Raw genomic sequence first — 109,252 nt, 5'->3', positions numbered from 1 at the left:
CATCTCCACGACCAAGCGAATGGCTTCAGCCTTTTCTTCAGCGGTAACGACCCGAAATCCCATGATGCTTCCTTAGGTTGAAACTCCTACAGAGTGGTCCAGGAACATTGAGCCACAACAGCTTGCCGGCGAAGAGGCCTGAAGGTTCTGCACAAGGCTCGATGACGCCTTCGCTGGCAAGCCAGCTCCTACGAGTCGGGATGCCGCGGGCTGTTGTAGGAGCCGGCTTGCCGGCGAAGGGGGCTGAAGGTTCTGCACAGGGCTCGATGACGCCTTCGCTGGCAAGCCAGCTCCTACGAGGCGGGGTGCCGGGGGCGGTTGTAGGAGCCGGCTTGCCGGCGAAGGGGCCCGAAGGTTTTGCACAAGGCTCGATGACGCCTTCGCTGGCAAGCCAGCTCCTACGAGGCGGGATGCCGCGGGCTGTTGTAGGAGCCGGCTTGCCGGCGAAGAGGCCCGAAGGTTTTGCACAAGGCTCGATGACGCCTTCGCTGGCAAGCCAGCTCCTACGAGGCGGGATGCCGCGGGCTGTTGTAGGAGCCGGCTTGCCGGCGATGGGGCCCGAAGGTTCTGCACAAGGCTCGATGACGCCTTCGCTGGCAAGCCAGCTCCTACGAGGCGGGGTGCCGCGGGCTGTTGTAGGAGCCGGCTTGCCGGCGAAGGGGCCTGAAGGTTTTGCACAAGGCTTGATGCCCCCTACGCCAGCCAGCGCCAACAAGCGAGGGCCCTTGCAGTGAAACTGTCATCCGCCTCAACTAGGCTCGGCCACTGACGTCATTCGAGGCTCATCCATGGTCAAAGGTCCGATCCTGCTGGCGTTGCTTGCATGTCTCTGCATGCCGGCCCGGGCCGAGGAGTGGCCGGCGCAACAATGGAGTCGGGGCCCGGCCGTCGATAGCCCGGCGCTCAAGGCTCTGGAGGACTACGCCTTCGTGCCCAGGGACGACCAGTCCCACGAAGGCATTCGCACTGACGCCTTGCTGGTGATCCGCGATGGCCAGGTGCTTTACGAACGTTATGCCGGCGCCACCGGACCACAGACCCCTCATCTCATCTGGTCTGCCAGCAAAAGTCTGTTGGCGGTGGTGTTGGGCGTAGCCTTCGGTGAAGGCCGCTTCCAGCTCCAGGACCCGGCGACGAAGTATTACCCGGCGCTGCAGCAGCATCCGGCTATCACCCTGGAGCACTTGCTGCACTGGGCCTCGGGCCTGGACTGGCAGGAAGACTACGAATACGCCCCGCTCAATTCCTCGGTGGTGGCCATGCTCTACACCCGCGGGCACCAGGACATGGCCGCGTTTGCCGCACAACAACAGGCCGCCAGCCCACCAGGCCAGGACTTCCGTTACTCCAGCGGCGACAGCAACCTGCTGGCCGCCAGTCTGCGAGGCATGGTGGGCAGCGAGCAGTATGCAAACTATCCCTGGCAGGCCCTGTTCGAACCTCTGGGCATTACCCAGGCGGTGTGGGAGCGTGATGCCGCAGGTACTTTCGTCGCCTCGTCCTACCTCTATCTGACTGCTCGTGACCTGGCGCGTGTCGGTCTGCTGATGCAGCGCGAGGGCCGCTGGCGCGACCGGCAACTGTTGCCCAAGGCTTGGGTCGACTTCTGCCGCACGCCGTTCACGGGTTACCGGGCCAACCAGGATGTGGCTGTGGCGGGCGGACACTGGTGGCTCAACCGCTCGGTGGACGGCGCCCCCCAGCCCTGGCCAGATGCGCCAGCGGATACCTACGCCGCCCTGGGACACTGGGGGCAGGCGTTGTACGTGCTGCCCGCAGAACGCCTGGTGATCGTGCGATACGGCGACGATCGCGACGACAGCTATCAGCACAATGAACTGCTCAAGCGTGTCCTCGCTGCGTTTGTCGTCCCGGAGCAACCATGAAGCGCCGGGCCTTTGTCCGTCGTCGCCCATGGCTCAGTCTGCTGTTGCTGGGGCTGATCCTGCTGCTGGGCTGGACCTGGCAACAGCGGGTGGCCTTGCAGGCCTTTCCGGATATCCTCGGCGCCTACACCGCCAAGGAGTACTGCTCCTGTCGTTACGTCATGCAACAACCCGCCGACTACTGTCGCTCCTATGTGCACCAGTACCTGCCCATCAGCGGGTTTGCCGATGAAGTGCAGTCGCTGCGTGTCACCGCCAGCGCCCTGGGGCGTACCCACAGCGCCATCTGGCTGGGCCCGCGGGAAGGTTGCCGTCTCGCGCCCTGATGCTGGCTGATCCGTTGCTGGCACATTTGTGTTCCATCCAGTGGAACCACATTTGATTGTCCTGTGCTCTGGCTCGCGGTTATCTGGCGCAGAGCTTCGAGTGCGCCTTGGCATCTCGTGCATCGCTCCAAAAAAAGAACGGGAACCCACCCGGCCCAGAGGAGATACGCCATGACCCGACACCAGCACATCCTTGCCTGGCTTAGCGACATTGCCAGTGACCTGCGAGCCATCCGCCACGACATTCATGCCCATCCCGAGTTGGGTTTCGAGGAGAATCGCACCGCAGCGCTGGTAGCCCGTTGCCTTGAAGAGTGGGGCTACGAAGTGCACACCGGCGTCGGCAGGACCGGGGTTGTTGGCGTGCTGCGCAACGGCAGTGGCTCGCGCACCCTGGGGTTGCGGGCGGACATGGATGCCTTGCCGATCATCGAGAACACCGGAGTGCCCTACAGCAGCCGCTTCAGCGGTTGCATGCATGCCTGCGGACATGATGGCCACACCACCATCCTGCTGGGGGCGGCCCGTTATCTGGCGGCCACTCGCCAGTTCGACGGCACCCTGAACCTGATCTTCCAGCCGGCGGAAGAGGGCCAGGGCGGCGCCGAGGCGATGCTTGCCGATGGCCTGCTGGAGCGCTTTCCCTGTGATGCACTGTTCGGCCTGCACAACATGCCAGGGCTGTCGGCCGGGCACCTGGGCTTTCGCGAGGGGCCGATGATGGCTTCCCAGGACTTGCTCAATGTGATCGTCGAAGGTGTCGGTGGCCATGGTTCCATGCCGCACCTGGCGGTGGATCCGTTGGTGGCGGCGGCTAGCATGGTCATGGCCTTGCAGACCGTAGTGGCGCGCAATATCGATGCCCAGGAAGCGGCAGTGGTGACCGTCGGCGCCCTGCAGGCCGGTGAGGCGGCTAACGTGATTCCCCAGCAGGCGCTGCTGCGTCTGAGCCTGCGGGCCCTCAATGCGCCGGTGCGCGAGCTGATGCTGGAGCGGGTCAAGGCCATTATCCAGACCCAGGCCGAGAGCTTCGGTTGCCGCGCCAGCATCGACCATCGCCCGGCGTATCCGGTGCTGGTCAACAGCCCGGAAGAAACCGAGTTCGCCCGGCGGGTCGGCGTCGAGCTGGTGGGGGCCGAGGCGGTCAACGGCAACACGCCGAAGCTGATGGGCAGTGAAGACTTCGGCTGGATGCTGCAACGCTGTCCCGGCAGCTACCTGTTCATCGGCAATGGCGTGGCGCAGCCGATGGTGCATAACCCGGGTTACGACTTCAACGACGACATTCTCCTGACGGGCGCAGCCTATTGGGGCGCCCTGGCGGAAAGCTGGCTCAAACCCTCCTGACCCTTCCTGTTCCTGTGTTGCTGACCGCCCCGGGGCTTAGTTTGCACCCGGCACTTTTCCGAGCCCGGCAGAAGGCTCAAAAGTATCCAAGGAACATCCTATGAGTGTCTCGATACCCTCTGTTTCCAAGACTCGGCAGGTGGTAGCCGCCGTCGTTGGCAACGCTCTGGAATGGTATGACTTCATCGTCTACGGCTTTCTCGCCAGTGTTATCGCCCGCCAGTTCTTCCCGGCAGAGGATGAGTACATCTCGCTGCTGATGGCCCTGGCCACCTTCGGTGTGGGTTTTTTCATGCGCCCGGTAGGCGGCGTGCTGCTGGGGATCTATTCCGATCGCAAGGGCCGCAAGGCGGCGATGCTGGTGATCATCCAACTGATGACCCTGGCCATCGCGATGATTGTGTTCGCCCCCAACTACGCCGCCATCGGCCTCGGGGCGCCGCTGCTGATCGTGGTGGCGCGCATGCTCCAGGGCTTTGCCACCGGCGGTGAGTACGCCAGTGCCACGGCCTACCTGGTGGAGAGTGCCCCCCCCCACAGAAAAGGCCTGTACGGCTCCTGGCAGTTGGTGGGGCAGTGCCTGGCGGTGTTCAGCGGCGCGGCGATGGTGGCGGCGGTGACGCATTTCTTCTCGCCGCAGACCCTGGATCTCTGGGGCTGGCGCCTGCCGTTCGTGATCGGTCTGTTGATCGGGCCGGTGGGTCTGTGGATCCGCAAGTACATGGAAGAGCCGGAGGCGTTTCTTGAGGCGCGCAAACAGGTGCGCGGCAACGGCCCTGGGCTGTGGCAGGTGGTGTCGGCCTATCGCCGGGCGATCCTGGTGTCCATGGGCATGTGTTGCGGCGGCACGGTGTCCTTTTATGTGGTGCTGGTGAACATGCCGACGTTCGCCCATACCAACCTCGGCCTGCCCCTGGACCAGGTGTTGCTGGTGCAGATGTTCGCCGTGGCCCTGATGACCCTGGTGATTCCCTTTGCCGGGGCGCTGTCCGACCGCATTGGTCGACGCCCGGTACTGATGGCTTTCACCCTGGCGTTCTTCGTCATGGTCTATCCCTTGTATGTGTGGGTCGCCGCGGCGCCGTCCATCGAGCGCCTGTTGGTGATGCAGATATTGTTGTGTGGTGCCATTGGCGGTTTCTTCGGCCCCGGCCCCACGGCCCTGGCCGAGCAGTTTCCCATCGAGGTGCGCTCCACGGGGGTATCGGTGGCGTATAACGTCACAGTGATGCTGTTCGGTGGCTTCGCGCCACTGATCGTGACCTGGCTGAGCAAGGTCATGGCCACCCCGGTGGCTCCCGCTTTCTACGTCTTGCTGACCTCGGTCCTCAGCCTGCTGGGTACTTATTGCATGTATGACGCAGTCAGAGACGACAAACCCGACGCCGTGACCCTGGGAGGCTAATCTTGAGCAACCACCCCGAACCGACCGACTCCATCGTCGATCTGGATGCCCTGGAGTTGTCCAGGGCGATCCATGCCCGCGAGCTGTCCTGTCGCGAAGTGATGCAGGCCTATCTGGCGCAGATCGAGCGTTTCAACCCGCAGGTCAACGCCCTGGTGTCCCTGTGCGCTCCCGAAGTCCTGCTGGCCCAGGCCGACGAGCGTGACCGGCAGCTGGATCAGGGGCAGTCCATGGGCTGGATGCACGGCATGCCCCAGGCGATCAAGGACCTGGCGGCCACCGCCGGGTTGACCACCAGCATGGGTTCGCCGTTGTTCGCCGAGCAGGTGCCGGCCGTGGACGCCATCAGTGTGGCGCGGGTCCGGGCCAGCGGCGCGATCATCGTCGGCAAGAGCAACGTGCCGGAGTTTGGCCTCGGCTCACATACCTATAACCAACTGTTCGGCACCACCGGCAATGCCTATGACAGCACCTTGAGTGCTGGCGGCAGCAGCGGTGGGGCCGCGGTGGCCCTGGCCCTGCGCATGCTGCCGGTGGCCGATGGCAGCGACATGATGGGTTCGCTGCGCAATCCGGCGGCGTTCAATAACGTGTTCGGCATGCGTCCCTCCCAGGGCCGGGTACCATTCGGCCCGACTCCGGAATTGTTCGTGCAGCAACTGGCTACCGAGGGGCCGATGGGGCGCACTGTTGCCGATGTGGCGCGGCTGCTGGGGACCCAGGCCGGTTACGACCCGCGGGTGCCCTTGTCGCTCACGGATGATCCGGCGCTGTTGAATGCTCCCCTGCAACGCGACGTGCGGGGCCTGCGCCTGGGCTGGATGGGCGACTACAACGGTTACCTGGCCATGGAGCAAGGTGTGCTGGGGCTGTGCGAAAAAGCCTTGGCGGACTTCACCAGCCTGGGCTGCGAAGTGGAGAACTGCCAGCCGGAGTTCTCCCTGGCGCAGCTGTGGGACTGTTGGCTGGTGCACCGGCATTGGCTGGTCCAGGGCTCTTTGGGGCTGCTGCACAGCGACCCGGACAAACGCCGTTGGCTCAAGCCCGAGGCACGCTGGGAGGTGGAGGGCGCGGCGAACCTGAGTGCCGCGGATGTGTACCGCGCTTCCCAGAGCCGCAGCGATTGGTATCGCGCCCTGCAGCGGCTGTTTGAACGTTACGATTTTCTGCTGCTGCCCACTGCTCAGGTGTTCCCTTTCGATGCACGACAGGCTTGGCCAAGGCAGATCGATGGGCAGGAAATGGACACTTATCACCGCTGGATGGAAGTGGTGATCGGTCCGACCCTGGCCGGTCTGCCCAGTATCAGCATTCCGGTGGGGTTCAACCTGGCCGGCTTGCCCATGGGCTTGCAGATCATCGGCCCGGCCCAGGCCGACCACGCGGTGCTGCAACTGGCTCATGCCCACGAACAGCTCACGCAATGGGTACGGCAACGGCCCCCGGGCAACCTGCTGTAACCAAGCAAGTGCTATTGAACAGGCGGTAAAGCCTTTACCCATCTTCTGTCAGGGAGTTCGGACTATGGCCAGCAAGGTAGAAAGCGGCGGCGTGCGTTCTGTGGAACGGGCGCTGGCCATCGTCGAGTTGCTGGGCCAGCACCAGGCCCTGGGCCTGGAGGAGCTGCACTACCTGACGTGCCTGCCCAAGGCCACCGTGTCGCGCATGTTGCTGACCTTACAGGAGCAGGGCTGGATCTACCGTGGCCTGAGTGACCGGCGTTATCACCTGAGTGCGCGAAGCCTGTTCGGTGACCATCGGCAGCGTTTCAAGCGCCACCTGGTAGAGCAGGCGGCGCCCTGGCTGTTGGAATTGAGTGCACGCACTGGGCTGGTCAGTGACCTGTCGAGTTTCGATGGCGATTGCCTGGAAGTCCTGGAAAGCTCGGTGCCCGCAGTGTTGCGCAAGCGCTACCCGAACAACAGCCGGATTGTCGGTCAGCACGCCAGCCTGTTTCACTCGGCCATGGGCAAGGCCTGCCTGGGAGGCCTGGCCCGCGATGAAGTCGAGCGCCTGGCCGCACGTGAGCGGGTGCCCACCGAGGATCAGCTGCAGACCTGCGCCGAGTCCCAGCAGTTGGGGTTCGGCCAGCGTACGGAAGGCCATTGGGAGTATCCGGTGCGCCTGCCTTTTCTGATTCGTGCGGTGGCCTTGCCGTTGCAGGCTGAAGGTCGAGTGATCGGCAGCATTGCCCTGCATTGGCCGATGGACCTGACCTGTGTCGAACAGGTGCGCAGTCGTCACTTGGGGCTGCTGGCCGAAACCATCGAGCAACTGCAGAAAACCCTCGCCTGAGCCATTCCTCGCCCTCAGCGCTTGGCCCCGAACCGCGCGTAAAACCGCGCTGCCCCTTCGGGTTCCATCCTGTGGAACCTATAGCGATTGCCCTTTGCCCCGCGGCTCCGAGAATGAAGCCTGGTCCGCCATCGGCGGCCATGACGCCACTTCCAATAATAAGAACAGGTGATCTCATGTGGGCTGAACAACGTTATATGACGGGGTTGTTGTGCTGTCTGGTATGCACCGGGGCAGGAGCTGAAGGGTTTCTCGAGGATAGCCGCACGTCCTTGCGCTACAGCCAATCCTATTGGAAGGAAAATGACGGGGGAGGGTTCGGCCCGACCCGGGATGAATGGGTGCAGGCCACCCAGTTCAGTTTCAGTTCAGGCTGGTACCGCGACGTGCTGGGCATCGATTACAGCTACGGCCTGGCAGATGCGCTGCATGTAGGGCGTGAGGCCAACAGCATCAGCAACCTGCGGGCCGATCGCAGCGTGCAGCAGCCCCACGGCATCGCCAAACCCCTGGAGCTGTACCTGCGCGGACGTTGGGTCGACGAGAACGGAACCTTGAGTGGTGGCGTGGGGAAAAAAAGCCGGCAATACGAGCTGTACCGCGATGACCGCTATTCGCGCATCCTGCCGGCGGCCACTCTGGGCCAGGACCTGGGCTACGAGTACGGTGCCCTGAGCTTGAACCTGAGCCGTATCGACGGCTTCAGTCCGCGCAACGAATCAGGCTGGAGCCAGGACTTGCGCAATCACCAGGGGCGCACGATCGAAGACCTGCGGCTCTATGCCCTGGGTTACGTACTGCCCGATGGCAGTCGCTTGCAACTGGAACACGGCGTAGCCCGGGACTACCTGCGCAGCTCCTCGGTGAAGCTGGCCCATGGCTTCGAGCTGGCTCCCGGGCGCGGCATCGACATCCATGCCATCTGGGGCCGCCAGCAGGACGCCGGCAAGCGCTTCGAGTACGGCGGCGTGCGCGGGTTTTATGAGGCGGAGTCTTCCCACGATGCCCGTCACCTGGACCTGTCCTTCAAGTACCGGTTCAGTCGCTATTACACCGGGCTGACCTGGAACAAGGTCTGGGGCGATGACTTTGACCGCACCTTCTTCGCCCAGGACCACGGCACCTGGAACAGCAGCGGCAAGTTGTTCTACTACTTCGGTCTGGAAAACGAGGAGATGGTCAAGTTGCTGGGGGGCATGGATTTCGCCGATGTCGGCCTGCCGCGGCTCAAGCTCGACCTGCATTACGCCTTCTCCGATCACGCTCGGGGCTACCAGGGATTTTCCCGGCGGGAGTTCCAGAGCGTGCTGCAATACCAGTTCGACGGTGCGCTCAAGGGCCTGGACCTGGCCTGGCTGCACGGACGTTTCCGCACCCAGGGCGAACCCGATGGGGTCCAGCGCCAGAGCATCTCCCGGGGGCCGGCGGGCATCATCAGTCACAGCGCCGAACGCTTCTACCTGAACTATACCTATCGCTTCTAGCTCTATTGCGCCGCCTGCCGCGAAGTTTGCCAGCCCCCTGGTGTCCGGTTAAGGTGGCGCCTTCTGTTCTAGGGAGCTTGCATGCGTACGCCGATCCGCCTTCTTCTCAGCCTGCTCGGGGTGCTGGCTCTGCCGGTCCAGGCCAACTGGTACCTGGATAACGAGTCTTCCCGGGTGTCCTTCGTCACTACCAAGAACGCCAATATTTCCGAGGTCCAGCGCTTCCTGGTGCTGCACGGCAAGGTCGATGGCAAAGGCCAGGCCCAGCTGCAGATCGAGATGGATTCGGTCAGCAGCGGCATTCCCCTGCGCGACGAGCGCATGCGCCAGGAGCTGTTCCAGGTCCAGCAGTTTCCCGACGCGCTGATTACCGCAAAGATCAACCTGCGCCCGATCAATGACCTGGCCCCCGGGGCACAGATCGAGTTGTTGCTGCCGATCACCGTGACCCTGCACGGCCAGGAACACACCTACAACGCCGAACTGCTGGCCACCCGGCTGGATGATCGGCGCTTCCAGGTGGTGACCCTGGAGCCCTTGGTGCTCAACGCTGAAGACTTCAACCTGGCCCCCGGCCTCGACAGCCTGCGCAAGGTTGCTGGCCTGTCGGCCATCAGTTTTTCGGTGCCGGTGGGTGCGGTACTGATCTTCACGGAGCGTTGAAATGCGCGGCGCGGTGTTCCCCTGGCGTGAAGGCAACCGCTTCGAGTTACTGATCGACGGCCCCGAGTTCTTTCCGCGCATGCTGGTGGCGATTGCCCGGGCCCAGCAGCAAGTGGAACTGGAGCTGTACCTGGTGGAAGCCGGGGCCTGCGCCGAAGCCATGGTCCAGGCGCTGGTGCTGGCCGCCGAGCGGGGAGTGCGGGTGCGTTGCCTGTTTGACGACTATGGCAGCCTGGCTTTTACCCAGGCGCTGCGTCAGAGCCTGACGCAAGCGGGTGTCGAATTGCGTTTCTATAACCGCCTGAAATGGCGCCAGGGCTTTCTCAACCTGTACCGCGACCATCGCAAACTGCTGTTGGTGGACCAGACCTTGGCAATGGTCGGCGGCACTGGGGTTACCGATGAGTTTTGGCAGCCCGAGGACAACAGTTGCGACTGGCATGAGGTGATGGTGGAGATTGCCGGGCCCATGGTGGGCGATTGGCAAAGGCTGTTCGATCGCCAGTGGAGCGCCAACCTGCATCGTGGCGCCTGGAAGCCCGGCGCCGATTTCGGTCTGCCACGCCTGCCGCGTTTGCCTGAAACCGGCGAGGGCATGGGCCGGGTGGCTTATGCCGACGCCCGCCAGCATCGCGACATCCTGCATTCATTGATCCGTGCCCTGCACAGTGGCCAGCGGCGCATTTGGCTGGCCACCCCCTATTTCCTGCCGACCTGGTCGGTGCGTCGCTCGTTGCGCAAGGCTGCGGCTCGGGGTATCGATGTGCGCCTGTTGCTGACCGGGCCATGCACCGATCACCCGGCAGTGCGTTATGCCGGGCACCGCTACTATCCGCGCTTGATCAAGGCTGGGGTGCGGATCTTCGAATACCAGCCGCGCTTCCTGCACCTGAAGATGGCCCTGGTGGATGACTGGGTGAGTGTCGGTTCCTGTAACTTCGACCACTGGAACCTGCGCTTCAACCTGGATGCCAACCTGGAAGCCCTGGACCCGCAACTGACCCGCGCCGTGGCAGCCAGCTTTGAGGCGGACTTCGCCCAGAGCGAAGAGGTCAATCTGGCAGCCTGGCGCAATCGTCCCCTGTGGCGGCGAGTAAAACAGCGCGTCTGGGGTTGGATCGATCGGTTGGTGGTCAACTTGCTGGACCGTCGCGGTTAGCATTTGTTCGACCCAAAACGGCCTTCTTGCAGTCGTTGCCGCAGTGCGCGGACGAGCAGGCATAAACCTGGGGACCTGCTCTTCCAGGCAGCATTTTCTGCTTTGTGGCGCACACAGCGTCGCCCAAACGAGTCGCCCAGATGTGGCTCGGGTCTTCGGTAGTGCTTGCAAGAGGGGAATAGCAGGGCGGTCCGCCGGCCTGGGTCCAGAGCCGGCGGTTGCAGGAGATCAGAGCAGTTCGAAGCTCTGTTGCTTGACGTCCTGGGAGTCCAGGCCGATCTGCACATTGAAGTCGCCCGGTTCCGCGGCGTACTTGAGCTGCGCGTTGTAGAACTTCAGGTCGTCCTCGCTGATGGTGAAGTGAATGGCTTTCTCTTCACCGGCCTTGAGCATGACTTTCTGGAAGTTCTTCAACTCCTTGATCGGGCGGATCATCGAGCCGGCCACGTCCTGGATATACAGCTGTACCACGGTTTCGCCGTCACGCTGGCCGGTGTTCTTCACGGTCACGCTGGCGTCGAGCGTGCCGCTCTTGTTCAGGGTGGTGGAGGACAAGGCCATATTCGACAGGCTGAAGCTGGTATAGCTCAAGCCGTAGCCGAAGGGGAACAGCGGGCCGGTGGTGTCATCGAAGTACTGCGAGGTGTAGTTGCCCGGCTTGCCCGGGGTGAACGGACGGCCAATGGTCAGGTGGTTGTAGTAAGTCGGAATCTGCCCCACGGAACGGGGGAAGGTGATCGGCAGCTTGCCCGACGGGTTGTAGTCGCCAAACAGCACGTCGGCGATGGCGTTGCCGCCTTCGGTGCCGCTGAACCAGGTTTCCAGGATCGCGTCGGCCTGCTGGTTTTCTTCCAGCAGCGACAGCGGACGGCCGTTCATCAGCACCAGTACCAGGGGCTTGCCGGTGGCCTTGAGGGCCTTGATCAGTTCGCGCTGGTTGGCCGGGATGTGCAGGTCGGTGCGGCTCGAGGACTCGTGGGACATGCCACGGGATTCGCCCACTGCAGCAACGATCACGTCGGATTTTTTCGCGGCCTTCACTGCTTCATCGATCATCTGCTGCGCCGAACGCGGATCATCTACCACCTCCGGGGCATCGAAGTTGAGGAAGTTCAGGTAGTCCACGACCTTCTTGTCGGCGGTGATGTTGGAGCCCCGGGCATAGGTCAGCTTGGCCTTGTCGCCCAGGACATTGCGCATGCCGTCGTACAGGGTCACCGACTGCGCCGGCACTCCGGCCGCGGCCCAGCTGCCCATCATGTCGATCGGCGCCTTGGCCAATGGGCCCACAAGGACGATCTTCGCGGTCTTCTTCAGCGGCAGGGTTTCATTCTGGTTCTTCAGCAGCACCATGCTGCGCCGGGCAATATCCCGGGCGTCACTGCGGTGCAGGCGGCTTTCGGCGTTGGTGTCGGCCGGGTCGTCCTCAGCCTTGCCGATGCGCACGTACGGGTCCTTGAACAGGCCCATGTCGTACTTGGCGGCCAGCACTTCACGTACCGCGTTGTCGATATCCTTCTGCTCGATCTCGCCGGACTTGAGCAGCCCCGGCAGTTCCTTGCCGTACAGCGAGTCGTTCATGCTCATGTCGATGCCAGCCTTGATCGCCAGCTTGGCCGCTTCGCGACCGTCCTTGGCGACGCCATGGCGGATCAGCTCGATGATCGCCCCGTGGTCGCTCACCGCCAGGCCCTTGAAGCCCCATTCCTTGCGCAACAGGTCGTTCATCAGCCAGGTATTGGAGGTGGCAGGCACGCCGTTGATCGAGTTCAGGGCCACCATCACCCCGCCGGCACCGGCGTCGATCGCCGCGCGGTAGGGCGGCAGGTAGTCCTGGTACATCTTCACCGGGCTCATGTCGACGATGTTGTAGTCGCGACCGCCTTCCACCGCGCCGTACAGGGCGAAGTGCTTGACGCTGGCCATGATGCTGTCCGACAGGGCCGGGCTCTGGCCCTGGTAGGCCTTGACCATGACCTTGGCAATCCGCGAGACCAGGTAGGTGTCCTCGCCGAAGCCTTCGGAGGTACGGCCCCAGCGCGGATCGCGGGAGATATCGACCATCGGTGCGAAGGTGATATCGAGGCTGTCGGCGCTGGCTTCCTTGGCGGCGATGCGCCCGGAGCGCCCGATGGCGTCCATGTCCCAGCTGGAAGCCAGGGCCAGGCTGATGGGGAAGATGGTCCGGTGGCCGTGGATCACGTCATAGGCGAAGAACATCGGGATCTTCAGCCGGCTGCGCATGGCCGCGTCCTGCATCGGCCGGTTTTCCGGACGGGTGATCGAGTTGAAGGTGCCGCCGATGTTGCCGGCGGCAATCTCCTTGCGGATCAGCTCCCGAGGCATTTCCGGACCAATGCTGATCAGGCGCAACTGGCCGATCTTTTCTTCCAGGGTCATGCGCTGGAGCAGATCGCTGATAAAGGCTTCTTTGTTTTCCAGGGGGACCGGGGCAACTTCGGCCAACACCGGGTGACTGGCCAGGCTGACCAGCAGGCCCAGCAAACACAGCTTCTTCATGAATATTGTTCTCAAGGGCTCAAGACCGACGCTCTAGTGAGGCGTCGAACAGCCAAAATTTAGGGAGCGACTATTGTTGTGCAGATAATTCCCGCACACTTCTGAACTCTTTTTCGCGCTGGGCATCTTTTAGCCCATCAGCCCGATGCATTCCAGTGGTGCAGGCAGATTTTGCCCCACCGGGTGTGTCAAACCGGGCAAAAGATTCATTTCAATCAGGTTGTGCAAGGAGCCCCACCCATGAACATTTCCCAAAACCTGCGCCAGAGCTGGCCCGTCGTCGCTTTGCTGATGCTGACCAGCCTGCTTGGTGGCTGCGGCATCAACAACATTCCGACCCTCGACGAGCAGGTCAAGGCCGATTGGGGCCAGGTGCAGAACCAGTACCAGCGCCGTGCCGACCTGATCCCCAACCTGGTGGAAACCGTCAAGGGCTACGCCAAGCATGAGGAAGAGACCCTGACCGCAGTGATCGAGGCGCGGGCCAAGGCCACTTCGATCCAGGTGGACGCCAACACCCTGGACAACCCGGAAAAACTCAAGCAGTTCCAGCAAGCCCAGGATCAGTTGAGTGGTGCCCTGAGCCGCCTGATGGTGGTTTCCGAGCGCTACCCGGACCTCAAGGCCAACCAGAACTTCCTGGCCCTGCAATCCCAACTGGAAGGCACCGAGAACCGCATCGCCGTGGCCCGTCGCGACTTCATCCTCGCGGTGCAGAAGTACAACACCGAGATCCGTACCTTCCCCGGTCGCCTGTGGCACAGCCTTATGTACAGCGATATGCCGGTGCGTGAGTCGTTCGAGGCCACCAGCCCCGACGCCGACAAAGCCCCGCAAGTCAAATTCTGATGCGTGGGGTACAGCGCGCACTACAAGGTGCGCTGCTGTCGCTGTGGCTGGTGAGCGGCGGCGCCCTGATGGCGCAGTCTGCAGTTGCAACGCCCACGGACGGGCTGGCAGTGAGCCAGGCCGCACCGCAGGCGGCCAGCCCGGCGCCAGTGCCGATTGAAAGCCTGTTTCCCACGTTGACCGGGCGCGTGGTGGACACCGCGCAGTTGCTCACGCCTTCGGCGCAGGTCTACCTGACGCAGATGCTCGAACGGCTTGAGCAGAGCACCACCGACCAGGTGGTAGTGGTCACCGTGCCGAGCCTGGGCGGCTACAGTATCGAAGAGTTCGGCCTGCAACTGGGCCGGCACTGGGGCATCGGCCAGAAGGACAAGAACAACGGCGTCCTGCTGCTGGTGGCCAAGGACGATCGCAAGGTGCGGATCGAAGTGGGCTACGGTCTGGAAGGACGGATCGACGATATATGGGCGCACCTCATCATCAACGACTCGATCATTCCGTACTTCAAGGATGAGCTGTACTCCTCCGGGATCATTACCGGCACCACCTCTATCGTGCGTCTGCTGGAGCCCAACAGCACGCGGATGCTGGCGCACCGCTGGGTGGTGCAGAGTTGGTACCAACAGATCGAATGGATGTGGTGGTTCAAACTGGTGTTTTTCTCGGTGTTTGTCGGCGTGCCGCTGGCCGGGCTCTTGCTCTCCAGGCGCGACGACGGTGAAGCGGCAGGCGATGGTCGGCCCTACACCAGCGATGACTCGCCCAAGCGCGAGTCCAAAGCGGAGCGCGATTCAAGTTCGAGCAGCAGTTCATTCGACTGGTTCGATTCCAGCAGTTCGAGTTCCAGCTCCAGCTCGGATTCGGACAGCTTCAGAGGCGGCGGTGGCGGTTTTGGCGGTGGCGGGGCGTCTGGTAGCTGGTAGCCCAAGCGGACAAACATTAAGGACGAGGTGCTGATGCGACTCTATAAAATCGGCCTGGTGCTGTTGCTCTGGGTCTTCGCGGTCACGGCCCAGGCCGAGCTTAAATTCCCGGCCCTGAGCGGGCGGGTGGTGGATGATGCGCAACTGCTCGAACCGGCCACCCGGGCCCAGTTGAGCCAGGAACTGCAGGCCCATGAACAGGCCACCGGCGAGCAAGTGGTGGTGGTGACCCTGCCGGACCTGCAAGGCGCCAGCATCGAGGACTTCGGCTACCAACTGGGTCGGCACTGGGGCATTGGCCAGAAGGACAAGAACAACGGCGCGTTGCTGATCGTCGCCCGCGATGAGCGCAAGCTGCGCATCGAAGTCGGCTACGGCCTGGAAGACCGGCTGACCGACGCCCAATCCTCGGTGATCATCAACCAGGTGATCACCCCGGCGTTCAAGACCGGGCAGTTCAGCAAGGGCATCAGCGACGGCGTTTCGGCCATGTTGCTGGTGCTCGGCGGCACGCCGCTGGATGAGCCGGCCACGGTGTACGGCAGTGGCGAGGGCGCAGGCCAGCCTGATTTTGTCGAGCGTCATCCGTTGTTGTTCATCTTCCTGGTGCTGCTGTTGATCCTCACGGCGATAGTCGCGCAGATGCTCGGTATCCTGCCCAGTGGCAGCGGACGGGGGGGCTCCGGTGGTTTCGGTGGCGGTGGTTTTGGGGGTGGCTCCGGTGGCGGCTTCAGCGGCGGTGGCGGTAGCTTCGGCGGCGGCGGTTCGTCCGGCGGCTGGTAACTGAATATAAAAAGCGGATATCCAACGACATGGCATTACTGAGTGAGTACGAACAGCGGCAAGTGGCCGAAGCCATTGCCCGTGTCGAGCAGCATACCGACGCTGAACTGGTGACGGTGCTGGCGGCCCGGGCCGACGACTACGCCTACATCCCGCTGCTCTGGGCCAGCCTGCTGGCGCTGGTGGTGCCGGGGCTGGTGCACTACGCCACCGGCTGGCTGAACATGCACCTGTTGCTGCTGGCGCAATGGGCGACCTTTATCGTGTTGTGCCTGGTGTTTCGCCTGCCACGCATCACCACCCGACTGATCCCGCGGTCGGTACGCCACTGGCGCGCCTCGAACCTGGCCCGGCGGCAGTTTCTTGAACAGAACCTGCACCACACCGTGGGCGGCACCGGGGTGTTGATCTTTGTCAGCGAGGCTGAGCGATACGTGGAGATTCTGGTGGACGAGGGCATCTCCAAGCGCCTCGACGACCGCGAATGGGGTGCCATCGTCCAGACCTTCACCCAACAGGTGAAGCAGGGCCAGACCCTGCAGGGTTTCCTCGACTGCATCGAGGCCAGCGGCGAACTGCTCAAAACCCACGTGCCCCTGACCCAGGTGCGCAACGAGTTGCCCAACCGCCTGGTGGTGCTCAACTGACCCTCCCGCCGTAGGAGCCGGCTTGCCGGCGAAGAGGCCCCCGAGTTTTGCACCACCCTTGAGGACGCCTTCGCTGGCAAGCCAGCTCCTACGGCTGGCGCGATATCGGTGTTGTTCATGTAGAAGAGGCCCCCGAGTCTTGCACCGTCCTTGAGGACGCCTTCGCTGGCAAGCCAGCTCCTACGGCTGGCGCGATATCGGTGTTGTTCTTGTAGGAGCCGGCTTGCCGGCGAAGAGGCCCCCGAGTCTTGCACCGTCCTTGAGGACGCCTTCGCTGGCAAGCCAGCTCCTACGGCTGGCGCGATATCGGTGTTGTTCATGCAGGAGCCGGCTTGCCGGCGCATGGCCCCTGAGCCTTGCACCGCCTTCGGGCGACGATTTTTTACCGTCGGGTGAATAACTTCGTGCCCCGACGGGGCTTGCTCCCTAAAATACCCGCCATTCCCTGATCGACACCGCGCATCGCCCGAGGCTCCTGCTCCCATGTCTGTTACCGCACCTTCCGCTCTCTCCGCGCCGGATCATCACGCTCAGTTCCTGCAATTGCTCGACACCAGCCTCACGCAGAACGCCTTTATCAAGCTGGTACTGGCCAAGTACGTGGGCAGCGAGGCGGACCTGCAGCGCCTGATCATCAAGCAGCTGACGGTCAAGGAGCAGCCGTGCCTGTCCCTGGTCTACCGCTACAAGACCCGCGACATCACCAAGAACTTCCCCCTGGCCGAGGGCGTGGCGCTGATTGCCGAGCTGCTGCCGGCGTCGTTCAAGAACGCCCACCTTTTGACCCTCAGCGATGAAGTGCAGCTGGAGTACAGCAAGAAGGGCAAGAGCTCGCTGTTCAAGGGCAAGCCGCAACAGCCGCGCGAGGTGCCGTCCGCCGAGCACAATCGCGAGAAGAACCGCTTCCTCGATCTGAGCCGGCCGTTCCTCGCTGATCTTGGGGTGACCAACAAGCAGCATGAGCTGATTCCGGCGATGTCGCGCAAGTGGAAGCAGATCAACAAGTTCATCGAAGTCTTCAGCCATGCCCTGAGCAACTCGCCGATCAAGCTCGACCAGCCGGTGCGGGTCGCCGACTTCGGCTCAGGCAAGGGCTACCTGACCTTCGCCATCCACGACTACCTGTGCAACACCTTGCAGGCGCAGGGGCAAGTGACGGGCGTGGAACTGCGCGAAGACATGGTGAGCCTGTGCAACGCCGCGGCGGCGCGCCTCGATCATCAGGGCCTGGAGTTCAAATGTGGCGACGTGCGCAGCGTGGCCCCCAGCCAGCTGGAAGTGATGATCGCCCTGCATGCCTGCGACATTGCCACCGACTATGCAATCCACACCGGTATCCGCTCCGGCGCCGCGATCATCATGTGCTCGCCGTGCTGCCACAAACAGATCCGCCTGCAGATCCAGAGCCCGGCGCTGCTCAAGCCGATGCTGCAATACGGCCTGCACCTGGGGCAGCAGGCGGAAATGGTCACCGACAGCTTGCGGGCGCTGTTCCTCGAAGCCTGTGGTTATGAAACCAAGGTTTTCGAATTCATCTCCCTGGAACACACCAACAAGAACAAGATGATCCTCGCGGTCAAACGCGCCGAGCCCGTGGACCCACAGCAACTGCTGGCCAGGATCGAAGAGCTCAAGGCCTTCTACCAGATCAGCGAACACTGCCTGGAAACCCTGCTCAAGGCCGACGGTTACTTGAGCTGAGTCTTCTTTAGCTGCGCCGGCACCGCCGGCTGCACTGCGGTCTTGCGCCCGAGCATCACCGTAAGGATCACCCCCACCGCGAACACCCAGGTAATGGGTTCCACCTGTTCACCGAAGAACAGCGCGGAAAAGGCGATGGTGAAGAAGATCTGCAGCAGCTGCACCTGGCTGACCCGGGCGATGCCGCCCATGGCCAGGCCGGCGTACCAGGCGAAGAAGCCGAGGAACTGCGAGAACAGCGCCACATAACCAAAGGCCCACCAGGTCTTGCTGGAAATCATCCCCTGATGCTGCGCCGCCAGGTACCACACCGGCCCGATCAGCAGCGGCGTCGACAGCACCAGTGCCCAGCAGATCACCTGCCAGCCGCCCATCTCCCTGGCCAGCCGGCCGCCTTCGGCATAGCCCAGGCCGCCCACGGCAATCGCCCCGAGCATCAGCAAGTCGCCGGCCTGGATGCTCCCGGCGCCGCTGATCAGCGCATACCCGAGCACCAATGCACTGCCCAGGGCGGCGCAGGCCCAGAAGGCTTTTGACGGTCGCTCATGGGACAGCCAGGCTGCGTACAGCGCCACGCACAGCGGCTGCAGGCCATTGACCAGGGCGCCATGGGAGGCGGGCAGGGTTTGCATGGCCCAGGCTGAGAGCACCGGGAAACCGAGGATCACCCCGAGAATCACCAGGCTCAGGCCCTTGACCTGCTTCCAGCTCGGCCACTTTTCCCGGCGCCAGAGCAACAACAGGGCCGCCGGAATCGCCGCGACCAACGCACGGCCCAAACCGTTGAGCAATGGATGGATTTCTTCCACCACGATGCGAGTGAAGGGCAGGGTCAGGCTGAAAATCACCACACCCAGCAGGCCCAGGGCCATGCCGGTATTTTCGCGGGAAGACATAAGGGTTACCAGAATTCGTACGTGGACACAGGTACAGCCATCTAGCCACAAAGCACCGCCGAGGCACTGCTACAGCTAGGGACAGACTTCACCTAACAGTTAAGGGCCGCGGCAAGTTTCAAGCGGTCAACTGCAAGGTGGCGTCGAGCTGGGCGGGTAGCTTGTGGCTGAGCACTTGCCGTTTGCCGCTGTAGTACCTGGCTATTACCTGTGGCTGTGGATTAGGACTACCTTGAATACTTCTTCTGCCCACGTCTGTTCTTGAAAGGAGTCCACTCCATGGCCGCGAAAAAGATCCTCATGCTGGTCGGCGATTACGTCGAAGACTATGAAGTGATGGTGCCGTTCCAGGCGCTGTTGATGGTCGGTCATACGGTGCACGCGGTGTGCCCGGACAAGAACGCCGGGCAGACGGTGCGCACGGCGATCCATGATTTCGAGGGCGACCAGACCTACAGCGAAAAGCCGGGCCATCTGTTTGCCTTGAACTTCGATTTTGCCAAGGTCCAGTCCGCTGATTACGACGCGCTGCTGATCCCGGGCGGACGGGCACCGGAGTACCTGCGGTTGAACGAAAAAGTCCTGCTACTGGTCAGGGAATTCGATCAGGCCGGCAAGCCGATTGCCGCGGTGTGCCACGGCGCGCAGTTGCTGGCGGCGGCGGGGATTCTTGAGGGCCGCGAATGCAGTGCCTACCCGGCCTGTGCCCCGGAAGTGCGCCTGGCGGGCGGTACTTACATCGATATCCCAGTGACGGAAGGCCACGTTCAAGGCAATCTGGCCACTGCCCCGGCGTGGCCGGCACACCCTAGCTGGCTGGCGGGTTTCCTCGGGCTGCTGGGCACCCGGATCACGCTGTAAACGAGGACCACGTCATGTGCGAGTTGTACGTCAAGGCCGATCCGATTCTCTACGAGTCGCGTTCGCGCTCGCTGCGCATCTGTGGCGTGGTCACCACCCTGCGCCTGGAAAACCAGTTCTGGGACATCCTCCGCGAGATCGCCGAGGTGGACGGCATGACCACCAACCAGCTGATCGCCAAGCTGTATGAAGAGGTCATGGACTATCGCGGCGAAGTGGTGAACTTCGCCTCCTTCCTGCGGGTCAGTTGCACCCGCTACCTGAGCCAGCGCCGCAGTGGCGCGCCCGACCTGAGCCTGGTGCGCGGCAACGCAAAATCCCTGTAGCCGCTGCCGAGCCAGCGACAGCGGTTACAGGGCTCGTTTCAGGTCAAGGCGCTGGGCGGCTGTCATCGAGCAAGGCATCCACCACCGCCCGGGCCATTTTCACGGAATGCACCATGGACCAGATCAGCCCGCGCTCGATGCCGCTGGCGCGTTCGGTGATTTCATCGGACACCTCTTCGGCGCATTTGAGCAGCAGCGAGACGTGCATCAGGGCGTCTTCGGCATTCACTCCCGGTTGTACGGCAAACAGTGGATGGCCCCGGCCATCGCGCAGTCCGAAGGGGCGACGGCGAGTACCTTGCAGGGCGGCAAGCAGGCTGGCGTTGGCGCGGTCCAGTTCCGGGTCGCGGAGTTTGCGTGGGGATTGCAGAGGTGGATCGGGGACCAGCTTTTTCATGAGACTGGTTCCTTTCGCGTTTAGGAAACCGCCAGATCTCACTTCCACATGAGAGGGTGGCAGCCGTGCGCAGGTGTGGAAGACCGGGCTAAAGGAACCGGCGCACCCGAAGATGCCCTACGCACAGCCGCCATAAATCGAGGCCACCCCTACCGAGTCGGTAGTGGTGTTCGAATGAAGCGACTGCACGCCCCTAGCTCCGGACTTCCACATCCGGGCCGCTGATTTTGCAGCGACCCAGCGAGACTGCCTGATCGGACTGAGGGGGACAAGGCGCTCAAAGGCGTTGGGGATTCTCTCGGATATGCCTTACAAAACAAAGCGAAACCTCTTTACCACTCGGCAGCGTTCCCTGACAAAACGGCTTTCTGTGGCGGCAGACCGCGAACAACGAAGTGCGATATCCATGATCGAGCGACAGACTGCGAGGTCAGGTTGGCGGCCCCTGCGGTGCTGATCGCAGCCTGGGTTGGAGCGGTTTCAACTGAGCTTGCTGAGGAACCCGGGCAGCTCCTGCTCGGGCAATACCGACAACACTTTCAAGCGTTGCAGCATGCGCTGGCGGGCTCGTTGCAGGTGTTCCTTGAGGTTCAGGGCGGCAGCGTCGAAGGCACCGTGCAGTAGCAGTTCGAGAATCAGCCGGTGTTCGGCGAGCATCGCCGGGTCGGCACCGATGCCCAGCAGGCGGTAGAAGATCCGGTTGATGATCATCGGGCTTTGGGCCTGGCGGATCAGCGCGGCCATCTTGCGATTCTGCAAGCCGCCGAGGCAGTGCTGGTGCAGGTCTTCTTCCAGGCGCTCAAGCACTTCCAGGCCGCAATGCTCGGCCTGCTGCGCCTGGGTCACCCGCTCCAGCATCTGCTCCAATTGTTCGCGGCTCAGTCCCGGGGCGCTCTGGCGCAGGGCCTCGGGCTCCAGGCAGGCGCGCAGTTCGTAGTCTTCGGTGACTTCCCGGGCGGTCAGCGGCCCGGCCAGCCATTGTGAATAAGGCTCCTTTTCCACCAGCCCGCGATCGCGCAGGCGCATCAGCGCTTCGCGCACCACTGCGCGGCTGACGCCGTAATGCTCGGCGGCGGCCTGTTCGTCGAGGCGGAAATGGCCGAAGGCGATGCAGGTGGACAGGGCGCTGCCGATTTCCTCGTAGATCCGTTCCCCCAGGGGCCGGGTGTCCACCAGTTCTTCGTCGCTGGCCAGGCCCAGGTGGGCGTGGCTCAGGGGCAGGCGCAGCGGTTCGATCTCCAGGCCCTGGGGGTTGATCAGGTAGCCGCGGCCATCGAAGCGGCTGATCAGGCCTTCGCCGTGCAGCAGGTCCAGAGCCTTGCGCACCGGCACCCGGCTGGTGCCGAACAGTTCCGCCAGGGGCGCTTCCAGCAGCACCAGGCCCTGCAGGGCGGTGCCCTGGAGGATGGCGTCACGCAATACCTGACGAATCATGGCGTAGCGCGATGCGGTGCGCGGGTCCTCTGCTGACACTGCTTTCATCGGTTCCTCTAGGGTCTGCTGCCGTTCTGGTGACGGCCGGGGATTCTCTCACAGTTGCCCAGTGTCACTGAGTGCCACGTTTGCTGCCCTGTCCTGGGGCCGTATTCGTGGGATTGTTACCTTTCTGCACTAAAATGTACTTTTTAATAGAAGATACATTATTTCATTTGCCGCCTATCGCCCAAGCTTTTTTCCGTCGGTCGCTGACCCGCTTCGACCATCGAAGCACTCTGGCTCGGTAATGCTGGGCGATGCGAGGACTTTCAGTGGGCTTGGCGGCTGTGAGGTTGGGTTGAAGTGGCACGGAACCTGCTCTGTTAAAAATGTACATTTTAATAATTAGTACATTTTTATGCTTCTGCGGAGTGCGCCATGATCCCTGAATCACTGAACGATGCCACGGCCCTGGCCGAAGCCTTCGCCCAAGGCCGCAACGACCCGGTGCAGGCACTGGAGCAGGCCCTGGAACTGGCAGAGGGTTCATCCCATGTGTTCATTTCCCTGTGCCCGTCCCGGGCCCGGCGCGAGGCCGAGGCCGCCGCTGCACGCTGGCGCGATCAGCAGCCCCTGAGCCTATTTGACGGCGTGCCCCTGGCCTGGAAGGACCTGTTCGATGTGGCCGGCAGCGTCACCACCGCGGCCGCCCAGGTGCGTCGCGAGGCACCGCCGGCACTTACGGATGCCCCCAGCGTCGGCCGTCTATGCCGTGCCGGGATGCTCAGCCTGGGCAAGACCAACCTCAGCGAACTCGCCTATTCCGGGCTCGGCCTGAACCCGCATTTCGGCACCCCGATCAACCCCTGCAGCGATGCCCAGCCTCGGATTCCCGGGGGCTCCTCGGCGGGGTCGGCGGTGGCCGTGGCCGCTGGCATCGTGCCCATCGCCATGGGCACCGACACCGCCGGTTCAATCCGCATTCCCGCCGCCTTCAACGGCCTGGTGGGTTATCGCGCCAGTTGCCAGCGCTACAACCGTGACGGCGTCTTCCCCCTGGCCCAGAGCCTCGACAGCCTCGGCCCGCTGACCCGTAGCGTGCGCGATGCCTGGGTTATCGATGAACTGCTGCGCGGCGCTGATCCACGGTCGCTGCCGGTGCCGCGGACTCTGGCTGGGCAACGTTTCTGGGCCGATCAACAGGTGCTGGACGACAAGCGCACCGAACCTGCGGTCAGGGCCAATCTGCTGGACGCCATCGGCCGCCTGCAACAGGCCGGAGCGCGGGTGGAGCTGCGTCCGTTGCACAGCCTGCAAGCCACTCTGCAACTGATTCAGGAGCAGGGCTGGCTCGGCGCCGCCGAGGCCTTTGCCCTGCACCAGCCGCTGCTCGACAGCGAGTACGCCGAGCAGCTCGATCCACGGGTCCGCCGGCGTCTGGAAAGTGCCCGGCAGATGCCCGCCAGCCAGTTGCTGCGGCTGTATGAAGCGCGACGCCAGTTGCAGCGCGAACTGCGCGACGAGCTGGATGGCGCGGTACTGATCACCCCGACCGTGGCCCACGTGGCACCGCCCCTGGCACCCCTGGAGGCCGACGACGAACTGTTCGCCCGCACCAACCTGGCGACCCTGCGCCTGACCATGCCCGGGAGTTTTCTCGACATGCCCGGCGTGGCCCTGCCCAGCGGCCGCGACGCCCAGGGCCTGCCCACCAGCCTGCTGCTGAGCCTGCCTCAGGGTGAGGACGCGCAGCTGCTGGCCACGGCCCTGGCGGTGGAAGCGGTGCTACGCCGCTGAGCCCCTTTTCCAACAACAAGCAAACACTGGAGGCCACTCATGGCTAAAGAAATTCTCTGTGCATTTGGTGTCGATGTGGACGCGGTGGCCGGCTGGCTCGGCTCTTACGGCGGCGAGGATTCGCCGGACGACATCTCCCGCGGCCTGTTCGCCGGGGAGGTCGGCGCGCCACGCCTGCTCAAGCTGTTCGAGCGCTACGGCCTGCGCACCACCTGGTTCATTCCCGGGCACTCGATGGAAACCTTCCCCGAGCAGATGAAGGCCGTGGCCGAAGCCGGCCATGAAATCGGCGTGCACGGCTACAGCCATGAAAACCCCATCGCCATGACCGCGGAACAGGAGGAGATCGTCCTCGACAAGTCCATCGAACTGATCACCCAGGTCACCGGCAAGCGCCCCACCGGCTACGTCGCACCCTGGTGGGAATTCAGCAAGGTGACCAACGAGCTGCTGCTGAAAAAGGGCATCAAGTACGACCACAGCCTGATGCACAACGACTTCCATCCCTACTACGTGCGGGTCGGCGACAGCTGGACCAAGATCGACTACAGCCAGCACCCCGACACCTGGATGAAACCCCTGGTGCGCGGCGAGGAAACCGACCTGGTGGAGATCCCGGCCAACTGGTACCTGGACGACCTGCCGCCCATGATGTTCATCAAGAAAGCCCCCAACAGCCACGGTTTCGTCAACCCGCGGCACCTGGAAGAAATGTGGCGCGACCAGTTCGACTGGGTCTACCGCGAGCATGAGCACGCGGTGTTCACCATGACCATCCACCCCGATGTGTCTGGCCGCCCGCAAGTGCTGCTGATGCTCGAACGCCTGATCGAACACATCCAGAGCCATGCCGGCGTGCGCTTCGTCACCTTCGACGAGATCGCCGACGACTTTATCCGCCGCAACCCCCGTAACCGCTGATCCCGGCGACTTCATCGAGGCGTGATCGATGTCTATCTATAACAAGCTCGACCTGACTGGCTGGAAACCCCAGCAACTGACCCCGGCCCAAGTGCGCTTCGCCACCTGGATCGCGTTCTTCGCCTGGGTCTTCGCCGTGTACGACTTCATTCTGTTCGGCACCCTGTTGCCGGAGATCGGTCGCCACTTTGGCTGGGGCGAGGTCGAACAAGCGGAGATCGCCACCTGGGTGGCCGTGGGCACCGCAGTGGTGGCCCTGGCCATCGGCCCGCTGGTGGATAAGCTGGGCCGGCGCATGGGCATCATCTTCACCGTCAGTGGCTCGGCCATCTGTTCGGCGTTGACCGCCATCGGTGGTTCCTGGGGCAAGTCGCCGCTGATCCTGATCCGCTCCCTGGGCGGCCTGGGTTATGCCGAGGAGACGGTGAACGCCACTTACCTCAGCGAGCTGTATGCGGCTTCCGATGACCCGAAACTGGCCAAGCGCCGGGGCTTTATCTACAGCCTGGTGCAGGGTGGCTGGCCGGTGGGGGCGTTGATCGCCGCGGGCCTGACCGCAGTGCTGCTGCCGATCATCGGCTGGCAGGGTTGCTTCATCTTCGCCGCGATCCCGGCCATCGTGATCGCGATCATGGCGCGCAAGCTCAAGGAGAGCCCGCAGTTCCAGATTCACCAACGCATCAACCAACTGCGCAAGAGCGGCTCGGTCAGCGAGGCCCAGGCCGTCGCCGCGACCTACGGCGTGGACTACGACGAACACAGCAAGGCCGGCCTGGCCGCGGCGTTTCGCGGCAGTTCGCGGCGCGCGACCCTGGTGATCGGCGCGGCGATCCTGCTCAACTGGGCGGCGATCCAGGTGTTCAGTGTGCTGGGTACCTCGGTGATCGTCAGCGTGCACCACATTTCGTTCGAGAACTCGCTGATCATCCTGGTGCTGTCCAACCTGGTGGGTTACTGCGGCTACCTGTGCCATGGCTGGATGGGCGACAAGATCGGCCGGCGCAACGTCATTGGCCTAGGCTGGATGCTTGGCGGCCTGTCGTTTGCCGGGATGCTCTACGGCCCGAGCAACATGCCGATGGTGGTCGGGCTCTACAGCCTGGGCCTGTTCTTCCTGATCGGTCCCTACTCAGCGGCACTGTTCTTCATCAGCGAAAGCTTTCCCACCAGCATCCGCGCCACCGGCGGCGCGATCATCCATGCCATGGGCCCGATCGGTGCGGTGGTGGCCGGTTTCGGTGCGACCCAGGTGTTGTCCGCCGGTGGGGACTGGCAGACCTCGGCGCTGTATTTCGGCGCGCTGCCTTGCTTCCTCTCCGGCGCCTTGATGTTTGCTGCACGCCACGTGCGCCCTGAAACCGTGAAATAAGGACTGTTTGTCATGACCCTTAAAGTCGCTTTGATTACCGGTGCCGCCAGCGGCATCGGCCAGGCCCTGGCCGTGGCTTATGCCCAGCGTGGCGTAGCGGTGGTTGGCGGGTATTTCCCGGCTGACCCGCATGATCCGCAAACCACTCGGGACCTGGTGGCAGACGCGGGTGGACAGTGCCTGATGCTGCCCCTGGATGTGACCGACAGCGGTTCGGTAGACGCCCTGGCCCAGCAGGCCGTGGCGCAGTTCGGCCGCCTCGATTACGCCGTGGCCAACGCTGGACTGCTGCGCCGCGCGCCCTTGCTGGAAATGACCGACGCGGCCTGGAACAGCATGCTCGACGTCGACCTTACGGGGGTGATGCGCACCTTCCGTGCGGCGGTACGGCACATGAACGAGGGCGGCGCCCTGGTGGCGATTTCCTCGATTGCCGGCGGCGTCTATGGCTGGCAGGACCATGCCCACTACGCTGCGGCCAAGGCTGGGGTGCCGGGGCTGTGCCGGTCGCTGGCGGTGGAGCTGGCAGGCAAGGGCATTCGTTGCAATGCGGTGATCCCGGGGTTGATCGAGACCCCGCAATCCCTCGACAGCCAGAACTCCCTGGGGCCGGAAGGCCTGGCCAGGGCGGCCAGGGCCATTCCCCTGGGCCGGGTCGGTCGGGCGGATGAGGTGGCGTCCCTGGTGCGTTTTCTCAGCAGTGACGAGTCCAGTTACCTGACCGGGCAGAGCATCGTCATCGATGGCGGCCTGACGGTGCGCTGGCCGGATTGAAGCGCTTCGCCAGCCAGCCGGCTCCTGCATGCAGGTCAGCGCCTGCGTAGGAGCTGGCTTGCCAGCGAACCGGACACCCTTGAAGGAGAAAGTCCCATGCAACACCTGCACAACCGCCGCGCCGTGATCACCGGCGCTGGCAGCGGCATCGGTGCCGCCATCGCCCGGGCTTATGCCCTTGAAGGCGCGTGCCTGCTGCTGGCCGACCGCGACCCCGTGCGCCTGGCCGAGAGCGCCCAGGCCTGCCGTGAACTCGGGGCCGAAGTCTTCGAATGCGTGGCCGATGTTGGCAGCGTCGAAGGAGCCCAGGCCGGGGTCGATGCTTGCGTCGAGCACTTCGGCGGCATCGATATCCTGGTCAACAACGCCGGCATGCTGACCCAGGCCCGTTGCGTGGACCTGAGTATCGAGATGTGGAACGACATGCTGCGGGTCGACCTCACCAGCGTCTTCGTCGCCAGCCAGCGGGCCTTGCCGCACATGCTGGCCCAGCGTTGGGGACGGATCATCAACGTCGCCTCGCAACTGGGGATCAAGGGCGGTGCCGAGTTGACTCATTACGCCGCGGCCAAGGCTGGGGTCATCGGTTTCACCAAGTCCCTGGCCCTGGAAGTGGCCAAGGACAATGTGCTGGTCAACGCCATTGCCCCGGGTCCGATCGAGACGCCGCTGGTGTCCGGTATCAGCAGTGCCTGGAAAACCGCCAAGGCCGCCGAGCTGCCCCTGGGGCGTTTCGGGCAGGCGGATGAAGTGGCGCCGACGGCGGTGCTGCTGGCCAGCGAGCCGGGGGGAAATCTGTTTGTGGGCCAGACCCTGGGACCGAATTCCGGCGACGTCATGCCATGAAGGAGGGCTGAAGATGTGCGGGCTTTGCGGGCTGCTGGGAGAGGATGTGCACTGGAGCGATCCGCTGGGGGACGAGTTGCCCCGGCGCCGCGAGCGCTTGCGCCGGATCGCCGCGATCAACCGAGTGCTGGCGCCGTTCCGGCTCAAGGTCGAGGATTTCCAGGGCTCGGCCTACCTATTGTTGGGGGCCACCGGACGCCAGGAACTGGCCAACGGCCTGGAACAACTCTGGGCCTTGGCGCAAGCCATGCTCGGGCGCCCGCTGGATCCTCTGGATCCGCTGGTGCTCAACCATCTGGAGCAACAGCCTTGAGCTTGCTGGAGTCACAACCATGAGCATTGCCCTGAACGTCATCACCGGGTTTCTCGGCAGCGGCAAGACCACCTTGCTCAACCGCCTGTTGCAGGGCGAAAGCCTGGGGGACACGGCGCTGTTGATCAACGAGTTCGGTGACGTCGGCATCGATCACCTGCTGGTGGAAGAGGTGGCGCCGGACACCGTGCTGCTGCCCAGCGGCTGCGTCTGCTGCTCGATTCGCGGCGAGCTGAAAGAGGCGCTATTGGGGTTGCTGGCGCGGCGCAGCCGGGGTGAGATCCCGGCCTTTCGCCGGATATTGCTGGAGACCACCGGGCTGGCGGACCCGGCACCGATCCTGGCGACGCTGAACAACGATCCGCAGTTGCGTGGGCGGGTGCACATCGGCCTGTTGGTGACCCTGGTGGATGCCAGCCACGCGGCGCTGCAGGAGCGCATTCACCCGGAGTGGCTGGCTCAGGTGGCGGCCGCTGACCGTTTGCTGTTGAGCAAGACCGACTGTGTCGACGAGGCCAGCCAGTGCGCCCTGCGCGAGCATTTGCAGCGGCTCAACCCGGGAGCGCCGTTGCTGCTGACAGCAGAAATCCACAGCGGCGATCAGTTGCTGCTGGGGGAGGGCGTGCGCGGCGCGATGGCGGAGCAGGAGGTGGCGCGTTGGCAGTTGCGGCGCCCGGTGACGGCGGGCGTGGCGCAGCATGGCGCGGCCCAGGTCTGCTGCCTGGAGTTCGAGCGGCCGCTGGATTGGGTGGGCTTCGGGGTCTGGCTGTCGATGCTGCTAAGATGCCACGGCGAACGAATTCTGCGGGTGAAAGGATTGCTCAACGTCAACGCCAGCCAGGCCCCCATCGTCATTCATGGTGTGCAGCATTGCCTGCATGCACCCGTGCACCTGTCCCGTTGGCCCGGCGAAGATCGCCGCTCGCGGCTGGTGTTTATCCTGCGGGGGTTGGAGCCAGCGCTGTTGCAGCGCTCGTTCGAGGTGTTCGCCCATAGCTTCGCCCCGGCTGCCGGGGAGTGTGCCTGATGGCGGCGACGCAACCGATCACCCTGCGGGTGCTGGGCACCTCGGTGACCTTGCTGGAATCCTTGCGGGTTCGCGCTGAACAGGACCTGGGCATTCGCCTGGTGTACCAGGTGCACGATGTGGAGCAGGCCCAACGCATCGCGGTGATGCAACCGGACAGCTACGACCTCTATGACCAGTGGTTTCATAACGTCGACTTCGTCTGGCCGGCCCAGGCGATCCAGCCCATCGACACCCGGCGCATTGCTTTGTGGCACGAGATCAATGACCTGCCCAAGCGCGGACGGCTGTCCCCGGGCGATCGACTGGGCAGCGGCAGTGTGCCCAGCGAGCGACTGTATGTGCAGCACGACGGCAGCCTCGGTAGCACCGTCAGCGAGCGTATCAGCATGCTGCCGCTGACCCACAACGCCGACAGTTTCGCTTACCGCCCGGAGCGCCTGCCGGCGGGTTTCTCCAGTGCCAACGAGAGCTGGGGCTGGTTGCTGGAGCCGGCCTGGAGCGGGCGCATCGCCTTGCAAAGCGACGCGGCGATTGGCGCCCTGGATGCTGCTTTGGCGATCCAGGGGTGTGGCCTGGCCTCGTTCAAGGACATCGGCAACCTGAGCATCGAAGAGATCGACCAACTGGCGGACATCCTGGTGCGCAAGCAGCGCGAAGGGCATTTCGCCGCGTTCTGGTCGGACGATGAAGAGGCCGCGCAACTGATGCTCAGCCCGCGCATCGATATCCAGAGCTTGTGGTCGCCGACCCTGATGCGCCTGCATCGGGCCGGGGTCAAATATCGCCTGGCGGTACCCCGCGAGGGTTATCGCGCCTGGTTTGGCGGCCTGTCACTGTCGCGCCATGCCAAGGGCGCAGTGCTGGATGCGGCCTATGCCTACCTCAACTGGTGGCTGTCGGGCTGGCCCGGTGCGGTGATGGCGCGCCAGGGCTACTACATCGGCAACCCGGCCCGCAGTCGTGATTACCTGAGCAGCGCCGAGTGGGACTACTGGTACGCAGGCTTGCCTGCGCGGGAGGAGTTGCCGGGCAGCGATGGCCAGCCGCTGATCGATATCGGCGAAACCCGCGATGGCGGTTCCTACCCGCAGCGCATGGGGCATATCGCGGTGTGGAACTCGGTGATGGACGAGCACAACTACCTGGTGCGGCGCTGGGGGGATTTCCTCCGGGCGGGCCGGGTGGCGGGCCGAGGCAAGGGCTGAGCGGCTACAGGGCCAGGCGCGCCAGTCTGCGCAGGTCGGCGATCACCGTCGGGTTGCCGCCTTCGAGCACATCCTCGCGTATCTGCGCGATCAGCGATTTCAGCAGTTCGGTCTGGGTCATCCGGGTTGCCTCCAAGAGGCGGGCGAGATCCTCGGCCACATAGTGGTTCACTTTCAGCGACAGGCGTTTCATCAAATGCGCGGCCGGTAGCTGGCGGACTTTGGCTTGCTCCGCCAGGTACGCGACGAAACCGCGATGAACCCGCTCCAGGCATGGAGCGTCCTGCGCCCCAGGCTCGGCCTGGGCACTGAAGTAGTAGCTGAAAAACAGTTTGCGCATCTGCACTCCGGCGTCTGCGGCCACTGAGTGCATGGCGGCGTCCAGCACGTCGAGGTAGACCGCCGGCAGCCGTGCCTCGATGGCGGTCAGTTGCTGCTTGCGCGCTTCCTTGATCGCCGGTGTCGACTGGGGCGGGATGGCCACGATGGTGGTGCAGTGGTCGCAGACCCCCACCAGGATCTCCCTGGCCTGGCCATGGCCATCACTGAAGGGAACATCGCGACGGGCGTAGGTGATGCCTACCACCTGCTGGCAATGCTCACAGAGCGCCTTGCCCTGGTCGCCTTGCAGAAAGAGTTTCATGGGTTGCCCTCATCGGTGAACGCTGATGAACCACGTATCTGGCTCGATAAAGTAGAACTTGATGTACCAGCCCGCCTGTTTCAGCACATGGACCGCGATGCCCGGGACGCTGTGATGGGCGCTGCAACTGTGGTTCGTGCCCTTGCAAGTGCCGATGACTTCGATCAATTGCCGGGCCGAGACCTCGCCGGTGGCCAGCAGGTTCTTGATCTCGATCGAACCACGGGCCGCGTGCAGATAGTTGCCCGTCTGCAGCGCGCTGATCAGGTCCCGCTTGGCCTGCTTGAAGCCTCTGTCCATGACACTCCCCTGTTTGTACGACAATTTTCGTACGCGATCAATGGGTAATCGACTGAAAGCGCCCGAAGGCATCTCAGTGGTTTTCAGGGGGAGGTCGATCTTAGCCCGGTAGCGGCGGGCAGGAAGGCTTGGCTAAAGGCTTGCAATACATCCGTAGTGGCCAGCGCTGGGAATGAGGCTCGCTCGCGATCTGCAGGCCAGGGTGTTGCGGACACCAGGCAATGAGCTCCGCGTCGGCACGGGGAGCATTAGCCGGTGGGTAGACGCCGCGGTGCATCGACTGCACCGCAGGCGGGTGTCGATCAGAAGAACCGGGTGACGCTGACCTTGGCGTTACGGCCCAGGCTCGAGGCGTTTTCGCCGCTCAGCGGCGGGCGGTAGTCGCGGTTGAACATGTTATCCAGGGTGAAGCTGACTTCAGTACCCTTGAGGTACGCCTGCTGTGGTTTCCAGTTGGCGAACAGGCCGTGCACGTTGTAGCGGTCGTTCTCGTACTGGTCCCAGGCGGAGTCGCCCGAGGCACTGAGCAGGCCGCCCGCGTAGATGTCGCTGGGCACCCGGTCGGTCTGGCGTACCCACTGGCCCTGCCAGCCCACTTGCGCATCCCATTGCGGGATTTTCACCCCCAGGGTGGCGACCCATTTGCGTGGCGGGATGTCCCGGGCCCAGACGTTCGGTCCCCAGGGATTGGTGTAGGCACCTTCGTGCTTGCCGGTGATCCAGGAGTAGGACAGCGAGCCGAACAGGTAGGTCGAATCGTAGAAACTCTCGACTTCGAAGCCCTTGATGGTCAGGTCGCCGATATTACGGTAGACCCCGATCGTTGGCTGGTTGCACACCTCGCCGATGCTCTTGCCGGTGGTCAACTGCTCGGCGCAGCCGATCCCCAGGTTCTTCATGATTTCGTTTTTGATGTCGTTGCGGAACACCGTGGTGCGGATCTGCACGCTGTCGGTTTTGCTCAAGACATCGGAGAAGCTGGTGATGTTACCGGCGCGCAAGGCAGTGATGCTTTCCGGATCAAGGTCGCGGCTGGTGGCGGAGCGGGTGGTGCCGGCCGACTGGACTTCGTATTGTTCGTCGATCACCGGCGCGCGCCAGGTCTTGCTGTAATCGGCAAACAGGGCGAATTGCGGGGTCACCGTCCAGAATGCCGACAGCCTTGGCGACCAGCCGGTGTAGGTCTTGTCGCGATAGTCGTGACCGACCACCGGGTTAGGGCTGTTGTAGATCGGCGCGTCGTTTTTCTCCCCTCGATTGCGTACATAGTCGTAGCGCAGGGACGGGGTCAGGGTGAAGTCGCCCAGGGTAATGGCGTCCTGGATGTAGAAGGCGTTGTTGTCGACCTTGCCGTGGGGCATGAAGCCCGGCTGGTAGTAGCCGTAGTTGTACTTGGCTGTGCCATAGGTCTTGCCCGGAATCCACATATCCACTTCGCGGGTGTGCTTGCGGATCTGGATGCCATTGGTCAGGGCGTGTTCCAGCGGGCCGGTGCTGAAGCGGCTGGTGTTTTTCAGGGTAAGGATGCGGTCCTCGTAGCCTACGGTGATCTTGCGTCCACCGGAGGTGGGCTGGGCGTAAGAGTTCGGGCCACGCTCATCGGTCTGGTCGGTGATGGAGTTGGAGTACTGGGCTTCGAAGTCGATCCACGGGTTGTCCACTGGCGTGTACTGATATTTGGTCAGCCAGGTGGTGTCGATGGTGTTGCGCTGGGCCAGGTAGCGCTGGGTGGCAACGTCATAACCGAAGGTCTTGATGTCGCTTCGTTTCGGCGGCGTCGGGTAGCTCTTGGCCGAGAAGGGCGCCCAGATATTGCTGTCAGAACGCATGTAGGTGAAGCCCAGGCGATGTTCGTCGGTCAACTGCATGTTCAGTTTGAACAGCTCGCCTTCCAGGCCCTGGGCGGTATTGGGCAGGCGCTTGGGGTTGACCGGGTACTCATTGCGCGGGTCCGGTTGGGCACTGGCCAGCTTCATGTCATCGCCGTCGCGCTTGGTCCAGTAGGCCAGGGCGTCGAAGCGCTGGTCGTCGGTACGGCCGTACACCGCGCCGGTGTAGCCCTGTTCATGGCTGTTGCTGCTGTAGCTGTACTTGAGCATGGCGCCGGTGTTGCGGCCTTCCTGCAGCAGGTCCGGGGCGTCCTTGGTCTCCATGTGCACGGTGCCGCCGAAACCGCCGTTGCCGGTCTCGGGCGAGTGCGGGCCCTTTTCCACCACGATGCGCTTGATCATTTCCGGTTCGATGAAGATCGAACCCTGCTGGTAGCGCTCGAAGCCACTCTTGGTGGCGCCATCGACGCTCAGAGGCACGTCTTCGGCATCGCCCAGGCCCCAGATGTTGATGGTCTGGCCGCCGGGTTTCAGCGAACCGCCCAGGCTGACGCCGGGCAGGGTGTCGATCAGGCTGGCGACGTTGGTGGCTTGGTGACGGTCGATCTCCTCCTGGTTCAGGGTCGAACGGCCAACGCTGGTGGAGTCGACCTCTGTGCCGTTGCCGATCACGCTCATGGCCCCCAACTGCAAGGCCGAACCGCTGCTGGTGCTGGTGCTGGTGCTGGTGCTGGTCTCGGCGGGACGGACGATGTAGGTGTTGTCGACCTTCATCAGGGTGAACCGGCCGTCCTGCAGCAGTCGGCGAATCGCCTCTTCCGGGCTGTAGTCGCCTTGCAGGGTGGGTGCCTTGGCATTGCGCAGCAGTTGCTCATCGAACAACAGCTGGATTTTCGCCTGCTGGGCGATCTGGCTCAGGGACGCCGCCAGGGGCTGCGCCGGCAACTGAAAATGGATCGGAGCGGCATGGGCCTGCAGGCTGAACGCCAGGCAGGCGGCGAGCAGGGTCGGGCGGGTACGGACTAACGGAACAGGCAAGAACGCGCAAAACATGACTTCCCCCAGGGCGGCTTAAAGGCCAGAAAAGCGCTGCAGACAGATCGCAGACAGGAGGAAGACGCGACAGTGAAAAAAAACCTCATATGCGAATGAAAAATATTCTCATATGTATCGGTCAGCGGGCTTCGATCTTCAACTGACCGTTGGCCTGGGTCACGGTTTTCACCGGGATCAGGGCGGGCAGGGCCTTGACCAGGGCATCCGGATCGTTGACATCCAGGTTGCCCGAAACCTTGTAGGCGCCCAGGGAACCTTCGGCTAGCTGCACCGGCTGATGGCGGTAGAGGTTCAACTCGTCCACCAGGCTGGCCAGTTCGCGGTTGCGAAAGGCCAGGTGACCGCTGCGCCAGTCCGCGACCTGATCGCTGTCCAGGTTTTGTTGGCGCAGGGTGCCTTTTTGCAGGTCATAGGTGGCCTGTTGCCGGGCGCCCAGCAGGGTCATCTCCCCAGGCTTGCCGTCCGGGCTGAAGGCCACCTGGCCGTGGGCGACACTGACCACCAACTGGCGCTGGCCGCGACGCACGTCGAAGGCCGTGCCGACTACCCGCACCTGGGCCGCACCGCTGTGCACCCACAGTGGGCTCTCCTTGTCGGCGGCAACCTCCAGGTACAGCTGACCCTGCTGCAGGTAGATATCCCGCTGCTGGGCACTGAAGTCGACTTTCACCTGGGTATTGGCATTCACGTACAAGGTGCTGCCATCGGGCAGCTTGAAGGCTCGTGCGCCTTTTTCCTGGGCCGCGACCTGTTGAATGTAGGGCGCCTGCGAGGTGCCCAGGTTGGCCGCCTGCACCGCGCACAGCACGGCTGCGGCCACCGCCAGGGCCGGGCGCCAGCGTGGGGGCTGGCGTCGGGGCAGCGGTATCGGCCGACTGAGTTGCTGCAGCTGCGCCAGATCGACCCACAATTGCTCGAATTGCGCGTAGGCCCGGGCATGGGCCGGGTCGCTGATCCAGGCGTCGAACGCCTTGCGGGCGGCGCGGTCCGGGTCATTGCGGTTACGGGCGAACCAACTGGCGGCCTGGGTATCGATCTGTTCGCTGTCGAGGTCGTCGTGGGGGCCGGAAAAGTGGGTCATTCAGGCTGCTCCTTGCCATTTTCTCGTTGTAGGTGCTGCTTGCAGTGCAACAGGGCAAAGGCGATGTGTTTCTCCACCATGCTCACGGAAATGCCCATGCGTTCGGCAATCTGCGCCTGGCTCAGCCCTTCGAAGCGGTGCAGCATAAGGGCTTCGCGGCGGCGCGGCGAGAGCTGGGCGAGGACTTCTTTCAACTGCTCCAGGCGTTGCAGGCGCTGGGCGGCGGGCAGCGGCTCGTGCTGTTCATCGGCCATGGGTTCGTTGTCGAAGGTTTCCTGGTGCTGCGCTTCCTGGTGGACCTTGTGGCGCACCTGCTGGCGCCGCCAGTGATCACGCAGCAGATTGCGCGCCATCTGGAACAGAAAGGCACGGGGTTGCTCGACCTGGGCCCGGTCACGGTAGTCGAGCCATTGGGTGAACACATCCTGGGTCATGTCCGCCGCGTCGCTGGCGTTATCCGTGCGTTTACGCAGGAAATGCAGGATGTCCGCATAGAACCCGCGAACAGAGTCCACCGATGCAGAGTCGGGTTTGGAGCGAGACATGGATATCCTTCTTGACGACGCAGCGAGCACAAGGTTGAGAATGATATCGAGAATTATTACCAATTGTAATCTTGAGTGATTAATGGCCTCTAGGCGCAGCCAGATCGCCAAAGGCCCTCAAGGCATCGGCTTGCCAGCGAAGGTGCCCTTGACGGTGATGCAAGGCTCAAAGGTTCTTCGCCGGCAAGTCGACTCTTGACCCGCGAAGAGCTCCCGAGGTCGGTTTACCGGGCCGTCTCAGATGGTGAAAAAGCCATGACTGGCGTCGCGTCGCAACTGCTCCACCAGGCCGAATTCCCAGTCCAGGTAACCCTGCATGGCTTCCTTGGGGTTGTCGGTGCCTTCATAGGGGCGCCGGTAGCGGTCGATCCGCGGTGAGGCCAGTTGCTGCCGGCTCTCTTCCAAGGGCAGGCCGGCGTCGATCCAGGCCGCAGTGCCGCCGCTGAGGAGGAACACCGGACGCTGGGTCAGGGCCTGCAGTTGCGGCACCACAAAGCGCGCCAGCAGGCTGCTGCCGCAGGTCAGGACAAAGCGCTCGGGCTGTGGCAACCGGGCCAGGGATTCGCGCAACTGGCTGCGCAGCACCCACCAGGCACCGGGGATATGCCGCTGCACATAATGGGCACTGGCGGTGAAGTCCAGCACCAGGGTGCCGGGCTCCTGCAGCCAGCAGGCGAGGGTCCGTGGGCTGATCTCTTCAGCCGCCGGGGCCTGGGGCAGCGGCGCCTGCCAGGCACCGTGGACGCTGAAGTCGTTGTTGCGCAGGCCGTCGAGCACGGCTACCTGCCAGCCCATCTGCGCCAGCCAGGAGGCGCTCATGTTGGCCCGTACGCCGTCGTTGTCCACCAGTACCAGGCGCGCCCCGCGAACGCTGGCGAAGTGATCGGTTTCCTGCACCAACTGGCCCCCAGGTGTGGAACGGGCGCCGGGCAGGTGGCCGGCGGCATATTCCTCCGGGGTACGCACATCGAACAGGTAGCTGGTGCGCTTGGGGTCGGCCTGCCAGCGACGCCACTGAGCCAGGTCGATGCGGGTCACGTCGGCCCGGTCTGCCACGGCCCGGGCGCTGGCCTGGGCTTCTGCCAGCCCGGCCGGGTTGACCGGTTGGAAGCGTCGGCTCTGGCCGTGTTGCAGCTTCTGGCCGGCCAGGGTCCAGCCGATGGTGCCATTGCGCAGGGCCGCCACCGGGTTGGGAATCCCGGCGTTCACCAGGGACTGGGTGCCAATGATGCTGCGGGTACGTCCTGCGCAGTTGACCACTACCCGGGTCTGCGGATCGGGGGCCAGTTCGCGCACCCGCAGCACCAGCTCGGCGCCGGGCACGCTGGTGCTGCCGGGAATGCTCATGGTTTGGTATTCGTCGAAACGCCGGGCATCCAGCACCACCAGGTCGGCCTGCTGGTCGATCAGCGCCTGGAGTTCTTCGGCGGCCAGTGACGGGGTCTGGCGCTCGGCCTCCAGCAGTTCGCCAAAGGCCTTGCTCGGCACGTTGACGTCCTTGAACAGCTCGCCGCCTGCGTCGCGCCAGCCATCGAGGCCGCCCTGCAGCAGGGCGACATCGCTGTAGCCCAGTTGCTGCAGGCGGGTCGCAGCGCGCAGGGCCAGCCCCTCGCCCTGGTCATACAGGGTGACGGGGGTATCGAGCCGGGGGATGCGCGGGTACACCTCCAGCTCCAGTTTCGACAGCGGGATGTTGGCCGCAAACAGGGGGTGGGCCTCGGCGAAGGGCGCCTCTTCACGCACATCGATCAAGGCCAGTTCCTGGCGGTCGAGCAGGGCCTGGCGAATCTGCGCCGGGCTGCGAGTGGGGAAATCGGTCATTGCAGGGGCTCCTTCGACAAGTCCCAGAGGTTAGGCAGCAAACGGTTGGAGTAACCGGAGACAAAGGGTTTTTCCTGGCCATCCAGGTCATACACGGCGCGCTGCACCGCGCCGATATTGGCGCCGTACACATGGATGCTGATGGACACCCGGTCGGCGTAGGCATTGCTCACCTGATGGATGTCACCGATGCGTGGCGACAGCGCTTCCACCTGGCCCGGCACCAGGCGTATCGCCTCTGCAGCAGGTTGCAGGCGGCCATCGGCCAGGCGCTCGAACCCCTGGGAGTCCTCGGCACCGCGGAGCATGCCAATCAATCCCCAGACCCGGTGATCGTGGATCGGCGTGCGCTGCCCGGGGCCCCAGACAAAGCTGACGATGGAGAAGCGCTGGCGCGAGTCGGCGTGCAGCAGAAATTGCTGATAGCGCTGCGGGTCCGGCTGGGCGAAGGCGTCGGGCAGCCAGTCGTCCTGGCTCACCAGGCTGTGCAATAGCGCAGCACCCTGGTCCAGCACCCGGGCTTCATCGGGGTTGCTGTCCAGCAGCTCGGCCAGGGCCGCGATGAAATCTCGCAAGCGGGCGAAGTTGGCTGATTCGATGGAAACGATTGAGGCGTTGTGGGGCATGGGCTCCCTCCGTGGACACTGGACAAGTGACGCGAACTACACCGGCGAGCTAAAAGGTATTATTCTTCTCGAACATTTTTCCAGTCATTTATTATGCGAAAAAAGAATGAAGATAGATGATCTGAACGCGTTCGTAGCGGTGATCCGTTGTCAGACCATCAGCCAGGCGGCCGATGCCCTGCAGTTGACCCAGCCAGCCATCACCCGTCGGGTGCAGAATTTCGAGGAAGCCCTCGGAGTGGAGTTGCTGGACCGCAATACCAAGCCGCTCAAGCCCACCAGCATGGGCTTGCGGGTCTATGGCCAGTGCCTGGAAGTGCTGCGCAGCATCGATGCCCTGAATGAGCTGGTGGCCAATGATGGCGCCCCCAGCGGAGCCTTGCGCATTGGTGTGCCACAGACCATCGGCGACGTGGTGCTGCTGGATGCCCTGAGCCAGTTGAAGGCGCTCTACCCGCAGTTGCAGACCTCGGTGGCCACGGGCTGGGGCAGTCACCTGTTGAGCAAGGTCGAGAACGCTGAGCTGGACGTGGTGGCTGCGCTGTTTCCTGCCGGCAAGGTGTTCCCGGAAGGCGTGGTCGGGCGCTCCCTGGGCAGCATGAAACTGGTGGTAGTGGCGGCCAAGGGCGAGGTGCGCAAGCGTTCCTGCAAACTGGCTGACTGTTACCAGCGCGGCTGGGTGTTGAACCCCGACGGCTGTGGCTTTCGCGCCGGCCTGCAGCGGGCCTTGAGCGCTCAGGGGCTGTCGCTGCAGATCAACCTGGAGACCTTTGGCACGGAGTTGCAACTGGGGCTGATCGCCAACGGCCTGGGTTACGGCCTGGTGCCGCTGCCGTTGCTGGAGAACAGCAGCCATCGGGACAAACTGGAAGTGGTGCCGGTCAGTGACTTCAAACCGGTGATCGATCTGTGGCTGATCCATCCGCGTTTCCTGGGCAACCTCCAGGAACCGGTGAGTATGTTCGGCGACATGGTTGCCGCCCGCGTCGGCTAGGTTCGGGTTGTGCAGGAGCCGAAAAGGCGGCTCCTACAGCTATTTGTTCATCATTGATTTGCATGTCGTTGCATCTGCTGAATGCATTTTTTGTATATTAAGTTAGAACCAAAACGAATTTCACGGACGTTTTTTATGTAGTTAGCATGGGGCTCGAACGCGCTGAAATAGGGATGTTGAAATGCCTGCGCAAGCCCCGCTCACCTTGTCCTCCCGCTGCACCGGGCATCCCGGATTCAAACTCCTGGGCCATCTGCTGCTACGTCTGCTCAGCCCGCTGTTGCTCCTGCTCTTCTGGGAACTGGCTTCTCGTACCGGGTTGTTGCCGACGCGGATCATCGCCGCGCCCAGCACCATCGGCGACACCCTGTGGCAGATGCTCGGCAGCGGTGAATTGGGCGGGCACCTGTGGGTGTCTCTCAAGCGTGCCCTCAGTGGCTTGGCGATCGGTGTCAGCCTTGGCACGCTCCTGGCGCTGGTGTCCGGTCTGTCCCGACGTGGCGAAATCGCCATCGACTCACCCATGCAGATGCTGCGCACCTTGCCGTTTCTGGCCATCGTGCCGCTGTTCATTCTCTGGTTCGGCGTTGGCGAGACGCCGAAGATCGCCCTGATTGCCCTGGGCACCACCTTTCCCATCTACCTCACGCTGTTCTCCGGGATCCGCAGCCTCGACCCCAAGCTGGTGGAAGCCGCGACTCTGCTCGGCCTCAAGCGTTGGGAGTTGATCGTTCACGTCATCCTGCCCGGCGCCTTGCCGGCGTTCTTCGTCGGCTTGCGCTATGCCTTCGGCATCAGCTGGCTGGGGTTGGTGGTGGTCGAGCAGATCAACGCCAGTGCCGGCATCGGTTACCTGGTCAATGACGCTCGCGACTTCATGCGTACCGACGTGATCGTCATCTGCCTGCTGGTCTACAGCGTGCTCGGCCTGGGCATTGACGGGCTGGTGCGGGGCCTCGAACGGTTTGCCCTGGCCTGGCGGCCGACTTTTATCAGGAACTGATCATGAGCGTGTTATTGCCCCAGCCTGCCCGCGTGCGCGCGGCTGTCGAATGTCGCCGGGTCACTCGGCGTTTTGCCGGGCAGGCAGTGCTCGATGGCCTGGACCTGGACATCGCTCCCGGGGAGTTCGTTGCCCTGCTGGGCAGCAGCGGTTCGGGCAAGACCACTTTGCTGCGAGCCCTGGCCGGGCTGGAACCCATAGATGCTGGCCAGCTGCAGGTGCCGACGGCCATGGCGGCGGTGTTCCAGGAACCGCGGTTGATGCCCTGGAAGCGGGTGTGGCGCAACGTTGCGCTGGGCGTGCGCGGGGCCCAGGTGCGTGAACGGGCCCTGGCGGCATTGGCAGAGGTGGGCCTGGGGCATCGGCTTGGCGCCTGGCCCGCCACCCTGTCCGGTGGCGAGGCCCAGCGCGTGGCGCTGGCTCGGGCCCTGGTACGCGCGCCGCAATTGCTACTGCTGGACGAGCCCTTCGCTGCCCTTGATGCCTTGACCCGGATTCGCATGCATCAATTGATCATCCGTCTGTGGCGGGTGCATACCCCGGCGGTGCTGCTGGTGACCCACGATGTCGACGAGGCGCTGCTGCTGGCCGACCGGGTACTGGTGCTGGCCAACGGCAGCATTGCCGAGCAACTGCCGATCCGCCTGCCGCGTCCGCGACAGGCAAGCACCCCCGGGTTCCAGCAACTGCGCACGCGGCTGCTGCAACTGCTGGGGGTTGAAACCGAGGCCGAAGCGGCCGTCAACGTCCCCCCACCCTTGAACAGGAGTGCCAGCCGATGAGCCTTTCCAGTGTGCAAGCGTCCTCGTCCGTGTCCTGCGCCAGCCATGACCTGGACTCTGCCGAGTTCGCTGATCTGCTGCAGCAACTGAGCGAGGAGTTCGCCGTCACCGCAGCTCACTACGACCGCCACAGCGAGTTTCCCCACGCCAACCTGCAGCGTTTGCATGAGCATGGCCTGCTGGCCCTGACGGTGCCTCGGGCCCTGGGCGGCAGCGAGGCGAGCCTGGCCCAGGCGCGCCGGGTGATCGGTGCCGTGGCCCGGGGCGAACCTTCCACCGCGCTGGTGCTGGTGATGCAGTATTTGCAGCACACACGCCTGCAACAGAACAGCGCCTGGCCGCTGCACCTGCGCCAGCAACTGGCGCGTGAAGCGGTGCAGCAGGGCGCCTTGATCAACGCGTTGCGGGTCGAGCCAGACCTGGGTACTCCGGCCCGGGGCGGTTTACCGGCGACCCTGGCACGGCGGGTCGAAGGCGGCTGGCGCCTGAGCGGGCGCAAGATCTACTCCACCGGCATTCCCGGGCTGACCTGGCTCTCGGTCTGGGCCCGCAGCGATGACCCCGAACCGCAAGTGGGCACCTGGCTGGTGCACCGTGACAGCCCGGGGATCGTGATCGAGGACACCTGGGACCACCTGGGCATGCGCGCCACCGGCAGCCACGATGTGATCTTCGATGAGGTGTTCGTGCCCGCAGAGCAGGCAGTGGATATCCAGCCGGCCAACCTCCCGCGCCCCTCGGAGCTGGACAGCCAGGGCGTGCTCTGGCTGGCGGTGCTGCTGTCGGCGATCTATGACGGTGTGGCCCGTGCTGCCCGCGACTGGCTGCTGGGCTGGCTGGCCCAGCGCACTCCGGCCAACCTCGGCGCGCCGTTGTCGAGCCTGCCGCGTTTCCAGGAACTGCTCGGGCGGATCGACGCCTTGCTGCTGAGCAATCGCCTGTTGCTGGATGCCGCCGCCGAAGGGCGGATCGCCCCGGGGGAAGCGACCCAGATCAAGTACCTGGTCACCAGCAATGCCATCAGCGCCGTGGAGTTGGGCATCGAAGCCATCGGCAACCCCGGGCTGGCCCGGGGCAATCCCATCGAACGGCATTACCGCGATGTGTTGTGCAGCCGTATTCACACGCCACAGAACGATGCGATTCTCGGCGCCGCCGGGCGTGCCGCCTTTGCCTTGCCCAGCCGCGGAGCCCAGGCATGACACGGGTCGCCAGCCAGCTCGACGATACTTTCAACCGGCAGTTGCGCCAGTGGCTGCCGGGTGTCGAGGTGCTGAGCCTGCCCCGGGGCCTGCCGATGGATCTGCCTGGGGACGTCGAGGTGCTGCTGGCCGCGCCCCATGCCGATTTTCGGGACGCACCCGCGCCGCCGCCGGGCTGGCCCTTCGGCCTGCGTTGGGTGCAACTGGTGAGCTCGGGCCTGGATTATTTTCCCCACTGGCTGTTCCACGGCGTACCGGTGGCCAGCGCCCGTGGTTGCACCGCTGAGAGCATTGCCGAGTTTGCCCTGGCGGCGATCTTTGCCGCCGCCAAGGACCTGCCCCAGGTGTGGATCGATGCCCCCGGTGACTGGCGGCAACGGCCGCTGGCGGCGGTGGCCGGCAGTACCTTGGGGCTGCTTGGGTTTGGCAGCATTGCCCGCGAACTGGCACCCAAGGCCCAGGCCTTGGGCATGCAGGTGCTGGCTCTGCGGCGTTCGCGCGAGCCTTTCGCGGTGGCTGGAGTGGAGGCCGTAGCCGACCTGCATGAGTTGTTCGCCCGTAGCGATCATCTACTGCTGGCGCTGCCGCTGACCGAGCAGACCCGGCACATCATCGGCGCCGAGGTATTGGCCGTGGCCAAGCCGGGGTTGCACCTGATCAACATCGCCCGGGGTGCGCTGATCGATCAGCCGGCCCTGTTGCAAGCCCTGGATACCGGACGTATCGGCCTTGCCAGCCTGGACGTGGCCGATCCTGAGCCGCTGCCTGAAGGTCACCCTTTCTACCGCCATCCAGGCATTCGCCTGTCGCCTCACACCTCGGCCAATTCACCTCGGGTCTACCTGAACATTGCCCGTTTGCTGGAGCGCAATATCCAGCGTCAGCGCGACGGTCTGCCCTTGGAAAACCCGGTGGAGATCGCGCGTGGTTATTAGCCTTGTGATCCATTTTTCCGACAGCCGATTTGAAGGAGAGCAGCCATGACGGCGCATTTTCGTCCCGCGGTGTATGACTTGCCCCGCGACGGTCACACGGTGTTTCGCTGGGAGCAGCCGCCGCAGCAAGCCAGCGTCGAACTGGAGCGCTTGCAGCGCAAGCAAAGCCTCGCCGCGGCCTTCCGGGTATTCGCCCGGCTGGGTTTCGACATGGGCGGCGCTGGGCATATCACGGTGCGTGACCCGGGGCGCCCGGAGCATTTCTGGGTCAACCCGGTGGGGGTGTATTTCGGCCATGTCCGGGTGTCCGACCTGCTGCTGGTGGACCCCGATGGGGCCATTGTCGAAGGCGAAGGCGCCCTCAATCTGGCGGCCTTCGCCATCCATGCGGCGCTGCATCAGGCCCATCCGCAGGTGGTGGCCGCCGCCCATGCCCACTCGCTGCATGGCAAGGCCTGGTCGAGCCTGGGCCGCTTGCTGGACCCGCTGACCCAAGACGCCTGCGCCTTCTATGAAAGGCACGGGCTGTTCGACAACTTCTCCGGGGTGGTGCTGGAAGCCAGTGAAGGTGCGCGGATCGCCACGGCGCTGCAGGGCCACAAGGCATTGATCCTGCAGAACCACGGCTTGCTCACCGTTGGTGAAACCGTCGAGGCGGCGGCCTGGCGTTTCATTGCCATGGACAATGCCGCCCAGACCCAACTGCTGGCGGAAGCGGCCGGCACCCCGCGACTGATTCCCCATGCTGTGGCGCGCCACACCGCGCGCCAGGTGGGCAGCGAATTCGGCGGCTGGTTCAGTTTCCAGCCTTACCGCGAGCGGATCGTGCGCGAAGAACCGGACTTTCTCGATTAAGGACAAGCCGCCATGCAACGTCGTCGTTTTCTGCAACTCTCGGCCCTGGCCGGTCTCGCCGGCGCCTTGCCGCAACTGGGCCTGGGAGCCTCTTCGGAGCTGGCCGGGGTGACCCTGAGTGTCGCCACCTACAAGGGCGCGGCGCCGAGCTTCTTTACCGAGGCCGGCATCGAAGCGCCGCCTTACCAGGTCAAGTACGCCGAGTTCAGCGGCGGCAACCTGAGCTTCGAGGCCCTGGTCAGTGGCACCCTGGATATTTCACCGATGAGCGAGATCCCACCGATTTTCGGGATCAAGAATCACGCGCCGGTGAAGCTCATCGCGGTGCTCACCGGCGACGTCAACAACCAGGCCTTTATCCTGCCCAAGGGCTCCACGGTGCAGTCGGTGGCCGAGCTCAAGGGCAAGCGCATCGGCTATATCCGCTCCACCAGCTCGCATTACTTTTTGCTCAAGGCATTGAAGGAACAGGGGCTGGGTTTTGCCGACATCGTGCCCATGGCGCTGAGCCCCCAGGACGGTTTTGCCGCGCTGCAGAACGGTGCCCTGGATGCCTGGGTCAGCTTTGGCTACTTCATTCAGTTGGCCGAACTGCGGGCCGGCGCCCGGGTACTGAAGACCGGCCAGGGCTACCTGTCCGGCAACTACGTGATTGCTGCCAACCAGCAGAGCATTGCCGACCCGCTGAAGCATGCGGCGATCACCGACTACATCCTGCGCGAGTACCGCTCTTGGCAATGGATCGCCAGCCATCCCGAAGAGTGGGCGAGCAAGAGTGCGAAGATCCTCGGCATGCCCCGGGAAGTGTTTCTCGCCCAATACCGGGCCCAGAGCGGCCCGCGCCTGCTGCAACCGGTGGACGACGCAGCGGTGAAATCCCAGCAGGACGTGGCCGACCTGTTCTTCGAGGCAGGAGTGCTGCCCCAGCCGCTGGACGTTTCCGGCCTGTGGGACCGCAGCTTCCACTGGACCTGACTGTAGGAGCCGGCTTGCCGGCGAATAGTCCCTCAAGCCATGCACGGCCCCGGAGGACGCCTTCGCTGGCAAGCCAGCTCCTACAGAACACCTGACACCCCATGTAGGAGCCGGCTTGCCGGCGAATAGTCCCTCAAGCCATGCACGGCCCCGGAGGGCGCCTTCGCTGGCAAGCCAGCTCCTACAGAACACCCGACACCCCATGTAGGAGCCGGCTTGCCGGCGAATAGTCCCTCAAGCCATGCACGGCCCCGGAGGACGCCTTCGCTGGCAAGCCAGCTCCTACAGAACACCTGACACCCATGTAGGAGCCGGCTTGCCGGCGAATAGTCCCTCAAACCATGCACGGCCCCGGAGGACGCCTTCGCTGGCAAGCCAGCTCCTACAGAACACCCGACACCCCATGTAGGAGCCGGCTTGCCGGCGAAGAGGCCCTCAAGCCTTGCACGGCCCCGGAGAACGCCTTCGCTGGCCAGCCAGCTCATACCATCCGAAGGGGAGATTTCTTTCATTGGCCAGGAGGCCGCATGTTTACCCGAACCTTGCTGTGCCTGGCGCTGGCCAGCCCCTGGGCCTTGGCCGACAGCCCCGCCCAAGCCCTGCACCAGCGCCTTACGGTGCTCGACAGCCACCTCGATACGCCCATGCAACTGGCCCGCCCCGGTTGGGACATCACCCAGCGCCATGGCTACCAGGACGACCTGTCCCAGGTCGATCTGCCGCGCATGAAAGAGGGCGGTCTGGACGGTGGTTTCTGGGCCATCTTCACCCCTCAGGGGCCGCTCACCGCCGAAGGCCGGACCCTGGCCAGCGAGCACGGCCTGGCGGTGCTCGGGCGTATTCTCGACCTGGTCGCAGCCCATCCCAAGGACTTCGCCCTGGCCCTGAGCGCTGCCGATGTGCCGGCTATCGTCGCCGCAGGCCAGCGGGTGGTGTTCATCAGCATGGAAAACGCCGAGCCCCTGGCGGCTGATCCTGCACGCTTGCACACCTACTATCGCCAGGGCCTGCGCATGCTCGGCCTGGTGCATTCGGCCAACAACGATTTCGCCGACTCGGCCACGGCCCTGCCGCAATGGCAGGGCCTGAGCCCGGCGGGCCGCGAGCTGGTGGTCGAGGCCAATCGCCTGGGTATCTTGCTGGATGTGTCCCATGCCTCGGATCAGGTGTTTGATCAGGTGCTGACACTGTCCACGGCGCCGATCATTGCTTCGCACTCCAGCAGTAGGGCGGTCACCCATCATCCACGCAACCTGGATGACCAGCGCTTGCGGCAACTGGCGGCCAAGGGCGGGGTGGTGCAGGTCAACAGTTTCCCCAGTGACTTGATCAACCTTGCGCCCAATCCCGAGCGGGACAAGGCCCTGGGCCCGCTGTACCGCGAGTTTCGCCTGGCCGCCAGCCTGAGCCCGGCACAGGTGGCAGACCTGGCCGGGCGCATTCGCCAGGTCGAGGCCCGCTACCCGCAGCCCCGCGCCAGCCTGGACGACTACATGCGCCACCTGCTGCACATCCTCGACGTGGTCGGCCCCGAGCATGTGGGCATAGGTGCCGATTGGGACGGCGGCGGTGGCGTGCAGGGGCTGGAGGACGTGACGCAATTGCCGCAGATCACCGAACGACTGCTGGCGGCAGGCTATAGCGAAGCGGACCTGGAGAAGATCTGGGGCGGCAACTTGTTGCGCGTCCTCGACGCCGCCCAGGTCGTAGGAGCCGGCTTGCCGGCGAAGGGGCGCTGATGCCTGCGCGGGCTGTGGGGCCTCTTCGCTGGCAAGCCAGCTACTGGCGGGGCGAGGGTGGCGAGGCTAGGCGCAGGGCTATGCGCGGGACGCAGAATCTTTTGGCTTGAATATGAAACAAAGTAATATTTGCATATGCTTAAAATGTATTTCTCTTATTAAATGAGCGCCCCTAGGATGGCTTCCCATAGACCCAAGTGACTGCATAAATTCGTGGGCTATAACCGAACGCACTATCCATCCGCAGCAGGGAGCGCTGGCATGCCGCTGACCAGAAGACAATTGATCGCCCGTATCGCCGCTGTCGGCGGGGTCCAGGCGGCGAGCGCGGTCATGGGCCTGTTTGGCGCCTCGGGCAACGCCGAGGCCTTCGAGGAGAACTATGCTTCGCTGCCCACAGCAGCAGTGGGCAAGGGCGCCAGCGTGGTGGTGATCGGTGCCGGAATCGGTGGTCTGGTCAGCGCCTACGAGCTGCAAAAGGCCGGGTTCAAGGTCACCCTGCTGGAAGCCCGCGACCGGGTCGGCGGGCGCAACTGGACAGTGCGTCGCGGTGATCGGGTGGAGTACGGCGATGGCAGTGTGCAGCTGGCACAATTCGATGATGGCTTCTATCTCAACGCCGGGGCCGGTCGCTTGCCCAGTCACCATCAACTGATGCTCGGCTATTGCCGTGAGCTGGGGGTGGAGCTGGAAGTGCTGGTCAACACCAGTCGCAATGCCCTGGTGCGCCCGGACCTGAACCAGCCAGCGCTGCAGATCCGCCAGGCGGTCAACGACAGTCGCGGGCATTTCTCCGAGCTGCTGGCCAAGGCGGTCAATCGCCATGCCCTGGATCAGGAACTGAGTGTCGCCGACCGCAGCAACCTGCTGAGTTTCCTCAAGACCTGGGGCGATCTCTCGGACAAGCTGGAGTACCTGGGTTCGGCCCGTTCCGGCTACAAGGTCTGGCCTGGGGCTGGCGACCAGCTGGCGCAGAAGAACGATCCGCTGCCGCTGCAGACCCTGCTCAACCCGGCACTGACCACTGCGCTGATGATCGATGAGTACCCGGAGTTCTCGCCCACCATGTTCCAGCCGGTGGGCGGCATGGACCGCATACCCCAGGCCTTTGCCCGGCGCCTGCAAGGGCCCCTGCGGCTGCACAGCGAGGTGCGCTCGATCACCAATCATGCCGACCACGCCGAGGTGGTGTACCTGGATCGGCGCAGTGGCCGTACCCAGCACTTGAAGGCCGACTATGTGATCAGCTCCTTGCCCCTGCCGCTGCTGGCCAAGGTCGCGAACAACTTCAGCGCCCCGGTACGCCAGGCCATCGACAGTGTGCAGTTCGGCTACGCCAACAAGGTCGCCTGGCAGTCCCGGCGCTTCTGGGAAAGCCAGTACCAGATCTATGGCGGGCTGTCCTTCATCAACCAGGAAGCGTCCGGGCTGTGGTACCCCAGCGGCGGCTTCAACCAGGCCGAAGGGGTGTTGGTGGCGGCCTACAACAACGGTGAAACCGCACGCCAGTTCGGTGAGAAAACCCTGGCCCAACAGATCGAGATTTCCCGCCAGGCGGTGGAGCTGCTGCACCCTGGCCACAGCCATGAATTGCGCAATCCCCTGGTGATTGCCTGGAGCAAGATCCCCTACAACTTCGGCCCCTGGATCAACCACGAAGTGGCCGAGCCGGACTACAGCCTGCTCAACCAGCCCCAGGGCCGGGTCTACCTGACCAGCGACGGCCTGGCCCACAGCGGCGTGGGCATCTGGCAGGAGGCCGCCGCCGGCGCGGCACGGCGAGTGGTGCGGCATCTTTTCGAGCGGGCGCAAGGCTCGTCGCTGCAGCAAACGGCCTGAAAAAGCCGAGCATTCAATAAGCAGTCACCCTGCCGGGTAGCGGACCTCCGAGGCTGGCATTCATAACCTTGGAGCGTCTTTGCATGTCGATAAAACACACCGCCGTGGGGCTGGGGCTGCTGATTGCCGCCAGCAGCAGCTGGGCCGCTGGTATTCAGCGGGTTCCGTCCACCTATCCCAACTCGCCGATCCTGCAATCGGTGACCCTGCCCGCCAACAGCGAGCTGACTTACCTCTCCGGCCTGCTGCCGGACCCGGTTGATCCCAAGGCGTCCAAGGAACAGGTGCGCGCGGTGGGCAACACCGAGGCACAGACCCGGGTGGTGCTGCGCAAGGTCGAGTCGATTCTTGCCAGCCAGGGCCTGGGCCTGGCCGACGTGGTGCAGCTGCGGATCTACCTGGTAGGGGACCCGGCCCTGGGCGGCAAGCTGGATTTCGACGGCCTGCAAGTGGCCTTTCGCGAGTTCTTCGGCAGCGAGAAACAGCCGGTGAAACCGGCCAGGACCACGGTGCAAGTGGCGGGTCTGGTACTGCCCGGTGCGCTGATCGAAGTTGAAACCGTCGCCGCCCGGTCGCGCTGAGCGCCATTGATAAGGATCTGAAGTCATGGGTATTTCCTTGCATAAAATCGTTCTCGGCGCCGCCCCCCTGAGCCTTGGCCTATTGGGCCTGGCAACCCCTGTGGAACTGCTGGCCGCGGATGAAACCCTGGGCACGGTGGTGGTCACCGGGGTCCGTGGCAGTCAGCAGCGCACCGTCACCAACAGTCCTGCGCCGATCGATGTGATCGACAGCGAGCAACTGCGCAGCATTGGCCAGAACGGCTTGAAAGAAATGCTCGGGCGGCTGCTGCCGTCGTTCAACGTGCCGACCATCAATGGCGGCGGCACCGCCTTTCTGGTGCGCGGGGTGAGCATGCGCGGCCTGGGGGGCGACCAGGTGCTGGTGCTGATCAACGGCAAGCGGCGGCACAACTCGGCGTTGATCAACAACGGTGCGCGGGTCGGCAATGCCTCGGTGCCGGTGGACCTGGACCTGATTCCCACCGCCGCCATCGAGCGCATCGAAGTACTGCGCGATGGTGCGGCAGCGCAGTACGGTTCGGACGCTATCGCCGGGGTGATCAACATCATCCTCAAGCGCAACGCCGAGGGCCTGACCTCCGACACCAGCCTGGGCCAGTACTACGACGGTGACGGCACCACCGGCCACGAAGCCTTCAACTGGGGCAGCAAGCTGGGGGAGGCCGGCGGCTTCTTCAACCTATCCTGGGATGCCAAGATCCAGGAGCCCTATGAGCGCTCCAGCGCCGCCAGCGGGCAACTGTATTTCAAGCAGCCCGACGGCTCGCCAGACCCTCGGGAAGGCAATCGCCAGGGCTGGGGGACCGAATACGGCCTGGGCCGTGACCGCACCAGCAGCCTGGCCTACAACGCCGAGCTGCCCCTGGCCGACGACCTCAAGCTGTATTCGTTCTCGACCCTGAGCTATCGCAACAGCAACAAGAACCTGGGGCACCGCAAGCCCACCGACATCACCAGCCTGGCAGGCGTACCCAATTCGCCGTACCCCAACGGCGGCCAGGCGCGGCGGGAGATCCGCGAGACCGACTTCCAGGTCGCCGGTGGTGCCAAGGGCCTGGCCGGTGGCTGGGACTGGGACCTGTCGAGCACCTATGGCAAGGATCGCGGGGTGCTCGATACCGCCAACAACCTGAACATTTCCAACGGGCCCTACGGCCAGCATGACTTCCACCTGGGCAACCTGGTGTTCGACCAGTGGACCAACAACCTGGATTTCTCCCGGGCCTTGGACATCGGTTGGAGCAGCCCGCTGCAAACCTCTTTCGGCGTGGAATACCGCTGGGAGAAATATGCGCTGGAGGAGGGTGAACCCAACGCCTATAACCAGGGCAGCTACGTGCCTGCCACGGGCCCCTTTGCCGGTGTGGTGCCCGACCCCGGGTTGTTCTCGGTCAACGGCACCACCCCGGAAGATGCCTACAGCCTCAAGCGTCACAGCGAAGCCGCCTATGTGGATCTGGGCCTGAACATTACCTCCAACTGGTACGTGGGGGCTGCCGCGCGCTACGAGAAGTACAACCTCGGCGTGGGCGACACCACCAGTGGCAAGCTCACCACCCGCTACGAGTTCCTCCCCGGCTATGCGGTGCGGGCGGCGGTGAGCAACGGCTTTCGCGCACCGTCCCTGGCCCAGAGCGTGTTCTCCACCACCAGCACCGTGACCCAGTTCGGCGCCGGCGGCACCACCAGCTCGGTACGCACCAAGCAGATGCGCCCCAACTCGCCGGAAGCCATCGCCCTGGGGGCCAAGGACCTGGAGCCGGAAACCTCGCGCAACTACAGCCTGGGGTTCACCGCCGAACCCACCGAGCGCCTGCGCCTGACCGCCGACTTCTACCTGATCGATATCGACAAGCGGATCCTTCAGACCGGCATCCTCAAGGGCCCGGCGGTGTCGCAGATCCTGGTGGAAAACGGCCTGTCGCCGAACCTCGCCGGGCAGTACTACACCAACGCCGCGGACACCCGGACCAAGGGCGTGGACCTGGTGGCGGACTATCGCCAGTCGTTCGGCGAATACGGCACGGCGAAGTGGAGCGTTGCCTACAACCACAACAAGACCACCATCCGCGACCTGGCAGACACCCCGGCGGCCCTGTCGCGCCTGGGGGCCGGCTATGTGCTGTTCGACCGCCAGCAGCAGATCGACCTGACCCAATCCACGCCCAAGGACAAATGGATTCTCTCCACCAACTACAAGGTCGGTGACTGGACCACCAACCTGCAGTTGACCCGCTTTGGCGAGTACACCGAAGGCTCGAACATTGCGGCCAACGACCGCACCTACAGCGCCAAGTGGATCACCGATCTGGACGTGGCCTACGACGTGACGCAGAACCTCACCGTGGCGGTGGGGGCCAACAACCTGTTCGACGTGTACCCGGACAAGATCGGCCTCAAGGCCTGGGCGGGGACTTATGAATACGGCATGTTCTCGCCTTATGGCCTGGGCGGTGGTTATTACTACAGCCGCGTCAGCCTGGCGTTCTGAGCATGAGCGGTATCTATCTCGTAGGAGCTGGCTTGCCAGCGAAGGCGGCCGCATGACCAGTGCAGGGTTCAGAGGCCATTCGCCGGCAAGCCGGCTCCTACAGCAGCCGCGTCAGCCTGGCGTTCTGAGCATGACCGGTATCTATTTCCGTAGGAGCTGGCTTGCCAGCGAAGGCGGTCGTATGACCAGTGCAGGGTTCTGGGGCCATTCGCCGGCAAGCCGGCTCCTACAGCAGCCGCGTCAGCCTGGCGTTCTGAGCATGACCACGATCACTTTCGTAGGAGCTGGCTTGCCAGCGAAGGCGGCCGCATGACCAGTGCAGGGTTCAGAGGCCATTCGCCGGCAAGCCGGCTCCTACAGCAGCTGCATCAGCCTGGTGTTCTGAGCATGAGCGGTATCTATCTCGTAGGAGCTGGCTTGCCAGCGAAGGCGGCCGTATGAGTGGCGCAGGGTTCAGAGGCCATTCGCCGGCAAGCCGGCTCCTACAGCAGCTGCATCAGCCTGGTGTTCTGAGCATGAGCGGTATCTATCTCGTAGGAGCTGGCTTGCCAGCGAAGGCGGTCGTATGAGTGGCGCAGGGTTCAGGGGCCATTCGCCGGCAAGCCGGCTCCTACAGCAGCTGCGTCAGCCTGGTGTTCTGAGCATGAGCGGTATCTATTTCGTAGGAGCTGGCTTGCCAGCGAAGGCGGTCGTATGAGTGGCGCAGGGTTCAGGGGCCATTCGCCGGCAAGCCGGCTCCTACAAGGAGCGGTGTTGTGTTTGTGGCTGGCGCAGCCGGCATTGAGGGTCTCCAGCCAGAAGCAGTCGCTGAAGATCCTGCTGCAAGCCGCCGGCGAACTGGAGCAGGTGCCGTATCCCATCGAGTTCGCCTCCTTCGCCGCGGCAGCGCCTACCGCCGAGGCCCTGGCCGCCGGAGCGGTGGACATCGGCAGCCTGGGCGATGCGCCGTTCGTGTTCGCTGCGGCAGCCGGGGCACCGATCAAGACCGTGGGGGTGATCAAACTCAAGGTCACACCGACGGCGGTGGCGATTGTGGTCAAGGACGATTCACCGCTGCACGATGCCGCTAGCCTCCAGGGCCGGCGCATCACCACCACGCGGGGCTCCATCGGCCACTTCCTGGCCTTGGCGGCCTTGCGCTCCGTGGGCCTGCACGGCTCGGATGCGCAGTTCATCTTTCTCCAGCCGGCCGAGTCCCGCAGCCTGTTGAGCAACGGCCAGGCCGATGCCTGGTCGACCTGGGACCCGTACACCAGCATGGTGCAGATGGAGGGCACAACCCGGGTACTGGTCAGCGGCGAGGGGCTGTTCGCTGGGCATATGTTGCTGGTGGCCAATGACCAGGCGATCCGAGACAAGCCGCTGCAGATCGGCGATTTCCTTCGGCGCCTGGACCGCGCCTATGCCTGGGCCAATCAGCATCAAGCCGAGTATTCGCGGATCCAGGCCGGCTACAGCGGCCTGCCGGTGGCGATCCATGAGCGCTCCAATCGCTACTCCGTGCCCCGGCGCATTGCCGTAGGCCCCTCGGTAGTCGATGACGTGCAGCACACGGCTGATCTTTATCGCGAGGAAGGGATTATTCAGAAGTCGTTCAATGCCTCGGATTACATGGATGCCCGGTTTAACGAAGTTGAATGAATACATGGCATTTTCATTAATTAAGCTCGGGAGTGATGAATAAATAAAATATCAATAATGTCCGTTGTTTAAGTTAACTATCAGTAAATTTAATAATCCTCGAGCAGTCGCTTGCGAGTGTCTCTCATGGCAGCTATTTGTCTGATTTTCGATACGTTTTTAAGTTTGGATATTAGAGATAAAGGTTATTTCACAAGGCTTTCGCAACTGCCTAAGGTGGCTCTGAAACAAATTATTACGCTCCACCAAAGATGCACTTAAACGCTACTTCCAGGGAATAAGGGAGCTTGCATGTTCACAGTAACTACGGCCGACAAACTTGAAGTGCGGCATATTATCGATGTCGTCGAAAAACGTTCCTACGGCGTCCAGCTCAAAGGCTTTTGCCCGCCGGACACCTTGCAGGTGGCGCGCGACCATCTGTATCAGCAGGAGCTGCGCAGTGCCTTCAGCCAACAGCAGGAGTTCGTCCGTGTCGGCAAGGCCTACATCGAGATCCAGGATGAACAGAGCCGGGCCGAGTACCACGCCCTGGCACTGCCGAATATCCGCAAGATCCGCAATCTGTTCCGCCCGCTGGCCTCACCCATTGACGAGTTGCGCCTGTTGCTGGACGAGGTCTGGCCCCAGGGCGCGCAGTTGCTGCAGGTGGACGGGCAGAAGTGCTTTGTCGGCATCGCCCGTTTCCAGGGGGCCGGAGTTGATCTCACCCCGCACACCGACAAGCTCGAACGCAATGCCCCCGAGGGCCACAGCCCGCCGTTGCTGACCCAGCTGTCCAGCAACATTTACCTGGAACTCCCCGAGGACGGCGGAGAGCTGGAGATCTGGGGCATCGAGCCGGATGAGCAGGAGTACAACCGCCTGCGTGGCGAACGGGCCTATGGCATCGAGCGCCACCTGCTACCGCCGCCGGACTTCGTGATCAAGCCCGAGCCCGGCGATCTGATCCTGCTCAACCCACGGCTGATCCACGCGGTACGCCCTTCGGCCAGCAGCACCCGGGTCACCCTCGGGGTCTTTATCGGTTACTACGGTGAACAACAGCCTTTGGCCTACTGGAGCTGAACACATGAGCAAGGTGCAGGAAATCAACCTCAAGGCCTACTTCAACAAGGGCGGCGAGGAACACGCATTCGATGGCAAGCGAGTGGTGCTGGCGGTCAGCGTCGGCCAGGAATATCACGAAGACCAGAAGCTGCGCTCGACCATTCACCTGATCAACCAATCCGGCTTCAGCCACGTCAAGGTTGTGGTGGCCGACACCCTGCAACGCCACAACAAGCACGGTAAGTCCCCGGGGGAGGCGCTGTCGGCCTCGATCCGTGACGGTGACGCCTGGCTGGCGCGCAACCAGGACATTCTCGATGGCCTGCGGGTGCCCTATCACATCACCCGCTGGAACCAGGAACTGGCCAGCGACCGCTATGCCGAATTGCGCCAGCAGTTGAACCTGATCTATCAGCAGCGGGCCGAATTGCGCGAGGCCATCGACAGCACCATCGGTGTGTTCACCGAGCGCTTGCGCCTGCGAGACGAAGACGCGGATATCGAACGGGCCGCGGCCCAGTGCCGTGAATACATCCTTGAGGAGATCCCCATCATCCTGCCGTTGTGGGCCGATGAGGGTTATCACTACGTGCTCTATCCGCAGCAGATGACCACGGCCATGGCCATCAGTCGCGAGTTGTTGATCGAACCCCACAGCCCGGACCGGGTGCGCTGGTTGCCGCTGAAGTTCAAGAAACGCGGGATTCCGATCCCGTTCACTTTGCCCGGGGCCATTCACCCGAACTGGACCAGTGGCGCCATCGCCATCTGAGCCGCCCGGGCCCGTGGTTTTCGCTGACCTACGTGGGAGCTGGCTTGCCAGCGAAGGCGTCCTTGCCGGCAGTGCTGGGCTCAAGGGCCTGTTCGCCGGCAAGCGGAGGCTCCTGCAGTGCTGTTTTTTTATGACTGACAAGGAGTTTCCATGGGCGTTTTTGCGCAACAGCAACGCAAATGGTGGGCATTGCTCGGGGTGAGCATCGCCAGTTTTCTCGGCTGTGTGGATTTCACCATCGTCAATACCGCGCTGCCGGCGCTGCAGGCCGATCTCGGGGCGTCGCTGGACAGCCTGCAGTGGGTGATCAACGGTTTCATCCTGGCGCTGTCGAGCTTCATGGTGCTGGTGGGGCGCCTGGCCGACTTGCAGGGACGCAAGCGGGTGCTGTTTATCGGCCTGAGCGTGTTTGGCCTGGCGTCACTGGCGGCGGGGCTGGCGGGGCAGATCGAGACCCTGATCGGCGCTCGGGTGCTGCAGGGCCTGGCCTGTGCGGTGCTCTATACCGCGTCGGGGGCGATTGTCTCCAGTACCTTCGACAGCACCGAGCAGGGCAAGGCCTTTGGCGTGCTGTTTGGGGTCAATGGCGTGGGGCTGGCGGTCGGGCCGGTGCTGGGGGGGCTGATCACCAGTGGCTTTGGCTGGCAGTGGATCTTCCTGATCAATGTGCCCTTTGTGCTGTTGAGCCTGGCCATTTGCAGTTTCAGCGTGCAGGAGTCGCGTTCGACCGAGGTCGATGCGCGGTTGGATGTATGGGGCGCGTTGCTGTTGCTGATCGGTTTGCCGAGCCTGGTGCTGGTGATCGTCCAGGGTGGAGGCTGGGGCTGGGGTTCGAGCCTGAGCCTGAGCCTGATCGCCGTGACGGTGCTGGCTTTGGGGGCTTTCCTGGTGCTGGAGAAACGCGTTGCCGCGCCGATCATCGACCTCCAACTGTTCGCTAATCGACGCTTTGTCGCCGCCGTGGCGGCGAGTTTCGGCCTGGCGCTGTTCTACTGCGTGGCGTTTTTCGTCATGCCGCTGTACCTGGCGCAAATCCGTGGTGAAACCTTGCAGGCCAGCGGCCTGTTGTTGCTGCCCACCACCCTCGGGGTGGCGCTGCTGTCGCCGCTGGTGGGGCGGCTGGTGGATCGCAGAGGGCCGGCGCTGTTGATCAAGGTCGGGCTGCTGCTGCTTGTGCTGTCGGCGCTGTTGCAGGCCGGTTTCGACCGGCAGACTTCACTGCCGTATCTGCTGGGCGCCTTCGTCATCATGGGCTTGGGCTGGGCAAGCATTCTCGGGCCGTCGACGGTGCTGGGCATTTCCTCGGTACCCCAGGAAGTGGGCTCGGTGGCCATGGGCTCGCTGATGACCTTGCACAATGTCGGCGGTGGTATCGGGCTGGCGCTGGGGGTGGGGCTGTTCCACCATTTTTCCGCGACGCCGCTGGACGATACCCAGGGAGCGTTTCTTAACGGCTATCGCGTGGTGATGGTGTTTTTAGCAGGCGTGACCCTGGCGGTCTGGGCGGTGGTGAGTGTGTTGCTGCGTAAGTCGCCAGCACTCGCCCGGGGAGCCGTGCAAGAGGGCAGAGCCGTGGCTGAGGAGTCGGGCGGCTAGACAAGAGCCCCGGCTGCCGAATCAAGGATCAGACCGCACCAGCGCGCTGATCCTTGCCTGGCTGAGGCGCGTCACCCGCGGTGACGGCGAGCCCTGGCCCGATCCGCGTGGAGGCGCCGGTGGATTGACGACTGGATTCTGGCGAAATGCCATCACTTGCTTTATGCTCCGCGCCCGTCACAGGGAGGTGGGGATGCCTGACACCCTGGTTGACGTTACTGATCATCGTCCAAGGGACCTGCGACCTCATGATTCGTCCTCTCGTAATACTCGCCGCGCTGCTGGCCCTGAGCGGTTGCTATAGCCTGCCCGCCACGAAAATCTCCGACAGCATGAGCCCTGACCCGCAGTCGGGAGTGGCCTATGTAGTGGGTGTGGTGGGTATCTGGCCGCAGGCGGTGCACACCGCCGACGAGCAGATGCTGCTGATTCGTCCACGGGGTGGCGACGGGTTCGCCTCGGCGCGCTTGTACAACCAGTTCTATGCCCGCACCCCGCGTGATGTGCGTGAGACTTGGCACGGCATCGGCAGCCTGTTCGTGATGCCGCTCAAACCTGGGCGCTACGAGATCTACAACCTGCATTTCGACCGCGGCAATGCCACTTCCTGGAGTCGTGAAGACTTCTCCATTCCCCTGGAACTGGAAGCCGGCAAGGCTTATTACCTTGGCGATTTCCGTGCCGGCTGCCTGTCGGCGTCTGGGGCCAAGTGCATCTTCCTGCACAGTGATCACCTGGAGCGCGACGCCGCCCTGGTCCGTGCCAAATACCCGCAGGTGCCGAACCTGCAGCGGGTCGATCTGGAGAAAATGGAAGAGACCACCGCGTTGATCGTCAAGGAGCAGGGACCCAAGGCTTCGATGCTCAAAGCCATGCTTTCGGGAGACCTGTAATGCGTACCAGACTCTTGTTGCTGATGGTCCTGATGCTGGGGCTCGGCGGTTGCCAGACCAGCCATAGCCTGAAACCGGCCGAGGTGGATTATCAGCAGTCGTTGCCAGCGATCAAGGTCAGTGTGATCGGGCCCATCCCCGGGGGGCTGATCCGCAATGAGTTGCGCCGCCGTGGCACCTTCGAGCAGGTGTTGGATGGCTACAGTGCCGACGGCTACAACGTGATCGTGGTGGCTAACAGTGATTATTTTGGCTGGCAGAATATTCCCCTGGGGCTGCTCAGTGCGCTGACCTTGTTTATCGTGCCGGCCCCGGCCACCTGGGACAGCCGGGTGATCTTCCATGTCAGCCGTGGCGAGCAGCCAGTGGCCAAGTACCTGGTGAGCAACCACACCCGCTCATGGCGCGGCTGGGTCAATCTCGATGGCGGCCAATACCAGCATGTGCAGCGCATCACCGATGACTTTATCGCGCAGATGCTCCGGGACCCGATCTTCAAGCCCAAGGCCCCAGTGGCGTCGAACACCCGCTGATCGACGGCTGAAAAATGCTCTATTTCAAAGCCTGGGCGAGGTTATCCGCCCGGGCTTTTTTGTGCTCTGGATTCAACCCAGGAATGGATCTGGGCGTGCAGTTGGCTGCGTCCGGCCGGTATCAGTCCAAGGACTTTTATCCCGGGCTCAAGGAATGACTTCCCCATGCCGCTGGCCATGCCGGGCAGTTGAAAATCTTCCCGGGGATCGCGCCGGCTGTTGGCCGCATCCTCAGACGCCGCCTGCGTGAACACCTGAAGCAGGCCCGGGTGAAATATCTTTTTTCCAGTCACCGGGGCAATGGCTGAATCGCCGTAACGGTCTTTACTCTCAAAGCGCAACGCCCATCGATCACCCAAGGAGCAACAACATGTCCGGATGGTATGAGTTGAAGAAAAGCAGCAATGGTCAGTTCCGCTTCGTGCTCAAGGCGGCCAATGCCGAGATCATTCTCACCAGTGAGCTATACACCACGCGCGTTGCGGCAGAGAACGGGATTGCCTCGGTGCAGGCCAATAGTCCTCTGGAGGAGCGCTACGAGCGCAAGAGCGCCAAGGATGGCAAGCCCTATTTCAACCTGAAGGCGGCCAATCACCAGATCATCGGTAGCAGCGAAACCTATTCGGCGGACGCGGCCCGGGAGAAGGGCATTGCCAGCGTCAAGGCTAATGGTCCGACCCATAACATCAAGGACCTGACGTCGCTCTAGGTGTTGCTCCGCAGGCCGGCGAAAGCACCAAGCCCAAACGGCGTACAGCGTTCGGGCTTGGTGCTTTCAGCAGGGGATCAACTCAGTGTCTGTAACAGCTTCTGCAGTTGCTCGCGCCCGGCCTCCGCCAGGGGGAACACCGGCCGGCGCGGTTCGCCGGTGGCCAGCCCGGTGAGTGCCAGCCCCGCCTTGACCGTGGCTGGCAAACCGCCCTTGAGGATGAAGTCCAGCAGTGGCAACTGCTGGTAGAAGAGTGCCCGGGCACGCTGCAGATCGTTGGCCAGGACTGCTTGGTAGAGGTCGATATTGAGCTGTGGAATCAGGTTCGCCGCAGCTGTGCACCAGCCGCTGGCGCCGGCGGCGAACGCTTCCAGGGCCAGGGGGTTGCAGCCGTTGTAGAACGGCACCTGGCCTTCGCCCAGTTGCTGCAGCTTGTGCATGCGCTGGATATCCCCCGTGCTTTCCTTGACCAGGGTGACGTTCTCCACGCTGTGGAAAATCTTCAGGATCAACTCCACCGACATGTCGGTGCCGCTGGTGGCCGGGTTGTTGTAGAGCATGATCGGCACGCCGATGCTGGCGCCGATGGCCTGGTAGTGGGCGAGGATCTCGGCTTCGCTGAGTTTCCAGTAGGAGGCGGGCAGCACCATCACCACATCGGCGCCCTTGGCCTCGGCGAAACGGGCGCGGCGGATGGCCTTGGCGGTGGTCAGGTCGGAAACGCTGACGATGGTCGGCACGCGCCGGGCGACGTGGCGGATGCTGAATTCGCTGACCTGATCCCATTCGGCGTCGCTCAGGTAGGCGCCTTCGCCGGTGCTGCCCAGCGGCGCGATGGCGTGGACGCCGGCGTCGATCATGCGGTCGATGGAGCGCCCGAGGGCGTCCAGGTCCAGGCCTTCGCCGTGACTGCTGAACGGAGTGACGGTGTAGCCGATGATGCCGTGGATCTTGGGTGTGGACATGGGGTAACTCCTGCAAGGCATAAGAGGGGAGATCAGTTCAGGCAGTCGGCGTGTTGTTTGAGGTTTTGCCGAGCGTAGTAGTTGAAGGCGGCGCCGTGGCGCTTGGGCTTGGAGATCCAGTCGTGGGCTTCGCGGCCCAGCTCGGGGAGGATCGGCTTGATGCTGCCGGCGGCCATGGCCAACAGTTGCAGCTTGGCCGCGCGCTCGATCAGTTGGGCGATCACGCAGGCTTCCTCGATGCTCGCCCCGGTGGACAGCTGGCCGTGGTGGGAGAGCAGGATCGCGCGCTTGTCGCCCAGGGCCGCGGCGATGATTTCACCTTCTTCGTTGCCCACCGGCACCCCCGGCCAGGCTTCGAGAAAGGCGCAGTCCTCATACAATGGGCAGAGGTCCATGTGCGAGATCGTCAGCGGCACTTCGAGCATCGACAATGCGGCGACGTGGGTCGGGTGGGTATGGATGATGCAGTTCACGTCCGGCCGGGCGCGGTACACCCAGCTGTGGAAGCGGTTGGCCGGGTTGGGCATGCCGTGGCCTTCCAGGACTTCCAGGTCCTCGTTGACCAGCAGCAGGTTGCTGGCGCTGATTTCATCGAAACCCAGGCCCAGTTGCTGGGTGTAATAGGTGCCGGGCTGCGGGCCGCGGGCGGTGATCTGCCCGGCGAGGCCGGAGTCATGACCGTTCTCGAACAGAATGCGGCAGGTCAAGGCCAGCTTTTGCCGGTCGGTCCACGTATTATCCGCCAGGGTATTGTGCATCTGGGTCAGGGCTTGCTTGACCAGTTGGTCTTTGGGCAATGCTAATGTCTTGGCCATATCGGGGTCCTTTGAGAGGTGCAATGGACGTCGGGTCTGCGGCTCACCTGCTGCTTGCGAGGTCGTTGGGTGAACGCTGATGACACTAAAGAGGCTATATGACACATTGTGTCATTGGCAAGCGCCAATCGTTTCTTTCTAGATGGATTAACCGCTCTACATGTCTATCCGTTTGAAATTACTGAGAAAAAAACTGGGCGTGACCCTGGAGGCCCTGGCCGAAAAATCCGGGATGACCAAGAGTTACCTGTCGAAAGTCGAGCGTGGGTTGAACACCCCGTCGATTGCCGCGGCCTTGAAGCTGGCCAAGGCTCTGAACGTCAAGGTCGAGGAATTGTTCGCCGAGGACAGCATCAACCTCGATGGCTACAGCCTGGTGCGCAGCGACGAGCGCCAGTCACTGGCGGCCAACGACCAGACTCCGGGTTATGCGGTGCTGGCCCACCAGGTCAGCGAGCGCAACCTGCTGCCGTTCATCATCTACCCGGCCAGGGAGTTCAGTGACAAGACCTTCAAGGAGCACCTGGGGGAGGAGTTCCTGTTTGTCCATGAAGGCCAGGTGGAAGTGGATTTTGTCAACGAACGGGTGATTCTCAACCGGGGCGACGCGCTGCATTTCAATGCACAGAAACCCCACCGCATTCGTTCCCTGGGGGATCAGCAGGCGCAGTTGCTAGTGGTGGTGCACAGCAGCGAGGACTGAAGGCATTCATCTGCTGTAGGAGCCAGCCGGCGGTGGAGTCTTGTGTTGCTTCTGCGGCCGCCTTCGCTGGCAAGCCAGCTCCTACGCCAGTCGTGAGATCTGCGGGGCTGATCAGTGTTCCACGGGGACTGACAGGGCCGGGTTGCCCAGGGCGTGGGTCTTGGCATTGAAGAAACGCAGGCTCAGGTCCAGTCCTTCGAACAGCTTGCTGTAGTGGCGCTTCTGGTGCTGGATGAACGCCGCGCTGCGCGGAAAAATGGAGATCGCCAGGGTCTTCGCCGCCGACTGGCGGATCGCCTGGACCAGGTGGTTGTCCTGGGGCCCGAGGTTGTGCCCGAAGATGCACAAGGCACCGCTGTGGTCCAACAGTTGCTGGTAGCAGAACGACAGGTAATCCGAGCTGCGGATGGTCTTGAGTTTGTCCGCCAATGGCCCTTCGCTGACGAATAGCGGCACGTCGTCCAGGGTCTTGAGGGTGTTGTTGATGGCGAAGCTGCCCAGCAGGGTGCCTTCGGTGGAGGTCAGCTTGCGCGCGCTGCCGTCCAGGTTGCGCACCAGGTGCAGGCCTCCGTGCAGATAGAGAATGCGCGTTTGCACGGTGTTGTCGGCGCTCAGTTCGAAGGTCGGGTCAGCGCCCTGGAACAGGTCGCTGAGGCCTTCTGCATCCTGTTGCACCGCCCAGTAGTTGAGCAGGTCGTAGTTGCTGGTGAATACCGTGGGATAGCGCCGCAGTTCCTGGTTGATCGCTACCAGGCTTGGCTCCTGCACCAGGCGCCAAGGGATGTGCACCGCGTGCACGGTGTTGATCAGCGCTTCCTTGATCGCGTAGTAGCGATTGCGCGGTGCCGCCGAACTGACCGCCAGGGCCTTGTTGACCCGGCTAGTGGTTTTCAGGGCGCCGAGCACCTGTTCGAAGCTGCGGGTCTGCAAGGCCTCGAACACGCTGAGCTCGGATTGGCTGAGGGGTTTTTCTTCCACTGTGCGAGCATTTTCGAACAGCGAGTCGTAGGCAAAGTCTTCCCACACGGCGCGGCTGGCGCCATTGCCGATCAACAGGCCGGTGAATGGAATGCTTGCGCCCAGGGCGTTCCAGTCTTCAAGTTCGGCGTCAAATTCCTGGAAATCCATCATCGCGGTCATCGGTCTCAAGGCAGAAGGTATTCAGGGCGCCGACTTTATCACGACCGACCCTTGAGCCAGATCAAGATCGCCAGTGACCGATCGGTCGATCCTGTTTCACAAACATTGAATCGACACCGTGCAATCGGCATTCGCCTGGAGACCTCCTCATGAGCAGCACCTTTTTTATTCCGGCCGTCAACATCATGGGCACTGACTGTCTTGACGAGGCCATGAGCGCCATTCGCAATTATGCTTTTCGCAAGGCGCTGATCGTCACCGATGCCGGTCTGGCCAAGGCTGGAGTGGCCAGCATGATCGCCGAGAAGCTGGCCATGCAGGACATCGACTCGGTGATCTTCGACGGCGCCAAGCCCAATCCGAGCATCGCCAACGTCGAACAGGGGCTGGTGCAGTTGCAAGAGCACCGGTGTGACTTCGTCATCTCCCTGGGGGGTGGCTCGCCTCACGACTGCGCCAAGGGCATTGCCCTGTGCGCGACCAACGGCGGGCACATTCGTGATTACGAAGGGGTCGACCAGTCGGCCAAGCCGCAACTGCCGCTGGTCGCCATCAACACCACTGCCGGTACCGCCAGTGAGATGACCCGCTTCTGCATCATCACCGACGAGTCGCGCCACGTGAAAATGGCCATCGTCGACCGCAACGTCACGCCGCTGCTGTCGGTCAACGACCCGGCGCTGATGGTGGCAATGCCCAAGGCCCTGACGGCCGCTACCGGCATGGATGCCCTGACCCACGCCGTCGAGGCTTATGTCTCCACCGCGGCGAACCCGATCACTGACGCCTGCGCGTTGAAGGCCATCAGTATGATCAGCAGCAACCTGCGCCAGGCCGTGCACGATGGCAGCGACTTGCTGGCGCGGGAGAACATGGCCTATGCGCAGTTCCTTGCCGGCATGGCCTTCAACAACGCTTCCCTGGGATTCGTGCATGCCATGGCCCACCAACTGGGCGGTTTCTACGACCTGCCCCATGGTGTGTGCAACGCGGTGCTGCTGCCCCATGTGCAGAGCTTCAATGCCAGTGTCTGCGCCGAGCGCCTGACCGATGTGGCCCACGCCCTGGGAGCAGACATTCGTGGTTTCAGCCCGGAAGAGGGCGCCCAGTCCGCGATTGCCGCGATTCGCACGTTGGCCCGCGATGTGGAAATTCCTGGCGGTTTGCGTGAACTGGGCGCCAAGCTGCAGGACATTCCGCTGCTCGCGGCCAATGCCCTGAAAGATGCCTGCGGCCTGACCAACCCGCGTCCGGCGGAGCAGCGGCAGATCGAGGAGATCTTTCGCAACGCGTTCTAAAAAGGGCAGGGGGGCTGGGCTGCCTTCGCTGGCAAATCAGCTCCAAGGTTAAATGGCTCAAGCGTTTTCTGGGGGCAGGCGGCAAGAGTGGAACATTCGCAACACCGTGGCGCAGGACAGGCCATTCGTCTGGCTGGGGGGTGTTCCCAACCAAGGCCCATTCCGGCTAGGACTGCCGGCGTTGAAAGCCCTTGCGTAGGGGAGGATAGTGCGGCCTTGAATGACGCCGCACCTGTCTGTCACAAGGAACCGTGAATGATCCGTCCATCCTCGCTGATTGCCGCTCTGGGCAGCCTTGCGCTGCTGCTGGGCACTGCCTCGGCCCTCGGCCAATGCCTGCCGCCCCCGCGTAACGCGGACGTGCCGGGCTTTTCCCTGTGCAAGGACTGGCCGGCCTTTGCCGACCAGAGCATCAGCTTGCTGTCCGAACTGACGCCGGACTCTGGCAGCCCCGTAGCCTTCGCAGAAGGTACCTACAACCTGCAACTGGCAGTGTTGAACCGCACGACCGGGCAGACGCTGGCTTCCTATCAGCAGGCCCGGGCCTTTGTCTCCGATGCGTTCCGCCTGGAGAGTGTGACGCTCGATACCGGGCGCTTCCAGTTGGCGCCGCAGGTGCGGGCGTTCGGGGTCAGGGCCTCCTTCCAGGGTTCCTCGCGGGTCAATCCGCTGAATGAGGTGTGGCTCAGCCTCTACGTGCGCGAAGGCAGCCAGTTGCGTCCGGTGATGGAGAAGTTCCTGGCGTATTCCTACAGTGGCGAGTGGGATGGCCAGTGCGCCGGGGAGCGCAGCGAAACCACCCGCACCCTGGATATCGCCAAGACCCGCAGCCACGGCTATGCCGACCTGATCGTGCGTTCGGTGAGCATCGACACCCGCAGCGAAGGCCAGGGCGAGCAATGCCAGTCCCGTTCCGTGACCGCCAAACCGGTATTCACGACTCTGCATTACGACGGCCAGCGGTATGTGCTGCCCAATGGTTTCAGCGGTATCTGAAGGCGCCTTGATGAAGTCATTTGAACAAGGGGGCCATGCACTGCTGCTGTGCGCTTTGCTGGGTGTCGCTACGGCAGTGCAGGCGGAGTGTGACAGCAGCGTGGATATTCCCGGGGAGCTTCACGTTTGTAAATCCTGGCCAGCGGAGCCGGGGATGAGCATCAGTGCTCGGGCGATCCCGATGCCCGGGAATGACAGTGACGATACACGTAGCTACAGCCTGGATGTGGCGCTGCTGTATGACGACCCAGGCCTGGCCGTGGCCAGCAATTACCAGGAATCGGCACTGTTTTCCGATGCCGTGGCCCTGCAGGGGATGGAGATCGACACTGCACGCTACAGGTTGAATGAAGAGGTGCGGGCCTTTGGCCTGCGAGTCCTTTACCACCACGGCTCCAGCGCCATTCCCTATGAGAAGAGCGTGCTGACCTTGTACCAGCGCGATGGCAAGGAAATCCTGCCGCTGCTGGAGGGGCTGGTGATGGATGAAAGTTCTGGCGAGTTCGGCTGGGACGGCCAGTGCGGGGGGCATTCCCGGACCGTGCATCGGACCCTGGAGGTCGGTACTCGCCAGCGCCACGGTTATGCCGACCTGATTGTCCGCAGCCGGGAGCTCGGAGTCGATCATTTCCAGGGCCGGGATGGCTGTGAGAGTCGCGACCTGCCGCCCAAGCTCGGTGTGGTGACCCTGCACTATGATGGCCGGCGCTACCCGCTGGCCAAGTCCCCGTAAGGAGTGTGAAGCATGCTCACCGGCCTTAATCACCTGACCCTGGCGGTCAGTGACTTGCCGCGCAGCCTGGGGTTCTATCACTCACTGTTGCAGTTGCGCCTGGAAGCCAGTTGGGACGCCGGCGCCTACCTGTCCTTGCCTGGCTTGTGGCTGTGCCTGTCCCTGGATCCGCAGCGGGATGTGTCGGCGGCAGCCGACTACACCCATTATGCCTTCAGCCTCGTCGCTGCCGATTTTGCCCCTTTCGTCCAGCGCCTGCGCGACGCGGGAGTCCGGGAGTGGCGCGACAATCGCAGCGAAGGCGCCTCGTTCTATTTCCTCGACCCCGACGGGCATCAACTCGAGGCCCATGTCGGTGATTTGGCCTCGCGATTACTAGCCTGTCGCCAGCTTCCTTACCCGGGAATGCGCTTCTACCCAGACGATTGACGCTGTGCGTCGCGCTTTTCAGCTGACGAAAGCCGCTGGTGGCAAGGGGCCTTGATCGTGCAGAATCCGCGAGGTTGATCCTGTGCCTGGCGTTCCCGTGAGGTGCATCGTTCTGGAGTCTTGCTGATGACCTCATCGCTGTTGCTAGCCGTTATCGCCTCGGGTTTCATTTACGCGATTACCCCCGGACCTGGGGTGCTGGCGGTGTTCGGCATCGGCGCCTCCCGTGGACGACAGGCCGGCGCCGGGTTTCTCTGCGGGCATATGCTCGGGGATGTGCTCTGGTGCAGCACCGCGCTGATCGCCATCGTCGGCGCCCGGGAAATCGGCAGTGATGCGTTCAACATCCTGGGCGTGCTCAGTGGCCTGTACCTGTTCTGGCTGGGGCTGCGGGCGATCCGCAGCCGTGGTAGCAATGGCGATGCGCCCCAAGGGCCGGCGCGCAATCCGTTCTGGCATGGGATTGTCTTCGGCCTGACCAACCCCAAGGCTTATCCGGTGGCGGTGGCAACCTTCACTGCGCTGCTGTCCAGCCGTGCCGAGCTGCTCACCTGGTCGATGCTCCCTGGTCTGATTGCCCTGAGCTTCCTCGGCGGACTCGGTGCATACGCTATTCTCATCGGCATTGTCGGGGCACGTCAGGTTCGCGGTTGGTATCAGCGTCACGAACTGGCGATCACCCGGGTCTGCGGTGTGATGTTCATCGGTTTTGCGATCAATGCCCTGTTGCACGCGGTGCCGGGATTGATCGGCAACAAGGCATAACGCCGCTCGCGGATTGCGACGGCGTGCAGTCGGTGGGCACCACCGGCTGACCAGGCTCAAGGGATGGGTACTCAGTGCATTTTTCATGGGTAGTAGCTTTCTCTGATGGCAACCAACAACTCCGAGCCTCTGGCCAGCTTCATCGATCTGCTCCTGGACGCCGTGTGCGCGGTGGATGTCGAGGGTCGCTTTGTATTTGTCAGCGCTGCCTGCGAGCGGATCTTCGGTTATACCGCCGATGAACTGATCGGCCGCTCGATGATCGAGCTGGTGCACCCGGCCGACCGCGAGCGCACCCTGCAGGCCGCCCGGGAAATCATGGGCGGCGTGCCCAAGCCCAATTTCGAGAACCGCTACCTGCGCAAGGACGGGCGCGTGGCGCACATCCTCTGGTCGGCGCGCTGGTCGGAAGTGGACCAACTGCGCATCGCCGTGGCCCGGGACATTACCGAGCGCAAGCAAGCGGAATCGAAACAGGCGGCGCTGTATGCGATCTCCGAGGCGGCCCATGCCACGGAGGATCTGCTGGTGCTGTTCAAGCACGTGCATCGGATCATCGGCGAGTGGTTGCCGGCGCTCAATTGTTCCCTGGCGCTATATGACGAGCGCGCCGAGAGCTTGAGTTTTCCCTACCACGTCGATGACTGTGAACGCAGCCCGGAACTGCCCGGGACCCTGATCGGGCGTTTTTGCGCCCAGGTACTCTTGCGTGGCCAACCCTTGTTACTGGCGCCGGAATGCCCACTGACCCTGTCCCTTTGGCGCGAGTTTGCGGCTATCCAGGGCCCGCGCTGCTGGTTGGGGGTGCCGTTGAATGCGCAGAAGGGCACCATCGGCGTGCTGATGGTCAAGAGCGCGCCCGGCACCGAAGGCTACGGCGAGCAGGACCAGGAGCTGTTGCAGTACGTCAGCGCGCAACTGGCCGCGGCCATCGAACGCAAGCAACTGCACGCCCGGCTGCACTACATGGCCGAGTACGACCAACTGACTCATCTGCCCAACCGCGAACTGCTGCGCGAGCGGCTCAAGTCGGCCCTGGCCCTGGCCCTGGCCCGGGCCCGGCGCGAGTCGGGGCGCATGGCCTTGCTGTATGTCGACCTGGACAAGTTCAAGGAGGTCAACGACACCTGCGGGCATGCAGTGGGCGACATGCTGTTGCAGGCAGTGGCCAACCGCCTCAAGGGCTGCGTGCGAGAAACCGACACCGTGGCCCGCATCGGCGGCGATGAGTTCGTGATCCTGCTGGAGAACGTGCAGCACTCCGAAGATGCCCAGCGAGTGGCGGACAAGATCCGTCGCGCCTTGAACGAACCGCTACGCCTGGACGGCCATTCGTTGAGCATTTTGTCGAGCATCGGCATTGGCTTGTACCCCGAGCATGGCCTGGAAGAAAAACAGCTGTTCAAGCATGCCGATGAGGCGATGTACGCAGTCAAGCGAGCGCATAAAAGCCGTTCCAGAGCTTGAGCGGACAGTGCTTGTGCGGATGTTGTGAGGCCCGCTTCGGGCGTTTTTTTCACTCGCCGTTCGTCGTTCGGGCGAGTTTTTTCTAAACCTTTGTCGTTCTGGCTTTTCCCAATGCAGGCGGGGGCTGTGGCTCCCGCCGGATTCATTTGCAACAGGAGAGCCACATCATGAACACCATGGCCACTGTCATGCGCAGCGCCGGCCTGGCGCTGCTGCTGGGGCTTGGTGCGACCAGCGCCCTGGCCCAGTCCCCCAGCGCTTTTATCGACGATGCCTCGGCCAAGGGCATGGCCGATATCGAAGCCAGCCGGCTGGCGCACCGGCAGACCTCATCCAGGGCGGTCAAGGAATACGCCATCCAGGTGATCAATGATCGCACCACGGCCAATCAACACCTGGCGAAAATCGCCCGGCAACTGGACCTGCCAGTGGCGTCCCGGGAGCAGATGATGGACCAGGCCAAGCGCCTGATACCGCCAGTGCCCGAGGGCGAGGATTTCGACCGTGCCTACGCCGCGAGCCAGGTCCAGGCCACCGAAGAGGCGATCCGGCAGATCCAGGAGCAGGCACAAGCCAGCGAGGTACCGGAGCTCAAGGCCTTTGCCGAGGAAACCCTGCCCAAGCTGGAAAACCACCTGCAGATAGCCAGGGCCCTGCAGGCCGGCCGCCAGCCCGCGCGCCAGGACGGTTGAGTCGCCGCAGGCTTTGCCCTTGGGCGCGCGGTGCTGTGTGTGAACGCTTCAACATTGATTGAGGTTGGTCTTGAGCGAGTGCTCGCGGGCCCAAGCCGACGGACCCGAAGCGTTGCTGCCTTGACCGATCGCACGGTACTCGCTGCACAGTTTTTCCAGCTGCATGAGGTCCTGCCCATCCAGGCTGAGTGTCGCGTTGTGAGTATCCTGGGTGGCCCGCAGCAACTCGTCGATCTTGATGTGCAGGACGTCAGTGACGCGGTTCTGGCTGTTCTGGATCAGGAACACCATCAGGAAGGTGATGATGGTGGTGGACGTGTTGATGATCAGTTGCCTTGGGGGTTCTGACGGCTATTGATGCAACCTTGATTTCTTCGTTTGCCTCCAGCAATCGGATGGAGACGTGTGCAGGAGTTGATGGGGCGTCTTTCTTTGTGACGGTTTGTGGCTAGTATCAATGGCGTTCAAAGTGCCAGCACGCTAATTCACGGATCGGAATCAGTCAGAGGTCTCCCATGGAATTTCTCGAAAAGTTAACCAGTCTTGCAGCCAAGTTGCGTTTGCAAGGCGTGGCTATTCAAACTGAAGAGGCAACGAAAAATGCGTTCGTCATGCCCTTTATCAGCACGGTTCTAGGGTATGACGTGTTCGACCCCATGGAAGTGACCCCCGAATTCGTCTGCGATGTCGGGACCAAGAAGGGCGAAAAGATTGATTACGCGATCATCAAGGATGGTGAGGTACAGATGCTGATTGAGTGCAAGAAGATCGGTGAGCCCTTGCATATCAATCATGCCTCTCAGTTGTTTCGTTACTTTCATGTCACCAGTGCACGTATTTCCATCCTCACCAATGGTCAGGTCTACAAGTTCTTCACTGACCTGGATGCACCGAACAAGATGGATGAGAAACCTTTCCTGGAACTTGATCTGCTGGATATCGACGAGTACTCCGTACCTGAATTGGTCAAGCTGACCAAGTCGGCCTTCGACGTTGATTCGATTCTCAGTGCGGCAGGGGAGTTGAAGTATGTCAGTCAGATCAAGAAAGTCATTGCCTCCCAGGTCAGCAAGCCTGATGACGATTTTGTTAAGGTCTTTGCGTCGCGGGTTTATGACGGTGTGATCACGCAGAAGGTCCGGGAGCAGTTTTATGAGTTGACGCGCAAAGCCATCGGACAGTTTCTCAATGACCAGATCAATGACCGTCTCAAGTCGGCAATGAGTGGTGCCAACCAGATGGTCACTCCTATGCATTCAGAGCCGATCAATGATGCGCTGGAGGCCGATCGCTCGGATGAGAAGATCTTCACGACGTTGGAGGAACTCGAGGGGTATCACATCGTACGGGCGGTGGTTCGTTCGATGGTTGATGCCAAGCGTATTGTTCAACGCGACACCCAGAGCTACTTCGGCATATTGCTCGATGACAACAATCGCAAGCCCATTTGCCGTTTGCATTTCAATCGAGCGCAGAAATACATCGGTATTTTTGATCAGGATAAAGTCGAGACTCGTCACCCGATCAGTTCTGTCGACGAGATCTACGAGTATTCGGACCACTTGAAGAAGACCGTGGGTTATTACGAATAGACGATCCAGTGGTAGCGAAAAGCGCTATCGCCGCCACTGCGACGAGAAACACACTCCTCCTGGGTGGAGTCGCCGCCACAATGGCAGCTACTCCATTCCAACCATCAAGTCGCGTGTTCAAGGCTTTCGCCCGTTGCGGCGAGCCACCGCGCTTACACCTGAAAACACTTCTTCGCAGAATAAAACAGCAAGCGGCTGGAACCCTGGGGGCTCCGAGCTTAACGTGACCCGGGTCGGGTGGCGCATGGGGCGCCGCGAGGCTCAAGGAGGCTGCAGGTGACGGATTCAGCCAATGCTGCGGTGATCGATCTGTATCACCAGGCAGAAGATTATTTCTTCGTGTCCATCTCCCAGTTCTATCGACGTTTTGGTGCCGAACTCAGTGCCTATTGCACTGGGGTCGAGGCCAGTAGCCTGAATCTGTTGATGATGAAGGGCTACAGCACCGACAGTGCGCTGCAGTTGGCCGCAGGCGTGGCCTTTGTGCAGCGCACCGGCATGCCGTTCTGTGTGGTGGTGCCAGACACCCAAGTGCCGCAGGTGTGCGAGCAGTTGCAACAGCAGCAACTGTTGCCGGCGGACAAGACCACTTGCATGGTCCTCGATCTGGCGACCTATGAGCCCCGGGAACTGCCGCTGCAACTGGCGGATATCCGTTGCACCGACGAGCGCCTGGAGGATTGGGCGCAGCCCGTGGCAAGCGCATTCGAGTCGCAAGGTGCGGCGATCGAGCAGTACCTGGCGCGGCATCGGGCGGCGTTGCTGGCCGGCAGGGCCTTGCGCCATTTCACCCTGTATGTGGAGCAGCGTCCGGTGAGTGCCCTGACCTTGTCCCTGGGGCCGGGAGTGGCGCGACTGGATGACATCGGCACTCTGCAGGAGTGCCAGGGGCGCGGCTATGCCACGGCGCTGATCCATTCGGTGTTGAGGTTCGCCCAGGCGCAGGGCGCGAGAACCTGTGTGCTCGAAGCTTCCTTCGATGGCCTGTCGATCTACCGCAAGGCCGGCTTCAATCGCCTGTTCGACTACCGCACTTTTTGCCAGCAATGATGCGCCGCTAGCGTGTGGCGTTCTGGCGGAACTGGCGCGGGCTGAGTCCGGTCAGTGCCTTGAACTGCCGGCTGAAGGCGCTGTGGTCGGTATAGCCGCATTGCAGTGCCACTTCGGTGATCGGCTCGTCGGTCACCAGCAAGCGCGAGGCCTGTTCCAGGCGCGCCTTGTGGATCATCTGCCGGGGCGTCAGGTGGAAGATCCGCTTGCAGTAGCGCTCCAGTTGGGCGGTGGACAGGTTGGCGATGCGGGTCAGGTCCTCCAGGCGAATCGCTTCGCTGTAGTGCTCGCGGATGTGCTGGTCCACCGCCGCCAGGCGTTCATAGGCCGGATGGGTGTCCTGGGGGGCCTGCAGGTCGAGGGAGATACCGGCCATGCCGATGATCTGCCCGTCACGTCCGTGCAATGGCAATTTGTGGGTCAGGCACCAGCCGGGTTCGCGACTGCCGTACAGGTGCAGCTCCAATTGGCCCTTGATGGTGATGCCCTGGCATAGCACGCGCTGATCCTGCTCGGTGTAGACCGGGCCGAGCACCGCCGGGAAGACTTCGGCGGAGGTCTTGCCCAGCAGCGGCCGGATGCTCTTGAAACCACAGCGCTGGGCCAGGGTCAGGTTGGCAATCAGGTAGCGTGCCTGCAGGTCCTTGATGAAGAACACGGCGTTGGGGATGCAGTCCAGCAGCGGTGTGAGTGGAGCTATGTTGGCCAGCAGGCTGTTGATGTCCCGGGGAGCGTGGGCGGCGATGGCCCCGGGCAAGCGGTGGAGCTGTGCGCTATCGATCATCGTCGCCTCTCTGTGGGGCTGGGGGATGGATCAGTGTCGAAACAGTTGGCAGTTGTGTTTCCGGGGCCGGGCCCAGTGCGCCAGCCCGGCGCTGGCTGGTCGTCAGCTTTCAGGCTGTTGCGGTGTGCTGTCGAGCATCAGGGGCGCGCCAGCCTTGGCAGGCCACCCATGTCGCGACGGCTCTGCAACCTGGCCGTTGGCCAGTCGGGCGCAGCCGCTACGGCGGCCTAAGGGACATCCTCGCAACGACACAGCAGAGTATCAGTTCGGGCCAGTTTGAGAATCTCCGCTTGCAGCTCGAGGCTATCGCGCAGTTGCTCGGCAAAGCGCTGCCAGTGGTGGCGCGAGTGGATCAGCGCGGCGGCCCGGTCCAGCTGGCCGCTGGCGACACAGCCGGCGATCTCGCCTTCGAGCAAGGCCAGCTCGCTGCCGCCGATGCCGGTGCATTCGTCCGCGACAAAGACCCGGTACAGGGTATGGCAGGCCAACTGGTGGCGACCGTCGCTGGTCATGCGGCATTCCTGGTAGATGCCCCTGCCGCAGAGCGGCGTTCTCGGGCGACCGCTGCGGGAGGTGAGGGTGCGCGGGTCGCCATGGCTACGGCGACACTGAGGCCGCTGGTCACTTCCCATGCTTGCTGGTCCAGGCAGATGATCACCAGGGGCTCCAGCCAGGGTGGCGAAGCGTGCGGGCGAGTGTGCCGATTTCGTCTCTTTATGGGGGAAAAGCCTCAAGCTGCGGCGGGGATAAAAGGCGACCCTTGGTGTACTCGGCCAAGCCCCAAGAGGCCGCCGCAGATTTTCGCGCCAAGGCCTTGGCCACTCGCCCAAGCCTGCCGAAGGTCGGCCTATAAGGCGATTTCGGAACAGCACAATCGCACTGCCCAGGCAGCAGTGCTGCAAGCGTCGAAAGGCCTCGCCGACGTGATATTCAATTTTTCCAGGGGGTAGCGGGTGCTGCCGCCAGCGTACCCAAGCCGCCTTTCCCTGACCTTACCGTCATTCCCCCGAAACTCTCCCGCAGGAGCGTTACCCAACAGCCATAAAGGTCTCATCATGTCTGAATACATCACCCTGTCACTGGACGAAGTCCGCAGCCTTTCGTTCCAGGTCCTTACCCGGCACGGCTTGTCCGAAGCCCACAGCCAGGCAATTGCCGATGTCATCACCCAGGGACAGCGTGACGAGTGTCACTCCCACGGTGTGTACCGCCTGTTGGGCTGCGTGCGCTCGGTGCGCGAAGGCAAGATCGATCCGCGGGCCGAGCCCAGCCTGCGCCACATTTCCCCGGGCGTGCTCGAAGTGGACGCTCACTACGGCTACTCCTTGCTGGGCTTTCACACCGGTTTGCCGATCCTGCTGGAGAAGGCGCGCAGCCAGGGGATCGCCGCCATGGTGATCAAGCGCTGCTTCCATTTTTCTGCCCTGTGGCCAGAGGTCGAGGCAATTGCCGCCGCCGGCCTGGTGGGCCTGGCGATGAACCCCAGTCACAGTTGGGTGGCTCCGGCCGGGGGACGCCACCCGGTATTCGGCACCAACCCCCTGGCCTTTGCCTGGCCACGACCGGCGGGCAACCCTTTTGTCTTCGACTTCGCTACCAGCGCCATTGCCCGCGGTGATATCGAACTGCATGCGCGCCAGGGCAAGCCGATTCCCAGCCACTGGGCCATTGATGCAGAGGGGCTGCCCACCACCGACGCCAAGGCGGCCTTGCAAGGGGCGATGCAGACCTTTGGCGGGCACAAAGGCTCGGCCCTGGCGGCGATGATCGAGTTGTTGGCCGGGGCCTTGATCGGTGACCTGACCAGCGCTGAATCCATGGCCTTCGATGAGGGTGTCGGGGCCACGCCTTGTCATGGCGAGCTGGTGCTGGCCTTCGATCCCAAGGTGTTCCTCGGGGAGGCCTATCAAGAGGGACTGCAACGGGCGGAGAGATTGTTCGAGGGCATTGCCCGGCAAGGGGCGCGGCTGCCGTCCCAGCGGCGTTTTGAAGCGCGGGAGCGGAGCCTGGAGCACGGGGTGCAGATATCCCGGGAGTTGCTGGAGGAAATTCGCGGGTTGCTCTAGCCGGAGTCCTTCGCTGGTAAACCGACGCCTGCAGGTGGCTGCAGGCGCCTGCTCCAGGCGAAGGGATCAAGGCCTCAGAAACGCACGTTGGCCGCCAGCTCTGCGGAGCGTCCCGGGGCGACTATGGCGAACATCCCTACGTGGGAAGCGTCGTAGTAGGTTTCGTCGGTGAGGTTGAGCACGTTGAGCTGCAGGTCCAGGTTCTTGTTCACCCGATAGGCCAGCATCGCGTCGTAGCGCCAGTAGGCATCGAGGCTGCGGGTGTTCTCATCGTTGGTGTAGCGCTTGTCCACGTAGTTGGCCCCGGCGCCGACTTTCCAGCGGTCGGTGAGCATGTAGGTGGTCCACACCGAGCCGCTGTTGGGAGCAATGAACTTGGCTTGCTTGCCGTTGTAGTTGGTGTCTTTTCCCGAGGCGTATTTGACCGTCTTCGCATCCAGGTAGGTGTATCCCGCCATCACTTCCCATTGGTCGGTGAGGTGGCCGGTGGCTCCCACTTCAAACCCTTTCACTTCGACGTCGCCGTCCAGGGTCACTTCATTGCTGAGTGGGTCGTAGGTACGGGCGTTGGTCTTTTCGGTCTTGAATACGGCGGCGGTCAGGGACAGGCGCTCGTTGAGCAGATCCCATTTGGTGCCCAGTTCGATGCTACGGCTCTTTTCCGGATCCAGATTATTCAATCTTCCGCCTGCTGCGCCATCGGCGCCACCCGATTGCCCGGCGGTTTCCCCGGACGGGTTGAAGGAGGTGCCGTAGGACAGGTAGATGCTGCCGTAGGGCAGGGGCTTGAAGACGATGCCGCTCTGGTAGGTCCAGATATTGTTGCGGTTGCTCTGGGCCGCATCACGCACGTGGTAGTTGTCGAAGCGCGCCCCCAGGTTCAGGTCCCATTGCTCGTGCAGGGCCAGGGTATCCATGACATAGAGCGCGCGGTTGTTGTGCTTGGTGACGTCATGCTGGCCATTGCCACGCGCCACCGGGGCATATGTATCACGAGGATTGGGGTCGTACAGGTTTCCCGAGTCCGAGCCTTTGGGTGCGTAGCGACTCTTGACGTCGATCCGCTCGCGGGAGAACTCCAGGCCGGCGCTGTAGCTGTGGCCGATGGAACCGGTGTCGAACTTGCCGAAGATGTCGGTCTGGTTGATCAACGAGGTGTTGACCACATTGCGCCCTCGCGCCGGGCCCCGCAGTACCACATTGTTCAGTTCGTTCTGCACGCTTGCCGCAGTCGTGGCGCCAAGGGTAGGCCGGCTCATGATGTAGTCCTGCATGCTGCGTCCCTGTCGGGTGGTGTTGCGCAGGGTCAGGTGCTCATTGAAATCATGCTCCAGCTGCAGGGTCGCCAGATCTGCCGAGGTCTTGCGGAAGTCGCGTTTGCTGAAGCCATAGAAATTGTCACGATCGACCTTGACCGGCTTGCCGCTGATCGCCGATACCGGAACACCCTGGTCAGGGATGTCGTCACTCTGCATGTGGTAGTAGCTGAGGGTGCCTCGGGTGTCGGTGTTCAGGCCGAAGGAGAAACTCGGTGCCAGGCCCCAGCGGGTGACCTCGACCTCGTCCCGGCCCGGGGTATCGGCCTCATGCTTCATGGCGTTCAGGCGTAGGGCCATGTTCTGCTCGGGCAGGTACTGGTTGAGGTCCAGGGTGGTGCGGCGCAACTGGTCGGTGCCCAGGCTCAAGCTGCCGGCCGCGTAGCTTTCCTTTTGTGGCACCTTGCTGACCAGGTTGATGCTGCCACCGGTGGAGCCGCGGCCTGAATAGGCCGAGCCAGGGCCCTTGACGATCTCGATCTGCTCGACGTTGAAGGCTTCGTGAGTCATGCGGCCGACGTCGCGGATGCCGTCGATCATGATGTCGGTGCTGGCTTCGAAGCCGCGAATGAACGGTCGGTCTCCCAGCGGCGTACCGCCTTCCCCGGCGCCAAAGGTGATGCCCGGGGTGGTGCGCAAGGCGTCAGCCAGGGTCGAAACCGCGCGTTCCTGCATCAGCGATTCAGTGATGATGGTCACCGACTTTGGTGTTTCCCGCAGCGGCGCAGTGAACTTCACCGAGTCCGAGGTCTCGCGCTTGTAGCCAGGTTTGTGTTCACCCTGAACCTGGGTGGGGGCGAGGGTGACCGGTGTGGCCTCGGGAGGGCGTTCGGTGTTTTCAGATGAGGCTCCCAGGCTGGCTTCGCTGAAGGCCATCAGACCGAGAGAGGTGGACCACAACTTCCAGGATTGTGGGCGGGCGGGATTGGACATTGAGATAGAACCTCCGTTTTATTTGGAATGGATTCTCATCTGTGAATAAATATCATTCAATCAGATATGTCTGAACAATCGTGTCGAAAAGTGTATGCGCGGCTGTATACCGGTCAGCTGGACTTGGCGATGTACTCCTTGAGTGAAAACCGTTGCCTATTTCTGCGCCAGGCCGTTCTCTTCTGCCGTTACCTGCTGTTATATGGGCGACCACCGACCTTGGAGATCACGGATGAACCTGCACTTTGAAACTCCCAGCCTGTTGTTGCGCCCACGCACGCTCGCGCACTTCGATGCCTGCCTGCACATGGACCTGGACCCTGAAGTCACGCGCTTCATTCCCGGCACCTGGGACGGCGGGCAATGGCATCGGGATTTCCTCCAGTCGCGCCTGAGCGAGGATTTCGGTGAGCGCTGCGGCTATTGGGCAATCTTCGCCAAAGACGCCCCGGATGAGTTGCTCGGCTGGGTTTCGTTCATTCCCTTCGATGCCGTTGGCCCCGAGCTGGAGATGGGCTGGCGTCTGGTGCGACGGGCCTGGGGCAGGGGATTTGCCTCCGAGGCGGCGGGACGCATTGTCGAACATGTGTTCGCTGACCCGGCTGTGCAGCGGATAATTGCCGATGCTCATGTCGACAATGCTGGGTCATTGGCGGTGGCCCGCAAGATCGGTTTTCGCTTCACCCACGATGCAGAGTTCGAAGGATTGCCAAGCCGTTTTTTCGAAATGACCCGTGAGGATTTTCGTCAGCGCTCCGTGGCCGGCTGAGTGCCAGCTGCTGGCAGCCAACAGGCGGGGCGCCGTTGACGGGCGCCCCTGTGGTACTGCCGTTACTGGTTCAGAGGTGACGGCTGACCCACCACAGCACCAGGAAGGCGATGCCGGCCGCCATGGCCGACAACTGGAACAGGTTGATCAGCCATTTCAGGCCCAGGGGGAAGTTCTTGTAGTCCCGCACATCCAGGCCGCCGTTGCGCAGAAAGAGATGGGGCATGGCGAACATGGCGCCGATGCACACCAGCATGAAGAATCGGCTGAGGGGATCCCTCCCCAAGAGCGGCATGCGAATGGCGATGACCCGGCACCGGGACAGGTGCTTGACCATGTCATCGATCTTGAAATAGCCCAGGTAGATCTGGATCACCAGAGACACCAGTCCGGCCATGACGACCAGGACCCAACCCGCGGTGTAAATATCTTTGGCATTGCACATATCTATTCAGTGACCTCCTCAAGCTTCACGACCAGGCGTTCAGCGTAGCGCTCCTCCAGTGGGCCCTGGCACGCAGGGCAGCCGGCCACCATAGCACCCCTGGACCGAGGCTGGGCGCAGGCAGCCCGTGGGCTGCGGTCGAAATGCCGATACCCTGTGGCGTCTGGAGTGTTGTTGCGAGCCTAGCCGGGCATGTGCCCGGCGGATGTCGGACCCGTACCAAAGACCCCATCCGGCATTGGCGAGGCTATTTAATAGCGCCAGGCGCAAGGTTCGGGGGGCAGCTGGACCGGCAAGGCTTCTTCCCATGGGGGCCTCTGGAGATCGGCCAGCAATTTCCTGATGACAGGTTCAGCAATCAGACAGTTCTGAGCTGTTAAAAGATTTGTACGTCCGGCAGGAGCAGGGCGGTGACAAGGGGGCAATGTTTCAAGCGGTCTTGCGCGTGGCGCCGAGGAGGCAGCATGTTGTTACGTTACACGGCTTTGCTGGCGGTGGTCGTAGTGGCCTCCGGATGTGTTGAGGAACGGGTGGTTCACGAGCGACGGGTGGTGGAGCGCTCGGCTCCGGTGGAGTACGTCGAGGTGGTTGCGCCACAGCCACCACCGGAGCGGGTCATCGAGGTCGAACCCGAACCGCGCCCGGGTTATCTCTGGGCCCGTGGCTACTGGCATTGGAACGGGCAGCACTATGTTGCGGTGCGTGGCCATTGGGAGCCGCAACGCCCGGGGTATCGTTATGTGCATCCCTATTGGGAGCGCCATGGCGATGGCTGGCATTGGCACGCGGGCGCCTGGGCCAACTGACCCGGCAACTTCATGTGTGACCTGCAGAGCGATCCTCGGATCGCTGTTTTTTTGCCCGCGTTTTTTGCGCTGATCGGCTCAGGCGTCAGACCAGGCCCAGGGTGTTGGCCCGGGCACCGGGAAAGACCGTCTGCAATTGAGCGCTGGACAGGCCCCAGGTGCTGCCCAGCAAGCCACCCAGTAGATCGCGGTAGTTGTTGAGCACCGGGTAGTCACGGTTCTGCAGCAGGCTCTGGGCGTTCACGGCCACTTGTTCACCGGCCACGCGCCCACCGTGGACCCGACCACCCAGTACCCAGTACACCGTGCCGTGCCCGTGATCGGTGCCCTTGGCGCCGTTCTCGCGAAAGGTCCGGCCAAACTCGGACACCACCACCACGAGGCTGTCGTTCCAGTGCTCACCCATGGCCTCGGCGTAGGCTGCCAGCCCTTGTCCGAGGTTGGCCAGGTTATTGGCCAGCTGACCCTGGGTGCTGCCCTGGTTGACGTGGGTATCCCAACCGCCGACATCGACGAAACCCAGGCGGTATTGCTCGCGCATCAAGCTGGCCATGCGCCGGGTCTGGGCGGCGAAGTTCTGTGCATTGGCCGCACCGCGATTGGCGGCGAGCATTTCTTCCTGCAGGTCCCTGGAGACTTTCTGGCGCAGTGCCAGGCCATCGCTGGCCGCTGCGGCGTAGGGCGTATGTTGGTACATGGAGGAGAGAATGGCCGCCTGGCGATCATCGAAAGTCGCCTTGCCGGCTCCGCGCAAGGACAGGTTGGGAATGTCCTGGGCACCCTGGAAACTCAGGGGCAGGGCATCGGTAAAGGCGATGGGCGCACTGTCGGGTACTTGCCGCGCCAGGCGCGCGAGGAAGCCTGAGTCGTAGTGTTTGCGCTGCTGGCTCGGCTGGCCGGACTCGATGTTGTCCTGGGTCTCGAAGTGGCTGCGGGACAGGTCGTCGGTACCGGAAAAGGGCACGAAGGCTAACTGTTTACGCTGCCACAACGGGTACAACGAATCCCTTAGCACCGGGTTCAAGCCCCAGTGACTGTCCAGGGCAATGGCGCTTTGCGCGTTGTGCGGATCGGGGCGGGCGATGGCCAGGGTCGGGCGCGACTCGTAGTAGAAGTCGCTGGCGTAAGGCACCAGCAGGTTGTTGCAGTCATAGCCGCCGCGCAGGAACACCAGCAGGGTACGCGGTGCCGAGGCCGGGGCGGCGAACAGCCGGGCGGAAAACGTCAGGCTGGGCAGGGCGGCTGCGGCAACGGCAGCCATCAGTAGTTGGCGACGATTCATCAGGGCTCCTGATCAGGCGGCGTGGCGCTCCGCCAGGGTGCGTTCAGCGATTGTTGAAGTCCGGCGAGGACAGCAGAAAAGTGTTCCATTCCTGGGGCGAAACGGCCTGGTCCAGGGCACTGCGGGTGGCGCTGGAAAGACGCGGGGAGATCGCCTGGTAAAACAGTGGTGTGGTGATCAAGGGGAAACCCGGCCCCGGCAGCGTGCTGCATTCGACGGTGAACAGGCGGTTGTCGCCCCTGCCAATGGCCCGGGCAATCTCGAAGCGCTTGGCCATTTGTCCGGAACTCGACCAGCCGCTGGCCACCAACGGCCAGCCGTCAGGGGTTATTCGGCCGAACAGCGGCTCACCCAATTGATTGAGCCAGTTGACCGGCGGCCGCGGATTGGCCAGGGGCTTACCGTCGTAGGCCAGGCGCAGCGCCGAGATCACGAACTGTTGTGGGTCCTTGAATTTGCCACCGGCACTTTGTTGCAGTTCCGGCGACTGCATCAGCGTGCGCATGACCTGGGCGATATCGCCGTCGCTGTCGCTGAAGGTCTTGGCCAGGCGCGCCACCAGGGCCGGCGGCGGGTTGTCGGCGACGAAGTATTGAGCCAGCCTGCGCGAGATGAACTGGGCGCAGGCCGGCTGCCGGGTGATGAGATCGACGGCCTGGGTAATCTCGTCAAAACCGCGGCCTTGGATGGTGTGGCCGAGCAACTGCTTGTCACTGAAGTCATGGCGTTTGGGGTTGAACTGGAACAACCCTTGTTGCACCACCAGGGGCTGCAGGGGCCGGGGGAATCGCTGTTCGCGACCGTCCAGAGGAATCAGTCCGGCTCCGGTCAGGATCAACGCCAGCTGTTGCACATCTTCCTGACTGTAGCCCGCACCGACACCGAGGCTGTGCAGCTCCATCAACTCTCGGGCGTAGTTCTCGTTGACCTTGCCCTTGGCGTTTTGCGCGTTGTCGAGGTACTCGAGCATGGCCGGGCTTTTCAGCGTGGCCAGCAGCAGGTCCTTGAACTTGCCCAGGGCATGGGGGCGGATGGCGTGTTCAACGTAATCGGTGGTCAGCACCCGCACCCGGCCTTTGCCCTGGAACACACTGAAGTGATTGAGCCAGAACAGCACCAGTTGCTCCTTGAGCTGGTTGGGGCCATATACGGCGTGTAGCAGTACGCTGGCCTGGGCTTGCTCGGCGAGGGTATTGGCTTGCTGTCGAGCGTCCTTCTGCGCGGCATTCCTGGCTTCGCCGTCGGGCATCGCCTTGATCTGTTCCTGGCGCTGTTTGAACGCCTGCAACAAGGATTGGCTGGAGTGGGTCATGGCCGGGTCGCTATGCAACAACGCTTCGATCGCCGGGGGGAGGGGGTCGTTCAGGCGATCTGCCAATTGCGCCTCCAGCAGGCCCGAGCGGCCCAGGGCATGAAGGCGCTTGAACTGCGCTGCGTCCAGATCGAAGCCATCACGCCTGAGCCATGCAATGTCCGCGGCGCTGGGTGACGCAGGCTCGGCGGCTTGGGCCAGGATCGGTAGCAACAGGGCAAAAACGCTCCACAGGTGTACACGGCGTGTGAACGGATGAAGCCATTGCATGGGCGAGTTTCCGGGATGGAAAGGGGTGGCGGGAGGAATGTTTCCGGTGTCTGCCGGTGACGTTGAAGTTTGGCTGAACAGTGCGCATTTCGCCGAATGGCTGCGGGGGTGTCGATGGATGTCCGGGCCCATGGCAGATCCTCAGGTGGGAGCCGTACCAGTGCGTGCAGGCCGGATTGCAGCTGCTCTCGCGGTTGGTGAAAATCGCTCTAGTTCAGCTGTTTCAACGATCCATCCAGGGCACTGCCGTCGACCGTTCGTCCGACGGATGGAATTGGCAAGCACTAGTCTCTGCGTCATGCTGTCGACAGGTGTCGTAGTGCCACTATTTTTGTCTAGGCCCGATTTTTCCGGGTGCCGTTTTACCCCTGCGATGGTGAGATAGGTTTTCTGATGAATGTGTTGATCCTGTCCGAGGCGCGGTATGCCCGATAAGGCGTTGGCCGAGGAGCAGCGCCTGGCTGCACTGTATGCCCTGGAACTGCTGGACACTGCTCGGTGTGAGCATTTCGATCGTATTTGCCGTTTGGCTGCAGAGTACTTCAATGTGCCCACGGCCCTGATCACCCTGGTGGATCGTGATCGGCAGTGGTTCAAGTCGCGGGTCGGTTTTGTTGCCGAACAGACCCCTATCGATCAATCGTTTTGTGCCTACACCATCAAGACTGGCGATGTCTTCGAAGTGGAAAATGCCCGCAAGGATGTGCGTTTTTACGCCAACCCTCTGGTGACCGAAGAATCGGGTATTGGTTTTTATGCCGGTGCGCCGTTGATCACCTCCAGTGGGCACGCGATTGGCAGCCTGTGTGTCATCGACAAACAGCCCCAACGCCTGAGTGACGCCGAGCGCCAGCAACTGCGTGACCTGGCGTCCATGGTGATGGAGCAGATCGAGCAGCGTCAGCGCCTGACTCGCCGCGACCCGGTCAGTGGCCTGCCCAACCGTGAGCAATTTCAGAGCGACCTGTACGACCTGGCGGACCAGCATCCGGGTGAACAGCGCGTGCTGGTGCTGGTGGATGCGGTGGACATGACCGTGGCCCACGAACTGACCCTGGCGATGGGCATGGCACCGTTCGAAACCATCGTGCGTTTTCTCGCCCAGCAACTGCTCGCTCACCTGGGCCGGCATGTGCGGGTGTATCACGTCTCGGTCAAGCGTTTCGGTTTCCTGCTGCCGCTGGGCCCTGGTATCGAGCGCTTCCTGGAGGGCCTGGTGCGGCGATTGCGGCGTCAGCCGCCGGGGCTGGAGCTGCCGATGATTCCGGGAGTCTGCGCGGGGACGGTGGAGTTTTCCACGGATCTTGATGCGGTGCCGGACGTGCTGCGCAAGGCCATGTTCGCCCTGGAACTGGCGACGCTCAATCGCAGTACCTGGGCGCCCTATGACGTGGTGCGGGACCAGGCGTTTCGGCGCGCCTTCAACCTTGCATCGGACATCAGCGAAGCCCTCGACAGCGGGCAGATCTACCTGATGTTCCAGCCGCGTTTCTCCCTGCCCGAAGGCATCCAGGTCAGTGCCGAGGCCCTGATTCGCTGGGATCATCCGTGGCTGGGGCCGATCTCTCCGGCGGAATTCATCCCGGTCATGGAGCGCAATGCACTGATCCACCGCGTGACCCATTGGGTGATCAACGCTGTGCTGCATAAACTGCATCTTTGGGGCGTTGCGGACGTACAGCGACTGTCGATCAACCTGTCGCCCCAGGATTTCGAAGACCAGGATATTGCCGACGTGCTCAAGGAAGCCTGTCAGCGCCACCGCATCGATCCGCAGCGCCTGGAAGTGGAAATTACCGAAGGCGCCTGGTTGCGTTCCAACCCACGGGTGCTGGAGCAGTTGAGCAAGATCCGCGCCTTGGGCATGGACGTGGCCATTGATGATTTTGGCACCGGATACAGCAACTTCGCCTACCTGCACCAGATCCCGGCCAATGTGGTGAAACTCGATAAATCCATGGTCACTGACCTGGAGAGCAGCGCCCAGCATCAGAAGATCACCCGTTCAGTGATCGCCCTGGCTCGGGAGTTGGGCTACCGCACCGTCGCCGAGGGTATTGAGAGCTTCAAGTGCCTGCAGATGCTCAGGACCTTTGGTTGCGACGAGGCCCAGGGGTATTTTCTGGCCCGGCCGATGGCCCAGGAAAAATTCCTCGCCCGCAGTGGGGAGCAGCGTTTTCCATTGCAGGGCGGCTTCTAGGAGGTGGGAGTGGGCGAATGCGGTGTCAGCGCTGCGCCGCTACCAATAGCAGCATCGGCCGTTCCCGTTCCTCTTCCAACGCTGGCTGATCGAGCATTTGCTGCGCGCTGGGACCCCACTCCTCGACATGCCGCAGATTGAAGCCGGTATCGATCAGGGCATTGAGCAAGGTGCCAAGGGTTCGATGCTGCTTGATCACGCCTTCCGCCAGCCAGTGGGTGACCCGCTCGCCTTCCTGCTGATAGCTGTCCAGCGGCCAGGACTTGCGTCCCTGGTCATCGACGATCCAGCCCGGGTTGCGCGGGGCCATGAAGATCGGATGCTCGATGGAAAATACCAGACGGCCCCCGGGCACCAGAGCGGCATAGATTTGGGCAAACAGGCTTTGCAAATCCTTGATGTAATGCAGGGCCAGGGAGCTGTAGGCCAGGTCGAAGCGGCAAGTGGGCAGGTCCAGTTGTTCCAGGTCCGCTCTCTGGTAGTGGATGTTTGGCGCCGAGGTGCTCTCGCGGGCAGTCGCCAGCATTTTCTCCGAGACGTCCAGCCCCAGCACCTGCTGGGCGCGGTGTTCGCTGGCCCAGCGGCAGAACCAGCCATAGCCGCAACCCAGGTCCAGCACCTTGAGGCCGTTGATCGCTGGCAGCAGAGCTTGCAGGGCGGGCCACTCCGGCGCTGCGTCGAGGCCGCCGAGGGATCGTCCCATTTGGCTATAGGCCTGGAAAAAGGTCGGGTCGTCGTAAATGTTCTGCGTCATTTCGAGAGGCTCTTTCAGGTTCGTGTGCGGTCCTGCTGTGCAGGATGGTTCAGGCAGTTGAAACGGCTGAGGGGCTTCTTCCTCGGAGGGCCCGACGCAGGCTCGTCGATGGCCGGGCCGGGTGCTAGGCATTGGGAAATGCTAGCGGCTTTGGCTGCTCACGAATACGCATTGAAGTTGTGAATTTGTAACGCGGCAACGCCAGGACAGGCGAGAGGATCTACCTTGGGCGGTGTCGCCGCGGGTTTGGACTGGAAAAATGAGGGCACAAAAAAACCGGCTGCTGGGGCCGGTTTTCTGTTTTTGCATCCCTCGTCAATGTTGCTTGACGCGGGTGCTTTGGATACTTGGAGCGGGTGAAGGGAATCGAACCCTCGTTATCAGCTTGGGAAGCTGGAGTAATGCCATTATACGACACCCGCTCGAACGGCTGACTTTGTACCAGATGTCGCCGGGGATTTGAAGTTTTTCTTTATCTGACGTGCATTTGCAGGTTTCTGAAGCGCTACAGGTCAGCCACACGCCCAGTAAAAACAGGGTGTTTTCAAGGGCGCGTGGCTGCCAGGGTGAAACGCGGTTTCAGATGGCCAGTGCATGCTGATCCTGTACGTAGTGGTAACGCGGACGGCTGTCGTGTTGACCCGGTTTGAGGAACCCCAGCAACGCCTGGCGACTGTCGTGGCAGGCCGCCTTGTGCTCCATGTCGAGGAAGTGCCCGGTGGCCTGGATCGTACTGAAGCTTGCGTGCTGCACATGGTCGGCGAACAGCTTGGCGTCATTGGCCGAGGTGTACTCGTCCCATTCGCCATTGATGAATAGCACCGGCACCTGGATGCTCTTCGCGGCCTCCAGGTAGCACTGGCGGTCGCCGTAGAGCACGTGGCTGATGTGGAAGTGCATCTGCCCGTACTCATGCTCGGCCAGGCTGCTGACATGGCGATAGTTGAAGCGCTTGAACAGCGACGGCAGGTGCTTGCCAATGGTGTCGTTGACCAAGTGCCCGACACGATGGCGATCGAGGCTGCCGAGGTAGTCGACACCGCGCTCCAGATAGTCGCGCATGGGTTCGTTGACCACCGGCGAGAACGAGCTGATTACTGCTTTCTCGATGCGTCGTGGACGCTGGGACAGCGCCTGCAAGGTGGCAGCTCCGCCCCAGGAAAACGACAGCACATGCTCGGCAGCGAAGTGCTCGATCAACTCCAGCAGGATCTGCCCCTCGACTTCCTTGGTGAGCATCCGCTCATGTTTGTTGTGGGCCTTGGAGCGGCCCGCGTAGGGCTGGTCGTAGAGCACCACGTTGAACTGCGGATGCAGGTTTTTCACGGTCTGGGCAAAAGACGCAGTGGTGGCCATTGAGCCGTTGACCAGAATGATGGTCTTGTCTGCGGCATCTGCGCGATAGAACTCCGTGTAAACCCGATACTGCCCCTGTATATCCAGCACAGCGATTTCTGGCCTCATGTCATAAGACTCCTGGCAAGCGGGTATGCGCGCAACTTGAGTGTGCACGTGCAATGTGACAGGTAGGCATACGCCTGGAATGGGAGCCCATGTCGATCCGGTAATGCAGGTCGACGGGTGTTGTTATAGGTGGGCGATTTACCGGGTTGAATGCAGAGCAGGCAGGGCTCAGGCCGGCAAAAGGTTTCTTAGATGCGCTTTCGTGACTAGTCGGTCACAATTCGGCCGACGGACTGATTCAAGCAGGGCAACCGGGAACCTGCAAGTGCATTGGGCAAATTGTTCGACAGCTTCTGCCCAGCGGTCATTCAGAGGCGAATCTGCGTCAGATCAGACGGATTTCGTCCGCAGTCAGGGGGCGGTACTCGCCGGGGGCCAGGCTGTCGTCCAGCACCAGTGGCCCCATGCTTTCGCGGTGCAGGCGCACGACCTTGTTGTTGAAGTGTCCGAACATTCGTTTGACCTGGTGATAGCGCCCTTCGACGATGCTCAGCCTGGCGCTGCGGGGACCGAGGATCTGCAACTGCGCGGGCCGGGTGGTGAGGTCCTCGAAGGCAAAGTACAGGCCCTGGGCGAAGGTCTGGATGTACTCGGGGCCTATCTCTTCTTCGGTTTCCACGTAGTAGTGCTTGGGCAGCTTGGTCTGCGGCTGGGTCAAGCGTCGCGACCAGTTGCCGTCGTTGGTGATCAGCATCAGCCCGGTGGTGTTGTAGTCCAGGCGCCCGGCGATGTGCAGCTCCTGGGGATCGGGCTCGTGGATCAGCTCCAGTACGGTCTTGTGCTCGGGGTCTCGGGTGGCGCTGACGTAGCCCATGGGCTTGTGCAGCATGAAGTAGCGCGCCGGCTTGCCGACCTGGAGCATCTCCTCATCCAGCTCCACACGGCTGAACTCGCGGACTTCGGCCTTGGGGTCGCTCACCGGCTGGCCGTCGATGCGGATGCGTCGTTGCACCAGCAACAGGCGCACCTGCTGACGGTTGAAACGGGGCAGGTTGCTGAGGAAACGGTCAATGCGCATGGTGATCGGCGGCTGGCGGCAAGGTGAGGTGGTTCAGGGGTGCGGCAAGGTGTTGGCGCGCAGTTGCGCCTCGACCCCGGCGCAGCGCGGGCACAGGCAGGACTGATTGCGCAACTGCGGCGGCAAGGCCTCGATGATCGCCGGATCGATGCTCACGCTATAGCACCAACAGGCTTGGCCGACGCTGCGCGGGTCGGCCAGGGTGCAGTCGTTGCGGGCACCGCAGGCTGGGCAAAGGTCAGGTTCATTCATGGCTGGAGTGAGGCATTTCCACACAGGTTCGATTGCGTCCTGTCTGTTTGGCACGGTACATCGCATGGTCGGCACGCGACAGCAGGCTGTGCAGAGTGTCCTCCGCTTGCAGGGTGGTCAAGCCGATACTGACGGTCAGTTGCAGGGGCTGCCCTTCATAGTGATAGCGCTGCTGCTCGGTGAGCAGGCGGATTTTCTCGGCGATCTCCAAAGCGGCACGGCTGTCGGTGTCCTTGAGCAGCACGATGAACTCCTCGCCACCCCAGCGGCAGACGATGTCGGACTGGCGCAGGCAGTCTCGCAGGTCCCGGGCAAAGCCGCTGAGCACCTGATCCCCGGCCAGGTGGCCGTAGGTATCGTTGAGGCGCTTGAAGTGATCCAGGTCCAGCAGCAGGGCACTCAACGGTGTCAGGTCACGCCGCGCCTCTTGCATGGCCTGGGCCGCCAGCAGGTCGAAGCCGCGGCGGTTGGGCAGTTGGGTCAGGCTGTCGAGGGTGGCCTGGGCCTCGATCCTGCGCTGGTAGCGACGTACCACGGCACTGAGCAGGACCAGCACGATGGCAGTGATCACCAGGCAGATCAGCAGGTTGAGGTACAGCGACTGGCGGATGCTGCTGAGGGCGCCGTCCTCGCGCTTGTCGACGAACAGATACCAGTTGAGCTCGGGAATGAAGCGCACATTGAGAAAGTGGCCCTGGCCCTGGGTCGCGTATTCGTAGCTGCCGCTGTGGGGCTTGGGCAGTTGCTCCATCAGTTCCTTGAGGCTTTCCAGTTCCTGCAGCGACTGGCCGCTCCGGGCGCCCTGGGGGCCACCGTCGGCACCGGTGAGGACGATGCGGCCAAAGGTGTCGACGAAGTACACACTGCGTTGATAGCGCTGCTGGTACTTGTCGATCAGCTTGATCACTGCATCCACCGTCAAGCCGACCCCGGCCGCACCGATGAAGCGGTCCTGGTAGTCGTAGACCTTGTAGTTGATGAAGAAGGTCAGCTTGTCCTGGTTGGCCAGGTCCGGATCGACGTTGATTTCGTACGGCGTGGCCATGTCGCGCACGCGAAAGTACCAGGCGTCCCGGGGCTCATCGACCTTGATCTTCTTCAACACACCCTTGGCCTGGTAATAGGTGAGGCTGGTGTTGGAGACAAAGAACGCGGTGTAGGCGTCGTAGTGAGTCATGACCTCGTTGAGGTAGCGGGTCATTTGGCTAGGGTCGCGTTCGCCGGCTACCACCCAGTCACGCATGAAGGTGTCGCGGGCCATCATCGAGGAGATCAGGATCGGTCGTACCAGGTCTTTCTGGATTTCCGAATACACAGTGTCGGAGGTCAGGGGCAATTCGGTGTTGACGATGTTGTCGCGGATCGAGTCCCGCGAGACGTAGTAGCTGAGCAAGGATGTGGCGAGGAAACCGCTGCCCAACAGAGCGATCAGGACCAGCACCAGCGAACGCTGCGAATACAGGGGAGAACGAAGCGGCATGGCGATTCCGTGATAGTGGCCAGATGACGCATTCTAGTGGCACGGCGCAGAAATAACTCGCTCATTGCACGATGAAATTGTCTCGGGTTTGACACGATCTAGGCTTCGCTGGAGCCACCGATAAGTTGCGCTTTGTATCGTCTCTGAAAGTATCTCCAAGTCAGCAGGAGCAAGGGGTTGCCGCCGGTCGGCAGAGTGCCGGGGGGTGTGTTGGCGGTAGCACCGGAGCGGTTTTTTACGGTCTTATGCAATGCCAGTCATTGCCGTATCGACTGGCGCCGTCCAGCGTCGCTGGCGCGGCTTGTATGCGGTCCGGGAGGCCGCCATGTACCGTCGAATCCTGCTCGGTGTCGTGCTTGGTTTGAGTTTGTCTGCCTGTGTGCCCTACTACGTCGGTCCGGGGTATTACCGCACGGATGTGTACACGGTCCCCGGGCCTTATTACTACGGTTACTACCCGTACACTGGAGGCTGGTACGGACCTCACTACTATTACCGCCCCTACTATCATGGGGGATACGGGCCGCACTATTACGGCGGTTACCGGCGTTGGCACCACTAGCCAAAAACAAGGGTGATACAACAGACCGCAGTCTCGGGCGACAAGGGGCGAAGGGTCGAGAGTCATTGCAGGTAGCGGCGTTCTGGCATCAGGCGCCGCTTTTTCATGGGCGCTGGAAACAGGCGTAGCCGATGCTTGAGGGACTTGTATCAATGTGTTGCGTAAATCGCACCAGCGGAGGTTTTTGCGGTCAGATAATTCGTCAGTCAGCCTATTGCTGATTGCCGCCTGCCAGCGTCGCTGGCGTGGCTCTTCGCGGTCCAGGAGGCCGCCATGTATCGTCGATTTCTACTGATTGCATTGCTGGGTTTGAGTCTTTCTGCGTGTGCCCCTTATTACGGAGGTTCCGGCTACTACAGTTCGGACGTCTACAGCTCCCCCGCGCCGGCCTACTACGGCGGCGGATCTTCCTATTACTCGACTGATCGCAGTTACTACGCGCCACGCTACTACCAGCCAGCACCGCGCTATTACCAGCCGGCCCCACGTTACTATCAGCCGCCGCGCGCAGCGTACCGACCCTATCCGAACCAGGGTTGGGGGGGCCATGAGCGCCCTCGCTATTGGAACAACCAGGATGGGGGCGGCCACGGCAGTCGTGACAATCATGGGCGCGGTGACCATGGCCGAGGTGGGCGCGGCCACTGATGCCGAATCGGCAGGGGCCCTGTAGTCGCAGCCTGTGGCAGCGTCTACAGGGGCCGCTCAGTAGTCCGTCAGGTCCGCCAATGGATGGCGCCCCTCCCAGGCCTTGTGGAAATGCGCCTCCACTACCGCCTCGGGCACGCTGTTGATATCCGACCAATGCCAGTGCGGCTGATGATCCTTGTCGATCAGGCGCGCTCGCACCCCTTCGGCAAACTCCGGATGCCGGCAGCAGTTCAGGCTCAGGGTGTATTCCATCTGGAAGACTTCGGCCAGGGACAGGTAGCGGGCACGGCGGATCTGCTCCCAGACCAGGTGCGCGGTCAGCGGGCAACCTTCGCTGAGGGTTTTGGCGGCGCGGCTGTAGAGAATATCGCTGTGGTTCTGCAACTGGCTGATGGCGCGCCAGGCACAGGCCACGTCACTGACATCCAGCCAGGCGTCGATCTGTTGCCGGCGTGGCAGCCACTGTGCCTCGGGCAGTTGTCCCAGGGCTTCTTGTTGCAAGGCCTTGAGCAGGCTATTGAGTTGTCGCGGGGTTTGCTCCTGCCAGTTCAATTGCAGCAAGCCCTCGATCAGCGCCTCCTGTTGCTCATCCAGCAGGAAGCGATCAGCGAGGTTCAGGTCCAGGGCATCACGGCCATTCATGTGCGCGCCGGTGAGGCCGAGGAACAGCCCGAGCTTGCCGGGCATCCGCGAAAGGAACCAACTGGCACCTACATCGGGATACAGGCCGATGCTGATTTCCGGCATCGCCAGGCGACTGCTGGGGGTGACGATCCGGATACTGGCGCCCTGCAGCAGCCCCATGCCACCGCCGAGCACGTAGCCGTGCCCCCAGCAGATCAACGGTTTGGGGTAGGTGTGCAAGTGATAGTCGAGACGGTACTCGGCCGCGAAAAAATGCCCGGCCACGGGCGGCACCTGGCCTGGCTGATCCAGGCAGGCCTGGGCCAGGCTGCGCACTTCGCCACCGGCACAGAAGGCCTTGGCACCGTTGCCCCGCAACAGCACGCAGACCACTTGCGGGTCCTTGGCCCAGGTGTCGAGGTGCTGGCTCAACTGCTGGATCATTGGCAGCGACAGGGCATTCAGGGATTTTTCCGCGTCCAGGGTGGCAATGGCGATGCGTGCGCCATCGGTGCCAGTGAGTTCTTCGACGTGCAGGTTCATCGTGACCTCGATGGAAAACATGAGCGATCAGTATGATCGCTGGTAGGGAAAGTGCTGGTTCTGTGTCAGATCAATTGACAAGCGAAGTCGGCTTTCCTAGGGTGCGGCCATTGTTTTTTCACGGGCATGGCCATGACTGCTGACGATCGTATCAAACTCGAACCGAGCTGGAAGGAGGCGCTGCGTGCCGAATTCGACCAGCCTTACATGACCGAACTGCGGGAGTTCCTGCGTCAGGAACATGCTGCCGGCAAGGAAATCTATCCGCCGGGCCCGATGATCTTCAACGCCTTGAACTCGACGCCGCTGGATCAGGTCAAGGTGGTGATCCTCGGCCAGGACCCGTACCACGGTCCGGGCCAGGCTCACGGCCTGTGCTTCTCGGTGCAGCCCGGGGTGCCGGCGCCGCCCTCGCTGGTGAACATCTATAAAGAGCTCAAGCGCGACCTGAACATCGACATTCCCACTCACGGTTACCTGCAGAGTTGGGCCGAACAGGGCGTGTTGATGCTCAACACCACCATGACGGTGGAGCGGGCCAATGCGGCGTCTCATGCGGGCAAGGGCTGGCAGTTCTTTACCGATCGGATCATCGAAGTGGTCAGCGAGCACCAGCCGCATCTGGTGTTCCTGCTGTGGGGCGCGCACGCCCAGGGCAAGCAGAAACTGATCGACGCCAGCAAACACCTGGTGCTGACCTCGGTACATCCCTCGCCCTTGTCGGCCTACCGTGGCTTTCTCGGTTGCGGGCATTTCAGCCGTACCAACAAGTACCTTGAGCAAAACGGTGAGACGCCAATCGAGTGGCGCCTGCCGCCGGTTTGATCGAGGCGCCAAACGAAAAGCTGCCCAGCGGCTCCTGCATCTTCTGTAGGAGCCGGCTTGCCGGCGAAGGAGGTTTCAGTCCTTGTTCCAATGCCGGAACAAAGGCTCCGCCAAAAACAGCACGAACAACAACCTCATCACCTGCATTGCGGTCACCAATGGCACCGACAGTTGCAAGGTCTCGGCCGTCAGGCTCATTTCCGCAATGCCGCCGGGCATCATGCCCAGGGTCAGCGAGCGCAGGTCCAGGTGGGTCAGCACGCTCAGGCCCAGGGCCGCGAGCCCGGCGATCAACATGGTCAGGGCCGTGCCGATCAGAGTCCGGCCCATGAATGACGGCGCCCGCCGAAAGAACTGCCGATTGAAGTGACAGCCCAGGCCACTGCCGATCAGCCACTGGCCCATCTGGCTGCCGCCGTCGGGCAGGCCGATGTGCAAGTCCCAGGCGATGCTCACCGTGGCGCTGAGCAGCAGGGGGCCAAACAACCAGGGATTGGGTTGACGCAGACGCTGCCAGAGCCAGGCCAATAGGGCTCCTGCGGGAAACAGCAGGGCCAGCCACTGCCAGTCGACAGTGGTGGCCTGCAAGGCCGGCGTGCCTTCCCCCAGCAGGTATTTGAACGCCGCTGGTACACAGAGCACCACCGTCAGCACCCGCAGGCTCTGCCCTGCCGCCACGCGGCTGAGCACCGCGCCATTGCGTGCGCCGAGGTTGACCATTTCTCCGGAGCCGCCGGGCATGCTGGAGAAGAACGCGGTGGCCCGGTCTTCCCCGGTGCGCCGCAGCAACCAGACCCCGACCACGCTGGACAGGCTGGTGACCAGGGCGCCGAAGAAGATCAGGCCGAAGTGACTCATGACCTGCGCCATCACCAACGGGGTGAAGTGCAGGCCGATGCCGATGCCCACCACCCATTGCCCGCATTTGCGGCCGCCGGGTATTTCCGCCAGTTGCCAGGGCGTCAGGCAGCGCACCAGGATAATCGCCAGCAACGAGCCGACCATCCATGGCAGCGGCCAGCCGACCTGGCTGGCGAGATAACCGCCAGCCAGACCCACCAGGGGCGTGCCCCACCACTGTTTGAACCTGACTTCAGACATCGGCCACGGCACGTTGCTGAGCCGCACGCTTGCGCCAGATACGCAGCAGCGGCATCAGCAGCATGATGGCGGTCAGCACCCAGACTCCGAGGGTGATCGGGCTCGACCAGAGGATCTCCAGCGTACCGTTGGAAATCGACAGCGCCCGGCGCAGGTTCTGCTCCATCAGGCCACCGAGGATGAAGCCCAGCAGCACAGGCGACAGCGGGAAATCGAGCTTGCGCAGGATGTAGCCGAAGATGCCGATGCCGACCATCAGGAACAGGTCGAAGGTGGTGGCGTGTACCGCATAGACGCCGATCCCGGTGATGATCGCGATGACGGGCACCAGGGCCCAGTTGGGCACGGCGAGGATGCGGGTGAAGATGCGGATCATCGGGATGTTGAGGATCACCAGCATGATATTGGCGATGAACAACGAGGCGATCAGGCCCCAGACGATATCCGGCTGCTGCTGGAACAGCAGTGGGCCGGGGGTGATGTTGTACAGCGATAGGGCGCCGATCATCACCGCCGTGGTGCCGGAACCGGGCACGCCGAGGGTTAGCATCGGCACCAGGGCGCCGCAGGCCGAAGCGCCAATCGCGGTTTCGGGGGCGGCGAGGCCGCGCTTGTCGCCTTCACCAAAGGTCCCGCTGGCACCGGCGAGGCGTTTCTCGGTCATGTAGGCCACGGCACTGGCCAGGGTCGCGCCGGCACCGGGCAACACGCCCATGATGAAACCCAGCAGGCCGCAGCGGATGTTCACCACGAACACCGAGGCCGCTTCCTTGAAGTTGAACATCATGCGTCCGGTGGCTTTCACCGCCTCTTGGCCACGATGGGTCTTCTCCAGCAGCAACAGGATCTCACTGATGGAGAACAAGCCCAGCACCAGCACCACGAACTGGATGCCGTCGGTGAGGTGGATGTTGTCCCCGGTGAAACGGTACACGCCACTGTTGGCGTCGATGCCGACCGCGGAGAGAAACAGGCCGATCAACGCGGCAATGAAGGTCTTCAACGGCCGGTCGCCGGCCATGCCGCCGAGGCAGACGATGGCGAACACCATCAGCACGAAGTATTCCGCCGGGCCGAAGGCGATTGCCCACTTGGCCAGCAACGGGGCGAACAGCACCATGCCGCAGGTGGCGATGAAGGCACCGATGAACGAACTCCACGCCGACAGCGACAGGGCAACCCCGGCCATGCCCTTGCGGGCCATGGGGTAGCCGTCGAGGGTGGTCATTACGGTGGAGGCTTCACCGGGAATGTTCAGCAGGATCGAGCTGATCCGGCCGCCGTATTCGCAGCCCAGGTACACCGCCGCCAGCAGGATCAGCGCCGATTCCGGTGGCAGGCCCAGGGCGAAGGCGATAGGAATCAGCAGTGCCACGCCGTTGATCGGGCCCAGGCCCGGGAGCAGGCCGACCACGGTGCCGATCAACGTGCCGGACAGGGCGGTGACCAGGTTGTAGGGGGTCAGCGCGACGCCGAACCCCTGGCCCAGATAACTCAGGGTATCCATATCAATTCTCCAGAACGTCGAGCAGGCCGAGGGGCAGTGGCACGTCCATGACCCGGTCGAACAGCCAGTAGAGGCCGATGCTGAGCAGGCTGACGATCACCAGGCTGGGCAGCCAGCGGCCGCCGTACAGGCGAGCCATCGGAACACCGATCAAGGTGCTGGCGACGATGAAACCCAAGGGTTCGAAGGTGCCGGCAAAGACCAGCAGCAAGACCACGCAGAGGGTGATCTTGGTCAGGGTCTGCCGGTCCAGGGGCGGTTCTTCTTCGCTGTGCTTGATCGGAGCCGGGCGAAACAACATGTACAGCAGGGCCAGGCTCATCAGGCCGAGCATCAGCAGGGGGAAGGCTCGCGGGCCTACCGGTTCGTAGGAAAAGGCCGCCTGGTAGGGCCAGGCCATCAGTGCCAGACCGGCACAGGCCAGCAGCAACACCGCGGCGAAGAGACGTTGAACGAGCATGGCTAACTCCCGGGCCCGGCCCCCGATGCGCGAGGGCCGAGCCGTTAGAAAGGGACGGTCACTGGATCAGGCCGAACTCTTTGGCCAGGGTCTTGTAGTCGGCTACCTGCTGCTTCACGTAGGTGTCCAACTCGGGGCCGGTCATGGCGAAGGGGAACAGTTCGCGCTGGTCACGCAGCTTGGCGAAGTTTTCGGAGGCCAGCAGTTTGTCGAAGGCGTCTTTCCACCAGGCGTATTCAGCGTCGCTGACTTTTGGCCCGAGGTAGAAGCCGCGTACCACCGGCCAGACGATGTCGTAGCCCTGTTCCTTGGCGGTGGGGATATCCTTCATTTCCGGTTCGTCCAGGCGCTGGGCGGAGAACACCGCCAGCAGGCGCATGTCGCCGGCCTGGATGTGTGGCATGGAGTCGGAGATGTCGGTGCTGCCTACCTGGATATGCCCGCCCAGCAGGGCGGTGGCGATTTCCCCGCCGCCTTCCAGGGCCACGTAGCGCAGGTCCCGAGGGTTGATCCCAGCGGCCTTGGCGATCAGCGCGGTCTGCATCCAGTCCTGGCTGCCGACAGTGCCGCCGGAGCCGATCACCACTTTGCTCGGGTCTTTCTTCAGGGCCTGGACCAGATCGTCGAGGGTCTTGTAGGGCGAATCGCTTTTCACCGCGATGGCGCCGTAGCTGGTACCTACCGCTGCCAGCCAGCGCACCGCGTTTTCATCGAAACGGCCGAATTTGCCCTGGGCCAGGTTCAGCAGCGAGCCGCTGGACCAGGCGACCAATGTCCCGGCGTCGGCTGGACGCTGGGCCACTACCGCGTTGTAGGCCACGGCACCGACACCGCCGGGCATGTAGGTCACGCGCATCGGCTTGGTGAGAATCTTCTCGTTGATCAGGGCGCTTTGCGCCAGCTTGCAGGTCAGGTCGAAACCGCCGCCGGGGGAGGCCGGGGCGATGCATTCCGGGCGCTTGGGCTCGGCGGATGCGGCCAGCAGTTGGCCGGCGAACAGCATGCAGCCGGCCGCGAGGGCGAGGTTACGCAATGAAAGGTCCATGCTTGTCTCCACAGGAGTTGTTGTAGGTATGTCCGGGTCATCCTCGACCCTTTTTTCCGTAGGAGCCGGCTTGCCGGCGAAGGGGCCCATGAGCCTTGTGCGGGGCTTGCGGGCCTCTTCGCTGGCAAGCCAGCGCCTACGACACAGCGAGATACGGAGGGCTTACCACAGGGCCACGCTGTAGCTCACCAGCAAGCGCACTTCATCCGCATCGCGAGCCGAATAGTTGGAACGGTAGGTGGCGTTGCGCAGGCGAACGGCGACATCCTTGAAGGTGCCGCTTTGCACCACGTATTTGATCTCGGTGTTGCGTTCCCATTCCTTGCCGGTGTCGCCGTTCTTCAGGGCAATGTTGTCGCCGCTGAGGTAGCGGGTCATGAAGCTCAGGCCGGGCACCCCGAGCTTGGCGAAGTCGTAGTCGTAACGGGCCTGCCAGGAGCGCTCCTCGGCCCCGGCAAAGTCGTTGATTTGCACGAAGTTCACCAGATACGGGTCGCTGCCATCGACATACGGGAAGGCACTGTCGCCGGACATGTGCTGGTAGCCGGCGCTGAGTTTATGCCCGTTCAGGGCGTAGCTCACCAGGCCATTGAGGGATCGGTTGTCGATCTTGCCGCCTCGGGCCTGGCCCTGATCATCGCTGATGGCCAGGCGCAGGTCGCTGGCGAAGGTACCGGGGCCCAAGGGTTGCGAGGTGACCAGGCCAAGAAAGTGCTGGTTGTAGACATCGTCCAGTTGGGCGAAGTGGTAGCTGCCGGTGATCTTGTCGGTGAACTTGTAGTCCAGGCCGCCGAAATTGAAGTGCTTGCCGGTCGCGCTGCCGGCGAAGCGGCTGTTCTTGTTGTTGAGGCGGATGTCTTCGTAGTTGCTGTCGTCGCGGTCCTTGACCTTGTCCAGGCGACCGCCGGTGAAGGTCAGGTTCTTGATCTCCTTGGAGGTCAACAGGCCGCCCTCGAAGGTTTGCGGCAGGATGCGCCCGTCGTTGGGCTTGAGGATCGGCAACTCGGGGATCAGGCTGCCGATTTTCAGTTCGGTGGCGGAAATCTTCACCTTGCCAGTCAGGCCGAGCTTGGAATATTGATTGGCCGCGCGTCCGTCATCGTGGGTCGGTAGCAGGCCGGTACCGGTGCGGTCGGGGCTGGAGTCGAGCTTGACCCCAAGCATCCCCAGGGCATCCAGGCCGAAACCCACGGTGCCTTCGGTGTAGCCCGACTGCAGGTTGAGCATGAAGCCCTGGGCCCACTCGTCGCGCTTGGATTGCTGGGCGCTGGTGCCGTCGCGAAAGTCGCGGTTGAAGTACATGTTGCGAGTTTCGAAGGTGCCGCTGCTGTCTTCGAAGAAGGCGGCCTGGCTGAGCGGGGCGACGCCGACGAGGGCGGCAGCGCTGGTGAGAGCGGTTGAGGTCAGGCGGGAAAAACGCGCAGGCTGGACAGCCTTAGGGTGCGTGGATGGCATCCTGGGTACTCCGTTATTGTTCTTATTTTGACGAAAACGCTTCGAGGCGTTTTGCGGCTCAGCGGCCATCAAGGCCAGGGCAGTCGAAACCGTCCGTAGCAGGACTCTAAAGGGCCAACCTTTCGCTAACCTTTCAGCGCACTTTCACGGCTTTCGGGCTTCACAGCCGCGATTGCGGCGGTACACTCCGCGCCAAAGAGCGGCGTCGATCCCCCTGAAGCGAGGTAAACAGCCATGCGAGTTCTGCTCGTTGAAGACCATCTGCAACTGGCCGAAAGTATCGCCCTGGCGCTCAAGAGCACCGGCTTGACCGTGGATGTGTTGCACGATGGAGTGGCCGCCGACCTGGCCCTTGGCAGCGAGGAATATGCGGTGGCGATCCTCGATGTCGGCTTGCCGCGCATGGACGGTTTCGAGGTCCTGGCGCGCCTGCGGGCCCGGGGCAAGAACCTGCCGGTGTTGATGCTTACCGCCCGCAGCGACGTCAAGGACCGGGTCCATGGGCTGAACCTTGGGGCCGACGATTATCTGGCCAAGCCTTTCGAACTGACCGAGCTCGAAGCCCGGGTCAAGGCATTGTTGCGTCGTAGCGTGCTGGGGGGCGAACGTCAGCAGCGTTGTGGGGTGCTGAGCTATGACCTGGACACCCGCCGTTTTACCCTTGGTGAAGAGCTGCTGACCTTGACCTCTCGCGAGCAGGCGGTGCTTGAAGCGCTGATTGCCCGCCCCGGTCGGGTAATGAGCAAGGAGCAGTTGGCATCCCAGGTCTTCGGCCTGGACGAAGAGGCCAGCCCGGATGCCATCGAAATCTACGTCCATCGCTTGCGCAAGAAGCTCGATGGTCATGCGGTGGCCATCGTTACCTTCCGTGGCCTGGGCTACCTGCTGGAAAGCCGCGATGCATAAGCCCAGCAGCCTGCGCTGGCGGTTGTTGTGGAACCTGGCGTTGCTGTTGGTGGTGTTGATGCTGGCCAGTGGTCTGAGCGCTTACTGGAATGGGCGCGAGGCCGCCGACACCGCTTACGACCGGACCCTGCTGGCCTCGGCGCGAACCATTGCCGCCGGCCTGTCCCAGCGTGACGGCAGCCTCAGCGCCAATGTGCCCTACGTGGCCCTGGACACCTTTGCCTACGACAGTGCTGGGCGCATCTACTACCAGGTCAACGATATTCACCAGCACTTGATCTCGGGGTATGAAAACCTGCCAGGGCCGCCGCCGGGCACTCCGCGTACCGATGACTATCCGGCCCTGGCACGTTTTTACGATGCCACTTACCAAGGCCAGAATGTGCGGGTGGTTAGCCTGCTCAAGGCAGTCAGTGAGCCGACCATGAATGGCATGGCGGAAATCCGTGTGGCGGAGACTGACGAGGCTCGGGTCGCCATGGCTCGCAGCCTGATGGCCGATACCCTGCTGCGCCTGGGCATGCTGGCCATCGGCGCTTTGCTTCTGGTGTGGTTTGCGGTGAGTGCTGCTTTGCGCCCGCTGGAGCGTTTGCGCGGTGCGGTGGAAGAGCGCCAGTCGGATGACTTGCGGCCATTGCCGCTGGTTTCGGTGCAGCGCGAGCTGTGGCCTCTGGTACGGGCCTTGAATCATTTCACTGAGCGCTTGCGGGAGCAGTTCGAACGCCAGGCGCAGTTCATTGCCGAGGCCGCCCACGAGTTGCGCACACCGTTGGCGGCGCTCAAGGCACGCCTGGAATTAGGGTTGCGCTCCAACGAACCTGAAACCTGGCGTTCGACTCTGGAAAGTGCGGCCCAGGGCACCGATCGCCTGACCCATCTGGCCAATCAGTTGCTGTCCCTGGCTCGGGTGGAAAATGGTGCCAGGGCCATCGCCGAGGGCGGTGCGCAGTTGCTCGACCTCAGCCAGCTGGCTCGGGAGTTGGGCATGGCCATGGCCCCCTTGGCTCATGCCCGGGGCGTGGCGCTGGCCCTGGAGGCCAACGAGCCGGTGTGGCTCAAGGGCGAGCCGACCCTGCTCAATGAGCTGCTGAGCAATCTGGTGGACAACGCGTTGGCCCACACCCCGCCGGGCGGCAATGTGGTGCTGCGGGTGTCGCCGCCGGGTGTGCTGGAGGTGGAGGATGATGGGCCGGGGATTCCCCTGGAAGATCGCGACCGGGTCTTCGAGCGCTTTTACCGACGCAATCAGCAGGTCGCGGGTTCGGGGTTGGGGCTGGCGATCGTCGGCGAGATCTGCCGCGCCCACCTGGCACAGATCAGCCTGCATGACGGCGAACCTTCAGGGCTGAAGGTTCGGGTGAGTTTCATCGCCGGTTGAGGGCTCAGTAGAGCATTGAGCGGGATGCTTGCAGATCACCGCACATGGCCTTGTTTTCCGGGTCGATTCCCAGCTTCTTGAAGGCCGGCACATTGACGGCGTCGATGCGCGAGAGTGGGTGGTCGGTGTCTTTGTGGCAATACAGGGTCGCCACTTGGACCAGGTCGACATAGTCGATCTGTGGGGACTGGCGGTTGAAATTCAGGTAGTGCCCGGGGATTTCCACCAGTTGCTCGGGGAATTCCCAGACGCGTAGCAGCTTGTCCCCCAGTAACGGGTGAATGCGTTCGATCACGTGATTGAGGCTGACCGGATCGGAAAGCAGTTCGTAGTGATCTTCGGCGTAGGTCAGGATCGGCAGCACGCCGATCTGGTGCACCAGGCCGCCGAGTGCCGCCTGGTCGGGCTTGAGTTGGGAATAGCTGCGGCACAGGGCGTAGCTGACCCCGGCCACCTCCAGGCTGCTGCGCCAGACGTCGCGCATCTTTTGCTGCACCACTTCGGAACGGGCGTTGAAAATCTGTTCCATCACCAGGCCGATGGCCAGGTTACTGCTGTAGTTGATACCTAGGCGGGTGATCGCCGTATGCAGGTCGGTGACTTCCTGGGCTGCTCTCAGCAGGGGGCTGTTGACCACCTTGATCAGCCGCGCGGACAGCGCCGCGTCGCGACTGATCACCTTGCTTAGGCTGCTGACGCTGATTTCCGGGTCTTCGGCGGCCTGGCGAATCTGCATGGCCACCTCCGGTAGGGTTGGCAGGACCAAGTCATCGTTGTCGATGGCCTCCACCAAATCCTGTAGGACCTTTTGCGCCAGCTCAGTCATTTCAGTTCTCTAGGGTGTTGCAAAAAAGGGCAGGCGATCAACGTTGGATTTCGCGATCACGGTCCAACTGGTATGGCAGATCCAGCAATTGCAGGCCCGGCCCTTCGAGTGTTCCAAGGTGCAGGTTGCCATCTTCCACCGCCTCGGCCTGCAACACGGCCAGCAATTCCACTTGTTGCTGCGCCTGGGCGGCCAGCACCACTTCGCCAATGGCGCTGTTGTGGGTGGGGGAGAACAGCGGGGTACCAGGAGCAGGCAGTTCGCCAGCGGGCAATGCCAGGCGGTACAGACGGCGCTTGAGTTTGCCCAGGTATTGCATGCGCGCGACGATTTCCTGGCCGGTGTAGCAGCCTTTCTTGAAGCTGACGCCGCCAACGGCCTGCAGGTTGAGCATCTGCGGAATGAACAGTTCGCGGGTCTGCGGCATGACTTGGCCCAGGCCGGCGCGGATCTGGCCCAGCAGCCACTGGTTCAGTTCGCCTTGGGGCAGTTGCGCGGCGAGTTGTGGGCGCAGGCTGTCGGCGCGTTCCGCCGGAACCCAGAGTTCGGCGCGGTGGCTTGAGGCGCGCACGGCAATCAGGCCGTCGGCACGGACTACGGCACCGTCTGCCTCGGGTAAATCAAGGCCCAGTCCGTTCAGGACGGCTTGCCCGTTGGCGAGGCCAAAACGCACCCAGTTGGCGCTTTCATCGGCGAGTTTGGCCTTGGAGAACACCGCGTATTTCTTCAGGTCCGCCAATTGTGGCTCGATCAACTCGCTGGCCATCGCCAGCAGGCAGCCGTCGCCATCGAGCAGGATGCGGAAGCTCGATTGCATGCGGCCTTTCTGGGTGCAGCGGGCGCCCAGGCTGGACTGGGAGTCGTTGAGGTAATTGAGGTTGCAGGTCAGCTGACCCTGAAGGAATTTGCTGGCATCAGGGCCGCGGACGGCGAGCACGCCTTCGTGGGACAGGGGGCAGAAAAAAGCGGAGTCAGCCATGGTTCATCGCAGGGTAAAAAGTCTGGAGCACATCATAAGGGGGCGCCCTTGAAATGGATAGTTTCCAAAGGATGGGCGGTGACCGACCAAAGCCGACTGTTCTGGTGTTCCCTGGACTGTATACTTGCTCTCTATTTGAGGAGTGCTCCATGGTTGAAGATGTTGAACTGAATCGCCTCTACTGGCACAGCCGTCGCGGCATGCTTGAGCTGGACGTATTGTTGGTGCCGTTCGTCAGGGAGGTGTATGCGCATCTCAATGAGACTGATCGCGAGTGCTACCGCAAGCTGCTGGAATGCGAAGATCAGGACATGTTCGGCTGGTTCATGGAGCGCAACGAGTCCGAGGATCCTGAGCTGCAGCGCATGGTTCGGATGATTCTGGACCGTGTCCAACCCAAGTAGCCTGTTCGAGAGTCGCTGGCAGCCTTCACGGCAACTGCTGGCGGCCTACCTTCTGGCCCAGGCGTTCGCCCTGGGCGCGGTTTTTCTGTTGGATATCCCGTCGGTCGCCAAGCTCCTGGGGACTTTGCTGTGCCTGCTGCATGCCTGCTGGGTTTTGCCCCGGCAGATTTTGTTGAGTCATCCTCGGGCGTTCAGCCGTTTGCGGTATTCGGCTGAGGGTTGGCAGTTGTGGAGTTCGGCCAAGGGCTGGCAGGCGGTGCAATTGCATCCCGATAGCCTGGCGCTGCCCGTGATCGTAGTGCTGCGCTTTCGCCTGGCGGGTGAGCGCTGGGTACGGTCGATCTGCGTGCCGCGGGATGCGCAGGCCGCCGATGAGCATCGGCGCCTGCGGGTGCGGCTCAAGTTCAGTCGGCGTAGGTGGGCGGTACCAGAATAGTGTCGCGGGCTTCGGGCAGCAGGTGCGGGTAGTCGAGGGTGTAGTGCAGACCTCGGCTTTCCTTGCGCTCCATGGCCGAGAGGATCATCAATTCGGCCACCTGGGCCAGGTTGCGCAACTCGATCAGGTCGCGGCTGACCTTGTAGTTGCTGTAGAACTCGTCGATCTCGTCCAGCAGCAGGCGAACCCGGTGCTGAGCCCGTTGCAGGCGCTTGTTGGTGCGCACGATGCCGACGTAATCCCACATGAATCGCCGCAGTTCGTCCCAGTTGTGCGCAATGATCACGTCTTCGTCTGAGTCGGTGACCTGGCTGGCGTCCCAGGCGGGCAGAGCGATGGGGATCGACACTTGTGGCAGTTGCCGAAGGATGTCGGCCGCCGCTGAGCGGGCATAGACAAAGCACTCAAGCAGCGAGTTGCTGGCCATGCGGTTGGCGCCATGCAGGCCGGTAAAGCTGGTTTCGCCAATGGCGTACAGGCCGGGCACATCGGTGCGACCTTGTTGGTCGACCATCACCCCGCCACAGGTGTAGTGGGCCGCCGGCACCACCGGGATCGGCTGCCGGGTGATGTCGATGGAGAACTCCAGGCAGCGTTCATACACGGTGGGGAAGTGGTTTTTGATGAAGGCTTCCGGCTTGTGACTGATGTCCAGATAGACGCAGTCGATCCCCAGGCGCTTCATTTCATGGTCGATGGCCCGGGCGACGATATCCCGTGGGGCCAGTTCAGCCCGTGGATCAAAGCGTGGCATGAAGCGTTCGCCGTTGGGCAGCTTCAGGTGCGCACCTTCGCCGCGCAGGGCCTCGGTGATCAGGAAGCTCTTGGCCAGGGGGTGATACAGGCAGGTAGGGTGGAACTGGTTGAATTCCAGGTTGGCCACCCGGCAGCCCGAACGCCAGGCCATCGCGATGCCGTCGCCGCAGGCGCTGTCGGGGTTGCTGGTATAGAGATAGACCTTGGCGGCACCGCCGGAGGCGAGGATCACGAAGCGTGCGCCAAAGGTATCCACCTCGCCGGTGCCACGGTTGAGCACGTAGGCGCCCAGGCAGCGGTCGCCTTCCAGCCCCAGGCGCTTCTCGGTGATCAGATCGACCGCGACCCGCTGCTCCAGCAGCTCGATATTGGGGTGTTGCCGGGCTTGGGCGAGCAAGGTCTTGAAGATCGCTGCGCCGGTGGCATCGGCAGCGTGGATGATTCGCCGGTGGCTGTGACCACCTTCACGGGTCAGGTGGAATTCGAAGCCGTTGTCTTCGCTGCTGGCATCTTCATCGCGGGTAAAGGGCACGCCTTGGTCGATCAGCCATTGGATGGCCTCGCGGCTGTGCTCCACGGTAAAGCGCACTGCATCTTCGTGGCACAGGCCGCCGCCGGCATTGAGGGTGTCATCGACGTGGGATTCGATGGTGTCGGTATCGTCCAGCACCGCCGCCACACCGCCCTGGGCCCTGTAGGTCGAGCCGTTGGCGAGGTCGCCTTTGCTCAGGACGGCAATACGCAGGTGACTGGGCAAGGTCAGCGCCAGGCTCAAGCCGGCAGCGCCGCTGCCAATCACCAGAACATCGTGTTGAAACTGTTGGCTCATTTGAAGGATTCCGCTCAAAGCGACCCAGGACAGGGTTGGCGCAAGACGCCTGAATCGGCGAGTCAAAGCAGCCACACAGCGCACTAGTATATAGAGGGGGGGATCGGCACAATAGTCGCGCCTTCATGGCATCGTGCGTCTTTGCTGAGCAGCAGCGTTGCTCTCGGTCAGCCCGGGATTTGCGGGCGTTCCAGGCTCTGAAAGGTCTGATCGAAGACGTAGTGCTGTTTTTCTCTTCACCGTTACACAATCTTCGTCTGGCACAGCTATAAAGATTGGGAACTTTTGCCAAGGCCCCAAACTCAATAGAAGGTTGCCTGAAAGAAGGGACAGTGTCGGCTCTATCCAAGGTTTTCAATGTGTCCCTTGTGACAGAAATCGGCGACAGGATTATTCGCGCAGCCGGCCTTGCCCGCGCTGCGTTTTTCGTGCGTGCCGGATCAGAGCCCGCAGGAAACTTGCTTGGAGGGGGAGAACTTTTGCGAAAAGCCCGAGTCTATGTTTGCAAGCCTGATCGATTAGTGATGCAAGCCTCCTCCGAGCTTATCGAGGAGTGTTCATGCTAACCCAGGAAGAGGATCAGCAGCTGGTCGAGCGCGTTCAGCGTGGCGACAAGCGAGCGTTCGATCTGCTCGTGCTGAAATACCAGCACAAAATTCTCGGGTTGATCGTGCGTTTCGTGCACGACACCCATGAAGCCCAGGATGTCGCACAAGAAGCCTTTATCAAGGCTTATCGTGCACTAGGTAATTTTCGTGGTGATAGCGCGTTTTACACGTGGCTTTACCGTATCGCCATCAACACGGCGAAAAACTATCTGGTTTCACGCGGCCGTCGGCCGCCAGATAGCGATGTGAGTTCTGAAGATGCGGAGTTCTATGACGGCGATCATGGCCTGAAGGATCTCGAATCGCCGGAACGTGCATTGCTGCGGGATGAGATCGAGGGCACCGTCCATCGAACCATTCAGCAACTGCCGGAAGATTTGCGTACAGCCTTAACTTTACGTGAGTTCGATGGTCTGAGTTACGAGGACATTGCGAGCGTCATGCAGTGTCCGGTGGGTACCGTGCGCTCCCGGATTTTCCGCGCTCGGGAGGCCATCGATAAAGCCCTGCAGCCGTTGTTGCAGGAAACCTGAGACAGCGGCGACAGCCAAGAGAGGAACCGCAATGAGTCGTGAAGCCCTGCAGGAATCGCTGTCCGCGGTGATGGATAACGAAGCGGACGAACTGGAATTGCGTCGGGTATTGAATGCCGTCGACGAAGTGGAAGCCCGTGAGACTTGGGCCCGTTATCAAATCGCCCGGGCAGCTATGCACAAGGAGTTGCTGATTCCACGTCTGGACATTGCCGCTGCCGTTTCTGCAGCTCTGGCTGATGAAGCCGTGCCGGCCAAAGCCTCTCGCGGACCATGGCGCAGCCTGGGTCGTCTGGCGGTAGCCGCGTCGGTGACCGTGGCAGTATTGGCGGGTGTCCGCCTGTACAATCACGATGAGATTGCCGGCGTCGAACTGGCCCAGCGGGCTGGTCAGCCAACCCTGGCGACTCCACAAGTCAAAGGCCCAGCGGTATTGGCCGGCTACAATGAAAGTTCGGAAGCCACCGGCCCCATGGCCAATGGCGTATTGCAAGGGCAGCCAGGTTGGCATGACCAGCGCCTGCCAAGCTATCTGCGTCAGCATGCTCAGCAGGCTGCACTCAAAGGCACTGAAAGCGCTCTGCCTTATGCCCGTGCAGCAAGCCTGGAAAACCGCTAAGGAGGATCATGCGCGCCATACCTCTACTATCGCTTCTGCTGAGTGGCTGGTTTGTGGTTCCAGCCTACGCCGACGAAGCCCAGGACTGGTTGCAGCGTCTTGGGCAAGCGGAACAGCAGCAAAGCTTTCAGGGCACCTTCGTTTATGAGCGTAACGGTAGTTTTTCTACCCATAACATCTGGCATCGCGTCCAGGATGGAAAGGTCCGTGAGCGGTTGACCCAGCTCGATGGATCCGCTCAAGAGGTGGTGCGTGTCGATGGCCGTACCCAATGCGTCAGCGGTACGCTGGTGGCAGGGTTGGGCGACTCTCCGGACTCTGCGGCGCGTGCGCTGGATCCGCAAAAACTCAAGAATTGGTACGACCTTGCTGTCATTGGCAAGTCGCGTGTGGCTGGGCGCCCGGCGGTGATCGTGTCGCTTACGCCTCGGGACCAGCATCGTTACGGTTTTGAATTGCATCTGGATCGTGAAACCGGCCTGCCACTGAAATCCCTGTTGTTGAATGACAAGGGGCAGTTGTTGGAGCGTTTTCAATTCACTCGCCTGGATACGGCGAATGTACCCGAGGAAGCCGAGTTGCGCCCCAGTGCGGACTGCAAGCCGGTCTCCTTGGACAGTGACAAGGCCTCGGCGATCAAGAGTGCGCAAACCTGGCACTCCGACTGGTTGCCTCCAGGCTTCGAGTTGACCAGCAGTACCGCGCGCAAGGATCCGGAAACCAAGACCCTGGTCAACAGCCTGCTGTATGACGACGGGCTGGCGCGTTTTTCGGTGTTCCTCGAGCCGCTCAATGGCGCGACGGTCACCGATACTCGGACGCAGCTCGGGCCTACCGTCGCGGTGTCGCGGCGTTTGACCACGCCCGATGGTGAAATGATGGTCACCGTGGTCGGGGAAATCCCCATTGGCACCGCTGAACGTATTGCGCTGTCGATGCGCTCCGATGCTACCGCCAAGCAATGAGCCTTTATTGGTTGTGTTAGAGGTCAGTAATGCCTAAGCCACAATTGAGAAGATGAAATGTTTGGTGAGCAATTTCATTTGCAAAATCCCCTGGATTTTTCTATAGGTCAGAGCCCCTCGGTTCTGACCTTATTTGTCGTTCCTGGAGCAAAAGCATCGTCCTTGTCTGTTCGATACTGTTTGCTTCATATCGCTTAATCACGCTCGTCGTAACGGGAGCCGTATGTCGATACCACGCTTGAAGTCTTACTTCACCATTTTTGCCACCGTATTGGTGCTTGGGCAGGCCGTGTCTGCCCAGGCGGCCGAATTGCCTGATTTCACGCAACTGGTCGAGCAGGCCTCGCCTGCGGTGGTGAACATCAGTACCACGCAGAAGCTGCCGGATCGCAAGGTCTCCAACTCGGCGCAGATGCCCGATCTGGAAGGCCTGCCTCCGATGTTGCGCGAGTTTTTCGAGCGTGGCATGCCACAGCAGCGTTCTCCGCGAGGGGATCGCCAGCGTGAAGCGCAATCCCTGGGTTCGGGGTTCATCATTTCTCCGGATGGCTACATCTTGACCAACAATCATGTGATTGCTGATGCGGATGAGATTCTCGTACGCCTGGCTGATCGCAGTGAGTTGAAAGCCAAGTTGATCGGCACCGACCCACGTTCCGACGTGGCGTTGTTGAAAATCGACGGTAAAGACCTGCCGGTGCTGAAAATGGGCAAATCCCAGGACCTCAAGGCCGGTCAATGGGTCGTGGCGATCGGCTCGCCGTTCGGCTTCGACCATACCGTGACCCAAGGTATCGTCAGTGCCATCGGCCGTAGCTTGCCCAACGAAAACTACGTGCCGTTCATTCAGACCGACGTGCCAATCAACCCAGGTAACTCTGGTGGCCCGCTGTTCAACCTGGCGGGCGAAGTGGTGGGCATCAACTCGCAGATCTATACCCGTTCTGGCGGCTTCATGGGCGTTTCCTTCGCGATCCCGATCGATGTGGCCATGGACGTTTCCAACCAGCTCAAAACTGGCGGCAAAGTCAGCCGTGGCTGGTTGGGCGTGGTGATTCAGGAGGTCAACAAGGACCTGGCTGAATCCTTCGGTCTGGAAAAACCAGCCGGGGCCCTGGTGGCGCAGATTCAGGACGACGGTCCTGCGGCCAAGGGTGGCTTGCAAGTGGGTGACGTGATTCTCAGCCTGAACGGCCAGCCTATCGTCATGTCGGCGGACTTGCCGCATTTGGTGGGTGCACTGAAGGCCGGCGCCAAGGCCAACCTGGAAGTGATCCGCGACGGCAAGCACAAGAATGTCGAGCTGACCGTGGGCGCGATTCCCGAGGAAGACAAAGACCTGAGCATGCTGCCGAAATCCGGTGTCGAGCGCAGCAGCAATCGCCTCGGCGTAGCTGTGGTCGAACTCAACGCTGAGCAGAAGAAGACCTTCGACCTCAAGGGCGGTGTGGTTATCAAGGAAGTCCAGGACGGCCCTGCGGCGCTGATCGGCCTGCAGCCGGGCGACGTGATCACCCACCTGAACAACCAAGCGATCACTACAGCCAAGGAGTTCACCGAAATCGCCAAGGCGCTACCGAAGAATCGTTCGGTGTCCATGCGTGTACTGCGTCAGGGTCGAGCCAGCTTCATCACCTTCAAACTGGCGGAGTAAGCCGCCAGGCAGAAGGCTGCCCAATAAAAAGCCCGCTTCGTGAGAGGCGGGCTTTTTTGTGGGGGAATGCTTCAGCGCATCATATCCTTGACCATCTGTTCCTGGTCCATCATCTCGCGCTGACGAGCGTCGATTCTCGATGACAGAGGGAAGTTGCTGCCGGCTCGGCGTTTGGCAAAGTCCAGTTGCTGGATGGCTTGGCGGTAGTCGCCCACCAAGGCGAAATACTCAGCTCGGGCCTGATGCAGGCCGATGATGTTGCCCGAAAGGCCGCGGGTTTCTGCCACCAGGTACCAGACATCAGGATCATCGGGGCGGCTTTTCAGCAGGCCTTCCAGGGCCTTTTCAGCGTCGGCCGGGCGGTTCTGCTTGAGCAGCAAGTCAACCCGGACCTGATTCAGCGGGTAGTTGCCCGGGTACAGGTTGAGCATCCGTTCGAGTCGGGCTTGTGCATCCGGTAGGCGGCTGTTGGCCATGTCCAGTTCGATCTGGGCCAGATTGTAGGTGATGTCATTGGGTGACTTGGCCAGCAACGGCTTGAGGTTTTCCCGGGCCTCGTTCCATTGGCTGCCTTTGATCTGAGCGATGGCGAGGCCATAGCGGGCGATGTCGTTCTTCGGGTTCTCATCGAGCTGCGCGCGAAAGCGCTTGGCAGCCAGCCCTGGTGAATCTTCGTAGTTCAACTGCACCCTTGCGCGGATCAGTTGATAGCGCAGGCTGTCCTCGGTGCCGCCGAGCTTGGCCTGCTCCGCGCGGTTGCGGGTGTCGGCGATCCGCGACTCGGTGACCGGGTGAGTCAGGAGGAACTCCGGTGGCTTGGCATCAAAACGGTACTGGCGCATCAAGCGTTCAAACATGGTAGGCATCGACCGTGGGTCGTAGCCGGCCTTCTCCAGGTTGAGAATGCCGATACGGTCGGCTTCCTGCTCATTCTGTCGGGAGAAGCGTCGTTGTTCCTGGATGGCGGCAGCCTGGGTGCCGGCAATGGTGGCGATCCCTGCATCACCGGCGCCAGCAGCGGCAATCACGATCCCGGCCAGCAGCGCTGCCATCATCGGTATCTGCATTCGTTGCTGGGCTTCGACGCCGCGGGCGAAGTGGCGTTGGGACAAGTGAGCCAGTTCGTGGGCCAGTACCGAGGCGTACTCGCCTTCAGT

Annotated in this window: 102 protein-coding genes, 1 tRNA gene and 1 pseudogene (1 of these 104 running past the window's edge); 66 read left to right on the top strand and 38 right to left on the bottom strand. The window is 62.6% G+C overall.

The window, feature by feature from the left end; all coding sequences use genetic code 11:
- The first annotated feature begins 788 nt into the window (after nucleotides 1–788).
- From GV819_RS19790 to GV819_RS19750, 9 genes are all read left to right on the top strand, one after another.
- Nucleotides 789–1,886 carry a serine hydrolase domain-containing protein gene (locus tag GV819_RS19790; RefSeq protein ID WP_161757734.1) on the top strand — a complete coding sequence of 366 codons (1,098 nt, stop codon included), beginning with the start codon at nucleotides 789–791 and terminating at the stop codon, nucleotides 1,884–1,886.
- The gene (locus GV819_RS19785) at nucleotides 1,883–2,212 is read left to right on the top strand and encodes an amidase (RefSeq protein ID WP_161757733.1); all 330 of its coding nucleotides are present in this window, start codon (nucleotides 1,883–1,885) and stop codon (nucleotides 2,210–2,212) included. The genes GV819_RS19790 and GV819_RS19785 overlap by 4 nt, the downstream gene beginning before the upstream one ends.
- A 171-nt stretch (nucleotides 2,213–2,383) precedes the next feature.
- Nucleotides 2,384–3,559 (top strand): M20 aminoacylase family protein, encoded by a 1,176-nt coding sequence (locus GV819_RS19780; RefSeq protein WP_161757732.1) that lies wholly within the window; start codon nucleotides 2,384–2,386, stop codon nucleotides 3,557–3,559.
- A gap of 100 nt (nucleotides 3,560–3,659) precedes the next feature.
- Nucleotides 3,660–4,964, top strand: a complete 1,305-nt coding sequence (locus GV819_RS19775; protein WP_161757731.1) for an MFS transporter — start codon at nucleotides 3,660–3,662, stop codon at nucleotides 4,962–4,964.
- A 2-nt stretch (nucleotides 4,965–4,966) separates the two neighbouring features.
- The gene (locus GV819_RS19770) at nucleotides 4,967–6,424 is read left to right on the top strand and encodes an amidase (RefSeq protein WP_161757730.1); all 1,458 of its coding nucleotides are present in this window, start codon (nucleotides 4,967–4,969) and stop codon (nucleotides 6,422–6,424) included.
- A 64-nt stretch (nucleotides 6,425–6,488) separates the two neighbouring features.
- Nucleotides 6,489–7,259, top strand: coding sequence for an IclR family transcriptional regulator (locus GV819_RS19765; RefSeq protein ID WP_161757729.1), 771 nt, complete (start codon nucleotides 6,489–6,491; stop codon nucleotides 7,257–7,259).
- A gap of 176 nt (nucleotides 7,260–7,435) precedes the next feature.
- Nucleotides 7,436–8,743 (top strand): OprD family outer membrane porin, encoded by a 1,308-nt coding sequence (locus GV819_RS19760; RefSeq protein ID WP_161757728.1) that lies wholly within the window; start codon nucleotides 7,436–7,438, stop codon nucleotides 8,741–8,743.
- Between the two features lie 81 nt (nucleotides 8,744–8,824).
- The gene (locus tag GV819_RS19755) at nucleotides 8,825–9,406 is read left to right on the top strand and encodes a YceI family protein (RefSeq protein ID WP_161757727.1); all 582 of its coding nucleotides are present in this window, start codon (nucleotides 8,825–8,827) and stop codon (nucleotides 9,404–9,406) included.
- Nucleotide 9,407: 1 nt separating this feature from the next.
- The gene (locus GV819_RS19750) at nucleotides 9,408–10,565 is read left to right on the top strand and encodes a phospholipase D-like domain-containing protein (protein ID WP_161757726.1); all 1,158 of its coding nucleotides are present in this window, start codon (nucleotides 9,408–9,410) and stop codon (nucleotides 10,563–10,565) included.
- 228 nt (nucleotides 10,566–10,793) lie between these two features.
- Here GV819_RS19750 and bglX read toward each other — a convergent pair whose 3' ends face one another.
- Nucleotides 10,794–13,085, bottom strand: a complete 2,292-nt coding sequence (gene bglX / locus GV819_RS19745; RefSeq protein WP_161757725.1) for a beta-glucosidase BglX — start codon at nucleotides 13,083–13,085, stop codon at nucleotides 10,794–10,796.
- Nucleotides 13,086–13,325: 240 nt separating this feature from the next.
- Here bglX and GV819_RS19740 point away from each other — a divergent pair, with 240 nt between their 5' ends.
- The 5 genes from GV819_RS19740 (at nucleotide 13,326) to GV819_RS19720 (ending at nucleotide 17,988) form a co-directional block, all read left to right on the top strand.
- Nucleotides 13,326–13,934, top strand: a complete 609-nt coding sequence (locus GV819_RS19740; RefSeq protein ID WP_161757724.1) for a LemA family protein — start codon at nucleotides 13,326–13,328, stop codon at nucleotides 13,932–13,934.
- On the top strand, nucleotides 13,934–14,857 hold the full coding sequence (locus GV819_RS33480; RefSeq protein ID WP_161757723.1) for a TPM domain-containing protein: 924 nt from the start codon (nucleotides 13,934–13,936) through the stop codon (nucleotides 14,855–14,857). Before GV819_RS19740 ends, GV819_RS33480 begins: the two co-directional genes overlap by 1 nt.
- Nucleotides 14,858–14,890: 33 nt before the next feature.
- Nucleotides 14,891–15,640, top strand: coding sequence for a TPM domain-containing protein (locus tag GV819_RS19730; RefSeq protein WP_161757722.1), 750 nt, complete (start codon nucleotides 14,891–14,893; stop codon nucleotides 15,638–15,640).
- A gap of 29 nt (nucleotides 15,641–15,669) precedes the next feature.
- On the top strand, nucleotides 15,670–16,287 hold the full coding sequence (locus GV819_RS19725; protein ID WP_161757721.1) for a TPM domain-containing protein: 618 nt from the start codon (nucleotides 15,670–15,672) through the stop codon (nucleotides 16,285–16,287).
- Between the two features lie 483 nt (nucleotides 16,288–16,770).
- On the top strand, nucleotides 16,771–17,988 hold the full coding sequence (locus tag GV819_RS19720) for a class I SAM-dependent methyltransferase (RefSeq protein ID WP_161757720.1): 1,218 nt from the start codon (nucleotides 16,771–16,773) through the stop codon (nucleotides 17,986–17,988).
- Here the strand turns inward: GV819_RS19720 and GV819_RS19715 are convergent.
- A complete protein-coding gene (locus GV819_RS19715; protein ID WP_161757719.1) occupies nucleotides 17,976–18,884 on the bottom strand; it encodes a DMT family transporter in 909 nt (302 codons plus the stop codon). The two genes, GV819_RS19720 and GV819_RS19715, sit on opposite strands and share 13 nt — an antisense overlap.
- 279 nt (nucleotides 18,885–19,163) lie before the next feature.
- On the opposite strand from GV819_RS19715, the gene GV819_RS19710 reads away from it, so the two are divergent.
- Complete coding sequence (locus GV819_RS19710) at nucleotides 19,164–19,745, top strand: DJ-1/PfpI family protein (protein WP_161757718.1); 582 nt, start codon at nucleotides 19,164–19,166, stop codon at nucleotides 19,743–19,745.
- Between the two features lie 14 nt (nucleotides 19,746–19,759).
- Complete coding sequence (locus GV819_RS19705; RefSeq protein WP_161757717.1) at nucleotides 19,760–20,071, top strand: ribbon-helix-helix domain-containing protein; 312 nt, start codon at nucleotides 19,760–19,762, stop codon at nucleotides 20,069–20,071.
- A 43-nt stretch (nucleotides 20,072–20,114) separates the two neighbouring features.
- On the opposite strand, the gene GV819_RS19700 is transcribed toward GV819_RS19705, so the two are convergent.
- Nucleotides 20,115–20,468 (bottom strand): DUF6124 family protein, encoded by a 354-nt coding sequence (locus GV819_RS19700; RefSeq protein ID WP_161757716.1) that lies wholly within the window; start codon nucleotides 20,466–20,468, stop codon nucleotides 20,115–20,117.
- Nucleotides 20,469–20,948: 480 nt separating this feature from the next.
- Nucleotides 20,949–21,950 carry a GntR family transcriptional regulator gene (locus GV819_RS19695; protein WP_161757715.1) on the bottom strand — a complete coding sequence of 334 codons (1,002 nt, stop codon included), beginning with the start codon at nucleotides 21,948–21,950 and terminating at the stop codon, nucleotides 20,949–20,951.
- A gap of 372 nt (nucleotides 21,951–22,322) precedes the next feature.
- Between GV819_RS19695 and GV819_RS19690 the strand changes: the two genes are divergently transcribed.
- The 8 genes from GV819_RS19690 to GV819_RS19655 all read left to right on the top strand — a co-directional run bounded on the left by GV819_RS19690 (nucleotide 22,323) and on the right by GV819_RS19655 (nucleotide 30,139).
- The gene (locus GV819_RS19690; protein WP_161757714.1) at nucleotides 22,323–23,681 is read left to right on the top strand and encodes an amidase; all 1,359 of its coding nucleotides are present in this window, start codon (nucleotides 22,323–22,325) and stop codon (nucleotides 23,679–23,681) included.
- A gap of 39 nt (nucleotides 23,682–23,720) precedes the next feature.
- Complete coding sequence (locus GV819_RS19685; protein ID WP_161757713.1) at nucleotides 23,721–24,602, top strand: polysaccharide deacetylase family protein; 882 nt, start codon at nucleotides 23,721–23,723, stop codon at nucleotides 24,600–24,602.
- A 28-nt stretch (nucleotides 24,603–24,630) separates the two neighbouring features.
- Nucleotides 24,631–25,971 carry an MFS transporter gene (locus tag GV819_RS19680; RefSeq protein ID WP_161757712.1) on the top strand — a complete coding sequence of 447 codons (1,341 nt, stop codon included), beginning with the start codon at nucleotides 24,631–24,633 and terminating at the stop codon, nucleotides 25,969–25,971.
- Between the two features lie 12 nt (nucleotides 25,972–25,983).
- A complete protein-coding gene (locus GV819_RS19675) occupies nucleotides 25,984–26,745 on the top strand; it encodes an SDR family NAD(P)-dependent oxidoreductase (protein ID WP_161757711.1) in 762 nt (253 codons plus the stop codon).
- A 96-nt stretch (nucleotides 26,746–26,841) separates the two neighbouring features.
- On the top strand, nucleotides 26,842–27,591 hold the full coding sequence (locus GV819_RS19670) for an SDR family NAD(P)-dependent oxidoreductase (RefSeq protein ID WP_161757710.1): 750 nt from the start codon (nucleotides 26,842–26,844) through the stop codon (nucleotides 27,589–27,591).
- A 13-nt stretch (nucleotides 27,592–27,604) separates the two neighbouring features.
- The gene (locus tag GV819_RS19665) at nucleotides 27,605–27,904 is read left to right on the top strand and encodes a hypothetical protein (RefSeq protein ID WP_161757709.1); all 300 of its coding nucleotides are present in this window, start codon (nucleotides 27,605–27,607) and stop codon (nucleotides 27,902–27,904) included.
- A 19-nt stretch (nucleotides 27,905–27,923) separates the two neighbouring features.
- Nucleotides 27,924–28,931, top strand: a complete 1,008-nt coding sequence (locus GV819_RS19660; protein WP_161757708.1) for a CobW family GTP-binding protein — start codon at nucleotides 27,924–27,926, stop codon at nucleotides 28,929–28,931.
- Nucleotides 28,931–30,139, top strand: coding sequence for an ABC transporter substrate-binding protein (locus tag GV819_RS19655; protein WP_161757707.1), 1,209 nt, complete (start codon nucleotides 28,931–28,933; stop codon nucleotides 30,137–30,139). The genes GV819_RS19660 and GV819_RS19655 overlap by 1 nt, the downstream gene beginning before the upstream one ends.
- Nucleotides 30,140–30,143: 4 nt before the next feature.
- On the opposite strand, the gene GV819_RS19650 is transcribed toward GV819_RS19655, so the two are convergent.
- The 7 genes from GV819_RS19650 to GV819_RS19620 all read right to left on the bottom strand — a co-directional run bounded on the left by GV819_RS19650 (nucleotide 30,144) and on the right by GV819_RS19620 (nucleotide 38,040).
- Nucleotides 30,144–30,782 carry a hypothetical protein gene (locus tag GV819_RS19650; protein ID WP_161757706.1) on the bottom strand — a complete coding sequence of 213 codons (639 nt, stop codon included), beginning with the start codon at nucleotides 30,780–30,782 and terminating at the stop codon, nucleotides 30,144–30,146.
- 9 nt (nucleotides 30,783–30,791) lie between these two features.
- The gene (locus GV819_RS19645) at nucleotides 30,792–31,082 is read right to left on the bottom strand and encodes a hypothetical protein (protein ID WP_256667540.1); all 291 of its coding nucleotides are present in this window, start codon (nucleotides 31,080–31,082) and stop codon (nucleotides 30,792–30,794) included.
- 302 nt (nucleotides 31,083–31,384) lie between these two features.
- A complete protein-coding gene (locus tag GV819_RS19640; protein WP_161757704.1) occupies nucleotides 31,385–33,964 on the bottom strand; it encodes a TonB-dependent receptor in 2,580 nt (859 codons plus the stop codon).
- 121 nt (nucleotides 33,965–34,085) lie between these two features.
- Complete coding sequence (locus GV819_RS19635) at nucleotides 34,086–35,048, bottom strand: FecR family protein (RefSeq protein WP_161757703.1); 963 nt, start codon at nucleotides 35,046–35,048, stop codon at nucleotides 34,086–34,088.
- Complete coding sequence (locus tag GV819_RS19630; protein WP_161757702.1) at nucleotides 35,045–35,593, bottom strand: RNA polymerase sigma factor; 549 nt, start codon at nucleotides 35,591–35,593, stop codon at nucleotides 35,045–35,047. Before GV819_RS19630 ends, GV819_RS19635 begins: the two co-directional genes overlap by 4 nt.
- Nucleotides 35,594–35,830: 237 nt before the next feature.
- Entirely contained in the window at nucleotides 35,831–37,414 is a 1,584-nt protein-coding gene (locus GV819_RS19625) for a rhodanese-related sulfurtransferase (RefSeq protein WP_161757701.1), read from the bottom strand.
- Entirely contained in the window at nucleotides 37,411–38,040 is a 630-nt protein-coding gene (locus GV819_RS19620) for a cysteine dioxygenase (protein WP_161757700.1), read from the bottom strand. Before GV819_RS19620 ends, GV819_RS19625 begins: the two co-directional genes overlap by 4 nt.
- A gap of 106 nt (nucleotides 38,041–38,146) precedes the next feature.
- On the opposite strand from GV819_RS19620, the gene GV819_RS19615 reads away from it, so the two are divergent.
- The 17 genes from GV819_RS19615 (at nucleotide 38,147) to GV819_RS19535 (ending at nucleotide 57,924) form a co-directional block, all read left to right on the top strand.
- On the top strand, nucleotides 38,147–39,034 hold the full coding sequence (locus tag GV819_RS19615; protein ID WP_161757699.1) for a LysR family transcriptional regulator: 888 nt from the start codon (nucleotides 38,147–38,149) through the stop codon (nucleotides 39,032–39,034).
- 181 nt (nucleotides 39,035–39,215) lie between these two features.
- Nucleotides 39,216–40,037: an ABC transporter permease gene (locus GV819_RS19610; RefSeq protein WP_161757698.1), complete on the top strand. Its 822-nt coding sequence runs from the start codon at nucleotides 39,216–39,218 to the stop codon at nucleotides 40,035–40,037.
- Nucleotides 40,038–40,039: 2 nt separating this feature from the next.
- Nucleotides 40,040–40,819, top strand: coding sequence for an ABC transporter ATP-binding protein (locus GV819_RS19605; RefSeq protein ID WP_161757697.1), 780 nt, complete (start codon nucleotides 40,040–40,042; stop codon nucleotides 40,817–40,819).
- Nucleotides 40,816–42,021 (top strand): acyl-CoA dehydrogenase family protein, encoded by a 1,206-nt coding sequence (locus GV819_RS19600; protein ID WP_161757696.1) that lies wholly within the window; start codon nucleotides 40,816–40,818, stop codon nucleotides 42,019–42,021. Before GV819_RS19605 ends, GV819_RS19600 begins: the two co-directional genes overlap by 4 nt.
- Nucleotides 42,018–42,956: a D-isomer specific 2-hydroxyacid dehydrogenase family protein gene (locus tag GV819_RS19595; RefSeq protein ID WP_161757695.1), complete on the top strand. Its 939-nt coding sequence runs from the start codon at nucleotides 42,018–42,020 to the stop codon at nucleotides 42,954–42,956. The genes GV819_RS19600 and GV819_RS19595 overlap by 4 nt, the downstream gene beginning before the upstream one ends.
- A gap of 45 nt (nucleotides 42,957–43,001) precedes the next feature.
- Nucleotides 43,002–43,811 carry a class II aldolase/adducin family protein gene (locus GV819_RS19590; RefSeq protein ID WP_161757694.1) on the top strand — a complete coding sequence of 270 codons (810 nt, stop codon included), beginning with the start codon at nucleotides 43,002–43,004 and terminating at the stop codon, nucleotides 43,809–43,811.
- A gap of 12 nt (nucleotides 43,812–43,823) precedes the next feature.
- Nucleotides 43,824–44,786 carry an ABC transporter substrate-binding protein gene (locus GV819_RS19585; RefSeq protein WP_161757693.1) on the top strand — a complete coding sequence of 321 codons (963 nt, stop codon included), beginning with the start codon at nucleotides 43,824–43,826 and terminating at the stop codon, nucleotides 44,784–44,786.
- A gap of 527 nt (nucleotides 44,787–45,313) precedes the next feature.
- Nucleotides 45,314–46,525 carry a dipeptidase gene (locus GV819_RS19580; RefSeq protein WP_161757692.1) on the top strand — a complete coding sequence of 404 codons (1,212 nt, stop codon included), beginning with the start codon at nucleotides 45,314–45,316 and terminating at the stop codon, nucleotides 46,523–46,525.
- A 261-nt stretch (nucleotides 46,526–46,786) separates the two neighbouring features.
- Complete coding sequence (locus GV819_RS19575) at nucleotides 46,787–48,364, top strand: flavin monoamine oxidase family protein (protein ID WP_161757691.1); 1,578 nt, start codon at nucleotides 46,787–46,789, stop codon at nucleotides 48,362–48,364.
- Between the two features lie 83 nt (nucleotides 48,365–48,447).
- On the top strand, nucleotides 48,448–48,945 hold the full coding sequence (locus GV819_RS19570) for a RidA family protein (protein ID WP_161757690.1): 498 nt from the start codon (nucleotides 48,448–48,450) through the stop codon (nucleotides 48,943–48,945).
- Nucleotides 48,946–48,970: 25 nt separating this feature from the next.
- Nucleotides 48,971–51,439 (top strand): TonB-dependent receptor plug domain-containing protein, encoded by a 2,469-nt coding sequence (locus GV819_RS19565; RefSeq protein ID WP_161757689.1) that lies wholly within the window; start codon nucleotides 48,971–48,973, stop codon nucleotides 51,437–51,439.
- 750 nt (nucleotides 51,440–52,189) lie between these two features.
- Nucleotides 52,190–53,080, top strand: coding sequence for an aliphatic sulfonate ABC transporter substrate-binding protein (locus tag GV819_RS19560; protein ID WP_161757688.1), 891 nt, complete (start codon nucleotides 52,190–52,192; stop codon nucleotides 53,078–53,080).
- A gap of 291 nt (nucleotides 53,081–53,371) precedes the next feature.
- The gene (locus tag GV819_RS19555) at nucleotides 53,372–54,148 is read left to right on the top strand and encodes a 2OG-Fe(II) oxygenase family protein (protein WP_161757687.1); all 777 of its coding nucleotides are present in this window, start codon (nucleotides 53,372–53,374) and stop codon (nucleotides 54,146–54,148) included.
- Between the two features lie 4 nt (nucleotides 54,149–54,152).
- On the top strand, nucleotides 54,153–54,902 hold the full coding sequence (locus tag GV819_RS19550; RefSeq protein ID WP_161757686.1) for a tRNA-dependent cyclodipeptide synthase: 750 nt from the start codon (nucleotides 54,153–54,155) through the stop codon (nucleotides 54,900–54,902).
- A gap of 150 nt (nucleotides 54,903–55,052) precedes the next feature.
- Entirely contained in the window at nucleotides 55,053–56,498 is a 1,446-nt protein-coding gene (locus GV819_RS19545) for an MFS transporter (RefSeq protein WP_161757685.1), read from the top strand.
- Between the two features lie 248 nt (nucleotides 56,499–56,746).
- Nucleotides 56,747–57,391, top strand: a complete 645-nt coding sequence (locus tag GV819_RS19540; RefSeq protein ID WP_161757684.1) for a hypothetical protein — start codon at nucleotides 56,747–56,749, stop codon at nucleotides 57,389–57,391.
- Nucleotides 57,391–57,924 carry a hypothetical protein gene (locus tag GV819_RS19535; RefSeq protein WP_161757683.1) on the top strand — a complete coding sequence of 178 codons (534 nt, stop codon included), beginning with the start codon at nucleotides 57,391–57,393 and terminating at the stop codon, nucleotides 57,922–57,924. The genes GV819_RS19540 and GV819_RS19535 overlap by 1 nt, the downstream gene beginning before the upstream one ends.
- Before the next feature lie 41 nt (nucleotides 57,925–57,965).
- On the opposite strand, the gene GV819_RS19530 is transcribed toward GV819_RS19535, so the two are convergent.
- Nucleotides 57,966–58,283, bottom strand: a complete 318-nt coding sequence (locus GV819_RS19530; RefSeq protein WP_161757682.1) for a hypothetical protein — start codon at nucleotides 58,281–58,283, stop codon at nucleotides 57,966–57,968.
- Between the two features lie 11 nt (nucleotides 58,284–58,294).
- On the opposite strand from GV819_RS19530, the gene GV819_RS19525 reads away from it, so the two are divergent.
- Nucleotides 58,295–58,633 (top strand): YegP family protein, encoded by a 339-nt coding sequence (locus GV819_RS19525; protein ID WP_161757681.1) that lies wholly within the window; start codon nucleotides 58,295–58,297, stop codon nucleotides 58,631–58,633.
- Between the two features lie 77 nt (nucleotides 58,634–58,710).
- On the opposite strand, the gene GV819_RS19520 is transcribed toward GV819_RS19525, so the two are convergent.
- Together GV819_RS19520 and GV819_RS19515 are read right to left on the bottom strand one after the other, a co-directional pair.
- Entirely contained in the window at nucleotides 58,711–59,598 is an 888-nt protein-coding gene (locus GV819_RS19520; RefSeq protein WP_161757680.1) for a dihydrodipicolinate synthase family protein, read from the bottom strand.
- A 32-nt stretch (nucleotides 59,599–59,630) separates the two neighbouring features.
- Nucleotides 59,631–60,413, bottom strand: coding sequence for an aldolase (locus GV819_RS19515; protein WP_161757679.1), 783 nt, complete (start codon nucleotides 60,411–60,413; stop codon nucleotides 59,631–59,633).
- A gap of 160 nt (nucleotides 60,414–60,573) precedes the next feature.
- Between GV819_RS19515 and GV819_RS19510 the strand changes: the two genes are divergently transcribed.
- Nucleotides 60,574–61,116, top strand: coding sequence for a helix-turn-helix domain-containing protein (locus GV819_RS19510; protein WP_161757678.1), 543 nt, complete (start codon nucleotides 60,574–60,576; stop codon nucleotides 61,114–61,116).
- Between the two features lie 111 nt (nucleotides 61,117–61,227).
- Here GV819_RS19510 and GV819_RS19505 read toward each other — a convergent pair whose 3' ends face one another.
- Nucleotides 61,228–62,247, bottom strand: a complete 1,020-nt coding sequence (locus GV819_RS19505) for a DUF4917 family protein (protein ID WP_161757740.1) — start codon at nucleotides 62,245–62,247, stop codon at nucleotides 61,228–61,230.
- A gap of 158 nt (nucleotides 62,248–62,405) precedes the next feature.
- On the opposite strand from GV819_RS19505, the gene yiaY reads away from it, so the two are divergent.
- The 7 genes from yiaY (at nucleotide 62,406) to GV819_RS19470 (ending at nucleotide 68,636) form a co-directional block, all read left to right on the top strand.
- Nucleotides 62,406–63,554 (top strand): L-threonine dehydrogenase, encoded by a 1,149-nt coding sequence (gene yiaY, locus GV819_RS19500; RefSeq protein ID WP_161757677.1) that lies wholly within the window; start codon nucleotides 62,406–62,408, stop codon nucleotides 63,552–63,554.
- 255 nt (nucleotides 63,555–63,809) lie between these two features.
- Nucleotides 63,810–64,550 carry a hypothetical protein gene (locus GV819_RS19495; RefSeq protein ID WP_161757676.1) on the top strand — a complete coding sequence of 247 codons (741 nt, stop codon included), beginning with the start codon at nucleotides 63,810–63,812 and terminating at the stop codon, nucleotides 64,548–64,550.
- 10 nt (nucleotides 64,551–64,560) lie between these two features.
- Nucleotides 64,561–65,283 (top strand): hypothetical protein, encoded by a 723-nt coding sequence (locus GV819_RS19490; RefSeq protein ID WP_161757675.1) that lies wholly within the window; start codon nucleotides 64,561–64,563, stop codon nucleotides 65,281–65,283.
- A gap of 12 nt (nucleotides 65,284–65,295) precedes the next feature.
- Complete coding sequence (fos, locus tag GV819_RS19485) at nucleotides 65,296–65,712, top strand: fosfomycin resistance glutathione transferase (RefSeq protein ID WP_161757674.1); 417 nt, start codon at nucleotides 65,296–65,298, stop codon at nucleotides 65,710–65,712.
- Between the two features lie 126 nt (nucleotides 65,713–65,838).
- A complete protein-coding gene (locus GV819_RS19480; RefSeq protein WP_161757673.1) occupies nucleotides 65,839–66,477 on the top strand; it encodes a LysE family translocator in 639 nt (212 codons plus the stop codon).
- A 105-nt stretch (nucleotides 66,478–66,582) separates the two neighbouring features.
- The gene (locus tag GV819_RS19475; RefSeq protein WP_161757672.1) at nucleotides 66,583–67,944 is read left to right on the top strand and encodes a diguanylate cyclase domain-containing protein; all 1,362 of its coding nucleotides are present in this window, start codon (nucleotides 66,583–66,585) and stop codon (nucleotides 67,942–67,944) included.
- A gap of 167 nt (nucleotides 67,945–68,111) precedes the next feature.
- Nucleotides 68,112–68,636 (top strand): DUF4142 domain-containing protein, encoded by a 525-nt coding sequence (locus GV819_RS19470; RefSeq protein WP_161757671.1) that lies wholly within the window; start codon nucleotides 68,112–68,114, stop codon nucleotides 68,634–68,636.
- Between the two features lie 48 nt (nucleotides 68,637–68,684).
- On the opposite strand, the pseudogene GV819_RS19465 reads toward GV819_RS19470, so the two are convergent.
- A pseudogene (locus GV819_RS19465) lies at nucleotides 68,685–68,969 on the bottom strand (low affinity iron permease family protein); the annotation flags it as partial.
- Nucleotides 68,970–69,151: 182 nt separating this feature from the next.
- On the opposite strand from GV819_RS19465, the gene GV819_RS19460 reads away from it, so the two are divergent.
- A complete protein-coding gene (locus tag GV819_RS19460; protein ID WP_161757669.1) occupies nucleotides 69,152–70,228 on the top strand; it encodes a type I restriction endonuclease in 1,077 nt (358 codons plus the stop codon).
- 276 nt (nucleotides 70,229–70,504) lie between these two features.
- Nucleotides 70,505–71,278 carry a GNAT family N-acetyltransferase gene (locus GV819_RS19455; protein WP_161757668.1) on the top strand — a complete coding sequence of 258 codons (774 nt, stop codon included), beginning with the start codon at nucleotides 70,505–70,507 and terminating at the stop codon, nucleotides 71,276–71,278.
- A 7-nt stretch (nucleotides 71,279–71,285) separates the two neighbouring features.
- Here the strand turns inward: GV819_RS19455 and GV819_RS19450 are convergent, their stop codons facing one another.
- A complete protein-coding gene (locus tag GV819_RS19450; RefSeq protein WP_161757667.1) occupies nucleotides 71,286–72,062 on the bottom strand; it encodes an AraC family transcriptional regulator in 777 nt (258 codons plus the stop codon).
- 227 nt (nucleotides 72,063–72,289) lie between these two features.
- On the bottom strand, nucleotides 72,290–72,574 hold the full coding sequence (locus tag GV819_RS33835) for a hypothetical protein (protein ID WP_434738437.1): 285 nt from the start codon (nucleotides 72,572–72,574) through the stop codon (nucleotides 72,290–72,292).
- A 543-nt stretch (nucleotides 72,575–73,117) separates the two neighbouring features.
- Between GV819_RS33835 and GV819_RS19440 the strand changes: the two genes are divergently transcribed.
- A complete protein-coding gene (locus GV819_RS19440; RefSeq protein ID WP_161757666.1) occupies nucleotides 73,118–74,128 on the top strand; it encodes an Ldh family oxidoreductase in 1,011 nt (336 codons plus the stop codon).
- A gap of 74 nt (nucleotides 74,129–74,202) precedes the next feature.
- On the opposite strand, the gene GV819_RS19435 is transcribed toward GV819_RS19440, so the two are convergent.
- Nucleotides 74,203–76,377, bottom strand: a complete 2,175-nt coding sequence (locus GV819_RS19435) for a TonB-dependent receptor (RefSeq protein ID WP_161757665.1) — start codon at nucleotides 76,375–76,377, stop codon at nucleotides 74,203–74,205.
- 232 nt (nucleotides 76,378–76,609) lie between these two features.
- Between GV819_RS19435 and GV819_RS19430 the strand changes: the two genes are divergently transcribed.
- Complete coding sequence (locus GV819_RS19430) at nucleotides 76,610–77,146, top strand: GNAT family N-acetyltransferase (RefSeq protein ID WP_161757664.1); 537 nt, start codon at nucleotides 76,610–76,612, stop codon at nucleotides 77,144–77,146.
- 70 nt (nucleotides 77,147–77,216) lie between these two features.
- Here the strand turns inward: GV819_RS19430 and GV819_RS19425 are convergent, their stop codons facing one another.
- Nucleotides 77,217–77,591: a hypothetical protein gene (locus GV819_RS19425; RefSeq protein WP_161757663.1), complete on the bottom strand. Its 375-nt coding sequence runs from the start codon at nucleotides 77,589–77,591 to the stop codon at nucleotides 77,217–77,219.
- 464 nt (nucleotides 77,592–78,055) lie between these two features.
- On the opposite strand from GV819_RS19425, the gene GV819_RS19420 reads away from it, so the two are divergent.
- Nucleotides 78,056–78,397, top strand: a complete 342-nt coding sequence (locus tag GV819_RS19420; RefSeq protein WP_161757662.1) for a YXWGXW repeat-containing protein — start codon at nucleotides 78,056–78,058, stop codon at nucleotides 78,395–78,397.
- Between the two features lie 85 nt (nucleotides 78,398–78,482).
- On the opposite strand, the gene GV819_RS19415 is transcribed toward GV819_RS19420, so the two are convergent.
- On the bottom strand, nucleotides 78,483–79,679 hold the full coding sequence (locus GV819_RS19415) for a DUF1501 domain-containing protein (RefSeq protein WP_161757661.1): 1,197 nt from the start codon (nucleotides 79,677–79,679) through the stop codon (nucleotides 78,483–78,485).
- A 43-nt stretch (nucleotides 79,680–79,722) separates the two neighbouring features.
- Nucleotides 79,723–81,261, bottom strand: coding sequence for a DUF1800 domain-containing protein (locus tag GV819_RS19410; protein WP_161757660.1), 1,539 nt, complete (start codon nucleotides 81,259–81,261; stop codon nucleotides 79,723–79,725).
- 424 nt (nucleotides 81,262–81,685) lie between these two features.
- Here GV819_RS19410 and GV819_RS19405 point away from each other — a divergent pair, with 424 nt between their 5' ends.
- Nucleotides 81,686–83,461 (top strand): sensor domain-containing diguanylate cyclase, encoded by a 1,776-nt coding sequence (locus GV819_RS19405; protein WP_161757659.1) that lies wholly within the window; start codon nucleotides 81,686–81,688, stop codon nucleotides 83,459–83,461.
- 25 nt (nucleotides 83,462–83,486) lie between these two features.
- On the opposite strand, the gene GV819_RS19400 is transcribed toward GV819_RS19405, so the two are convergent.
- The 6 genes from GV819_RS19400 to GV819_RS19375 form a co-directional block, all read right to left on the bottom strand.
- Nucleotides 83,487–84,215: a class I SAM-dependent methyltransferase gene (locus GV819_RS19400; RefSeq protein ID WP_161757658.1), complete on the bottom strand. Its 729-nt coding sequence runs from the start codon at nucleotides 84,213–84,215 to the stop codon at nucleotides 83,487–83,489.
- A 348-nt stretch (nucleotides 84,216–84,563) separates the two neighbouring features.
- Nucleotides 84,564–84,637 (bottom strand) — tRNA-Gly (locus GV819_RS19395).
- 157 nt (nucleotides 84,638–84,794) lie between these two features.
- Complete coding sequence (locus GV819_RS19390) at nucleotides 84,795–85,679, bottom strand: alpha/beta fold hydrolase (RefSeq protein ID WP_161757657.1); 885 nt, start codon at nucleotides 85,677–85,679, stop codon at nucleotides 84,795–84,797.
- A gap of 325 nt (nucleotides 85,680–86,004) precedes the next feature.
- A complete protein-coding gene (locus GV819_RS19385) occupies nucleotides 86,005–86,697 on the bottom strand; it encodes a 16S rRNA pseudouridine(516) synthase (RefSeq protein WP_161757656.1) in 693 nt (230 codons plus the stop codon).
- A 33-nt stretch (nucleotides 86,698–86,730) separates the two neighbouring features.
- Nucleotides 86,731–86,949, bottom strand: a complete 219-nt coding sequence (locus GV819_RS19380) for a cysteine-rich CWC family protein (protein ID WP_161757655.1) — start codon at nucleotides 86,947–86,949, stop codon at nucleotides 86,731–86,733.
- Nucleotides 86,942–88,429, bottom strand: a complete 1,488-nt coding sequence (locus tag GV819_RS19375) for a sensor domain-containing diguanylate cyclase (protein ID WP_161757654.1) — start codon at nucleotides 88,427–88,429, stop codon at nucleotides 86,942–86,944. The genes GV819_RS19380 and GV819_RS19375 overlap by 8 nt, the downstream gene beginning before the upstream one ends.
- Before the next feature lie 835 nt (nucleotides 88,430–89,264).
- On the opposite strand from GV819_RS19375, the gene GV819_RS19370 reads away from it, so the two are divergent.
- Nucleotides 89,265–89,639 carry a hypothetical protein gene (locus GV819_RS19370; RefSeq protein WP_161757653.1) on the top strand — a complete coding sequence of 125 codons (375 nt, stop codon included), beginning with the start codon at nucleotides 89,265–89,267 and terminating at the stop codon, nucleotides 89,637–89,639.
- Between the two features lie 57 nt (nucleotides 89,640–89,696).
- Here GV819_RS19370 and GV819_RS19365 read toward each other — a convergent pair whose 3' ends face one another.
- A complete protein-coding gene (locus GV819_RS19365; protein WP_161757652.1) occupies nucleotides 89,697–90,809 on the bottom strand; it encodes an enoyl-CoA hydratase/isomerase family protein in 1,113 nt (370 codons plus the stop codon).
- Between the two features lie 132 nt (nucleotides 90,810–90,941).
- Between GV819_RS19365 and ung the strand changes: the two genes are divergently transcribed.
- Entirely contained in the window at nucleotides 90,942–91,634 is a 693-nt protein-coding gene (ung, locus tag GV819_RS19360) for a uracil-DNA glycosylase (RefSeq protein ID WP_161757651.1), read from the top strand.
- 75 nt (nucleotides 91,635–91,709) lie between these two features.
- Here ung and GV819_RS19355 read toward each other — a convergent pair whose 3' ends face one another.
- The 5 genes from GV819_RS19355 to GV819_RS19335 all read right to left on the bottom strand — a co-directional run bounded on the left by GV819_RS19355 (nucleotide 91,710) and on the right by GV819_RS19335 (nucleotide 97,202).
- Nucleotides 91,710–92,735 carry an AbrB family transcriptional regulator gene (locus GV819_RS19355; RefSeq protein ID WP_161757650.1) on the bottom strand — a complete coding sequence of 342 codons (1,026 nt, stop codon included), beginning with the start codon at nucleotides 92,733–92,735 and terminating at the stop codon, nucleotides 91,710–91,712.
- Nucleotides 92,728–94,242, bottom strand: a complete 1,515-nt coding sequence (locus GV819_RS19350) for a tripartite tricarboxylate transporter permease (RefSeq protein ID WP_161757649.1) — start codon at nucleotides 94,240–94,242, stop codon at nucleotides 92,728–92,730. The genes GV819_RS19355 and GV819_RS19350 overlap by 8 nt, the downstream gene beginning before the upstream one ends.
- A 1-nt stretch (nucleotide 94,243) precedes the next feature.
- Entirely contained in the window at nucleotides 94,244–94,702 is a 459-nt protein-coding gene (locus GV819_RS19345) for a tripartite tricarboxylate transporter TctB family protein (RefSeq protein ID WP_161757648.1), read from the bottom strand.
- A gap of 58 nt (nucleotides 94,703–94,760) precedes the next feature.
- Nucleotides 94,761–95,747, bottom strand: a complete 987-nt coding sequence (locus GV819_RS19340) for a Bug family tripartite tricarboxylate transporter substrate binding protein (RefSeq protein ID WP_161757647.1) — start codon at nucleotides 95,745–95,747, stop codon at nucleotides 94,761–94,763.
- A 162-nt stretch (nucleotides 95,748–95,909) separates the two neighbouring features.
- Nucleotides 95,910–97,202 (bottom strand): OprD family porin, encoded by a 1,293-nt coding sequence (locus tag GV819_RS19335; protein WP_161757646.1) that lies wholly within the window; start codon nucleotides 97,200–97,202, stop codon nucleotides 95,910–95,912.
- A gap of 234 nt (nucleotides 97,203–97,436) precedes the next feature.
- Between GV819_RS19335 and GV819_RS19330 the strand changes: the two genes are divergently transcribed.
- Complete coding sequence (locus tag GV819_RS19330) at nucleotides 97,437–98,108, top strand: response regulator (RefSeq protein WP_161757645.1); 672 nt, start codon at nucleotides 97,437–97,439, stop codon at nucleotides 98,106–98,108.
- Nucleotides 98,101–99,486: a sensor histidine kinase gene (locus GV819_RS19325; protein ID WP_161757644.1), complete on the top strand. Its 1,386-nt coding sequence runs from the start codon at nucleotides 98,101–98,103 to the stop codon at nucleotides 99,484–99,486. Before GV819_RS19330 ends, GV819_RS19325 begins: the two co-directional genes overlap by 8 nt.
- Nucleotides 99,487–99,490: 4 nt before the next feature.
- Here GV819_RS19325 and GV819_RS19320 read toward each other — a convergent pair whose 3' ends face one another.
- Together GV819_RS19320 and GV819_RS19315 are read right to left on the bottom strand one after the other, a co-directional pair.
- Nucleotides 99,491–100,312, bottom strand: a complete 822-nt coding sequence (locus tag GV819_RS19320) for an HDOD domain-containing protein (RefSeq protein ID WP_161757643.1) — start codon at nucleotides 100,310–100,312, stop codon at nucleotides 99,491–99,493.
- Between the two features lie 37 nt (nucleotides 100,313–100,349).
- Nucleotides 100,350–101,291: a YgfZ/GcvT domain-containing protein gene (locus GV819_RS19315; protein ID WP_161757642.1), complete on the bottom strand. Its 942-nt coding sequence runs from the start codon at nucleotides 101,289–101,291 to the stop codon at nucleotides 100,350–100,352.
- Between the two features lie 149 nt (nucleotides 101,292–101,440).
- Here GV819_RS19315 and GV819_RS19310 point away from each other — a divergent pair, with 149 nt between their 5' ends.
- Both GV819_RS19310 and GV819_RS19305 read left to right on the top strand, forming a co-directional pair.
- Nucleotides 101,441–101,695 (top strand): succinate dehydrogenase assembly factor 2, encoded by a 255-nt coding sequence (locus tag GV819_RS19310; protein WP_025127902.1) that lies wholly within the window; start codon nucleotides 101,441–101,443, stop codon nucleotides 101,693–101,695.
- The gene (locus GV819_RS19305; RefSeq protein WP_161757641.1) at nucleotides 101,679–102,131 is read left to right on the top strand and encodes a protein YgfX; all 453 of its coding nucleotides are present in this window, start codon (nucleotides 101,679–101,681) and stop codon (nucleotides 102,129–102,131) included. The genes GV819_RS19310 and GV819_RS19305 overlap by 17 nt, the downstream gene beginning before the upstream one ends.
- On the opposite strand, the gene nadB is transcribed toward GV819_RS19305, so the two are convergent.
- Nucleotides 102,100–103,716: an L-aspartate oxidase gene (gene nadB / locus GV819_RS19300; protein WP_161757640.1), complete on the bottom strand. Its 1,617-nt coding sequence runs from the start codon at nucleotides 103,714–103,716 to the stop codon at nucleotides 102,100–102,102. The genes GV819_RS19305 and nadB overlap by 32 nt on opposite strands.
- Before the next feature lie 559 nt (nucleotides 103,717–104,275).
- On the opposite strand from nadB, the gene rpoE reads away from it, so the two are divergent.
- The 4 genes from rpoE (at nucleotide 104,276) to GV819_RS19280 (ending at nucleotide 108,095) form a co-directional block, all read left to right on the top strand.
- Nucleotides 104,276–104,857 (top strand): RNA polymerase sigma factor RpoE, encoded by a 582-nt coding sequence (gene rpoE / locus GV819_RS19295; protein ID WP_007930230.1) that lies wholly within the window; start codon nucleotides 104,276–104,278, stop codon nucleotides 104,855–104,857.
- 31 nt (nucleotides 104,858–104,888) lie between these two features.
- The gene (locus GV819_RS19290) at nucleotides 104,889–105,476 is read left to right on the top strand and encodes a sigma-E factor negative regulatory protein (protein WP_161757639.1); all 588 of its coding nucleotides are present in this window, start codon (nucleotides 104,889–104,891) and stop codon (nucleotides 105,474–105,476) included.
- Between the two features lie 8 nt (nucleotides 105,477–105,484).
- Entirely contained in the window at nucleotides 105,485–106,441 is a 957-nt protein-coding gene (locus GV819_RS19285) for a MucB/RseB C-terminal domain-containing protein (protein WP_161757638.1), read from the top strand.
- Between the two features lie 223 nt (nucleotides 106,442–106,664).
- Nucleotides 106,665–108,095, top strand: coding sequence for a DegQ family serine endoprotease (locus GV819_RS19280; RefSeq protein WP_161757637.1), 1,431 nt, complete (start codon nucleotides 106,665–106,667; stop codon nucleotides 108,093–108,095).
- 71 nt (nucleotides 108,096–108,166) lie between these two features.
- Here the strand turns inward: GV819_RS19280 and GV819_RS19275 are convergent, their stop codons facing one another.
- Nucleotides 108,167–109,252 carry the 3' portion of a M48 family metalloprotease gene (locus GV819_RS19275; RefSeq protein WP_161757636.1) on the bottom strand. The gene runs 348 nt beyond the window's last position, so the window shows 1,086 of its 1,434 coding nt (coding positions 349–1,434); the start codon falls outside the window, past its right edge — the gene reads right to left on this strand; the stop codon is at nucleotides 108,167–108,169.

The sequence above is a fragment of the Pseudomonas sp. Fl5BN2 genome, assembly GCF_009908205.1.
GTDB lineage: Bacteria > Pseudomonadota > Gammaproteobacteria > Pseudomonadales > Pseudomonadaceae > Aquipseudomonas.
Note: the sequence above shows the minus strand (reverse complement) of the source record. Positions and strands in the feature narration are given on the sequence as shown.

Bases quoted from the DNA above. Each gene is read 5' to 3' on its own strand.
- GV819_RS19790 (WP_161757734.1), top strand. From the start codon at position 789: ATGGTCAAAGGTCCGATCCTGCTGGCGTTGCTTGCATGTCTCTGCATG.
- GV819_RS19785 (WP_161757733.1), top strand. From the start codon at position 1,883: ATGAAGCGCCGGGCCTTTGTCCGTCGTCGCCCATGGCTCAGTCTGCTG.
- GV819_RS19780 (WP_161757732.1), top strand. From the start codon at position 2,384: ATGACCCGACACCAGCACATCCTTGCCTGGCTTAGCGACATTGCCAGT.
- GV819_RS19775 (WP_161757731.1), top strand. From the start codon at position 3,660: ATGAGTGTCTCGATACCCTCTGTTTCCAAGACTCGGCAGGTGGTAGCC.
- GV819_RS19765 (WP_161757729.1), top strand. From the start codon at position 6,489: ATGGCCAGCAAGGTAGAAAGCGGCGGCGTGCGTTCTGTGGAACGGGCG.
- GV819_RS19760 (WP_161757728.1), top strand. From the start codon at position 7,436: ATGTGGGCTGAACAACGTTATATGACGGGGTTGTTGTGCTGTCTGGTA.
- GV819_RS19755 (WP_161757727.1), top strand. From the start codon at position 8,825: ATGCGTACGCCGATCCGCCTTCTTCTCAGCCTGCTCGGGGTGCTGGCT.
- GV819_RS19750 (WP_161757726.1), top strand. From the start codon at position 9,408: ATGCGCGGCGCGGTGTTCCCCTGGCGTGAAGGCAACCGCTTCGAGTTA.
- bglX (WP_161757725.1), bottom strand. From the start codon at position 13,085: ATGAAGAAGCTGTGTTTGCTGGGCCTGCTGGTCAGCCTGGCCAGTCAC.
- GV819_RS19740 (WP_161757724.1), top strand. From the start codon at position 13,326: ATGAACATTTCCCAAAACCTGCGCCAGAGCTGGCCCGTCGTCGCTTTG.
- GV819_RS33480 (WP_161757723.1), top strand. From the start codon at position 13,934: ATGCGTGGGGTACAGCGCGCACTACAAGGTGCGCTGCTGTCGCTGTGG.
- GV819_RS19730 (WP_161757722.1), top strand. From the start codon at position 14,891: ATGCGACTCTATAAAATCGGCCTGGTGCTGTTGCTCTGGGTCTTCGCG.
- GV819_RS19725 (WP_161757721.1), top strand. From the start codon at position 15,670: ATGGCATTACTGAGTGAGTACGAACAGCGGCAAGTGGCCGAAGCCATT.
- GV819_RS19720 (WP_161757720.1), top strand. From the start codon at position 16,771: ATGTCTGTTACCGCACCTTCCGCTCTCTCCGCGCCGGATCATCACGCT.
- GV819_RS19715 (WP_161757719.1), bottom strand. From the start codon at position 18,884: ATGTCTTCCCGCGAAAATACCGGCATGGCCCTGGGCCTGCTGGGTGTG.
- GV819_RS19710 (WP_161757718.1), top strand. From the start codon at position 19,164: ATGGCCGCGAAAAAGATCCTCATGCTGGTCGGCGATTACGTCGAAGAC.
- GV819_RS19705 (WP_161757717.1), top strand. From the start codon at position 19,760: ATGTGCGAGTTGTACGTCAAGGCCGATCCGATTCTCTACGAGTCGCGT.
- GV819_RS19700 (WP_161757716.1), bottom strand. From the start codon at position 20,468: ATGAAAAAGCTGGTCCCCGATCCACCTCTGCAATCCCCACGCAAACTC.
- GV819_RS19695 (WP_161757715.1), bottom strand. From the start codon at position 21,950: ATGAAAGCAGTGTCAGCAGAGGACCCGCGCACCGCATCGCGCTACGCC.
- GV819_RS19690 (WP_161757714.1), top strand. From the start codon at position 22,323: ATGATCCCTGAATCACTGAACGATGCCACGGCCCTGGCCGAAGCCTTC.
- GV819_RS19685 (WP_161757713.1), top strand. From the start codon at position 23,721: ATGGCTAAAGAAATTCTCTGTGCATTTGGTGTCGATGTGGACGCGGTG.
- GV819_RS19680 (WP_161757712.1), top strand. From the start codon at position 24,631: ATGTCTATCTATAACAAGCTCGACCTGACTGGCTGGAAACCCCAGCAA.
- GV819_RS19675 (WP_161757711.1), top strand. From the start codon at position 25,984: ATGACCCTTAAAGTCGCTTTGATTACCGGTGCCGCCAGCGGCATCGGC.
- GV819_RS19670 (WP_161757710.1), top strand. From the start codon at position 26,842: ATGCAACACCTGCACAACCGCCGCGCCGTGATCACCGGCGCTGGCAGC.
- GV819_RS19665 (WP_161757709.1), top strand. From the start codon at position 27,605: ATGTGCGGGCTTTGCGGGCTGCTGGGAGAGGATGTGCACTGGAGCGAT.
- GV819_RS19660 (WP_161757708.1), top strand. From the start codon at position 27,924: ATGAGCATTGCCCTGAACGTCATCACCGGGTTTCTCGGCAGCGGCAAG.
- GV819_RS19655 (WP_161757707.1), top strand. From the start codon at position 28,931: ATGGCGGCGACGCAACCGATCACCCTGCGGGTGCTGGGCACCTCGGTG.
- GV819_RS19650 (WP_161757706.1), bottom strand. From the start codon at position 30,782: ATGAAACTCTTTCTGCAAGGCGACCAGGGCAAGGCGCTCTGTGAGCAT.
- GV819_RS19645 (WP_256667540.1), bottom strand. From the start codon at position 31,082: ATGGACAGAGGCTTCAAGCAGGCCAAGCGGGACCTGATCAGCGCGCTG.
- GV819_RS19640 (WP_161757704.1), bottom strand. From the start codon at position 33,964: ATGTTTTGCGCGTTCTTGCCTGTTCCGTTAGTCCGTACCCGCCCGACC.
- GV819_RS19635 (WP_161757703.1), bottom strand. From the start codon at position 35,048: ATGACCCACTTTTCCGGCCCCCACGACGACCTCGACAGCGAACAGATC.
- GV819_RS19630 (WP_161757702.1), bottom strand. From the start codon at position 35,593: ATGTCTCGCTCCAAACCCGACTCTGCATCGGTGGACTCTGTTCGCGGG.
- GV819_RS19625 (WP_161757701.1), bottom strand. From the start codon at position 37,414: ATGACCGATTTCCCCACTCGCAGCCCGGCGCAGATTCGCCAGGCCCTG.
- GV819_RS19620 (WP_161757700.1), bottom strand. From the start codon at position 38,040: ATGCCCCACAACGCCTCAATCGTTTCCATCGAATCAGCCAACTTCGCC.
- GV819_RS19615 (WP_161757699.1), top strand. From the start codon at position 38,147: ATGAAGATAGATGATCTGAACGCGTTCGTAGCGGTGATCCGTTGTCAG.
- GV819_RS19610 (WP_161757698.1), top strand. From the start codon at position 39,216: ATGCCTGCGCAAGCCCCGCTCACCTTGTCCTCCCGCTGCACCGGGCAT.
- GV819_RS19605 (WP_161757697.1), top strand. From the start codon at position 40,040: ATGAGCGTGTTATTGCCCCAGCCTGCCCGCGTGCGCGCGGCTGTCGAA.
- GV819_RS19600 (WP_161757696.1), top strand. From the start codon at position 40,816: ATGAGCCTTTCCAGTGTGCAAGCGTCCTCGTCCGTGTCCTGCGCCAGC.
- GV819_RS19595 (WP_161757695.1), top strand. From the start codon at position 42,018: ATGACACGGGTCGCCAGCCAGCTCGACGATACTTTCAACCGGCAGTTG.
- GV819_RS19590 (WP_161757694.1), top strand. From the start codon at position 43,002: ATGACGGCGCATTTTCGTCCCGCGGTGTATGACTTGCCCCGCGACGGT.
- GV819_RS19585 (WP_161757693.1), top strand. From the start codon at position 43,824: ATGCAACGTCGTCGTTTTCTGCAACTCTCGGCCCTGGCCGGTCTCGCC.
- GV819_RS19580 (WP_161757692.1), top strand. From the start codon at position 45,314: ATGTTTACCCGAACCTTGCTGTGCCTGGCGCTGGCCAGCCCCTGGGCC.
- GV819_RS19575 (WP_161757691.1), top strand. From the start codon at position 46,787: ATGCCGCTGACCAGAAGACAATTGATCGCCCGTATCGCCGCTGTCGGC.
- GV819_RS19570 (WP_161757690.1), top strand. From the start codon at position 48,448: ATGTCGATAAAACACACCGCCGTGGGGCTGGGGCTGCTGATTGCCGCC.
- GV819_RS19565 (WP_161757689.1), top strand. From the start codon at position 48,971: ATGGGTATTTCCTTGCATAAAATCGTTCTCGGCGCCGCCCCCCTGAGC.
- GV819_RS19555 (WP_161757687.1), top strand. From the start codon at position 53,372: ATGTTCACAGTAACTACGGCCGACAAACTTGAAGTGCGGCATATTATC.
- GV819_RS19550 (WP_161757686.1), top strand. From the start codon at position 54,153: ATGAGCAAGGTGCAGGAAATCAACCTCAAGGCCTACTTCAACAAGGGC.
- GV819_RS19545 (WP_161757685.1), top strand. From the start codon at position 55,053: ATGGGCGTTTTTGCGCAACAGCAACGCAAATGGTGGGCATTGCTCGGG.
- GV819_RS19540 (WP_161757684.1), top strand. From the start codon at position 56,747: ATGATTCGTCCTCTCGTAATACTCGCCGCGCTGCTGGCCCTGAGCGGT.
- GV819_RS19535 (WP_161757683.1), top strand. From the start codon at position 57,391: ATGCGTACCAGACTCTTGTTGCTGATGGTCCTGATGCTGGGGCTCGGC.
- GV819_RS19525 (WP_161757681.1), top strand. From the start codon at position 58,295: ATGTCCGGATGGTATGAGTTGAAGAAAAGCAGCAATGGTCAGTTCCGC.
- GV819_RS19520 (WP_161757680.1), bottom strand. From the start codon at position 59,598: ATGTCCACACCCAAGATCCACGGCATCATCGGCTACACCGTCACTCCG.
- GV819_RS19515 (WP_161757679.1), bottom strand. From the start codon at position 60,413: ATGGCCAAGACATTAGCATTGCCCAAAGACCAACTGGTCAAGCAAGCC.
- GV819_RS19510 (WP_161757678.1), top strand. From the start codon at position 60,574: ATGTCTATCCGTTTGAAATTACTGAGAAAAAAACTGGGCGTGACCCTG.
- GV819_RS19505 (WP_161757740.1), bottom strand. From the start codon at position 62,247: ATGATGGATTTCCAGGAATTTGACGCCGAACTTGAAGACTGGAACGCC.
- yiaY (WP_161757677.1), top strand. From the start codon at position 62,406: ATGAGCAGCACCTTTTTTATTCCGGCCGTCAACATCATGGGCACTGAC.
- GV819_RS19495 (WP_161757676.1), top strand. From the start codon at position 63,810: ATGATCCGTCCATCCTCGCTGATTGCCGCTCTGGGCAGCCTTGCGCTG.
- GV819_RS19490 (WP_161757675.1), top strand. From the start codon at position 64,561: ATGAAGTCATTTGAACAAGGGGGCCATGCACTGCTGCTGTGCGCTTTG.
- fos (WP_161757674.1), top strand. From the start codon at position 65,296: ATGCTCACCGGCCTTAATCACCTGACCCTGGCGGTCAGTGACTTGCCG.
- GV819_RS19480 (WP_161757673.1), top strand. From the start codon at position 65,839: ATGACCTCATCGCTGTTGCTAGCCGTTATCGCCTCGGGTTTCATTTAC.
- GV819_RS19475 (WP_161757672.1), top strand. From the start codon at position 66,583: ATGGCAACCAACAACTCCGAGCCTCTGGCCAGCTTCATCGATCTGCTC.
- GV819_RS19470 (WP_161757671.1), top strand. From the start codon at position 68,112: ATGAACACCATGGCCACTGTCATGCGCAGCGCCGGCCTGGCGCTGCTG.
- GV819_RS19460 (WP_161757669.1), top strand. From the start codon at position 69,152: ATGGAATTTCTCGAAAAGTTAACCAGTCTTGCAGCCAAGTTGCGTTTG.
- GV819_RS19450 (WP_161757667.1), bottom strand. From the start codon at position 72,062: ATGATCGATAGCGCACAGCTCCACCGCTTGCCCGGGGCCATCGCCGCC.
- GV819_RS33835 (WP_434738437.1), bottom strand. From the start codon at position 72,574: ATGACCAGCGACGGTCGCCACCAGTTGGCCTGCCATACCCTGTACCGG.
- GV819_RS19440 (WP_161757666.1), top strand. From the start codon at position 73,118: ATGTCTGAATACATCACCCTGTCACTGGACGAAGTCCGCAGCCTTTCG.
- GV819_RS19435 (WP_161757665.1), bottom strand. From the start codon at position 76,377: ATGTCCAATCCCGCCCGCCCACAATCCTGGAAGTTGTGGTCCACCTCT.
- GV819_RS19430 (WP_161757664.1), top strand. From the start codon at position 76,610: ATGAACCTGCACTTTGAAACTCCCAGCCTGTTGTTGCGCCCACGCACG.
- GV819_RS19425 (WP_161757663.1), bottom strand. From the start codon at position 77,591: ATGTGCAATGCCAAAGATATTTACACCGCGGGTTGGGTCCTGGTCGTC.
- GV819_RS19420 (WP_161757662.1), top strand. From the start codon at position 78,056: ATGTTGTTACGTTACACGGCTTTGCTGGCGGTGGTCGTAGTGGCCTCC.
- GV819_RS19415 (WP_161757661.1), bottom strand. From the start codon at position 79,679: ATGAATCGTCGCCAACTACTGATGGCTGCCGTTGCCGCAGCCGCCCTG.
- GV819_RS19410 (WP_161757660.1), bottom strand. From the start codon at position 81,261: ATGCAATGGCTTCATCCGTTCACACGCCGTGTACACCTGTGGAGCGTT.
- GV819_RS19405 (WP_161757659.1), top strand. From the start codon at position 81,686: ATGCCCGATAAGGCGTTGGCCGAGGAGCAGCGCCTGGCTGCACTGTAT.
- GV819_RS19400 (WP_161757658.1), bottom strand. From the start codon at position 84,215: ATGACGCAGAACATTTACGACGACCCGACCTTTTTCCAGGCCTATAGC.
- GV819_RS19390 (WP_161757657.1), bottom strand. From the start codon at position 85,679: ATGAGGCCAGAAATCGCTGTGCTGGATATACAGGGGCAGTATCGGGTT.
- GV819_RS19385 (WP_161757656.1), bottom strand. From the start codon at position 86,697: ATGCGCATTGACCGTTTCCTCAGCAACCTGCCCCGTTTCAACCGTCAG.
- GV819_RS19380 (WP_161757655.1), bottom strand. From the start codon at position 86,949: ATGAATGAACCTGACCTTTGCCCAGCCTGCGGTGCCCGCAACGACTGC.
- GV819_RS19375 (WP_161757654.1), bottom strand. From the start codon at position 88,429: ATGCCGCTTCGTTCTCCCCTGTATTCGCAGCGTTCGCTGGTGCTGGTC.
- GV819_RS19370 (WP_161757653.1), top strand. From the start codon at position 89,265: ATGTATCGTCGATTTCTACTGATTGCATTGCTGGGTTTGAGTCTTTCT.
- GV819_RS19365 (WP_161757652.1), bottom strand. From the start codon at position 90,809: ATGAACCTGCACGTCGAAGAACTCACTGGCACCGATGGCGCACGCATC.
- ung (WP_161757651.1), top strand. From the start codon at position 90,942: ATGACTGCTGACGATCGTATCAAACTCGAACCGAGCTGGAAGGAGGCG.
- GV819_RS19355 (WP_161757650.1), bottom strand. From the start codon at position 92,735: ATGTCTGAAGTCAGGTTCAAACAGTGGTGGGGCACGCCCCTGGTGGGT.
- GV819_RS19350 (WP_161757649.1), bottom strand. From the start codon at position 94,242: ATGGATACCCTGAGTTATCTGGGCCAGGGGTTCGGCGTCGCGCTGACC.
- GV819_RS19345 (WP_161757648.1), bottom strand. From the start codon at position 94,702: ATGCTCGTTCAACGTCTCTTCGCCGCGGTGTTGCTGCTGGCCTGTGCC.
- GV819_RS19340 (WP_161757647.1), bottom strand. From the start codon at position 95,747: ATGGACCTTTCATTGCGTAACCTCGCCCTCGCGGCCGGCTGCATGCTG.
- GV819_RS19335 (WP_161757646.1), bottom strand. From the start codon at position 97,202: ATGCCATCCACGCACCCTAAGGCTGTCCAGCCTGCGCGTTTTTCCCGC.
- GV819_RS19330 (WP_161757645.1), top strand. From the start codon at position 97,437: ATGCGAGTTCTGCTCGTTGAAGACCATCTGCAACTGGCCGAAAGTATC.
- GV819_RS19325 (WP_161757644.1), top strand. From the start codon at position 98,101: ATGCATAAGCCCAGCAGCCTGCGCTGGCGGTTGTTGTGGAACCTGGCG.
- GV819_RS19320 (WP_161757643.1), bottom strand. From the start codon at position 100,312: ATGACTGAGCTGGCGCAAAAGGTCCTACAGGATTTGGTGGAGGCCATC.
- GV819_RS19315 (WP_161757642.1), bottom strand. From the start codon at position 101,291: ATGGCTGACTCCGCTTTTTTCTGCCCCCTGTCCCACGAAGGCGTGCTC.
- GV819_RS19310 (WP_025127902.1), top strand. From the start codon at position 101,441: ATGGTTGAAGATGTTGAACTGAATCGCCTCTACTGGCACAGCCGTCGC.
- nadB (WP_161757640.1), bottom strand. From the start codon at position 103,716: ATGAGCCAACAGTTTCAACACGATGTTCTGGTGATTGGCAGCGGCGCT.
- rpoE (WP_007930230.1), top strand. From the start codon at position 104,276: ATGCTAACCCAGGAAGAGGATCAGCAGCTGGTCGAGCGCGTTCAGCGT.
- GV819_RS19290 (WP_161757639.1), top strand. From the start codon at position 104,889: ATGAGTCGTGAAGCCCTGCAGGAATCGCTGTCCGCGGTGATGGATAAC.
- GV819_RS19285 (WP_161757638.1), top strand. From the start codon at position 105,485: ATGCGCGCCATACCTCTACTATCGCTTCTGCTGAGTGGCTGGTTTGTG.
- GV819_RS19280 (WP_161757637.1), top strand. From the start codon at position 106,665: ATGTCGATACCACGCTTGAAGTCTTACTTCACCATTTTTGCCACCGTA.